Origin of the sequence: Bradyrhizobium sp. 141, assembly GCF_023074055.1 — a bacterium.
In the GTDB taxonomy this organism is placed as follows: Bacteria; Pseudomonadota; Alphaproteobacteria; order Rhizobiales; family Xanthobacteraceae; genus Bradyrhizobium.
Genome location: NZ_JADPKR010000078.1, coordinates 1 through 113,030, shown reverse-complemented (window position 1 = coordinate 113,030; position 113,030 = coordinate 1). Strand labels below are relative to the sequence as shown.

Annotated in this window: 99 protein-coding genes, 1 tRNA gene and 4 pseudogenes (1 of these 104 running past the window's edge); 54 read left to right on the top strand and 50 right to left on the bottom strand. The window is 64.1% G+C overall.

Features of this window, described 5'->3' with window-relative positions:
• The 4 genes from hemH to IVA81_RS20690 form a co-directional block, all read left to right on the top strand.
• Positions 1-811, top strand: the 3' portion of a protein-coding gene (gene hemH, locus IVA81_RS20705; protein WP_247321341.1) for a ferrochelatase. The gene continues 227 nt to the left of window position 1, outside the view; 811 of the gene's 1,038 nt are visible here — the last part of the coding sequence; its start codon lies beyond the left edge, outside the window; its stop codon occupies positions 809-811.
• 10 nt (positions 812-821) lie between these two features.
• Positions 822-1,799: an ABC transporter substrate-binding protein gene (locus IVA81_RS20700; RefSeq protein ID WP_247321339.1), complete on the top strand. Its 978-nt coding sequence runs from the start codon at positions 822-824 to the stop codon at positions 1,797-1,799.
• 164 nt (positions 1,800-1,963) lie between these two features.
• Positions 1,964-2,965: an SPFH domain-containing protein gene (locus tag IVA81_RS20695; RefSeq protein ID WP_247321337.1), complete on the top strand. Its 1,002-nt coding sequence runs from the start codon at positions 1,964-1,966 to the stop codon at positions 2,963-2,965.
• A 54-nt stretch (positions 2,966-3,019) separates the two neighbouring features.
• The gene (locus IVA81_RS20690; RefSeq protein ID WP_247321335.1) at positions 3,020-3,463 is read left to right on the top strand and encodes an NfeD family protein; all 444 of its coding nucleotides are present in this window, start codon (positions 3,020-3,022) and stop codon (positions 3,461-3,463) included.
• 61 nt (positions 3,464-3,524) lie between these two features.
• Here IVA81_RS20690 and IVA81_RS20685 read toward each other — a convergent pair whose 3' ends face one another.
• Positions 3,525-3,845, bottom strand: a complete 321-nt coding sequence (locus IVA81_RS20685) for a helix-turn-helix domain-containing protein (RefSeq protein ID WP_247321333.1) — start codon at positions 3,843-3,845, stop codon at positions 3,525-3,527.
• Between the two features lie 72 nt (positions 3,846-3,917).
• On the opposite strand from IVA81_RS20685, the gene IVA81_RS20680 reads away from it, so the two are divergent.
• Positions 3,918-4,475: a carboxymuconolactone decarboxylase family protein gene (locus tag IVA81_RS20680; RefSeq protein ID WP_247321330.1), complete on the top strand. Its 558-nt coding sequence runs from the start codon at positions 3,918-3,920 to the stop codon at positions 4,473-4,475.
• A gap of 243 nt (positions 4,476-4,718) precedes the next feature.
• Here IVA81_RS20680 and IVA81_RS20675 read toward each other — a convergent pair whose 3' ends face one another.
• On the bottom strand, positions 4,719-5,726 hold the full coding sequence (locus IVA81_RS20675) for a KpsF/GutQ family sugar-phosphate isomerase (RefSeq protein ID WP_247321329.1): 1,008 nt from the start codon (positions 5,724-5,726) through the stop codon (positions 4,719-4,721).
• A gap of 193 nt (positions 5,727-5,919) precedes the next feature.
• Between IVA81_RS20675 and IVA81_RS20670 the strand changes: the two genes are divergently transcribed.
• Entirely contained in the window at positions 5,920-7,677 is a 1,758-nt protein-coding gene (locus tag IVA81_RS20670; protein ID WP_247321326.1) for an outer membrane beta-barrel protein, read from the top strand.
• Between the two features lie 160 nt (positions 7,678-7,837).
• Here IVA81_RS20670 and IVA81_RS20665 read toward each other — a convergent pair whose 3' ends face one another.
• Together IVA81_RS20665 and gltB are read right to left on the bottom strand one after the other, a co-directional pair.
• Entirely contained in the window at positions 7,838-9,289 is a 1,452-nt protein-coding gene (locus IVA81_RS20665) for a glutamate synthase subunit beta (protein WP_247321324.1), read from the bottom strand.
• A 145-nt stretch (positions 9,290-9,434) separates the two neighbouring features.
• Positions 9,435-14,168: a glutamate synthase large subunit gene (gene gltB, locus IVA81_RS20660; RefSeq protein ID WP_247321322.1), complete on the bottom strand. Its 4,734-nt coding sequence runs from the start codon at positions 14,166-14,168 to the stop codon at positions 9,435-9,437.
• A 491-nt stretch (positions 14,169-14,659) separates the two neighbouring features.
• Between gltB and IVA81_RS20655 the strand changes: the two genes are divergently transcribed.
• On the top strand, positions 14,660-15,445 hold the full coding sequence (locus tag IVA81_RS20655; protein WP_247321321.1) for a hypothetical protein: 786 nt from the start codon (positions 14,660-14,662) through the stop codon (positions 15,443-15,445).
• Between the two features lie 142 nt (positions 15,446-15,587).
• Here IVA81_RS20655 and IVA81_RS20650 read toward each other — a convergent pair whose 3' ends face one another.
• Positions 15,588-16,358 carry an alpha/beta hydrolase gene (locus IVA81_RS20650; protein ID WP_247321320.1) on the bottom strand — a complete coding sequence of 257 codons (771 nt, stop codon included), beginning with the start codon at positions 16,356-16,358 and terminating at the stop codon, positions 15,588-15,590.
• A 292-nt stretch (positions 16,359-16,650) separates the two neighbouring features.
• Entirely contained in the window at positions 16,651-17,118 is a 468-nt protein-coding gene (locus IVA81_RS20645) for an Hsp20 family protein (protein WP_247321319.1), read from the bottom strand.
• 221 nt (positions 17,119-17,339) lie between these two features.
• Here IVA81_RS20645 and IVA81_RS20640 point away from each other — a divergent pair, with 221 nt between their 5' ends.
• Positions 17,340-18,287 (top strand): alpha/beta hydrolase, encoded by a 948-nt coding sequence (locus tag IVA81_RS20640; protein ID WP_247321318.1) that lies wholly within the window; start codon positions 17,340-17,342, stop codon positions 18,285-18,287.
• Positions 18,288-18,477: 190 nt separating this feature from the next.
• Here IVA81_RS20640 and IVA81_RS20635 read toward each other — a convergent pair whose 3' ends face one another.
• Together IVA81_RS20635 and IVA81_RS20630 are read right to left on the bottom strand one after the other, a co-directional pair.
• Positions 18,478-21,249, bottom strand: coding sequence for a di-heme-cytochrome C peroxidase (locus IVA81_RS20635; RefSeq protein ID WP_247321316.1), 2,772 nt, complete (start codon positions 21,247-21,249; stop codon positions 18,478-18,480).
• A 204-nt stretch (positions 21,250-21,453) separates the two neighbouring features.
• Complete coding sequence (locus IVA81_RS20630) at positions 21,454-23,250, bottom strand: tetratricopeptide repeat protein (RefSeq protein WP_247321314.1); 1,797 nt, start codon at positions 23,248-23,250, stop codon at positions 21,454-21,456.
• Between the two features lie 222 nt (positions 23,251-23,472).
• Between IVA81_RS20630 and IVA81_RS20625 the strand changes: the two genes are divergently transcribed.
• Positions 23,473-24,105, top strand: a complete 633-nt coding sequence (locus IVA81_RS20625; RefSeq protein WP_247321312.1) for a LysE family translocator — start codon at positions 23,473-23,475, stop codon at positions 24,103-24,105.
• 44 nt (positions 24,106-24,149) lie between these two features.
• Here the strand turns inward: IVA81_RS20625 and IVA81_RS20620 are convergent, their stop codons facing one another.
• On the bottom strand, positions 24,150-24,902 hold the full coding sequence (locus IVA81_RS20620) for a sulfite exporter TauE/SafE family protein (RefSeq protein ID WP_247321396.1): 753 nt from the start codon (positions 24,900-24,902) through the stop codon (positions 24,150-24,152).
• Positions 24,903-24,993: 91 nt separating this feature from the next.
• On the opposite strand from IVA81_RS20620, the gene IVA81_RS20615 reads away from it, so the two are divergent.
• Positions 24,994-25,884 carry a LysR substrate-binding domain-containing protein gene (locus IVA81_RS20615; RefSeq protein WP_247321310.1) on the top strand — a complete coding sequence of 297 codons (891 nt, stop codon included), beginning with the start codon at positions 24,994-24,996 and terminating at the stop codon, positions 25,882-25,884.
• A gap of 106 nt (positions 25,885-25,990) precedes the next feature.
• Here the strand turns inward: IVA81_RS20615 and IVA81_RS20610 are convergent, their stop codons facing one another.
• Positions 25,991-26,956 carry a tripartite tricarboxylate transporter substrate binding protein gene (locus IVA81_RS20610; RefSeq protein WP_247321308.1) on the bottom strand — a complete coding sequence of 322 codons (966 nt, stop codon included), beginning with the start codon at positions 26,954-26,956 and terminating at the stop codon, positions 25,991-25,993.
• A 21-nt stretch (positions 26,957-26,977) separates the two neighbouring features.
• A complete protein-coding gene (gene hisN / locus IVA81_RS20605) occupies positions 26,978-27,760 on the bottom strand; it encodes a histidinol-phosphatase (protein ID WP_247321304.1) in 783 nt (260 codons plus the stop codon).
• A gap of 27 nt (positions 27,761-27,787) precedes the next feature.
• Between hisN and IVA81_RS20600 the strand changes: the two genes are divergently transcribed.
• Positions 27,788-28,000: a hypothetical protein gene (locus IVA81_RS20600; RefSeq protein WP_247321303.1), complete on the top strand. Its 213-nt coding sequence runs from the start codon at positions 27,788-27,790 to the stop codon at positions 27,998-28,000.
• A gap of 292 nt (positions 28,001-28,292) precedes the next feature.
• Here the strand turns inward: IVA81_RS20600 and IVA81_RS20595 are convergent, their stop codons facing one another.
• Positions 28,293-29,183: an N-formylglutamate amidohydrolase gene (locus IVA81_RS20595; protein ID WP_247321301.1), complete on the bottom strand. Its 891-nt coding sequence runs from the start codon at positions 29,181-29,183 to the stop codon at positions 28,293-28,295.
• A 329-nt stretch (positions 29,184-29,512) separates the two neighbouring features.
• Here IVA81_RS20595 and IVA81_RS20590 point away from each other — a divergent pair, with 329 nt between their 5' ends.
• The 7 genes from IVA81_RS20590 to IVA81_RS20560 all read left to right on the top strand — a co-directional run bounded on the left by IVA81_RS20590 (position 29,513) and on the right by IVA81_RS20560 (position 34,400).
• Positions 29,513-29,872: a response regulator gene (locus tag IVA81_RS20590; protein WP_007597092.1), complete on the top strand. Its 360-nt coding sequence runs from the start codon at positions 29,513-29,515 to the stop codon at positions 29,870-29,872.
• A 74-nt stretch (positions 29,873-29,946) separates the two neighbouring features.
• Positions 29,947-30,021: transfer RNA gene (locus IVA81_RS20585), tRNA-Val, on the top strand.
• Positions 30,022-30,218: 197 nt separating this feature from the next.
• On the top strand, positions 30,219-30,434 hold the full coding sequence (locus tag IVA81_RS20580; RefSeq protein WP_247321299.1) for a DUF2945 domain-containing protein: 216 nt from the start codon (positions 30,219-30,221) through the stop codon (positions 30,432-30,434).
• 31 nt (positions 30,435-30,465) lie between these two features.
• The gene (locus IVA81_RS20575) at positions 30,466-31,002 is read left to right on the top strand and encodes a DUF488 domain-containing protein (protein ID WP_247321297.1); all 537 of its coding nucleotides are present in this window, start codon (positions 30,466-30,468) and stop codon (positions 31,000-31,002) included.
• A gap of 70 nt (positions 31,003-31,072) precedes the next feature.
• Complete coding sequence (locus IVA81_RS20570) at positions 31,073-31,555, top strand: L-2-amino-thiazoline-4-carboxylic acid hydrolase (protein ID WP_247321295.1); 483 nt, start codon at positions 31,073-31,075, stop codon at positions 31,553-31,555.
• Positions 31,556-31,764: 209 nt separating this feature from the next.
• The gene (locus IVA81_RS20565; RefSeq protein ID WP_247321395.1) at positions 31,765-32,874 is read left to right on the top strand and encodes an ABC transporter substrate-binding protein; all 1,110 of its coding nucleotides are present in this window, start codon (positions 31,765-31,767) and stop codon (positions 32,872-32,874) included.
• Between the two features lie 251 nt (positions 32,875-33,125).
• On the top strand, positions 33,126-34,400 hold the full coding sequence (locus IVA81_RS20560) for a lipase family protein (protein WP_247321293.1): 1,275 nt from the start codon (positions 33,126-33,128) through the stop codon (positions 34,398-34,400).
• 111 nt (positions 34,401-34,511) lie between these two features.
• Here the strand turns inward: IVA81_RS20560 and IVA81_RS20555 are convergent, their stop codons facing one another.
• Complete coding sequence (locus IVA81_RS20555) at positions 34,512-34,979, bottom strand: NUDIX hydrolase (protein ID WP_247321291.1); 468 nt, start codon at positions 34,977-34,979, stop codon at positions 34,512-34,514.
• Between the two features lie 200 nt (positions 34,980-35,179).
• On the opposite strand from IVA81_RS20555, the gene IVA81_RS20550 reads away from it, so the two are divergent.
• On the top strand, positions 35,180-35,602 hold the full coding sequence (locus tag IVA81_RS20550; RefSeq protein WP_247321289.1) for a RidA family protein: 423 nt from the start codon (positions 35,180-35,182) through the stop codon (positions 35,600-35,602).
• Positions 35,603-35,611: 9 nt separating this feature from the next.
• Here the strand turns inward: IVA81_RS20550 and IVA81_RS20545 are convergent, their stop codons facing one another.
• The 4 genes and pseudogenes from IVA81_RS20545 to IVA81_RS20530 all read right to left on the bottom strand — a co-directional run bounded on the left by IVA81_RS20545 (position 35,612) and on the right by IVA81_RS20530 (position 41,102).
• A complete protein-coding gene (locus tag IVA81_RS20545) occupies positions 35,612-36,703 on the bottom strand; it encodes an enolase C-terminal domain-like protein (protein ID WP_247321288.1) in 1,092 nt (363 codons plus the stop codon).
• 170 nt (positions 36,704-36,873) lie between these two features.
• Positions 36,874-38,531: pseudogene (locus tag IVA81_RS20540) on the bottom strand (MFS transporter).
• A gap of 140 nt (positions 38,532-38,671) precedes the next feature.
• Positions 38,672-39,403 carry a nitroreductase gene (locus tag IVA81_RS20535; RefSeq protein ID WP_247321287.1) on the bottom strand — a complete coding sequence of 244 codons (732 nt, stop codon included), beginning with the start codon at positions 39,401-39,403 and terminating at the stop codon, positions 38,672-38,674.
• Between the two features lies 1 nt (position 39,404).
• Positions 39,405-41,102 carry an AMP-binding protein gene (locus IVA81_RS20530; protein WP_247321286.1) on the bottom strand — a complete coding sequence of 566 codons (1,698 nt, stop codon included), beginning with the start codon at positions 41,100-41,102 and terminating at the stop codon, positions 39,405-39,407.
• Positions 41,103-41,448: 346 nt separating this feature from the next.
• Here IVA81_RS20530 and IVA81_RS20525 point away from each other — a divergent pair, with 346 nt between their 5' ends.
• Entirely contained in the window at positions 41,449-42,075 is a 627-nt protein-coding gene (locus IVA81_RS20525; protein ID WP_256469356.1) for a TetR/AcrR family transcriptional regulator, read from the top strand.
• 60 nt (positions 42,076-42,135) lie between these two features.
• On the opposite strand, the gene IVA81_RS20520 is transcribed toward IVA81_RS20525, so the two are convergent.
• The 3 genes from IVA81_RS20520 to IVA81_RS20510 all read right to left on the bottom strand — a co-directional run bounded on the left by IVA81_RS20520 (position 42,136) and on the right by IVA81_RS20510 (position 45,433).
• Positions 42,136-43,359 carry an ABC transporter substrate-binding protein gene (locus tag IVA81_RS20520; RefSeq protein WP_247321394.1) on the bottom strand — a complete coding sequence of 408 codons (1,224 nt, stop codon included), beginning with the start codon at positions 43,357-43,359 and terminating at the stop codon, positions 42,136-42,138.
• Positions 43,360-43,632: 273 nt separating this feature from the next.
• On the bottom strand, positions 43,633-44,562 hold the full coding sequence (locus tag IVA81_RS20515) for a carboxylesterase family protein (RefSeq protein WP_346659409.1): 930 nt from the start codon (positions 44,560-44,562) through the stop codon (positions 43,633-43,635).
• A gap of 301 nt (positions 44,563-44,863) precedes the next feature.
• Positions 44,864-45,433: an alpha-ketoglutarate-dependent dioxygenase AlkB gene (locus IVA81_RS20510; protein ID WP_247321283.1), complete on the bottom strand. Its 570-nt coding sequence runs from the start codon at positions 45,431-45,433 to the stop codon at positions 44,864-44,866.
• Positions 45,434-45,511: 78 nt separating this feature from the next.
• Here IVA81_RS20510 and IVA81_RS20505 point away from each other — a divergent pair, with 78 nt between their 5' ends.
• A complete protein-coding gene (locus tag IVA81_RS20505) occupies positions 45,512-45,652 on the top strand; it encodes a hypothetical protein (protein ID WP_007597071.1) in 141 nt (46 codons plus the stop codon).
• Here IVA81_RS20505 and IVA81_RS20500 read toward each other — a convergent pair.
• Genes IVA81_RS20500 through IVA81_RS20490 form a run of 3 tightly spaced genes read right to left on the bottom strand, consistent with a single transcriptional unit; the run spans position 45,649 to position 49,453 of the window.
• On the bottom strand, positions 45,649-47,235 hold the full coding sequence (locus IVA81_RS20500) for an ATP-binding protein (RefSeq protein ID WP_247321282.1): 1,587 nt from the start codon (positions 47,233-47,235) through the stop codon (positions 45,649-45,651). The two genes, IVA81_RS20505 and IVA81_RS20500, sit on opposite strands and share 4 nt — an antisense overlap.
• Entirely contained in the window at positions 47,232-47,936 is a 705-nt protein-coding gene (locus IVA81_RS20495) for a response regulator transcription factor (RefSeq protein WP_247321281.1), read from the bottom strand. The genes IVA81_RS20500 and IVA81_RS20495 overlap by 4 nt, the downstream gene beginning before the upstream one ends.
• A 20-nt stretch (positions 47,937-47,956) precedes the next feature.
• Positions 47,957-49,453: a DUF4173 domain-containing protein gene (locus IVA81_RS20490; RefSeq protein ID WP_247321279.1), complete on the bottom strand. Its 1,497-nt coding sequence runs from the start codon at positions 49,451-49,453 to the stop codon at positions 47,957-47,959.
• Between the two features lie 189 nt (positions 49,454-49,642).
• Here IVA81_RS20490 and IVA81_RS20485 point away from each other — a divergent pair, with 189 nt between their 5' ends.
• Complete coding sequence (locus tag IVA81_RS20485; protein WP_247321277.1) at positions 49,643-50,983, top strand: glycoside hydrolase family 3 N-terminal domain-containing protein; 1,341 nt, start codon at positions 49,643-49,645, stop codon at positions 50,981-50,983.
• A gap of 45 nt (positions 50,984-51,028) precedes the next feature.
• On the opposite strand, the gene IVA81_RS20480 is transcribed toward IVA81_RS20485, so the two are convergent.
• Positions 51,029-51,637 (bottom strand): TetR/AcrR family transcriptional regulator, encoded by a 609-nt coding sequence (locus tag IVA81_RS20480; protein ID WP_247321275.1) that lies wholly within the window; start codon positions 51,635-51,637, stop codon positions 51,029-51,031.
• Positions 51,638-51,739: 102 nt separating this feature from the next.
• On the opposite strand from IVA81_RS20480, the gene IVA81_RS20475 reads away from it, so the two are divergent.
• From IVA81_RS20475 to IVA81_RS20465, 3 genes are all read left to right on the top strand, one after another.
• Positions 51,740-52,435, top strand: coding sequence for a PspA/IM30 family protein (locus IVA81_RS20475; RefSeq protein ID WP_247321266.1), 696 nt, complete (start codon positions 51,740-51,742; stop codon positions 52,433-52,435).
• Positions 52,436-52,475: 40 nt separating this feature from the next.
• A complete protein-coding gene (locus IVA81_RS20470; protein ID WP_063197515.1) occupies positions 52,476-52,751 on the top strand; it encodes a YiaA/YiaB family inner membrane protein in 276 nt (91 codons plus the stop codon).
• A 178-nt stretch (positions 52,752-52,929) separates the two neighbouring features.
• Positions 52,930-53,136, top strand: a complete 207-nt coding sequence (locus tag IVA81_RS20465) for a hypothetical protein (RefSeq protein ID WP_018321500.1) — start codon at positions 52,930-52,932, stop codon at positions 53,134-53,136.
• A 164-nt stretch (positions 53,137-53,300) separates the two neighbouring features.
• Here IVA81_RS20465 and IVA81_RS20460 read toward each other — a convergent pair whose 3' ends face one another.
• Positions 53,301-54,146 carry an SDR family NAD(P)-dependent oxidoreductase gene (locus IVA81_RS20460; RefSeq protein WP_247321265.1) on the bottom strand — a complete coding sequence of 282 codons (846 nt, stop codon included), beginning with the start codon at positions 54,144-54,146 and terminating at the stop codon, positions 53,301-53,303.
• 181 nt (positions 54,147-54,327) lie between these two features.
• On the opposite strand from IVA81_RS20460, the gene IVA81_RS20455 reads away from it, so the two are divergent.
• From IVA81_RS20455 to IVA81_RS20440, 4 genes are all read left to right on the top strand, one after another.
• Complete coding sequence (locus IVA81_RS20455; protein WP_247321264.1) at positions 54,328-55,824, top strand: aldehyde dehydrogenase family protein; 1,497 nt, start codon at positions 54,328-54,330, stop codon at positions 55,822-55,824.
• Between the two features lie 120 nt (positions 55,825-55,944).
• A complete protein-coding gene (locus IVA81_RS20450; RefSeq protein WP_247321263.1) occupies positions 55,945-57,072 on the top strand; it encodes an alkene reductase in 1,128 nt (375 codons plus the stop codon).
• A 219-nt stretch (positions 57,073-57,291) separates the two neighbouring features.
• A complete protein-coding gene (locus IVA81_RS20445; RefSeq protein WP_247321262.1) occupies positions 57,292-57,795 on the top strand; it encodes a GFA family protein in 504 nt (167 codons plus the stop codon).
• Between the two features lie 258 nt (positions 57,796-58,053).
• Positions 58,054-59,715: a thiamine pyrophosphate-binding protein gene (locus IVA81_RS20440; protein ID WP_247321261.1), complete on the top strand. Its 1,662-nt coding sequence runs from the start codon at positions 58,054-58,056 to the stop codon at positions 59,713-59,715.
• A 198-nt stretch (positions 59,716-59,913) separates the two neighbouring features.
• Here IVA81_RS20440 and IVA81_RS20435 read toward each other — a convergent pair whose 3' ends face one another.
• Complete coding sequence (locus IVA81_RS20435) at positions 59,914-61,293, bottom strand: LLM class flavin-dependent oxidoreductase (RefSeq protein ID WP_247321260.1); 1,380 nt, start codon at positions 61,291-61,293, stop codon at positions 59,914-59,916.
• Between the two features lie 272 nt (positions 61,294-61,565).
• On the opposite strand from IVA81_RS20435, the gene IVA81_RS20430 reads away from it, so the two are divergent.
• From IVA81_RS20430 to IVA81_RS20405, 6 genes are all read left to right on the top strand, one after another.
• Positions 61,566-62,951 carry a M20 family metallopeptidase gene (locus IVA81_RS20430; protein ID WP_247321258.1) on the top strand — a complete coding sequence of 462 codons (1,386 nt, stop codon included), beginning with the start codon at positions 61,566-61,568 and terminating at the stop codon, positions 62,949-62,951.
• 100 nt (positions 62,952-63,051) lie between these two features.
• On the top strand, positions 63,052-63,963 hold the full coding sequence (locus IVA81_RS20425; RefSeq protein ID WP_247321256.1) for an amino acid ABC transporter substrate-binding protein: 912 nt from the start codon (positions 63,052-63,054) through the stop codon (positions 63,961-63,963).
• Positions 63,964-64,072: 109 nt separating this feature from the next.
• Positions 64,073-64,804, top strand: coding sequence for an amino acid ABC transporter permease (locus tag IVA81_RS20420; RefSeq protein WP_247321254.1), 732 nt, complete (start codon positions 64,073-64,075; stop codon positions 64,802-64,804).
• Positions 64,805-64,807: 3 nt separating this feature from the next.
• A complete protein-coding gene (locus tag IVA81_RS20415; protein ID WP_247321252.1) occupies positions 64,808-65,500 on the top strand; it encodes an ABC transporter permease subunit in 693 nt (230 codons plus the stop codon).
• Positions 65,501-65,512: 12 nt separating this feature from the next.
• Positions 65,513-66,244, top strand: a complete 732-nt coding sequence (locus IVA81_RS20410; RefSeq protein ID WP_247321250.1) for an amino acid ABC transporter ATP-binding protein — start codon at positions 65,513-65,515, stop codon at positions 66,242-66,244.
• A gap of 199 nt (positions 66,245-66,443) precedes the next feature.
• The gene (locus tag IVA81_RS20405; RefSeq protein ID WP_247321248.1) at positions 66,444-67,304 is read left to right on the top strand and encodes a D-amino-acid transaminase; all 861 of its coding nucleotides are present in this window, start codon (positions 66,444-66,446) and stop codon (positions 67,302-67,304) included.
• A 153-nt stretch (positions 67,305-67,457) separates the two neighbouring features.
• Here the strand turns inward: IVA81_RS20405 and IVA81_RS20400 are convergent, their stop codons facing one another.
• Genes IVA81_RS20400 through IVA81_RS20390 form a run of 3 tightly spaced genes read right to left on the bottom strand, consistent with a single transcriptional unit; the run spans position 67,458 to position 70,713 of the window.
• Positions 67,458-67,919 carry a carboxymuconolactone decarboxylase family protein gene (locus IVA81_RS20400; RefSeq protein WP_247321246.1) on the bottom strand — a complete coding sequence of 154 codons (462 nt, stop codon included), beginning with the start codon at positions 67,917-67,919 and terminating at the stop codon, positions 67,458-67,460.
• Positions 67,920-67,949: 30 nt separating this feature from the next.
• Entirely contained in the window at positions 67,950-69,557 is a 1,608-nt protein-coding gene (locus tag IVA81_RS20395) for an MDR family MFS transporter (RefSeq protein WP_247321245.1), read from the bottom strand.
• Between the two features lie 4 nt (positions 69,558-69,561).
• Entirely contained in the window at positions 69,562-70,713 is a 1,152-nt protein-coding gene (locus IVA81_RS20390) for an HlyD family secretion protein (protein ID WP_247321243.1), read from the bottom strand.
• 137 nt (positions 70,714-70,850) lie between these two features.
• Between IVA81_RS20390 and IVA81_RS20385 the strand changes: the two genes are divergently transcribed.
• Positions 70,851-71,762 (top strand): LysR family transcriptional regulator, encoded by a 912-nt coding sequence (locus tag IVA81_RS20385; RefSeq protein ID WP_247321241.1) that lies wholly within the window; start codon positions 70,851-70,853, stop codon positions 71,760-71,762.
• Positions 71,763-72,089: 327 nt separating this feature from the next.
• Positions 72,090-73,142 carry a DUF3616 domain-containing protein gene (locus tag IVA81_RS20380; protein WP_247321239.1) on the top strand — a complete coding sequence of 351 codons (1,053 nt, stop codon included), beginning with the start codon at positions 72,090-72,092 and terminating at the stop codon, positions 73,140-73,142.
• Positions 73,143-73,276: 134 nt separating this feature from the next.
• Here IVA81_RS20380 and IVA81_RS20375 read toward each other — a convergent pair whose 3' ends face one another.
• The gene (locus tag IVA81_RS20375; RefSeq protein ID WP_247321237.1) at positions 73,277-76,726 is read right to left on the bottom strand and encodes an indolepyruvate ferredoxin oxidoreductase family protein; all 3,450 of its coding nucleotides are present in this window, start codon (positions 76,724-76,726) and stop codon (positions 73,277-73,279) included.
• 149 nt (positions 76,727-76,875) lie between these two features.
• Between IVA81_RS20375 and IVA81_RS20370 the strand changes: the two genes are divergently transcribed.
• On the top strand, positions 76,876-77,331 hold the full coding sequence (locus IVA81_RS20370; RefSeq protein ID WP_247321235.1) for an Lrp/AsnC family transcriptional regulator: 456 nt from the start codon (positions 76,876-76,878) through the stop codon (positions 77,329-77,331).
• A 113-nt stretch (positions 77,332-77,444) separates the two neighbouring features.
• Here IVA81_RS20370 and IVA81_RS20365 read toward each other — a convergent pair whose 3' ends face one another.
• Genes IVA81_RS20365 through IVA81_RS20355 form a run of 3 tightly spaced genes read right to left on the bottom strand, consistent with a single transcriptional unit; the run spans position 77,445 to position 80,690 of the window.
• The gene (locus IVA81_RS20365; RefSeq protein ID WP_247321233.1) at positions 77,445-78,233 is read right to left on the bottom strand and encodes a fumarylacetoacetate hydrolase family protein; all 789 of its coding nucleotides are present in this window, start codon (positions 78,231-78,233) and stop codon (positions 77,445-77,447) included.
• 15 nt (positions 78,234-78,248) lie between these two features.
• Positions 78,249-79,616, bottom strand: a complete 1,368-nt coding sequence (locus IVA81_RS20360; protein WP_247321231.1) for an LLM class flavin-dependent oxidoreductase — start codon at positions 79,614-79,616, stop codon at positions 78,249-78,251.
• A 21-nt stretch (positions 79,617-79,637) separates the two neighbouring features.
• The gene (locus IVA81_RS20355) at positions 79,638-80,690 is read right to left on the bottom strand and encodes an Ldh family oxidoreductase (RefSeq protein WP_247321230.1); all 1,053 of its coding nucleotides are present in this window, start codon (positions 80,688-80,690) and stop codon (positions 79,638-79,640) included.
• Positions 80,691-80,986: 296 nt separating this feature from the next.
• On the opposite strand from IVA81_RS20355, the gene IVA81_RS20350 reads away from it, so the two are divergent.
• On the top strand, positions 80,987-85,102 hold the full coding sequence (locus IVA81_RS20350; RefSeq protein WP_247321229.1) for an EAL domain-containing protein: 4,116 nt from the start codon (positions 80,987-80,989) through the stop codon (positions 85,100-85,102).
• On the opposite strand, the gene IVA81_RS20345 is transcribed toward IVA81_RS20350, so the two are convergent.
• From IVA81_RS20345 to IVA81_RS20325, 5 genes are all read right to left on the bottom strand, one after another.
• On the bottom strand, positions 85,076-85,417 hold the full coding sequence (locus IVA81_RS20345) for a hypothetical protein (protein WP_247321228.1): 342 nt from the start codon (positions 85,415-85,417) through the stop codon (positions 85,076-85,078). The genes IVA81_RS20350 and IVA81_RS20345 overlap by 27 nt on opposite strands.
• Before the next feature lie 228 nt (positions 85,418-85,645).
• A complete protein-coding gene (gene galE / locus IVA81_RS20340) occupies positions 85,646-86,638 on the bottom strand; it encodes a UDP-glucose 4-epimerase GalE (RefSeq protein ID WP_247321226.1) in 993 nt (330 codons plus the stop codon).
• An 18-nt stretch (positions 86,639-86,656) separates the two neighbouring features.
• A complete protein-coding gene (locus IVA81_RS20335) occupies positions 86,657-87,460 on the bottom strand; it encodes a WecB/TagA/CpsF family glycosyltransferase (protein WP_247321224.1) in 804 nt (267 codons plus the stop codon).
• Entirely contained in the window at positions 87,453-89,816 is a 2,364-nt protein-coding gene (locus IVA81_RS20330; RefSeq protein WP_247321223.1) for an exopolysaccharide transport family protein, read from the bottom strand. Before IVA81_RS20330 ends, IVA81_RS20335 begins: the two co-directional genes overlap by 8 nt.
• A 291-nt stretch (positions 89,817-90,107) precedes the next feature.
• Positions 90,108-90,908: a methyltransferase gene (locus IVA81_RS20325; protein WP_247321221.1), complete on the bottom strand. Its 801-nt coding sequence runs from the start codon at positions 90,906-90,908 to the stop codon at positions 90,108-90,110.
• Positions 90,909-91,293: 385 nt separating this feature from the next.
• Here IVA81_RS20325 and IVA81_RS20320 point away from each other — a divergent pair, with 385 nt between their 5' ends.
• A complete protein-coding gene (locus tag IVA81_RS20320) occupies positions 91,294-92,322 on the top strand; it encodes a glycosyltransferase (protein WP_247321219.1) in 1,029 nt (342 codons plus the stop codon).
• A gap of 3 nt (positions 92,323-92,325) precedes the next feature.
• On the opposite strand, the gene IVA81_RS20315 is transcribed toward IVA81_RS20320, so the two are convergent.
• Positions 92,326-93,312, bottom strand: coding sequence for a glycosyltransferase (locus IVA81_RS20315; protein WP_247321218.1), 987 nt, complete (start codon positions 93,310-93,312; stop codon positions 92,326-92,328).
• A gap of 247 nt (positions 93,313-93,559) precedes the next feature.
• Here IVA81_RS20315 and IVA81_RS20310 point away from each other — a divergent pair, with 247 nt between their 5' ends.
• The 3 genes from IVA81_RS20310 to IVA81_RS20300 all read left to right on the top strand — a co-directional run bounded on the left by IVA81_RS20310 (position 93,560) and on the right by IVA81_RS20300 (position 97,278).
• A complete protein-coding gene (locus tag IVA81_RS20310) occupies positions 93,560-94,645 on the top strand; it encodes a glycosyltransferase family 1 protein (protein ID WP_247321216.1) in 1,086 nt (361 codons plus the stop codon).
• 15 nt (positions 94,646-94,660) lie between these two features.
• Positions 94,661-96,013, top strand: a complete 1,353-nt coding sequence (locus tag IVA81_RS20305) for an O-antigen ligase (RefSeq protein WP_247321214.1) — start codon at positions 94,661-94,663, stop codon at positions 96,011-96,013.
• Positions 96,014-96,132: 119 nt separating this feature from the next.
• Positions 96,133-97,278 carry a GNAT family N-acetyltransferase gene (locus IVA81_RS20300; RefSeq protein ID WP_247321212.1) on the top strand — a complete coding sequence of 382 codons (1,146 nt, stop codon included), beginning with the start codon at positions 96,133-96,135 and terminating at the stop codon, positions 97,276-97,278.
• Positions 97,279-97,299: 21 nt separating this feature from the next.
• Here the strand turns inward: IVA81_RS20300 and IVA81_RS20295 are convergent, their stop codons facing one another.
• On the bottom strand, positions 97,300-97,839 hold the full coding sequence (locus IVA81_RS20295; protein WP_247321210.1) for an alpha/beta fold hydrolase: 540 nt from the start codon (positions 97,837-97,839) through the stop codon (positions 97,300-97,302).
• Positions 97,840-97,961: 122 nt separating this feature from the next.
• On the opposite strand from IVA81_RS20295, the gene IVA81_RS20290 reads away from it, so the two are divergent.
• Positions 97,962-98,432, top strand: coding sequence for an Lrp/AsnC family transcriptional regulator (locus IVA81_RS20290; RefSeq protein ID WP_247321208.1), 471 nt, complete (start codon positions 97,962-97,964; stop codon positions 98,430-98,432).
• Between the two features lie 80 nt (positions 98,433-98,512).
• Here IVA81_RS20290 and wrbA read toward each other — a convergent pair whose 3' ends face one another.
• The 3 genes from wrbA to IVA81_RS20275 all read right to left on the bottom strand — a co-directional run bounded on the left by wrbA (position 98,513) and on the right by IVA81_RS20275 (position 100,765).
• The gene (gene wrbA / locus IVA81_RS20285) at positions 98,513-99,112 is read right to left on the bottom strand and encodes an NAD(P)H:quinone oxidoreductase (protein ID WP_247321206.1); all 600 of its coding nucleotides are present in this window, start codon (positions 99,110-99,112) and stop codon (positions 98,513-98,515) included.
• Positions 99,113-99,277: 165 nt separating this feature from the next.
• Positions 99,278-99,976 (bottom strand): pirin family protein, encoded by a 699-nt coding sequence (locus IVA81_RS20280; RefSeq protein ID WP_247321204.1) that lies wholly within the window; start codon positions 99,974-99,976, stop codon positions 99,278-99,280.
• A 36-nt stretch (positions 99,977-100,012) separates the two neighbouring features.
• The gene (locus IVA81_RS20275) at positions 100,013-100,765 is read right to left on the bottom strand and encodes an SDR family oxidoreductase (RefSeq protein ID WP_247321202.1); all 753 of its coding nucleotides are present in this window, start codon (positions 100,763-100,765) and stop codon (positions 100,013-100,015) included.
• A 117-nt stretch (positions 100,766-100,882) separates the two neighbouring features.
• Here IVA81_RS20275 and IVA81_RS20270 point away from each other — a divergent pair, with 117 nt between their 5' ends.
• Entirely contained in the window at positions 100,883-101,818 is a 936-nt protein-coding gene (locus IVA81_RS20270; protein ID WP_247321199.1) for a LysR family transcriptional regulator, read from the top strand.
• A gap of 124 nt (positions 101,819-101,942) precedes the next feature.
• Complete coding sequence (locus IVA81_RS20265) at positions 101,943-102,464, top strand: transposase (protein WP_247321197.1); 522 nt, start codon at positions 101,943-101,945, stop codon at positions 102,462-102,464.
• Positions 102,465-102,590: 126 nt separating this feature from the next.
• On the opposite strand, the gene IVA81_RS20260 is transcribed toward IVA81_RS20265, so the two are convergent.
• Positions 102,591-102,848 carry a hypothetical protein gene (locus IVA81_RS20260; protein WP_247321392.1) on the bottom strand — a complete coding sequence of 86 codons (258 nt, stop codon included), beginning with the start codon at positions 102,846-102,848 and terminating at the stop codon, positions 102,591-102,593.
• A gap of 149 nt (positions 102,849-102,997) precedes the next feature.
• Here IVA81_RS20260 and IVA81_RS20255 point away from each other — a divergent pair, with 149 nt between their 5' ends.
• Together IVA81_RS20255 and IVA81_RS20250 are read left to right on the top strand one after the other, a co-directional pair.
• Positions 102,998-103,984, top strand: a complete 987-nt coding sequence (locus IVA81_RS20255; protein ID WP_247321195.1) for a tripartite tricarboxylate transporter substrate binding protein — start codon at positions 102,998-103,000, stop codon at positions 103,982-103,984.
• A 96-nt stretch (positions 103,985-104,080) separates the two neighbouring features.
• On the top strand, positions 104,081-104,431 hold the full coding sequence (locus tag IVA81_RS20250) for a hypothetical protein (RefSeq protein WP_247321390.1): 351 nt from the start codon (positions 104,081-104,083) through the stop codon (positions 104,429-104,431).
• Between the two features lie 69 nt (positions 104,432-104,500).
• On the opposite strand, the gene IVA81_RS20245 is transcribed toward IVA81_RS20250, so the two are convergent.
• The 3 genes and pseudogenes from IVA81_RS20245 to IVA81_RS20235 form a co-directional block, all read right to left on the bottom strand.
• Positions 104,501-105,328 (bottom strand): adenylate/guanylate cyclase domain-containing protein, encoded by an 828-nt coding sequence (locus tag IVA81_RS20245; protein WP_247321191.1) that lies wholly within the window; start codon positions 105,326-105,328, stop codon positions 104,501-104,503.
• A gap of 59 nt (positions 105,329-105,387) precedes the next feature.
• A pseudogene (locus IVA81_RS20240) lies at positions 105,388-105,854 on the bottom strand (YbaK/EbsC family protein).
• A gap of 57 nt (positions 105,855-105,911) precedes the next feature.
• Positions 105,912-106,649: a haloacid dehalogenase type II gene (locus IVA81_RS20235; protein ID WP_247321189.1), complete on the bottom strand. Its 738-nt coding sequence runs from the start codon at positions 106,647-106,649 to the stop codon at positions 105,912-105,914.
• A gap of 172 nt (positions 106,650-106,821) precedes the next feature.
• Here IVA81_RS20235 and IVA81_RS20230 point away from each other — a divergent pair, with 172 nt between their 5' ends.
• On the top strand, positions 106,822-107,793 hold the full coding sequence (locus tag IVA81_RS20230; protein WP_247321187.1) for an ABC transporter substrate-binding protein: 972 nt from the start codon (positions 106,822-106,824) through the stop codon (positions 107,791-107,793).
• 85 nt (positions 107,794-107,878) lie between these two features.
• Here the strand turns inward: IVA81_RS20230 and IVA81_RS20225 are convergent.
• Positions 107,879-108,136: pseudogene (locus IVA81_RS20225) on the bottom strand (helix-turn-helix domain-containing protein); the annotation flags it as partial.
• 3 nt (positions 108,137-108,139) lie between these two features.
• Between IVA81_RS20225 and IVA81_RS20220 the strand changes: the two are divergent.
• A pseudogene (locus IVA81_RS20220) lies at positions 108,140-108,462 on the top strand (SDR family oxidoreductase); the annotation flags it as partial.
• Between the two features lie 222 nt (positions 108,463-108,684).
• Here the strand turns inward: IVA81_RS20220 and IVA81_RS20215 are convergent.
• Positions 108,685-109,569: an amidohydrolase family protein gene (locus IVA81_RS20215; protein WP_200470185.1), complete on the bottom strand. Its 885-nt coding sequence runs from the start codon at positions 109,567-109,569 to the stop codon at positions 108,685-108,687.
• A gap of 309 nt (positions 109,570-109,878) precedes the next feature.
• Between IVA81_RS20215 and ykgO the strand changes: the two genes are divergently transcribed.
• From ykgO to IVA81_RS20200, 3 genes are all read left to right on the top strand, one after another.
• On the top strand, positions 109,879-110,004 hold the full coding sequence (gene ykgO / locus IVA81_RS20210; protein ID WP_006611362.1) for a type B 50S ribosomal protein L36: 126 nt from the start codon (positions 109,879-109,881) through the stop codon (positions 110,002-110,004).
• Between the two features lie 129 nt (positions 110,005-110,133).
• On the top strand, positions 110,134-110,766 hold the full coding sequence (locus tag IVA81_RS20205) for a tetratricopeptide repeat protein (RefSeq protein WP_247321186.1): 633 nt from the start codon (positions 110,134-110,136) through the stop codon (positions 110,764-110,766).
• Between the two features lie 125 nt (positions 110,767-110,891).
• A complete protein-coding gene (locus IVA81_RS20200) occupies positions 110,892-111,152 on the top strand; it encodes a hypothetical protein (protein ID WP_247321184.1) in 261 nt (86 codons plus the stop codon).
• Positions 111,153-111,243: 91 nt separating this feature from the next.
• Here IVA81_RS20200 and IVA81_RS20195 read toward each other — a convergent pair whose 3' ends face one another.
• Positions 111,244-111,426, bottom strand: a complete 183-nt coding sequence (locus tag IVA81_RS20195; RefSeq protein ID WP_247321183.1) for a hypothetical protein — start codon at positions 111,424-111,426, stop codon at positions 111,244-111,246.
• Between the two features lie 332 nt (positions 111,427-111,758).
• Between IVA81_RS20195 and IVA81_RS20190 the strand changes: the two genes are divergently transcribed.
• On the top strand, positions 111,759-112,712 hold the full coding sequence (locus IVA81_RS20190; protein WP_247321182.1) for an alpha/beta hydrolase: 954 nt from the start codon (positions 111,759-111,761) through the stop codon (positions 112,710-112,712).
• Positions 112,713-113,030: the final 318 nt, after the last annotated feature.

The following is a 113,030-nucleotide window of genomic DNA, read 5'->3' as shown; positions in this document are numbered from 1 at the left end:
GGCGCTGGACTACCAGAAGATCTGGAACACCGAGAAGAACGAATCGCCGCTGAAGACCATCACGCGGTCGCAAGCCGCGAAGCTCGCCGCCGCCCTTTCCGACAGAGGCCACGTCGTGGTGGACTGGGCGATGCGCTACGGCAATCCCTCGATCAAGTCGGGCATCGACGCGCTGATCGCGAAAGGCTGTGAGCGCATCCTGGCGGTCCCGCTCTATCCGCAATATTCCGCCTCGACGTCGGCGACCGTCTGCGACGAAGTGTTCCGCGTGCTCGCCCGTTTGCGCAACCAACCGACGCTGCGGGTGACGCCGCCTTATTACGAGGACGCGGCCTATGTCGAGGCGCTTGCCGTCTCGATCGAGACGCATCTGGCAACGCTGTCCTTCAAGCCTGAGCTGATCGTGGCGTCCTTCCACGGCATGCCGAAATCCTATGTCGACAAGGGCGATCCCTATCAGCAGCACTGCATCGCCACCACCGAGGCGCTGCGTCGCCGGCTCGGCATGGACGAGACAAGACTGCTGCTGACCTTCCAGTCGCGCTTCGGCAATGACGAGTGGCTCCAGCCCTACACCGACAAGACCATGGAGCGGCTTGCGAAGGAAGGCGTGCGCCGCATCGCGGTGGTGACGCCGGGCTTTGCCGCCGACTGCCTCGAGACGCTGGAGGAGATCGCGCAGGAGAATGCGGAGATCTTCAAGCACAATGGCGGTGAGCAGTTTTCCGCGATCCCCTGCCTCAACGACAGCGAGCCGGGCATGGACGTGATCCGCACCCTGGTGCTGCGCGAGCTTCAGGGCTGGATCTGATGAGCGCCCCATGAACCGCCGCAGGTGCCTGGCGCTTCTTGGGATGATCGCGGCGCTGCCGGTCCCGGCACTGGCGCAGCAGCCGAACGCGACGCGGCGGCTCGGCGTGCTCTCGGTCACGGCTGCCGATGATGCGATCGGGCAGACGCGCAGCATGGTCCTGGTCGAGGCGCTTGCCGGCCACGGCTGGAAGGAGCGCGACAACCTCAAGATCGACTGGCGCAGCGGTGGCGGCGACCGCGCCCGCATCGCGCAGCTCGCCGACGAGTTGATCGCGCTCAAGCCCGACATCCTGCTCGCGGTCGGCACGCCTTCGGTCGAGGAGTTGCGCCGGCGCACGACGGCGATCCCGATCGTGTTCGCCGTCGTCACCGATCCCGTCAGCCAGGGCTTTGTCGAAAACCTCGCGCACCCCGGCGGCAACATCACCGGCTTCACCGATTACGACGGTCCACTGGCCGGCAAATGGCTGGAGATGCTGACGCAGGTGACGCCGCCCGTTCGCCGCGTCTTCGTCGTCTACAATCCCGAGACCGCGCCGTTCGCGCCCCTGATGCTGCGCACGGTCGAGGACGCCGCGCGGACGCTTCACGTGGCCGTCGAGCCTGCGCCGGTGAACGACGCCGGCTCGATCGCGGCGCTGGCTACGCGCAAGGACGGCGGCTTCCTGGTTCTGCCTGATTTCTTCACCATGGCCAATCGCACGCAGCTGCTGGCGACGATCGCCGAGGCTCGCTTGCCCGCGGTGTTCTGGAGCCGCACCTTCGTCGAGGAGGGTGGGCTGATGGCTTACAGCACCGACAGCGCCGAGCAGCTGCGCCGCGCCGCGGACTATATCGATCGCATCCTGAAGGGCGCGCGGCCAGCCGACCTTCCAGTGCAGAACCCCACCAAGTTCGAGCTGACGATCAACCTGAAGACGACCGAGGCGCTTGGCGTCACGCTACCCGCGGGCTTGCTCGCAATCGCGAACGATGTCATCGAATGAAGCCGTCCGCAGCGGACCGCATGGCTGGATGCGTTGATACCTATCGCTAGGTATTGCACCGGTACCGACGTTACTTGCGACCGCTGAACCGGTAGGGTTGCGATCCCGACCAATGTCAGCGCGGGAAAGGCCTTTCCCGGCTTCTTTCCTGCCTTGGAGGAAATATGAGCGGCTTCGGTATTTTCGCGATTGTTCTGGTGGTGCTCGTCATCGTCACGCTGGTGGCCGGCGTGAAGACGGTGCCGCAGGGTTATGACTGGACCATCGAGCGATTCGGCAAATACACCCAGACGCTCAGCCCCGGGCTCAATCTGATCGTGCCTTATTTCGATCGCGTCGGACGCAAGATCAACATGATGGAGCAGGTGATCGACATTCCCGAGCAGGAGGTCATCACCAAGGACAACGCCACCGTGACGGTGGACGGCGTCGCTTTCTACCAGGTGTTCGATGCCGCGAAGGCGAGCTACGAGGTCGCCAACCTCAACCAGGCGATCACGGTCCTGACCATGACCAACATCCGTTCGGTGATGGGCTCGATGGATCTCGACCAGGTGCTGTCGCATCGCGATGAGATCAACGAGCGCCTGCTCCGCGTCGTCGATGCCGCGGTCTCGCCCTGGGGCGTCAAGGTCAACCGCATCGAGATCAAGGATATTGTCCCGCCGGCCGACCTCGTCGAAGCGATGGGACGGCAGATGAAAGCCGAGCGCGTCAAGCGCGCCGACATTCTCGCTGCCGAAGGCCAGCGCCAGTCGGAGATTCTGCGCGCCGAGGGCGCCAAGCAGGGCCAGATCCTGCAGGCCGAAGGCCGCAAGGAAGCCGCGTTCCGCGACGCCGAGGCACGCGAGCGTTCGGCGGAGGCCGAGGCGAAGGCCACTCAGATGGTGAGCGAAGCCATTTCCAAGGGCGACGTCGCCGCGTTGAATTATTTCATCGCCGACAAATATATCAAGGCGTTCGGCCAGTTCGCGGAGGCGCCGAACCAGAAGATCATCATGCTGCCGATGGAAGCCACGAGCATGCTCGGTTCGCTCGCCGGCATCGGCGAGATCGCGAAAGCAACGTTCGGCGAGAGCGCGGCCTCTGGATCTGCCGCTCGCCGCCCCGGCTCAGTGCCGCCGACCGGCAGCACGCCGCCGGCGGTGCCGCCGCGGCAGGGATAGTCACCGGCGCATCAGCCTTCGAAAGGGGCGGCGCCAATGATAGAAGGTCGTGTCATGACCGACATGTTCGTATCGCTCGGCAGCTGGAACTGGCTGATCTTCGGCTTCATCCTGATGGCGCTGGAGGTGCTGGCGCCGGGCGTCTTCCTGTTCTGGCTCGGGCTTGCCGCGCTGCTGGTGGGGTTGATCTCGTTCGCCGTTGCCATGTCCTGGCAGATCCAGCTCGTGATGTTCGCGGTGTTCGCCGCCGCCGCCGTGCCGGTGTGGCGCCGCCTCGCCCGGCCGAAGAGCGATGCGAGCGCCAGCCCCTTCCTCAACAAGCGCACCGAGGCGCTGCTCGGGCGCGAGTTTACTTTGGAGAAGCCGATCATCGACGGCAGCGGCACCGTGCGCATCGGCGACACGGTGTGGCGCGTGGCTGGGCCCGATACGCCGGCGGGAACGCGGGTGAAAGTGGTGCAGGTGGATGGTGCGAACCTGACGGTCGCCGCGGCGTAGCTCTTCCCCTCTCCCCTTGCGGGAGAGGGTGGCTCTCAGAGTGCGCGGCCGGCTCTGGGGTTTACCTCCTCCATCGCTCCGCAAACCGGTGCAGCGGCATGAACGTCTCGCACAATTCCCGCCCGAGCGGCGTCAGCCCATAACCTCCAGCCTCGCCAAGCTCCACGAATCCCGCTTCGCGCAATTCCGTCAGCCGCGATTGCAGCACCGTCGGTGAAGCCTCGTCGCAGGCGGTGCGTAATGCGCGGGAGGTGAGGGGCTCGCCGCGCAACTCCCACAATATTCGCAGGCTCCAGCGCCGGCCAAGCAAATCGAGCAGTGCCATGATTGGCCGCCCGGTGCGCGAGCCGCGGACGTTCCCTGATGCTGCCTGCTTTGCCATATCGGCCCTCTTGCGTATTGCTACAAATAATGTAGCGTATTGCTACGGTAAATGTAGCAAGGTAGGCAGCCAATGTCCCAATCCACGCCGCGCATTGCACCGCTCGCGCCGCCTTATCCCCCGGAGATCCAGGCGCAGTTCGATCGCATCATGCGCGGCGCGCCGCCGCTGATGCTGTTCCGGGTGATGGCGGGTCACAGCCGTGCCTGGGACAAGTTTCGTGCCGGCGGCCTGCTCGATCCCGGTCCGCTCTCGCTCCGCCAGCGCGAGATCGTCATCGACCGCACCTGCGCGCTGAACAAATGCGAATATGAATGGGGCGTGCATGTCGCTGTCTTCGCCGGGCCGGCGCGGCTCAGCGAGCAGGAGGTCCGCGCCACCGTGCTGGGTGATGCAGCTTCATCCTGCTGGTCGCCGGCGGAGCAGGCACTGATTGCAGCGGTCGATGCGTTGCACGCGCGCGCGACGTTGACCGACGAGGAGTTCGCGGCGCTGTCAGCGAATTACGATGAGGCCCAGATTCTGGAGATCATGCTGCTGTGCGGCTTCTACCGCACGGTGTCATATCTGGCGAACGGGCTGCGGCTGCCTCTGGAGGAGAACGCCGCGCGGTTTCCGGCACCGCTCTAGCCGCCGTCATTGCGAGGAGCCCTTGCGACGAAGCAATCCAGACTGTTTCCGCGGAGGCAGTCTGGATTGCTTCGCTACGCTCGCAATGACGGTGGAAAGGAACGCGCCACGCTCTCGCTGTCATTCCGGGGCACGCGAAGCGTGAACCCGGAATCCATCGAGCGGCAACCTTGGAGATGAATGGATTCCGGGTTCGCGCCCAAGCGGGCGCGCCCCGGAATGACGGAAGAGAGACTGCGCGGGCTACGCCACGCCCGCCCGCAGCAGATCGTGCAGATGCACGATGCCCACCACCTTGCCCGCCTCGGTCACGACCAGCGTCGTGATCTTGCTTGTGTTCAGCACCTCGATCATCTCGGTGGCGAGCATCGAGGGCGGCACCGTTTTCGGCTGCTTCGTCATGATGTCGTCGACCGACGCCGTCAGCAGGTCGGGGCGCATGTGGCGGCGCAAATCGCCGTCGGTGATGATGCCCGCGACCTCATTGGCTTCGTTGACGATGCAGACGCAGCCGAGACCCTTGGCCGACATCTCGACCACCGCCTCCGACATCTTGGTGCCTTCAGGCTTGAGCGGAATCTCGGCGCCCGTGCGCATGTAGTCGCGGACAAATTTCAGCATCGCCCCTAACTTGCCGCCGGGGTGGAAATGCGCGAATTCCAGCGCGGTGAAGCCGCGGCCTTCGAGCAGCGCGATCGCGATGGCGTCGCCGACCGCGACCTGCATCATGGTCGAGGTGGTCGGCGCCAGATTGTGCGGGCAGGCCTCGCGCGCCTTCGGCAACTCGATCACGATGTCGGCGGCTTGTCCCAGCGAGGAGGCCGCGTTCGACGTCACCGCGATCATGGGGATGGCGAAGCGCGCCGAATAGTTCACGACGTTCTTCATCTCCGGCTGCTCGCCGGACCAGGACAGCGCCATGATGACGTCGTCGGTGGTGATCATGCCGAGGTCGCCATGACCGGCCTCGGCGGCGTGCACGAAGAAGGCGGGCGTACCGGTCGAGGCCAGCGTCGCGGCGATCTTGCGCCCCATATGGCCGGACTTGCCGAGCCCGGTGACGATGACGCGGCCCTTAGCGTTACGGATCAGGTCGACCGCCCTCGCAAACGTCTCGCCCAGCGGGCCGCGCAGGGCGGCTGCGAGCGCGTTGATGCCGCCGCTCTCCGTCTCCAGCGTGCGGAGCGCGGATTGGACGCTGTCAGGAATGGGGCCGGATGATGCGGTCATCAGCGGTTTCGAACTCGGCATGCTCTGGTCCAGGGAGGAGGGCGCGTTCGCCCGGTCGGCGCCTCATTAGCACGCCGCGGCTCTGGAGGCGACGAGCCTGCCCGGAGCCTCAACGGGTCATTAACCATAATTGTTTTAACTCCATTAACGATGGTTCCCGCCAGCCGGTGGGCACCATCGCGTAAGTATTTGATTTCGTTGGAGTTATTCGATCGTGGGGTCGTCTCCAGGCACCAGCCGGAGCAAACGCGCGCAATTCCTGCGCGCTGCTTTGCCGTGCCTTGTCCCCTGCCTTGCGCTGGCGGCCCTTGGGTGCGGGCCCGCGGTCGCCCAGAGCCTTACGCCCGATCTGTTCAATCCCAATCGCGGCGGCTTTGCCTCGCCCGAGACGCTGCCGACGCGCCGCACGGCGGGCGTGCCACAGGCGCCATCGGATGCGCTGCCGGCGCTGCCGGATCCCAGTGCCGATCCGCGCAAGCGCCAGCAAACGCCGGCGACCTCGCGCATCGGCCAGGTCCCGACCTACGGCCTTCCGGCCGCCACCGGCGCGAGCGGCTCCGGCTACGACTCGCTCAACCGTAAGCGACAGCTACCCAAGCTCCATCCGGGCCAGCCGAAGCCGAAGCGGTCTGCCGGTCCCGGCTCGCCGGTGCCATCAGCAACACCGCCCGCCTCCACGCTCGGCCTGCCGCGGATCGCGCCGCCGCCATCTGCCTCCGCGAACAAGGCGCCGGTGCCGGCGGCGATGGCGGGCACCGTGCCCGGCCAGCCGCAGCGCCGCCGCCTCAAGGCGGATGACGATGCCTTCGGAGCCGTCGGCGACTATGCCGGCAGCTTCCTGATCAAGGGCGGGCTCGAGCTCTCCACCGGCTATGACACCAATCCTGCGCGTCTCAACAAGCCGATCGGCTCGCCGCTCTACGTCGTCGCCCCCGATCTTGTGGTGATGTCCGACTGGGAGCGCCACGCGCTGGTCGCCGACTTGCGCGGCTCCTTCTCCGGCTACACCAACAACATGCCGGCAACGATCGGCGGTTTTGCCTCGCCTTCGCCGGTCGAGATCGACCGTCCGGATTTCAACGGCCATGTCGACGGCCGCCTCGACGTCGACCGCGATCTCAAGCTGACCTCGCAGCTGCGGCTGCGGCTCGCCACCGACAATCCCGGCAGCCCGAACGTGCAGGCCGGCTTGCAGAAATATCCGGTGTACGCCGCCTACGGCACGACGGTCGGCTTCGACCAGTCCTTCAATCGTTTCCAGGTCGCCGCCGGCGCCACCGTCGATCGCACCGCCTACACGGACTCCAAGCTCACCGACGGCTCGACCTTCAGCAACAACGACCGCGACTTCAACCAGTATGGCGGCATCGGGCGCTTCTCCTACGACCTCAAGCCCGGCCTGAAGCCGTTCGTCGAGATCCAGGGCGACACCCGCGTCCACGATTTGGCCGCCGACCGCAACGGCTACTTCCGCGATTCGAACGGCGGCTACGCCAAGGTCGGCTCGTCGTTCGAGTTCTCGCGCATCCTCACCGGCGAAATCTCGGTCGGCTATTCCGCGCGCAACTATACCGACCCGCGTCTCAGCCAGCTTGCAGGATTCTTGACGTCGGGCTCGCTGATCTGGAACGCGAGCGGCCTCACCACGGTGAAATTCTTCACCGACACCCAGATCGCGGAGACCACCATCCCCGGCTCCTCAGGCGTCCTGGTGCGCACCTATTCGGCCGAAGTCGACCACGACTTCCGCCGCTGGCTCACCGCCGTCGGCAAATTCACCTACGGCACGCTCGACTACCAGGGCCAGAACCGCAACGACAAGACCTACTCGTTCGAAAGTAATCTGATCTACAAGGTCAACCGCAACATCTGGGTCAAGGGCACGCTGCGGCATGACATCCTGGATTCGAACCAGGCGGGGTCGAGCTCGCAGGGCACGGTGGTGATGGTCGGGGTCCGGCTGCAGAATTAGCCGAGTCGGCGCTGAGCTAACGACTCACTCCGAAGTCATTCCCCGCGAAAGCGGAATATCCAGTACGCCGCAGCCTATCCGTATACGATTGACGCCTCTGGAATACTGGATCGCCCGCTTTCGCGGGCGATGACACCATTCGTATATCTGGCAGCGGAGCCTACCGCGGCAGATCCGTCTTCCCCATCAGGAACGTATCGATCGACCGGGCACACAGCCGGCCCTCGCGGATCGCCCACACCACCAGCGATTGCCCACGGCGCATGTCGCCTGCCGTGAACACGTTCGGGCGCGAGGTCTGGTAGTCGAGCGTGTTGGCCTTGACGTTGCCACGGGGGTCGAGCTCGACCGAGAGCAACTTCAAGAGGCCCTCGTGCACGGGATGCACGAAACCCATCGCGAGCAGGACGAGCTCGGCGTCGAGCTCGAACTCGGTGCCGGCAATCGGCTTGAACTTGTCGTCGACGTGCACGCAGTGCAGCTTCTTGACCTGGCCGTTCTCGCCGGAAAACTTCTGCGTCAGCACGGCGTACTCGCGCACCGCGCCTTCGGCCTGGCTGGAGGAGGTCCGCATCTTCAAGGGCCAGTTCGGCCAGGTCAGGCCCTTGTTCTCGCGCTCGGGCGGGGCGGGCATGATCTCGAGCTGGGTCACCGAGAGCGCGCCCTGGCGCAGCGAGGTGCCGATGCAGTCGGAGCCGGTATCGCCGCCGCCGATGACGACGACATGCTTGCCGCCGGCCAAAATCTCCTGGACGCCGTTCAGGGGCTCGCTGGAGACGCGGCGGTTCTGCTGCGGCAGGAAGTCCATGGCGTAGTGGATGCCGGCGAGGTCGCGGCCGGGGATCGGCAGGTCGCGCGGGGCTTCCGCGCCGCCGGTCAGCGCGATCGCGTCGTACTCGTTGAGCATCTCGCGCGGATCGACATTGCCGTCGGCACCGACATGGCTGTTGTAGTGGAAGGTGACGCCTTCGCCTTCCATCTGCTTGACGCGGCGGTCGATGACGCCCTTCTCCATCTTGAAGTCGGGGATGCCGTAGCGCAGCAGGCCGCCGGCCTTGGCGAACTTCTCGAACAGATGCACGTCGTGGCCGGCGCGCGCGAGCTGCTGCGCGCAGGCCATGCCGGCCGGGCCCGAGCCGATCACCGCGACCTTCTTGCCGGTCTTGACGGACGCGACTTCCGGCTTCAGCCAGCCATTGTCCCAGGCGCGGTCGACGATCGCGCATTCGATGGTCTTGATAGTGACCGGGTTGTCGTCGATGTTGAGCGTGCAGGAGGCTTCACACGGCGCCGGGCAAATGCGCCCCGTGAACTCCGGGAAATTGTTGGTCGAGTGCAGATTGCGCGAAGCTTCTTCCCAATTGCCCTGATAGACGAGGTCGTTCCAGTCGGGGATCTGGTTGTTGACCGGGCAGCCGGGCGTGCCGGGCGCGACCGAGCCGGTGCCGTGGCAATAGGGAATGCCGCAGTTCATGCAGCGCGCGGCCTGGTCGCGCACCTCCTTCTCGGTCAAGGGAACGACGAACTCGTTGTAATGCTTCACGCGCTCGGCGACCGGGGTGTACTTGCGGTCGTGCCGTTCGATTTCGAGAAAACCCGTGATCTTGCCCATTAAACCCGAAGTCCCTGCCGCTTAAATTCGTTTGTTGCTTCCTCACCGTCATTGCGAGGAGCGAAGCGACGAAGCAATCCAGTCTGTCGCTGAGGAGAAAGTCTGGATTGCTTCGCTACGCTCGCAATGACGGGCGCTGATATTGCTACGCCCCGATCGCGATTTTCGGCTCGGCGTCCGCGTTGGCTGCCATTTCGCGCAGCGCGCGCCGGTATTCGACCGGCATCACCTTGCGGAATTTGGGCAGCCAGTCCTTCCAATTGGCAAGGATATCGGCGGCGCGCTTGGAGCCGGTGGCTTTCGCATGGCGCGAGATCAGCACGTGCAGCCGCTCGACGTCGGAGGCGAGCAGGTTCTTGAACACGTCGACCCGGCCGTGCGCCTCGAGGTCACCGGAATGGTTATAGGTGCCGGCGTTGATCAGCTCCTCCGACAGCACCGGCTCGAGCTCGACCATCGCCATGTTGCACAGCCTGTCGAAGTCGCCGGCCTCGTCCAGCACATAGGCGATGCCGCCGGACATGCCGGCTGCGAAGTTGCGCCCGGTCTTGCCGAGCACGACCACGATGCCGCCGGTCATGTATTCGCAGCAATGATCGCCCGCGCCCTCGACCACCGCGACCGCACCCGAGTTACGCACGGCAAAGCGTTCGCCGGCGATGCCGCGGAAATAGCACTCGCCTTGAATGGCGCCGTACATGACGGTGTTGCCGACGATGATGCTCTCTTCCGGCACGATGGCGGAGTTCTTCGGCGGCTTGACGATGATCTTGCCGCCCGAGAGGCCCTTGCCGACATAGTCGTTGCCTTCGCCCTCGAGCTCGAAGGTGACGCCGTGGGCGAGCCACGCGCCGAAGGCCTGGCCGGCAGTGCCCTTGAGGCTGACATGGATGGTGTCGTGCGGCAGGCCGGCATGGCCGTAGATCTTGGCGACAGCGCCGGACAGCATCGCGCCCGCGGAGCGGTTGGTGCTGTTGATATTGGCCTCGATCTTCACCGGCGCACCGCGATCGAGCGCAGGCGTCGCCTTCTCGATCAGCGAGCGGTCGAGCACCGCCTCCAGATGATGGTTCTGGCGCTCGGAGTGATAGATCTTCTGGCCCTTCTCTTCCTTCTGCTTGACGAACAGCTTCGAGAAGTCGAGCCCCTTGGCCTTCCAGTGCGCGACCAGCCTGGTCTGGTCGAGCAGCTGAACCTGGCCGACCATCTCGTTGAAGGTGCGGAAGCCGAGCGAAGCCATGATCTCGCGGACTTCTTCCGCGACGAAGAAGAAGTAGTTGATGACGTGCTCGGGCTGGCCGGTGAAGCGCTTGCGCAGGACGGGATCCTGGGTCGCGACCCCGACCGGGCAGGTGTTGAGATGGCACTTGCGCATCATGATGCAGCCGGCCGCGATCAGCGGCGCGGTGGCGAAGCCGAACTCGTCGGCACCGAGCAGCGCGCCGATCACGACGTCACGGCCGGTGCGGAAGCCGCCGTCGACCTGGACCACGATGCGGCTGCGCAGCCGCTCGCGCACCAGCGTCTGGTGGGTTTCGGCGAGGCCGATCTCCCAGGGCGAGCCGGCGTGCTTGATCGAGGTCAGCGGCGATGCGCCGGTGCCGCCCTCGAAGCCCGCGATGGTGACATGGTCGGCGCGCGCCTTGGCAACGCCCGCAGCCACCGTGCCGACGCCGATCTCGGAGACGAGCTTGACCGAAACGTCGCCGGTCGGGTTGACGTTCTTGAGGTCGTAGATGAGCTGCGCCAGATCCTCGATCGAGTAGATGTCGTGGTGCGGCGGCGGCGAGATCAGGCCGACGCCCGGCGTCGAGTGCCGGACCTTTGCGATGGTCGCGTCGACCTTGTGGCCGGGCAGCTGGCCGCCTTCGCCGGGCTTGGCGCCCTGCGCCATCTTGATCTGCATCATGTCGGAGTTGACGAGATACTCCGTGGTGACGCCGAAGCGGCCCGAGGCGACCTGTTTGATCGCCGAGCGCATGGAATCGCCGTTCGGCATCGGCTTGAAGCGGTCGGCTTCCTCGCCACCCTCGCCGGTGTTCGACTTGCCGCCGATCCGGTTCATGGCGATCGCTAGCGTGGTGTGCGCCTCGCGCGAGATCGAGCCGAAGCTCATCGCACCCGTGGCGAAGCGCTTGACGATGTCCTTGGCCGGCTCGACCTGGTCGAGGGCTACGGGCTTGCGCTTCTCTTCGTCCGCGTTCTTGATCCGGAACAGGCCGCGCAGCGTCAGCAGGCGCTCGGACTGCTCGTTGAGGATCTTTGCGAAGGCGCGGTAGCGCTCCTGCGAGTTGCCGCGCGCGGCGTGCTGCAGCAACGACACCGACTCGGCGGTCCAGGCGTGATCCTCGCCGCGGCTGCGATAGGCGTATTCGCCGCCGACATCGAGCGAGGTCTTGTAGACCTCAGCCTCGCCGAACGCGTCGGCATGACGGCGCACGGCTTCTTCGGCGATCTCGCCAAGGCCGACGCCCTCGACGCGGGTGTGCGTTCCCGCGAAGAACTTTGCGACGAAGTCGGCCTTGAGACCGACCGCGTCGAAGATCTGCGCGCCGCAATAGGACTGATAGGTCGAGATGCCCATCTTGGACATCACCTTCAGGAGCCCCTTGCCGATCGACTTGATGTAGCGCTTGACGATCTCGTAGTCGTCGAGCGAGCCGGGCAGGCGGTCCTTCATCGCGATGATGGTCTCGAACGCGAGGTAGGGGTTGATTGCTTCGGCGCCGTAGCCTGCGAGACAGGCGAAGTGATGCACTTCGCGCGGCTCACCGGATTCGACGACGAGGCCGACCGAGGTGCGCAGGCCGACGCGGATCAGATGATGATGCACGGCGGCGCAGGCCAGCAGTGCCGGGATCGGCACCCGGTCGGTGCCGACCATGCGATCGGACAGGATGATGATGTTGACGCCCTCGCGCACCGCACTTTCCGCGCGCGCGCAGAGCTCGTCCAGCACCTGGTCCATGCCCGCCGCACCGAGGCCGGCGTGGAAGGTGGTGTCCAGCGTGCGCGACTTGAAGTGCGACTCGGCGACATCGGAGATCGAGCGGATCTTTTCCAGATCCGCGTCGGTCAGGATCGGCTGGCGCACTTCGAGACGCTTGGTGGTGGCAAGGCCCTGCAGGTCGAACAGGTTCGGCCGCGGCCCGATGATGGAGACGAGGCTCATCACCAGCTCCTCGCGGATCGGGTCGATCGGCGGGTTTGTGACCTGCGCGAAGTTCTGCTTGAAGTAGGTGAACAGTGGCTTGGCCTTGTCCGACAGCGCCGAGATCGGTGTGTCGTTGCCCATCGAGCCCGCGGCTTCTTCGCCCGTGGCCGCCATCGGCGTCATCAGGATGGCGATGTCTTCCTGGCTGTAGCCGAACGCCTGCTGGCGATCCAGCAGCGACAAATTGGAGCGCACGCCTGTCGTCGGCACCTTCGGCAGCTCTTCAAGCACGATCTGGGTCCGCTCCAGCCACTCCTTGTAGGGATGGCTCTTGGCGAGCTCGGCCTTGATCTCGTCGTCCGGAATCAGCCGGCCCTGCTCGAGGTCGACCAGCAGCATCTTGCCGGGCTGCAGGCGCCACTTGGTGATAATCTGGTCTTCGGGGATCGTCAGCACGCCCATCTCGGACGCCATCACGATGCGGTCGTCCTTGGTGACGAGATAGCGCGCGGGCCGCAGGCCGTTGCGGTCGAGCGTGGCTCCGATCTGGCGGCCGTCTGTGAAGGCGATCGCGGCGGGGCCGTCCCACGGCTCCATCAGCGCGGCATGATATTCGTAGAAGGCACGGCGCTTCTCATCCATCAAGGGATTGCCGGCCCACGCCTCCGGAATCATCATCATGACGGCGTGCGGCAGCGAGTAGCCGCCCTGCACCAGGAATTCGAGCGCGTTGTCGAAGCAGGCGGTGTCCGACTGGCCTTCATAGGAGATGGGCCAGAGCCGGTTGATGTCCTTGCCGTAGAACTCGGAGCTCACCGAAGCCTGGCGCGCCGCCATCCAGTTGGTGTTGCCGCGCAGCGTGTTGATCTCGCCGTTATGCGCGATCATGCGGTAGGGATGCGCCAGCGACCAGGCGGGGAAGGTATTGGTCGAGAAACGCTGGTGCACCAGCGCGAGCGCGCTCTCGAAATCCTTCTCGTGCAGATCGGGATAGTACTTGCCGAGCTGGTCGGCGAGGAACATGCCCTTGTAGATCACGGTGCGGCAGGACATCGAGCAGGGGTAATAGCCTGCAAGGCCGCGGTCGCGACGCTGGTAGATCGCCTGCGAGATCGACTTGCGCAGGATGTAGAGCCGGCGCTCGAAATCGTCCTCGGTCTTGGCGGTGCCGTTGCGGCCGATGAACACCTGCATGCAGGCGGGCTCGGTCGGCTTCACGGTGACGCCGAGCGAGGAATTGTCGGTCGGCACGTCGCGCCAGCCGAGCAGGGTCAGGCCCTCTTCCTTGATCTGGTCGGCGATGATGCTCTTGATGACGTTGCGCCAGGCGGTGTCGCGCGGCATGAACAGCGCGCCGATGGCGTATTCACCGGGCTGAGGCAGCGCGAAGCCGAGCTCCCCGGCCTTGCGGCTGAAGAAGGCGTGCGGGATCTGCACCAGAATGCCGGCGCCGTCACCGGCGCGCGGGTCGGCGCCGACGGCGCCCCGGTGCTCGAGATTGCACAGGATGTTCAGTGCGTCCGCGACGATCTCGTGCGACTTCTGGCCCTTGATGTTGGCGATGAAGCCGACGCCGCAGGAGTCCTTCTCCAAGCTCGGATCGTAGAGGCCTTCGGCCGGCGGGCGCGAATTGTGCTCCTGAATCGGATCGGTCGTTTTCGAGGCGACCGTCGCCGACAGCTCTTCTGCCACGATGTTTGCGCTCTCGAATTGCGACCCGTTCATTGTTCCAATCCTCTCCGTGCGGCAAGCTGCCTCACCGCCATCTTCGGCGCACCTTGGGCGTTCCGCGGCACCCGCCTCTGGGTCACCGCTCGTCCACTGCGAGCCGCATTTTCTTAAATTCAGGCCTAGGCGTTCTTCGTCCCCGAGAACGGCTTTGCCTGGTACCTTGCCGGCGCTCGAAAGTGCCAGTTTTCGCTGCAATCCCTGTGCCGGAACCGCAAGCAAAATTGAGACAGTCTTCCTGTCCTAACCATCACCTTGCCAAATTTTTGTCTAGCACACAAGCGCGCGGAAGTCCCGATTCCCGATATGTCAATCAATCGCTTTCCGAAAGTTGCGCGGCCCCGGTTTTGAAGCAAACGCGCCCTGATCCGGCCCTGTGGGCGCCGAAATCCCAAATGAAGCTTCGGATCAACCCTTCGGAAGGCGCGCCACGCCGCAAGAAGCGAAAGAGCGCAAGTCATCCAGGGCCTGACAGGAGCGTGTCGACCATGAAGTTTTTCACAGGATGTGTGGCTGCTGCCACGCTGGCGCTGGCTGCAACCACTGCCCAGGCGCAGGTTCCGGCGAGCGGTATTGCGGGAGGGGCCATGATCGCAGTGTCGGATTTCGACGGACCCTATGCGCCCTCGGAGGTCGCGCCGCCACCGCCGCCGCGTTACGGCCAAGGCTACGGTTACGGCTACGAAGAGCGGGGGCCGGCACCGGCGCTGCTGCCGGCCACCGAGGTCTACGCGGTGCTGCGCGACAACGGCTTCTCGCCGCTCGGCATCCCGCGCCTGCGCGGCAGCGTCTACACCATCACGGTGATCGACCGCCGCGGCGACGACGGCCGGCTCGTGATCGATGCCCGCGACGGGCGGATCATCCGTTTTATGCCGGCCGCCGACGCCTATGGCATGGCGCCCGCGCCGGCCTTCGAGGAGCCCGCGGTTGCGCCTTACCGCCCGCAAAGCGCGTTGCCGGCGCCGACATTGGTCCGAGGCGGCCCGCCGCGCCCGCCGGCCCCGATCCCGCATGTGGCCAGCCGCTCCGTCCCGCTGCCGAAGGCCGCTCCGCACCGCGCCGAGACGCCGGCTGCAATCGCGAAGCCGGCCGAGCCTGCGACGCAGCAGGCCCAAGCACCGCAGGCGCAGCCTGCGCAGCAGACCGCCGCCGCGCAGGCGAAGCCGGTGGAAGCGGCACCTCAGGCCGCCGCACCGACCGTCGGCCAAGCCAAGCCGGCTCCAACGATTCTGCCGATGCAGGAGATGCCGGCGGCGCAGGGGCTGGATTAGGGCTACGTGTTTGGCACCGTGGCGCCTGCCGCACCAACGGTGTCCTCCCTGCGTTCGCAGAGACGACCTCGGGCAGAGAGCTGAGCAAAAACAAAAGGCGCCTGAAATGCTCGGACGCCTTTTGCATTAAAGCGATCGCCGCTCAGCTCCGCGGATACCCCGCCGCTTCCAGGATCAAGTTCGCCACCTCCTTCGGATGTGACACCAGTGAGAGGTGGCCGGCATCGAGTTCGATCGTGGTGGCGTTCATGCGCTTGGCGAGGAAGCGCTCGAGATCGGGATTGATCGTGTAGTCGCTCTTCGACACCGCGTACCAGCTCGGCTTCGAATGCCAAGCCGCTTCCGTGGTGCGGCCGGCGAAGATCGAGGCCGCGGTCGGCCATTGCACGGCGTAGAGCTCCCTGGCCTGTTCAGGCTTCACACCATTGGCAAAGTACTTCAGGAAGGCGTCTTCCGACAGCTTGGTGTAACCGTCATGCTCGACGATGCCGGCGCGCACCGGGCCGGCCGGGAATTGCTTCGACAGCGCGACGAAATCCTCGTTTGCATCGGGCGCGCGCGCGGCGACATAGACGAGGCCGGTGACCTTCGGGTCGGTGCCGACCTGGCTGATCACGGTGCCGCCCCAGGAATGCGCGACCAGCACGGTCGGCCCGTCCTGCTCGGCCAGCGCGCGCTTGGTGGCTTCGACGGAGTCGGCAAGCGACGACAGCGGATTCTGTACGGCCGTCACATGCAGGCCTGCGGCCTGGAGGATCGGGATCACCTCGGACCAGCTCGAACCGTCGGCCCAGGCGCCGTGCACCAGCACGACGTTGGTCGCCTTCACGGTCTGCGGTGTCTGTGCGTGAGCAAGGCTGAGGGGGGCCGCCAGCAGGCTCGCGGCGACGAAAAGGCTGCGCCAAAGTGTCATGATCGTTCTCCGTTTTGTTTTGGGTTCGATGCCCAAAGGACGGTGCCCGGGGTGGCGGCGTTACGCTTGGTCACTCATCCGTGACAAACGTCCTGATCGGGCGCGCACGAGACGCGTAAGCAAGGTTACGTAGTGTGGGCGGTAACGTAGAACGACAGACTCAACCCTGTATTTCCAGTTCAACCGAAAACCAGCCGGCTGCTCGCGGGCGCTTCGCGAGGCAACGACAGAACAAGCAAAAAAACGCCCCGGGGCACCGGGGCGTTTTCTCAACCTGGAAGTCGCGTGCTGCCTAGGCGGCTTGCGCGGCCGAGTTCTCGATCACCTGCGCCTTCGGTGCGCCGGCGTTGATCGCGATCTGGCGGGGTTTCTTCGCCTCGGGAATCTCGCGGACGAGATCGACGTGAAGCAGCCCGTTCTCGAGTGAGGCGTCCTTGACCTGCACGAAGTCGGCGAGCTGGAAGGCGCGCTCGAAGGCACGCGCGGCGATGCCGCGGTAGAGCACTTCGGACTTCGAGTTCTCGTTGGCGACCTTCTCGCCCTTGATCGTCAGCGTATTTTCCTTCGCGACGATGGAGAGCTCATCCCTGGCGAAGCCCGAGACCGCAACGGTGATGCGGTAGGCGTTCTCGCCGGTACGCTCGATGTTGTAGGGGGGATAACCGGGGCTGCCGTCCGAACCGGCCTGGTCGAGTAGGCTGAAGAGGCGGTCGAAGCCGACGGTGGAACGATAGAACGGGGTGAGATCGTAGCTACGCATGGTCCTAGTCCTCCATTGAGCGACTGTTTGGTAACCCGCCCGCCAATCGGGCCGGGCTTTAGTCTGTGTGCAGCCTGATGTTCCGGTTCCGAAACACTGGTAGCGGCCTGCACGAAGGTGATATGGGTGGAACGAGACGGCGTTCAAGAGGGCGGCATTTGCGCCTTTTCGGCGCTTTGGCCCCTTGATTTGCAGCACTTCGCGCCCAAGCACCTCCAATCATGACGCTGGTCTCGATCCCGTCCAATCCCGTTCCCGAAGACGTCGTCAGCGGCACCATCAAGACGCCCGATGGCGCCGAGCTCCGCTTTGCGCGCTGGGCGCCTCCGGCGAACCGCAAGGGCACCGTCTGCGTCTTCACCGGACGCAGCGAGCAGATCGAGAAATATTTCGAAACCGTGCGCGATCTGCGCGACCGCGGCTTTGCGGTGGCGATGATCGACTGGCGCGGGCAGGGCCATTCCTCGCGCCGCCTGCGCGACCCGCGCAAGGGCTATGTGCGCGATTTCTCCGATTTCGAGGTCGACGTCGAGGCCTTCGTGCAGCAGGTGGTGCTGCCGGATTGCCCGCCGCCGTTCTTCGCGCTGGCCCACTCCATGGGCGGCACGGTGATGCTGCGGGTGGCGCATGCGGGCAAGCGCTGGTTCGACCGTATGGTGCTGTCAGCGCCGATGATCGACCTGCCTGGCCGCACCACCTCGCTTCCGGTGCGTGCGCTGCTCAAGACGATGCGTCTGCTCGGGCAGGGCGGCCGTTATGTCCCAGGGGGCAGCGACCGCCTCACCGGGCTCGACCCCTTCATCAACAATCCCGTGACCAGCGATCCGGTGCGCTATGCACGCAATGCCGCGATCCTGGAGGAGGATCCGACGCTCGGGCTGGCGTCACCGACCGTGGCCTGGGCCGATACCGCCTTCCGCGCGATGAACACGTTCAAGGGCGTGAACTACCCCTCGCAGATCCGCCAACCGATCCTGATGCTGGCGGCTTCCAACGACGCCGTGGTCTCCACCGCGGCGATCGAGGAATTTGCATATCACTTGCGCGCCGGCTCCCATCTCGTGATCGCCGGCGCCAAGCACGAGATCCTCCAGGAGCAGGATCGCTACCGCTCCCAGTTCTGGGCCGCCTTCGATGCCTTCGTGCCGGGCACGCCGCTGTTCAAGTGAGATGCATCCGCGAAGGCGGTGCGCTCCCTCGCCCCGTTCTTACGGGGAGAGGGTTGGGGTGAGGGGCTCTCTCCGCATGCGAGATCGTCGAGAGACCTGTACCCCCTCACCCGGATCGCGCCGGACGATGCTGCGCATCGCCGGGGGCGATCCGACCTCTCCCCGCAAGCGGGGCGAGGTAAGAAAGGCACTACAGCGTCTTCAGATACTCGATCAAATCGTAGCGCTCGGCATCGTCCTTGAACATGCGGCCGATCACGCCGGGGCGTTTCGGCTCGCCGTCCTTGCGCTCGAAGGAATGGCCGAGCACGCTGTTGCCCTGGATCGGATCCTTCTCCGACCCCGCCGAAAACTGCGTTTCGCCCGTCTTGCATTTCTCGTCCGCGGTCACCGCAAAGCCCACGGTGTCAGGGTCATAGTCGCGGCGGCCCATGCAGAATTTTTGCGGGCGCTCGCTCGCCGGCTTCAGCAGCCAATACAACGAGGGCACCGAACCGTTGTGCAGGTAAGGCGCCGTGGCCCAGATGCCGTTCAGCGGCCGCGCGCGATAGCGCGGATCAGGCGCCGGATTGAGACAGTTCTTGCGCGCGAGATTCCAAATCTTCCCACGCTCGGCCTCGGGGATATTCTCATCGTCCATCCATTTGCGGGCGACGAGATCGACCACCGTCATGAGGCCGAGCGCATAGACCATCTCGTTGGGCGAGGTGCTCGCGGTCGGGACCTCGCATTGCCACCATTTCTGGAGATCGGCCGTATTCACCTTCAGGAAGCCGGGCACATCGACGATCCTCTTGCTGAGAACGAGCGACTGTTCGGGATCCGTCTTGATTTCGTCGAGGGGGATCGTCACCGCGTTCAGGACCTTGCTGTCGCCGTTCGGCTCCCAATGCTTCGATGACCAGAAGGCGGGGGTGTCGACGGCCGGCAGGTGGCATCCGGAGCACATCTCGGCGTAGATGGCGCGGCCGCGCTCGACGCGATCGGGCTTCAGCCGCCATGCATCGCCGAGGATCTGCGAAGGCCATTTCGGCGCGAGCAGGCCGCCGAACTTCGGACCGGTGGAAGGATCGGCCGGCTTGAACGGATCGGGACCTCTCAGCATGTCCTCGATCCACCCGAGTGTCCTGATGTGGACCGAGGACCGCCACAGCCTTTCCTCCGGATAGGCGTCGGACAGATTGAGCAGCGCGGTCACGCCAAGCGCTTCGCCGGCGTTGCGGATCAACGGCTGCTCGATCGAGGCGTCGTATTGGGCGAACTTGAACCAGGGCACGGTCCAGATTGGGGGATAGCTGACCGGCGCATCCTGGGCGTGCAGGTTCTTCTCGAATCCCTTGACCCCGCTCAGCGCCAGATCCTGCGAGAAGACCTGGTTGCCGATGCGGTTGAGCGCGTCGAGGCGGCCGAACCCTTCCTCTGTGTCCTGCTGCTGCCTGCCGTTCCAGGTCTTCTTGCCTTCAATCGTCTGTTGCTGTGTCTTCGCCCAGTCGATCAGGAACGTGCCGATCGCGCTGAGCTTCTGCTTGAGTGCGGCGCGGTCCGTCTTGCTGGCGTCGGGGCCGAGCACGCGATCGGCAAAGCGTTGGAAGCGGAACGGGACGTAGAGCGTGTAGGCGATTGAAAGGCCGGTGGAGAGTTCCAGCTTCTTCAGGTCGGTCATGGCTGGGCCGCCGTCGAAGCGGACGTCCACGCCCTGGTAATGGATCTGGCCGGTGTGGCAGGCCGAGCAGGTCAGCCCGATCTTGTCCTCCTCGCGACGGCCGGTCGCGGGATCGACGACGCCGGACATCCGCGCGAAGCCGACCGGCAGGCCGTCGACGTTCTCCGCCGGGGTCCACCTGGTCGACCAGTCCGGCACCTGCGTCGTCTCATAGACATTGGCGTAACCGAAGCGGCGCAGTGTCGTCGTGTCGGTCTGGATCGACTGCGGGCTCGGGATGAAGCCGAAGCCTTCGAGATAGGCGCTGTTCTTCATCATGCCCGGCTTTGAGAACAGATGAAGCCGCGGCTGCTCCAGCGCCATGAACCATTCGTAGGGCACCGGGAAGGTCGCGGTGCCCTGGCTGGCATGATGGAACCAGTGCCGATCCTTCAGCGACCAGTTCTGATCGAGCCAGAAGGCGGCCTTCGTCTCCGGGACCGTAGGCAAGGGCGGCGGCAGAAAATTTACGAGGATTCCCTTCTGCGGCAGCATGGCGCGGACCTGGTTGGGGAATTCGGCGACGGCCACCAGCGCGACGAGGCCAAGGCCGATGACGAACGCCGTCAGCGCGACCGCCCAGCGAAAGCGCAGCTGGCAGGCCGACAGCAGCGGCTGCGACAATATCCGCTGGTTGATACGGTCGGGGAATCTGCGCTCGTTGAACAGCGTGCGCACGTCGGCCACGCTGAGATAACGCTCCTCGTCATTCTTGCCCTTGCCGATGATCTTCAAAAGGATGGGCCATTCGAACTTCATCAGCAGCGGGTAGTACCAGCGTGCGGCGCTGCCGGCGCGCTTGAGGTTGTCGCGCATGAAGGTCTTGATTTCCGCGGCGTTGAGGCCGGGCTCGCTGCTACCGGTGTTCGGGTCGGTGTAGGTCCGGCCGAAGCTCGCGAGCCGCGCGATCTCGTCCTCGTTGACCTGGCCGTCGACGCCGAGGATGCGCGAGCCGGCGCCGCGCTTGTCGAGCGGACCACCGCGCAGCGCGTCGAGCTGCGCGCCCGACCAGATGCTCTTCAGAATGTGACCGATACCGTTGGCGATGAGCGCAACGCCGCGGACCTGGATGCGGGCCGAGATCTTCTTCAGCCCCGTCTCGCCGGTGGCATTCGCGATTGTCTGCGAGAGCGTGTTGAGCGGGACGGTCCCGCCCTCGACGAAACCTTCACCGACGAGGCCGCGCAGGAACGGACAGGGATTGTTCGGCGAGACCGGGACCGAGGGATCGAAGGGCGGCTTCGAAGTGGGATGATGCATGGCCCAAATCCTGAAAACAGCGAATCGAAATGCGCAGGCGCGCTGTTAGAGCGCGGAAAGTCCTAACAAACCGACAGCAGCGGATACTACTTCAGCGTGTAGCGAAGTGTGGCCGAATTCACTGTCGTGTCAACAAAAGCCGGTGCGGATTTGCCAGGGACCGATCAGGGCTGCCAAGAGCCCTGACTGCCAAGAGCCCGTCGTTCAGGACTCGGCGGCGCGTTTGACGTCGCTCTGCACCAGGGTCAGCTTGCCGAGCGGCACGCCGGCCTTCAGCAGCCCCTCGCGGTAATGGGCGAGGTCCTCAGGCCGCTTCCAGTGGAAGTTGCGCAAGTGCCTGTCGACATTCAGGGTTGGATAGTTTCCCATCAGCACGCCGATGGCCTCGCTCGCCTCGCCACTCCGTCCCATCTGAGCCAAAGCCGCGGCGCGGATCGCCAGCGCCTGCATGTGGTTCGGGTTGATGTAGAGCTGCTCGCGAGCCCATGACAGGGTCGCGTCATATTGGCGCAACAGGTAGTGACTGAAGGCGTTCAGCGCCGCCCATTGATAGCGCGGGTCGCTGTTGTCGCGCTGCACCGCCATCGAAAACAGCTCGATCGCCTCGCGGTGCTCGCCGATGATGAAATGGCAGATGCCCAGCACGCCGCGCGCGCCGTTGTCGTAGGGGTTGAGCGCGACCGCGCGCTTGGCGGCATCCATCGCGGCCTCGTAGTGCCCCTCCATGCCGTGAGCCCAGGACAAGATCGAAAACGCGAAGGAGGAGCGCGGGTCGAGCCGGACGCTGGTTTCAGCGAGGTGCATCGCTTCGGCCCACATCTCCCGCGTGCCCTTGACCCAGCCGAACTGGATGCTCTGGATCTGGATCGTGGCGAGATAGGCATGCGCGATCGACAGTTTGGGATCGAGCCGGATGGCCTCGCGGAACAGGTCGACGGCGGCGGCCAGGTCTTCCTTGGTCTGCCGGTAGTAATGCGACAGGCCCTTGAGGAAGCGGTCCCAGGCGCTCACGTCGGTGCTCAGGCGCGCCGGTGCGGAGGCCTCGGCCCGGACGATCTCGGTGGCGATGGCGGCGGACAGGTTGGTGGTGATCTCGTCCTGCATCGCGAAGAGGTCGCCGATGTCGCGATCGTAGCGGCCGGTCCAGAGCTGCTCGCCGGTCTCCGGCGCGATCAGCTCGGCGGTAACGCGGATCTTGGCGCCGGCGCGCCGCACCGAGCCCTGGATCAGATAGGTGGCGTCGATCTCGCGCGCGATCAGGCGCGTGCTGGTGTTCTTGCCCTTGAAGGCGAAGGTCGAGTTGCGGCTCAGCACGCGGTAGAAAGATTGCAGCGACAGCGCGTGGATCAGATCCTCGGTGAGGCCGTCGGAGAAATATTCGTCCTGGGCATCGCTGAGATTGGCGAAGGGCAGCACGCCGACGATCGCGGTGCGGTACTGTTGCGAGAGGGCGGATGCCTCCCTCAGCTCGGGTGCGAGCGCCGGCGCGCCCTCAGGCGTCCAGGTCCAGACTCCGACCGCATCCTTGATGTTCTTGAAGCGATGGTTGCCGGCATCGGTCAGCAGCGCGGTGAGATGCTTGCTCGCCTCGCGATAGGCCTTGGCCGAGATCGCGAAGCCGCCGGGGGTCGCCACCGATTCCAGGCGGACGGCAATGTTGACATCGTCACCGAACACCTCGTCCTCGTCGGCGATGACGTCGCCCATGTGGATGCCGAGCCGGAACTGCATGGCGCGATCGGCCGGCAGATGGTGATTACGCTCCGCCATCAGCGTCTGCATCGCGATCGCGGCCTCGGTGGCGCCGACAATCGAGGGGAACTCCAGCAGGAAGCCGTCGCCCGTGTTTTTGACGACGCGGCCGCCGTGATTGAGGATAATGGGGTGGATCGCGCTGCGATGGGCCTTGAAAGCGGCATGGGTGCCAGCCTCGTCGCTGCCCATCATGCGCGAATAGCCGGCGACATCGGCGCAGACAATGGCGGCCAGACGTCTTTCCATATCCTCGGAGCTCCAAGGGAGGGAGGACCGGCCACGGCGTGGCAGTCGCCTCGAATCCCGCATTTCAAGAACCCCGCCTTTATAAAGCAGATGAGGCCGAGCGGAAGTACGATCCGCATTGCAAATTCGAGGTAAATCCTACGCAGTCCCGGCGGTGGACGGGGACGGACGAACCGGCTAAGCGGAATTGCGACCGCAGGGGCGGCGGCAGGGGCACCTCGCATGCTGGGCATTCACGAAATCTGGCTCTTCATCCTGTCGGGGCTGCTGCTCAACATCACGCCGGGGCCTGATTCCGTTTACGTCATCGGCCGCAGCATGCAGATGGGCTGGCGGGGCGGAGCCGCGGCCGCATTCGGCATCAGTTGCGGCTGTTTTGTCCATGTCGCGGCTGCGGCGATCGGCCTTTCAGCCCTGCTAATGGCATCGTCGACTGCCTTCTCGATCTTGAAGCTGGTCGGCGCGGCCTATCTCGTCATCACCGGGCTTCAGATGCTGTGGTCGCGCCCGGTGCTGGCGGCGGCGATCGATGAGCCGGTGCGGAGCTCGCTGCGGCGGGTGTTCCTGCAGGGTGTCTTCACCAATGCGCTCAATCCCAAGGTCGCGCTGTTCTTCCTGGCCTTCCTGCCGCAATTCGTCGCGGCCGATTCACCCCATAAGCCGCTCGCGTTCCTGACGCTCGGCCTGATCTTCATCTGCACGGGAACGCTGTGGTGCCTGGTGCTGGCGGCGTTTGCGGCGAAAGCCGCCCACCGGCTGCGCAAGTCGGAGGGCGCGATCGCCTGGGTCAACCGCGCTCTCGGCGGCCTCTTCATCTATCTCGGTATCCGCGTCGCCATGTTGGAGACGCGGTAAGTCATTCGAACGAATGATGTGAGCGCGGCACCCTACAATCGCCTTTACGCGAATTCTTTCAGCAGCGCGCTGCCGGCGAGATAAAGGCCGAGCAGGATCATCGCGATCAGGAACCAGCGGCGGAAAGCTTCGGCCGGCATCCGCGCCCGCACCGACTGGCCGATGAACATGCCGGCAAAGGCCATGGCGAGGCCCACGGCGCCCGGCACGGTATTGGCTGGCGTCAACAATCCGCCGGCGGTGAGGTTAAACGCGAGCGCCAGCGTCGCAGTCGTGAAGAACACGCCGAGCGCCTGCACCAGCTCGTCCTTCTCCATGCCGATCGCCTGCATGAACGGCATCGAAGGGATCACCTGCACCCCGGTCGAGGCCGAGATCACGCCGGTGACGACACCGACCACGCCGCCGACCCATTTCTCGTTCCGAGGTGTGACGCGAAACTGGAACTTGTTCAGACCGATTACGGCATAGATGACGAGCAGGGCGCCGAGCACGATCGTGCCGTAGCGCGCATGCGGGCCGGTCAGCGCGCCGGCATTGAGCCAGCAGCCGATCACGGTGCCGATCATCAGCGGCCATAGCCGCCTCAGGATGTCGCGCAAATACGGGCCGACGAAGGTCTGCCAGATGTTAGTGACGATGGCCGGCACGATGACGATGGCGATGGCGCGGCTCGGTGTCATACTCACCGCGAGGAGGCCCATGGACACCGTCGGCAGGCCGAGCCCGACCACGCCCTTGACGAATCCGGCGATCAGGAAGACGGCGGCGATGAGGATGAGCAGCGGATCGATCATATCTGCACATTGACCGAAGCCGCGCGCCGGCACAATCTGGAGGTTACGGAGAGTGCCTTCGTACTGGCCGAAGGCTGAGGAGAGACCTGCCATGCGCTTCGACCTCGTCGACCTCCAGCTCTTCATCGCGGTCGCCGACCAGCGCAGCATCACCCGCGGTGCGGAGCGTGCGCACCTGGCGCTCGCCTCGGCCAGCGCGCGCATCAAGGGCCTGGAGGACGCGCTCGGTGTCGCGCTGCTCAAGCGCGGGCGGCGCGGCGTCGAATTGACCGCGGCCGGCGAGAGCCTGCTCGATCATGCGCGGCTCGTCATCCACCAGATCGACGCCATGCGCGGCGATCTCGCCGGCTTTGCCAGCGGCGTTCGCGCCAGCGTGCATTTCCTCGCCAACACGTCGGGCCTGTCGGAGCATCTGCCGAAGGCGCTCGCCGGCTTCCTGCGCGAGCATCGCGACGTCGCGATCGACATTGAGGAGCGCGAGAGCACCGACATCGCCGCGGCGATCACCGCAGGTGCGGCAGATCTCGGCTTTGCCGCCGAGCACGCGCTGCCCGACCATATCGAGCGCTTCGTCTTCAGCGAGGACCGTCTGACGCTGGTGACGTCGAAGCGCGGCCCGTTCGCGGGCCGCCGCCAGATCGATTTTCAGGAGGCGGGGGCGTGCGACTTCGTCGGCCTGACCAGCGCCATCGCGCTTCAGATGCACATCTCCAAGCACGCGGCCCGGCTCGGCATGCGCCCGCATTTCCGCGCGCGCCTGCGCGACTTCGACGCGATCTGCCAGATGGTCGCCGCCGATGTCGGCGTGGCGCTCGTGCCCGAAGCAGCCGCTCGCCGCTGCGCCAAGACCATGCCGCTCGCCATGGTCCGCCTGCGCAATGCTTTCGCCAACCGAAAACTCGTGATCTGCGCGCGTAGCTTCAAGGCGCTGCCGCGGCCGGCCAAAATGCTGGTGGAGCATCTCCGGGCGGCGGCGGTATAGAAGGAGCCAAGCTCGTCATGCCCGGGCTTGTCCCGGGCATCCACGTTCTTCGTGCCGTGCGGCAAAGACGTGGATGGCCGGGACACGCCCGGCCATGACGGTGTGGCTACTTCGCCGTCTCCACCCCGGCGTCCTTGATCACCTTCGCCCACTTCTGGGTCTCGTCCGCGATGAATGAGCGAAAATGCTCCGGCTCATCGCCGACCAGCGTCGCGCCTTGTGCGGCGAGCTTTTCCTTCACCGCGGGATCCGCCATCGCCTTGGTTGCCAGGCCATGCAGCGCGGTGACAATCTCCTTCGGCGTGCCCTTAGGCGCGACCATGCCGTACCAGTTCTCGATGTGGAGGCCGGCAAAACCCGCTTCCGCGGTGGTCGGCACCTCAGGCGCTGTCGGCGCGCGCGCGGCCGAGCCGACTGCGATCGGCCGCAGCGCGCCCGCCCTGACCTGCGGCAGCAGCACCGGAAGATCGAGGAACGTCATCTGGACCTGTTGGCCCAGCAGATCGTTCACGGCCGGCGCGGCACCGCGATAGGGCACGTGCACGATGTCGATCTTGGCCGTCAGCTTGAACAATTCGCCGGCCAGATGCGGCAGGCTGCCGGGGCCGGAGGAGGCGAAGTTGAGCTTTCCGGGCTGCGTCTTGGCCAGCGCAATCAGCTCGCCGATGTCCTTTGCGGGCACGTTGGTAGCGACCACGAGCATTTCCGGCACGGTGGCAACCAGCGTCACCGGCGTCAGATCGGTCAGCGTGTCGTAGGCGACTTTCTCCATGCTCGGACTGATCGCGAGGGCGCCGGCGCTGGAGATCGCGATGGTGTAGCCGTCGGGCGTGGCCTTGGAGACGGCATCGGTGCCGAGCACGCCGCCCTGGCCGCCGCGATTGTCGATCAGCACCGGCTGGCCCGAGAGCTCCGACATGCGTTGGCCGATCACACGCGCGATGATGTCGTTGGGACCGCCGGCCGGGAACGGCACGATCAGCTTGATTGGCTTCGCCGGAAAATTCTGTGCCGACGCCAGCGTCGGCAACAGCAGAAACAATCCAAGAAGCAGCCTGCGTGAGATGGTCATGCAAGCTCTCCGCCCGCGTTGTTATTGGTTCAAAAGCCTCAAGGCTTCTTCGTGGACCCTGGCGTCGCCGGCGGCGATGATGCGGCCGCCGCCCTGGGCCGGCTTGCCCTCCCAGGTGGTGACGACGCCGCCGGCCCCGGTCACGATCGGGATCAGCGCCGCGATATCATAAGGCTTCAGCTCGGTCTCGACCACGAGATCGACGTGGCCCGCCGCCAGCATGCAATAGGAGTAGCAGTCGCCGCCATAGCGCGACAGCCGCGCGTCCTGCTCGATACGGCCGAAGATGGCGCGGTCCCGCTCGTTCATCAGCAGAGGGCTGGTGGTGTAGGTCGTGGCTTCCGCAAGCGAGGCGCAGCGGCGGACCTGGAGCCGGCGCTCGCCGGAGGGGCCCTTGTAGTTGGCCGAGCCGTTGTCGCCGGAGAAGCGCTCGCCGATGAAGGGCTGGTGCATCATGCCGAACACCGGCGCGCCCTTGTGCAGCAGTGCGATCAGCGTGCCCCAGATCGGAAAGCCGCCAATGAAAGATTTGGTGCCGTCGATGGGGTCGAGCACCCAGACATAGTCGGCATCCTCGCGCTCGTTGCCGAATTCCTCACCGACGATGCCGTGCTGTGGGAAGTTGGCCTTGATCAGCCGCCGCATCACCGCCTCGGCGGCGCGGTCGGCCTCGGTCACGGGGTCGAAATCCCTGGTCTTGCTCTTGTCGTCGATCGACAGCGAGGTGCGGAAGAACGGCAGGATGGTTTCGCCGGAGGCGGTGGCGAGCCGTCCGATGAAGGCGGAGAAGTCGATCACCGTCACAGGCCGAATCCTCAAAAGCGAAATTGGATGAAGCTCGCCTCCTGCCTAGCTCAATTCGGCAGGATCTTGCAGCGCTGTCTTGTTTTGCTCCCTGGTATTTTGAATGCCGCGGCCAGCTGCCATATCTCAGTCATCTCCGGGCCAAATATCGATCACGGCGTTGAAAACTTAGTTCCGACCATGCCTCGTTCGTATGCAAACACCTATCAACCCATTGAATTTCCTTATCAAAGAAACTGAATCTGGGTTTCCGTAGAAGCAACTGAGCCATGTGCATATTGCATGGGAAACGGCTCAAAAGCCCTTGCACTTTGTGCGTCGCGGTCGCATATTGTTGCGGTGCGGTAGCGCTTGGCGTTACCGCTGCCCTCCTTGGGCGTTTCCTCCCTAGACTTGGGCCGCTTGCGTCATTCGCGAGCGGCCCTTTTTTCTTGCGAGCCTCTGCTTTCAGTTCAGCCCGCGCAAATGGGCGAAGCGAAGACGCGTTCGCGCCAACCGCAGATCACACGATCTCAAGAAGAAATGCCGGCGCCTATTCCGCCGCGGCCTGGAACGGGCCGAGGTCGCCGAACGGAATCGTGGTCGCCAGCACGTCGGCGAGAACGCCGAAGTCGGTCGCCACTTGCGCAAAGCGTGGACTGCGCTCGCGCCGTCGCTCGTCCATGTAGATCGCGCGGTTGAGCTCGAGCTGCACCGCGTGCAGGCCGCTCGCGGGATTGCCGTAATGCTCGGTGATGAAACCGCCGGCATAGGGCTTGTTGCGGCCGATCGAATAGCCGAGCCCGGTCATGGTCTCCTCGACCCGGTCGGGCAGAAGCGGCGTGCAGCTCGTGCCGTAGCGGTCGCCGATCACGACGTCGGGACGGCGCGGCTCGTCGCGGGACACGCCGACTGAGGGCATCGAATGGCAGTCGACCAGCACCACGGTGCCGAACATCTGGTGCACCTTGTTGATCAACCGGCGCAGCGCGCGGTGATAGGGCTTGTACAGCGTCTCGATCCGCCCCAGCGCATCGTCGACCAGGATGCGGTCGCGGTAGATCTCCTGGCCGTCGCCGACCACGCGCGGAATGGTGCCGAGGCCGCCGGCGACCCGCATCGAGCGGGTATTGGCAAAGCTCGGCAGCCGTCCGCTGAACATGCGCGGGTCGAGCTCATAGGGCTCGCGATTGACGTCGACATAGGAGCGGGGAAAATTGACCCTGACGGTCGGAAAGCCGCGCTCGCTTAAGTGGCCGATCAGCTCGTCCATGAAGGAATCTTCGGATCGCCGCAGCGTCGGCAGGTCGATCCTGGAGGCGGCGAGGAATTCGTCCGGATAGGTCGAGCCGGAATGGGGCGAGTTGAAGATGACAGGCGCGCGCCATTGCGCGGGCTCCACGATCTCGAAGGCTGGCGACACCTCGCCGTCAAACCGGGTCATCTTCTCAGGCTTCGTCCCTTCGCGCCGGGATCTGGCAGGTCCAGACCACATTGATTCGGCCGATCGAGCGGCTCTTATGTGTCGTCATTGTCCGGAATCGCAACCATTCTGCCAAGCGAAAAGATGTGACGGCTTGTTGGAACACGTCTTAACCGTGCGGGCACGGAGACGGGGATGAGCCGCTGCGGCTCGATTGATTCGAGCCCCATTCCGGTTCACAAGGAACGGGCAGCGTCGCCGCCTCAGGGTAAAGATTTTCACCCCAAATTTACCCTCTGTCGGGCTTAGTGACCTCTGCTGATATCCTCTGGGGATCGACGTTTCCTGCCATGCCAAAAATCCTGCTCGCCGAAGACGACAACGACATGCGCCGTTTCCTGGTCAAGGCGCTGGAAAACGCCGGTTTTCAGGTCTCGTCCCATGACAACGGCATGGCCGCCTATCAACGGCTGCGGGAAGAGCCGTTCGAGATGCTGCTGACCGACATCGTGATGCCGGAGATGGACGGCATCGAGCTCGCCCGCCGGGCTTCGGAACTCGACCCCGACATCAAGATCATGTTCATCACCGGCTTCGCCGCGGTGGCCCTGAACTCGGATTCGGACGCCCCCAAGAATGCGAAGGTGCTGTCCAAGCCCGTGCATCTGCGCGAATTGGTCAGCGAAGTGAACAAGATGCTGGCGGCCTGAATCGGCCCCGTTCCGTCCTTGCGCCGGCTCCCCTGAGCCGTTATAGGGACCCCACCCGATCTAGACGACCTCTAGGGCACGTAGCTCAGCGGGAGAGCACTACCTTGACATGGTAGGGGTCACAGGTTCGATCCCTGTCGTGCCCACCATCCTTCGCTCGCGATAGCAGAGTGCAGGATGCCACGCCGAAGCCCAAAGGGCGAAGGCGGGCTGCCGCCGCGAGCTACGGCTCGGCAAGCCACTCATCTAAATGCGAAGCGTGTCCGGCGTAGCTCGAAGAGCAGACGGACTGGTGCGCCTTGCTCGGTCTTCGGGAACACTCGACTGGCTTCGGCATTGGTCCGCCGTGCCCAAATCCTTCAAGCGCGGCGATCGCGTCAGCTGGAATTCCGAGGCCGGCCGCGTGCGTGGCCATATCCTGCGCGTTCACACGGAGGACGTCGACTACAAGGGCTACACGCACCACGCCAGCGCGGACGATCCGCAATACGAGATCAAGAGCGACAAGACCGACCACGTCGCTCTGCACAAGGGCCGCGCATTGCGGTTGTTGAAGAGCTGACGGCCCGCGGGCCGAGCTGACGAGGCGTCCCATGGCTCATCCCTTCTTCACCATCGGCCATGCCACGCGTTCGATCGAGCAATTCGTCGAATTGTTGCAGGACAGCTCGGTCACCTTCGTGGCTGACGTTCGCACCGCGCCCCGCTCCCGCACCAATCCGCAGTACAATCGCGAGACCCTGCCGCAATCGCTCGGGGCCGCTTCGATCGGCTACGAGCACATCGCCTCGCTCGGCGGCCTGCGCAGCCGCAAGCGCGAGGTGCCGCGCGAGATCAATGCGTTCTGGCAGAACGGCAGCTTCCACAATTACGCCGACCACGCCATGAGCGCGGCCTTTCATGAAGGGCTCGCGCATCTGCGGGCTCTCGGGCAGGTCCAGCGCTGCGCGATCATGTGCGCAGAGACCCTGTGGTGGCGATGCCACCGGCGGATCATCACGGATTATCTGCTCGCTGCCGGCGAGACGGTGTTTCACATTCTCGGGCCCGGGCAAGTCAAACAAGCCGAAATGAATCCGGCGGCGCGGGGCGTGGCTGGCAGCCGCCTGGCCTACCCTGCCGAGAGTTAGCCAACTGTCGCCGGCGAGTTTAGCTTACGCTCCATCCCGGCTACGATGCTATCTCAGACGAGAGGCGCCCATGAGCATATCCGTCATCGAGCAGGCAAAAATTCAGGCGCAGGTGCTGGTGCCGCTGGTCAAGGCGCTCCAGGCCGAGCTCGGCGCGCCGCGCGCCAACGCACTGGTACGCAAGGCAGTCGGCGATCTCTATCGCGGCTTCGGCGAGGAATTCTGGAAGGCCCAGAGTCGGGGCAAGAGCGAAACCGATCTTGGCAAGGCCGTGTCCTCGGCGTTCAGAACCTACGCCCGCGACGACGCGCTCGCCTATGACATCGTCGAGGAGACCCACGACGCCTTCGCCTTCGATGTGAAGCGGTGCGCCTATGCCGAGTTCTACAAGGCGCTCGGCGAGCCCGAGCTCGGCTTCCTTCTGATCTGCACCGCCGACTTTGCGACCGCGGAAGGTTTCGGCTCGGATATCAAGCTGACGCGCACGCAGACGATTATGCAAGGCGCGCCGCACTGCGATTTCCGCTATCGGCGCGATGCGGGCGAGGCGTGATTGCGCCCGCAGGCCGGGCCCGGTCTGGCGTCAGGATCCCGGCGTAACCAAGGCAGACCCGACAGACGATCCTCCCCCGATCGGGCTTGTCCCTAGCCGTAGGGACAGACTTTCGCCGCGACCGAAGCGACATTGCGTCAGCGAAATATAATACCAGGGAGGACATCATGATCCGGCGCTGCCTCGCCGCCTTATGCGTTTGCACTGCAATGGTTCTCGCCATCCCCCGCGCAAATGCCGATATCAAGGTGGGTATCGTGGTTTCTGCTTCGGGGCCGGGCTCGGCGCTCGGGCAGCCGCAGATGCGGACGGTTGCTGCCCTCCCCAAGGAGATCGGCGGCGAGAAGATCGTCTATATCCCCCTCGACGATGAATCGGATTCGACCAAGGGCATTCAGAACGCGCGGCGGCTCGTCATTCAGGACGGTGTCGACGTCCTCATCGGCTCATCGCTGACGCCGGTGACCATGCCGATGCTCGATGTCGCCTGGGAGGCCAGGACACCGATCATCTCGCTGGCCGCGGCGACAGCCATCGTCCAACCGATGGACGAACGGCGCAAATGGGCCTTCAAGGTCGTTCCCAACGACGATTTGATGGCACTCGCGATCCTCAAGCATATCGCCAAATCGGGCGCGAAGACCCTCGGCTACATCGGCGTCTCCGATGGATATGGCGAGGGCTATTACAAGGAAGTGAGCAGGCTTGCCCCCACCCTCGGCCTGACCCTGACCACGCACGAAGTCTATGCGCGCGCCGACACCAGCGTGACCGGCCAGGCTCTCAGGGTGATGGCGACAAATCCAGACGCCGTCTTCATCGCCTCGGCGGGCACGCCGGCGGTCCTGCCGCAACAGGCGCTTCGCGAGCGAGGCTATTCCGGCAAGATCTACCAGACCCACGGTGTGGCCACTGAGGAATTCATCAAGCTCGGCGGCGCCAGTGTCGAAGGCGCCGTCTTCACCGGCGAGGCGTTCACGATCGCGGACGATCTGCCGGCGGACGATCCGTTCCGCAAGATCCGAGACCAATTGCTGTCCGCCTACGAAAAGGCGAACGGGCAGAAGCCGAACATCTTCGCAGCGCATCTGTGGGATTCGATGGCGCTCCTCCAGACGGCGATACCAACTGCATTGAAGACCGCGAAACCCGGCACGGGAGAGTTCCGGGCGGCCCTTCGTGACGAGCTCGAGTGCGTCAAGGAGGTGTATCTCAACAACGGCCTGTCCACGATGAGCGCGAGCGATCACAATGGATACGACGAGCGCTCGGCGTTCTTGATCAAGGTGGAAGGAGGCCGCTTCAGACTGATGAAGTAGCTGCCGAGCAGGAGGGCTTGGCACTGTGATGTAGAGTCGAGCCGGCGTCATCGCGCGCGGAGCCGTGATAGTGCGCAGTCGCCCATGGCCCGTCATTGCGGAGTGCTCCGCGTGATCGGCATTGGCCCATGTCCGAAAAAGGCGTGGACCCGCGCGCGATCGTCTCCATAATCGACACGGAAGACAAATTGCCCGGGCAATCAACCTGGCCAAAAAATGCGGCGCGCGCCGCAAAGGGACGGGAGACGCCTATGTTCACCACCCCGATCGCAAAATCGATGATGACGCTCGCCATCGCCTTGGCTCTCTCAATTCCGCAGGCGCACGCGGACTCGTTGCTGCCGGTTGGACCGAAAGTGGGCGACCAGAACCTGTCGCCGTTCTATCGCTGGTCCGAAACCTTGCCCGAGAGCGCCGGCGTGATGTTGCGCAAGGAACCAATGCTCGTGCAGCCCGAAATCACGGGCGCGGCACTCGCTGAGCGCATCCTCTACACGTCGAACGATCTGCGCTGGCACGCAGGCATCGTGCCGGTCAGCGGCACGCTCTATCTCCCCAAGGGCGAGCCGCCGGCCGGAGGCTGGCCCCTGATTGCCTGGGCGCACGGCACGCTCGGGGTCTCCGATGCATGTGCACCGTCCTGGACTGGTCATAAGCCGCGCGATGCCACCTACATCCAACGCTGGCTGGAGAACGGCTTTGCGGTCGTCGCCACCGACTATCAGGGGCTCGGCGGCCCTGGCCCGCATCCCTATCTGATCTGGGAGGCGGAAGGCCGTTCGGTGCTCGACGGAGTACGCGCGGTGCTCTCCGCCTATAACGACAGGCTCGCGTCCAAAGTCTTCGTCACCGGCCAGTCGCAGGGCTCGGGTGCCGCGATGGGCGCAACTGTGATTGCCGAGAGCTACGCGCCGGACGTCCCGCTCGTCGCCACTGTGGCAACGGGCCTCGTCTCGACCTTCCCGGATGGTCCTTACAAGCCGCCGCAGACCACCGCGATCGGCTCGCCGATCTATACGTCGCTCATGCTGCTTGGCGGTTCGCTGCCCGACGGCGCGCCCTCCGCCGATGATCTCGTCTCCGACAAGGGCAAGCCGATCCTGAAAGCGGCGCGCGAGGGCTGCACGACCGAGATGCGCAATGTCGCCCGGCAAGATGGTACTACTGTCGACAATGTCTACGTCGAGCCGATAGCCAATGTGCTGGCGCGGCTGACCGCAATCACGGACATGAAGGCCGTGCGGCTCAAGGTGCCGTTGCTGCTCGGCACCGGCCTTGCGGATTCCACGCTGGTCCCGGCCCGGCAATATGCGGCGGTCGTGGCCCTGTGCGCCGCTGGAAACGATGTGGTCTGGAAGACCTATCCCGGTGCCACGCATAATGGCGGCCTGAACGCCGCCTTCCCCGATGCGCTCGCTTTTGTCCGCGTCATGCTCGCGGGCCAGAAGCCGCAAGCCAATTGCGCCGGGATTGCGGAGCCCGGCCCTCCCGGCGAGGCCACGCAGGGGGTGGCCTTCAACGATTGATCGGCCGCGTATTTCCTCACCCCGCCTCAATGCGCGGTCGGTGTCACGCAGAGCAGATGCGAAGACATCTCGAAGCCGGCGTCATCGCGCCCAGCAAAGCAGGAGCGCCGCTTACGCGGCGCCGTCTCTTGCCCCTAGCAGCGAGCCCTTCAGCCCGGTCGGAAACAGGCTCGGCGCGCCGTCCACATCGAGATCGGCGAGGTCGAACCAGCGCGCCACGATCTGCTCCCCGTTATCCTCCCTGAAGTCGATGCGGTCCTGATCGCGGAATGCGGCATCGGGAAACTCGACCTCGGAGATGAACATCACCTCGTGCCCGGTCGCGCCCTCGTGCACGAAGATGTTCTCCAGCATCAACGGCTCGCCCTTGAGCGTGACGTCGATGCCGAGCTCCTCGTTGAATTCACGCACGAGCGCAGCCCGCCAGCTCTCACCGAATTCGATCTCGCCGCCAAGCGGACGCACGCCCTTGATCCGCCCCGCATCGTCGCGAATCTCGGCCGCGAGCAGGCGTCCGTCCCGCCAGTGCAGGCCGATCGCGACGACGCGGATGTGGGGATGAGGGCGCCAGGTGGTCATGGGGCATCGTTATCGCGCGCGTCACCGCTGCGCAATGCGTGGAAGCGAAGCCTTGTCGGGCCGGATCCGCACCGCCTTCGGCATGCAAGAGCTTGGCAGCCTTGATCCATGATTTGTCGCCTGCCATTGTCCAGTCGTCCCCACGGCGACGATGCCGATGCATCGTTTCGCCGGATGTGAAGAGAAGGCAGGCCATCGAAATGAGCAGCGTGAACAAGCCCGGCGGCAACTACCTGCCGGTTATCATCCATGGTGGAGTTGCGTATGTCAGTGGCCAGTTGCCGCGTCGCGGCGAGGACCTGCTGTATGCGGGCAAGGTCGGCGCTGGCGTCGATATGGCGGCCGCGCAAGAGGCTGCCGCCCTCTGTGCCGATCTCTGCATTTCCGCCATCAATCACGCAACAGGCGGAGAGGACAGGATCGTCCAGGTCCTGCAGGTCGTGGGATACGTCGCGTCGGCGCCTGGATTTACCCAGCAGTCGCAAGTCATGAACGGGGCCTCCAACCGGCTGATCGAACGCCTCGGTGATCGCGGCCGTCACACGCGTACGTCCGTCGGTGTCGCCGAGTTGCCGCGGGGGGCGCCGGTCGAGTTGAATATGATCGCCGCCGTTCGGTCATAGCAGGTCGTCTTATTTGACGAGATATTTGGCGACCGCCGCCTCGTCCCACGCGATGCCGTTGCCGGGCTCCTCGCTCGGCAATGCAAAGCCGTCCTTGATCTGCAGGCGCGTCGAAAGCACCGCGTCAGCCCAGTCGACATATTCCAGCCAATGCGCGGTCGGCGTCACGCAAAGCAAATGCGCGCTGACTTCCGAGAACAGATGCGAGGACATCTCGATGCCGGCGGCATGCGCGAGTGAGGCGGCGCGCAGCCAGCCGGTGACGCCGCCGATCCGCTGCACGTCAGGCATCACGTAGTCGCAGGCCTCGACGGATAGCGCGGCCTGCATCGAGAACGCACTGTCAAAATTCTCGCCGATCTGGACCGGCGTATGCAGCGCGTCCGCGATGCGGGCGTTCCCGGCATAGTCGTCGTGGCGGATCGGCTCCTCGATCCAGCTCAAGCCCTCGTCGTCCAGCATCTCGCCGCGGCGAATGGCCTCGGTCACCGTCAGCGCCTGATTATAGTCGCACATCAGCGTCACCTGATCGCCGACCGCCTTTCGCACCGCGCGGACGACGGCGAGATCCTCCCGCGCATCGGGCCGGCCGACGCGGATCTTGGCGGCGTGAAAGCCCTCGGCCAGCAGCTTGTGCGCCTCGTCGACCGCGGCACCCGCCGGCATGATGCCGAGCCCCTTCGAATTGTAAGCCCGGACCGGCTTCGGCGCACCGCCGAGCAGGCGCGCCAGCGGCAAGCCGCGTGTGCGGGCCAGCGCATCCCAAGCCGCCATGTCGATGCCGGATTGCGCCAGCCGCTGCAAACCGGCGAGCCCCAGGAGCGTGAAGCGCTGGGTCAGCTTGCGCTCGATCTCGAACGGCAGCAGCTCGTCGCCGGCGAGCAACTCTGACATTTCCGCGACCATCGCCGTCAGCGGCTTCAAGGCCGCCGGCGTGATCGAGAACAGATAGGCGTGCCCGATGACGCCCTGGTCGGTCTCGCAGTCGATCAGCACCAGCGGCGCTTTGGCGACCGATCCGGTGGAGGTCTGGAGCGGCAGGTTCATCGGCACGATCACGGGCCGCGCATGGAAGCGCTTGATGCGGATGGTCTCGGTCATTTGAAGCTCTCCCGGCGAGTGAATGCTGGTCAACCGATCTTAAGCATTCGATATGAAACGAAAAGATGCCTGCCGCCACTCCTCCACATCGTCGGCCGGGCATGTCGCGCATCAACGACACGGCGGCGGAGATGCGGCCGCCGCCGTGCGCTTCATCTCTCGTGCGGATATTACCCTCGCGAGATGTCGACGTCTTTTGTCTCGCGGGCAAATATCAGGCTCAGAACCATGCATGCGGCCGAAATGCACACGGGATAATATAACCCCGAGTAGATACTTCCGGTCGCGGCCACGATCGCGAAAGCCGTCGCCGGCAGAAATCCGCCGAACCACGCGGCGCTCATGTGGTAGGGAAACGACATGGCGGTGTATCGAATCCGCGAGGGGAACATTTCGAGCAACGACGTCGTGGTCGGGGCGAACGTGATGGTTCCGAAGCTGAGCAGGATGGATAGTAGGAGCACGATCACGGGTGCGTTGATGTCTTCGCTGGCGGCGGCCCCGAGCGGATATTTGTTGTCGTTCAATGCGGCTTTAAGTTCGGCATCGAAGCGTCCCTTCTCCGCTGTCGCATCCGTAGAACTTGCCGCGTAGCCTCGGATCAATCGGTCTCCGATCCTGACCTGGGCGACAAGCGCGCTTGCCGAATTCTCCGTACCGTAGTTGAGACCGAGCTTGGCGAGTGCGTCGGTCACGACGTCGCACGATGAGGTGAATTTGGATGTGCCAAGTGGATTGAATTGCACCGAGCAATCGTCGGGTGCTGCGATGATGGTGATTGGAGCGGCGAGCTGGGCTCGTTCGAGCGCGGGATTTGCGTAGTGAGTAATCCCTTTGAAGATCGGAATCGTGAGCAGCGCCGCGAGCAAATATCCCGTCACATACACCCGACGACGGCCGATCTTGTCGGAGAGGCTGCCGAAGACGACATACAGCGGCGTGGTTATGATGGTGGCCGCGATCAGCATGTAGTTGGCTGTAAGATTCTCCACCCTCAGCACCTTCGTGAGAAAGAACAGAGAATAGAACTGGCCCGTGTACCAGATCACCGCCTGGGCAGGCAGGATGCACAGGGCTCCTACGAGGATCAGCTTGACGTTGCTCCAGTTCTTGAACGTCTCCGAAAGCGGGGCTTTCGAGGCTCGCCCCTCGGCCTTCATGCGGTTGAATTCGGGCGACTCGTCGAGGCGCAACCGGATCCACAGTGAGATACCGAGCAGAACGATCGAGATCACGAAAGGAATGCGCCACCCCCAAAGCGTGAAGGCGTCGGTGCCGATCGAGAGCCGCAGCGGGATGATGACGGCGACTGCAAGCAGAAACCCGAGCGCTGCCGTGAGGATGACCCAGGCGGTCCATGCCGCTCGTTTTCCTGGCGGAGCATGTTCTGCCACATAGATCATCGCACCGCCGAACTCGCCCCCGAGGGCAAGGCCCTGCAGCATGCGCATGGCGATGAAAGCCACGGGAGCTGCCATGCCGATCGTCGCATAGGCCGGCAGCAGTCCGATCACGAAGGTTGAAAGTCCCATCAGCATGATGGTCACCAGGAACGTGTACTTCCTGCCGACGAGATCGCCCAATCGACCAAAAATAATTGCGCCAAACGGCCGGAGCATGAATCCGGCGGCGAAGCCGAGCAGCGTGAAGATGAAGCCCGCCGTGGGGTTCACGCCGGAGAAGAATGCCTTGCAATTTCCGTCGCCAGAAGTCCGATCAGAAAAAAGTCGTAAAATTCGAAGATGGTGCCGAGCGATGCGCCAAGGATGACGCGCCTGTCCTTGTCCGTCATTGCGGCCGTGCTTGGCATGGTATCGATATAAGTCATGGTTCCCTCCCTTTTTTGAGACAGCACTCTTCGGTCGGCGCACCGTTGGGATGCGTCGTTTTCTGGACCTGGCTTTCCGTCCCGTCTGGCCGTCGGACGGTTAGGTGTGACGCTTCCTCAAGGCTCTGCCGCGATGCGTCTCAGCGGTGGAAGACAGCGAATTCGTCGATGTTGACGCGATCGCTGATCAGCGTGTTTTCGGGCGCGTCCGGATCGGGATGACCAAGCGCCATCCCGGATAGAACGATGTGGGTGTCGGGAATACCGAGCTGTTCGTGCACGATGCGCCCGTACTCGCACCAGGCCTGCTGCGCGCAAGTCTCGAGCTCATGTGCTCGGGCGAGGATCATCACGTTCTGCATGAACATCCCGCAGTCGAGCCATGAGCCGAACAGCAGATGTTTCTCCATCGTGAAGAACAGGCCGACCGGCGCGCCGAAGAATTCGAAGTTACGCAGCATGGCGGTTTTGCGTGCCGCGAAATCATCGCGGGCTATGCCGTACAGTCTGTACAAATCGTAGCCGACTTTTCGGCGACGTGAGAGATATGGCTCCCCGACCGGCACGGGGGCATACGCATATTCATCGCAGCGTTCTCCCGCTGTAGCTGCCTGGATTACAGCTCGCGACAGCGCGGCGCGGGATTCGCCGGTCACGACATGGACGTGCCAGGGCTGGAAATTCGTGCCGGATGGAGCGCGCGAGGCAGCGGACAGGATGGCCCTGACAACGCTCGGGGCAATCGCGGTCGGCAGGAATTGTCGCACCGAGCGCCGCTTCACCACGGCGTCAATCACTGGAGCGGCGCCATGCCCGTGCGGCTTCTCCCGTGGCGAGCCGGACAATTCCGAGCGTGATGTATCGAGGTTCATGTCAGCGGATCCCGGCGGGCGCGGTGGTCAACTCGTCCCGTCGGCGTTGACGCAGGATGAACCTTTGCACCTTTCCGCTGGGCGTCTTGGGCAGCGAGGCGGCGAAATGCACCTGTCGGGGAAAGGCATGTGCTGCATATCGTGTCTTGACCCAGTCCTGGATGCTCTTCGCGACGTCCGGCGACGGGTTCTCGCCGGACCGCAACACGACGTAGGTTTCCAACACCTCGCCGCGCGTGCTGTCGGGTACTGCGATGACGGCGCACTCGCTGACGGCCGGATGGGTTGCGATGATCGATTCGATTTCGAATGGTCCGATCCGGTATCCCGCCATGATGATGACGTCGTCATCACGCGAGGAGAAATGGTAATAGCCATCCTCGTCGCGACGACCCGCGTCGCCGGTCAGGTACCATCGGCCATTCCCGGCGAACTTTTCGGCGCTCTTTTGCGTATCGTCGATGTATCCTGTGAACCAGGCGAGGGGACTGTCTTCCAGCTCGATCGCAACCCGCCCGAGTTCGCCGTCGGCGGCAGGAACATCTTCCTTTTCCTTCAAGACCAGGGCTGACCAGCCGGGCAGGGGTTTGCCCATGGAGCCAGGCTTCAGGGAGCCCGCAAGATCGGGATGATGATGATTGTTGATCAGCATGCCGGCCTCGGTCTGGCCGTAGTGGTCATGTACGGCAACGCCCAACGCATCGACGGCCCAAAGATTGACCTCCGGAGTGAGCGGTTCACCGGCGCTCGAAGCGCAGCGCAGCTTCGTGATCTCCGGTCGCGAACCATCGAATGCGCGCATCGCGCGGTAGATGGTCGGCGCCGCAGTAAAATTCGTTACGTCGTACCGTGAGAGAACTTCGAAAGTCGTGGCCGCATCGAACCCGGCCGTCAGGAGCAGGCTCGGCACGCCGGTGGTGAATGATCCGAGGATGCCGAAGTAAAGGCCGTAAGCCCATCCAGGGTCTGCCGCGCACCAGTAGAGATCGTCGGCAACCAGGCCAAGGCCAAATTCTGCGTAGGCTCCGAAGCCCGCGAGAGCCTTGGTCGGGACCAGGACCCCCTTTGGCGTCCCAGTCGTTCCGGACGTGTAGATCTGAATGATCGGAGCATCGCCTCCGAGCCGCGCTGCGGGCCGCCCCGGCGTCTGTGCGCTCATCATTTTGGAGAAGTGCAAAGCGCCGGGAATGCCTGCGCCTTCTGCTGCCGTCGTGATGATCCTCCACGAGGCGTCAGAAGGCATATCGTCGCCAGGCAGCAATTTCGCCTGCTGGGTTTCATCGCAGACGACCACTTGCGCGTTGCTGCGGGTCAGTCGGAACGCGATACCTGCGGGGGCAAAGGCTGTGAAGATCGGTACATGCACAGCTCCGAGCCGCCAGATCCCCATGACAGCAACGAGGTATTCGGAGCTCTTTCCCATCAGGGTTGCGACGCGTTTACCCGGACCAACGCCGAGCTCCGCGAGCGCGGCTGCGAATTTCTCCGACTCTCGGCGTAAGTCTCCATATGTGATCTCGGTCGCTTCCAGGTCTGCACCGACCACTCTGTAAGTCAAGGCACCGGGCGGATGACGGTCGCAAAGGAGATCGGCCACGCCGGCCTTTGGATCGGCGTAGAGTGCGACCAGATCGTGGACACGTGCGATGGCGGCAGCATGCTGGTGAGACGACACGAGATTTCCTCCGATGAATTCCATGCTTTGGCGTGACGGCCGCGACCGCCCCGCTCATCCGCGACGGCTCTGAGCAGCTAGGCCGGAATGACCGGTTGGCGGCTGCGGCCATTCTTCGGCTGATCTGGATGTCAAATTCGATTGAAATTAGAATTCTAATTCTAGTTAGTCAAGCCTGCTTTGCAAGTCTGCTTTGAATGGGCGCGCCGGCGACTTTGGGCTGTGTCGCCGATTGCGGTTTGTCCTGCCGATCGGTGCAAGCGAAGAGGGATGGCGATAGTAGAATGGCGCTTGCAGATCGACGACAACGGCGCTCTATCTGGAAGGGCCGGAGTCTTCGCGCTCGGCGAAACGATTTCGGACGGGACACATGTCAGGTGCAAGCAAGCCGGTGCGCAACGTGCGGCCTCGGACTCCATCCCCAGGTAAGCGTGCATCCATTCTGCGCGCTGCGCGGGAGTTGGTCACAGCCGTCGGCTTTCGCGATACCCAAATGAACGCCGTTGCCGAGGCGGCCGGTGTTGCCTTGGGAACGCTGTATCGCAACTTCCCATCCAAGGCCGAGCTCATGGTGGAAGTTGTTGCGGAAGTCGCTCAGCGCGAAGTTGATGTCGTGGCGAAGGTCGCCGTTGGCGACGGCACGGCCGCCGAGCGCCTGTCAGCGTCCGCGTGGCAGTTTGCAAGCCGGGCCCTGTTGGGACGCAAGCTCGCGCATGCCCTCGTTGCCGAGCCGGTTGAGCCAGAAATCGAATCGGCCCGGCTGAAATATCGCAGGAAGCTTGCGCGTGTGTTCGAGGGGATCATCGAGCAGGGAATTCGCGACGGAGAATTTCCTGCTCAGGACGTACAAGCCTCTGCGGCGTGCATCGTCGGCTCGCTTTTTGAAGGTCTGGTCGGCCCCTTGGCTCTGGACAGCCTGTCTACGGCGCAGCGCCAGCGGCAAGCACAGGCAATCGTCGCGTTTTGCCTGCGGGGCACGAGCGGGAAGATGGATTAAATCTGGCTGGCGCCTGCAACGCTCTGGCACCGGCTTCGCTCTAGCCAGTGTGAAGCGCCGTCACCGCGCCGCACCTTCCGTGAATGCGGTTTCAATCACGTCGCCGAACAGCTGCCACGACCGGCCGTCAAATTGCACCAGCCGCATCTGCTTGATCGGCAGATAGTTGCTGGGCGAGGTGTTCATCCTGATGTCGGGCAACGCAACGGAGGGCTGATAATTCCTGAGCGACGCCGCCTGCCGCATGATGTTCTCGCGTGAGACATCGTCGCCGCATTGCTTCAGCACCTGCGTCAGCGCCTCGGCCGCGGCGTAGCCATAGAGTGCGGCGCTGTTGTTCGTGCTTTCGACCTGATGGTACTTGTCCATGAAGCCGAACCAGTCCTTCATGGCGGAATCGTCCTTCCATGCGGGATCGCTCGGATCCTTCAGAAAGGCTGCCGAGATCACGCCGGCGGAGTTCTCCAGGCCCGCGGGCGCCATCGCATTGGCGATCGAGGCGGAGGCATCGTTGACGATGAACACCGGATGCCAATTCATTGACGCCGCCAGCTTGATCACCTTGGACGCCGTCGACGGCACGCCGAGAAAGACGAAGATGTCGGCGCCGGCGCGCTTGAGGATCGAGACGTGCCCGTCGAGATGCTCGTCCTTGATGTCGAAGGCGATATCGACGAGGACATGACGGTTCAGATCGCCAAGCCCTTCCTGGATGCCCTTGTAGAGCATGTGTCCGAACTGGTCGTTCTGCCAGAGCACAACGATCTTCTTCCTGGGATAATAGGCCTGAATGTAATTGGCGTAGATGCGCCCTTCCGAGCGGAACGAAGGCTGCCAGCCCATGGTCCAGGGGAACGCCTTCGCCCGGCTCAACTCCTCGTCGCCGGAGGCCACGAACAGCTGCGGGATATTCTTCTCGTTCAGATACCAGCGCGTGGCGAGATTGCCGGGCGTGCCGAACGACCCGAACATCAGGTGCACGTCGTCCTTCTCGACCAAATTGCGCGTCAGTTCCAGCGCGTAAGCCGGATCGGAATTGTCGTCGCGCGTGATGAAGCGGATCTTGCGACCGTTGATGCCGCCACGCGCGTTGACCATGTCGAAATAAGCGGCCTCCGCCTGGCCGATCGCGCCGAACTCCGAGAGCGGCCCCGAATACGGCATGACATTGCCGATGCGGATTTCCTTGTCGCTCGTGGATTGGTCCGGGCGTTGCTCGGACATCGCGCCGAGCGACGCGATAGCGGCGATCAAAACGAACAGCAGTCTGCCGGTGACGCGCATGCTCGACACCTTGTCGTTGGCCCCCAACGAGGTCGGCTCATTCCGCACCTAGGCGAGTTGATCTACGTCAAGCGTTTGGCAAAGCTGTGGCTGAGCGGCTGTTTCGGAGCAAGGCTTGGCGGCCGGACCGAAACGGCAGGCGTGCTGACACGCCGCTGAGGAGGTCGTCATGCCCGGGCTTGTCCCGGGCATCCACGTTCTTTGTGCCGCAAGGAAAGGCGTGGATGGCCGGGACAAGCCCGGCCATGACGTTGTGGAGGCTCTCGTGCCCCCCTACGGCAGCCCCCGTGCCTCGAGCTGATGCACCAGCAGCAGTGTCGGCTCGGCGAGGCTGTCGCTGGAGCCGTCAAGGCCGAAGGCGCTCGCGATGCCGTCGCGGCTGCGTAGCAGCGCGCTACGCGGACAATGACCGGCGCCGCAGAGCGTCTTCTTAAGGGTCTCGCCCTGCGTCACGAGGGCAGGGGAATCGTCCGTGGCCCAGGCCAGCACGATCGGCACATCGACGTTGAGGATGCCGGGGAAGACCGAGCGCTTGTTGTACTGGCTGGCGTCGCTGCCGAGATAGGCCTTCTCGCTGTCGCTCGCGTCCTTGCCCGCACGGTAAATGCCGGACACCAGCACGACGGCGGCGACATCGGCGCGGTCGGCCTGCAACTCGGGATGCGCCAGCAGGGTTGCGACATGAAAGGCGCCGGCCCCGTAGCCGACCGCGACGATCTCGCGGGCATCGCCGTTGAACAGGTCGATATTGCCGTGAACCCAGGACAGCGCCGCCGCCACGTCGGTCGCTCCCATCGGCCAGGTCGCCGAAGGGGCCAAGCGATAATTGACACGCACCCCGATCATGTCGTTGCGCGCGGCAAAGCACATCGCCTGGTCCTGGATCTGGCGCGACAGTTCCGGTGCGGCGCGGTCGCCGGCGAAAGTGTCGCTGGCCACGAACAGCAGCACCGGCCGCGGCGTATCCGCCTTGGTCGCGCTGGCGGCGACATCGAGCACGTTGGCTTCGCTCTCGCCGTAGCGCAGGCCCCGCGAGAAGGTAACCTGCTCACACAGCCGCGCGGTGCCGCCGGCCGCGGTGTCGTTGTCGGTGAGGCCCACTTGCACGAGATCGGACGGCGGCGAGAGCCGGGCCGGCAAAGGTCCGTGCGCAGAGGCCGAGGTCATGGTCAGAAGCAGGAAAAATGTCAGATAGTTCTTCATGATGATGCCGGCTTTGCGGGTCTCATATTGGCTCGCAGATATAGCCTGTCTTTTCAATTCGCCTCATTACTCAGCTGGCCTTGAGGCGAATTCACGGCACCTTTGGCCGGCACGGGGCCGGCGCGGAATAGCCGTCCCCCCTGGCATGCTGTCGCTTTTCGAACGAAAGTTCACGGCCCCCGGGGCGCAGCCGTTTTGTCTCGATCCGTCAAGCCGTTGTCCGGCGCCGCCGAGGCTTGAGCCGGACACGGTTTCTACTGTGCATGGGGTTGTTTTCACATTTTTTGTTTTGGACGACCGGTCAGGCCCGCTTCATCGTCCGGAACGTGATGGAGTAACGCCGTGCCTCGACCGGCGGGATGCTGTGCTCCCACTGCGAGCGCGCCTCTCCGTCCATCATGTAAAGCGAGCGCGGCAGAGCCTCGAGCGTATGGCGCTGCCATTTGTCGCCGCTCCGGCGGCGGAAGCGGAACTTGCACGCTGCGCCGAGCGACAGGCCGAGGACTTTGTCGAAATGCGGCTTGTCGCGGTGCCAGCCGATGCCGACGCCGACCTCATATTCGGTGCAAAGTACCTGGCGGACGCTGGCCTCCGGCAGCCCCGCCCATTGCTCGACCTGGCGCGCGACGGGCGCCAGCCAGTCCGGGATCGCCTCCGCCTCAGCCAGCCGCTGCAGCGAATAGTCGTAGCGATAGCCGAACGAGGCTACCCGGCGGTTGCCCTCGAACGCCCCGAACTGGAAGCGCTGGAGCGGCAATGCTGCGATGCGGCCGATCAAGGCCTGCTCGAGGGCGGCATCGATAAAATTGTCCGCATGGCGAAGCCCGGCAGGGCCCGCTTGCGGTTCGGCGAACAAACCTAGCTGCGTCATCCTCGCACGTCCGTGATGGAACCTAATGGCGGCTGATGCGACTTACATATGACGCGGGAAGAAACGTGCGAGGCTGTCATGGCAGAGAAGCATACCGCCGATCCGGCAGAGATCATGCGGGCGACCGGTCATCCCGAGCTGGAATATGCCGCCGGCTGGACCATCGCGGGCCTGGTCACCATCGGCACCATCGTTGCCGCCTGGGTGTTCGCGATCTAGGCGACAGGGAATTGGAGCTCGAAGGCGGCGCCCGCCTCGGTCGGCTTTAGCCTGATCGAGCCGCCATGGCTCGCCATCACCGCGCGCGCGATCGCAAGCCCCATCCCGGTCCCGCCCTGGTCGCGCCGGGTGGTGAAGAACGCATCGAAAATCCTGTCGCGGTTCGGCGCCGAGATCGGCTCGCCGTCATTGCTCACCGTCAGACGCACGGTCGTGCGCTCGAAGGCCGCCTCCAGCCTGATTGACCTTGCCTTGTGCCGCATCGCGTTGTCGGCGAGATGCGACAGTACGATCAGCGCCTTTTCGCCGGACATGCCGATGGGGCGGTCGAGGCTGCCGCTGGCCGAGATATCGCTTGCCGGAAACAGGCTCCTCAGGTCGGCGATCACGGGTGCGAGTTCCGTGCGCTCGTTCTGCGGCAGGCTTTCGGCACGGGCCAGTTCGCGCAGCCGTTGCGCCATTGCCTCCAGCCGCTGCGTGTCGGACAGGATGTTGGCGATGAACGTGTTCTGCTCGGACGGCGTCAGGCCCTCGGATTTGCCTTGAACCGAATCCTGCAACAGCTCGGCCGCGCCCTTGATCGAGGTCAGCGGCGATTTCAGCTCGTGGGTGAGGTGGGCCGAGAACGTCGCGATATAGTCCGAGCGCCGCGCCAGCTGCTCGGCCATGCCGAGGAAGCTGTGCGAGAGCTGGGCGAACTCGCTGGTGCCGTAATGCCGAAGCGGCTTGAACGCCTCGCGGTCGCCGCGGCCGATTCGAGCCGCGCGGTCGATCAGCTCGCGCATCGGCAGGGTGATGGTGCGCGAAAACACGAGGCCGATCGCGATCGTGCCGAGGATGACGGCGAGGCCGGCCAGCACGAACTTGGCCCGCTCCTGGTAGAGATGATCGAAAATATTGCTCGGCGTCCGCGTGGTGTAGATCACCCCCGCGACGCGGTTGTTGACGATCACGGGCATCGCCGAGAACACGTGCACGCCGAGGCCGCGGCTGAAGGAGTAGATCGGCGGCGGCGGCTTGTCCGGCACGCGGTTGCGCAAGGTAGCGCGGTATTGCCCGTGCAGCGCGTCTGCGACCTCCTCGATATGGGCAAGCGACTGCCCGACCTCCTGCCGCCCGGCGATCACGACGCCTTGCGGATCGAGGATACGAAAGCCTGCCAGGGTCACCTTCTGGGTCTCGCGGATGATCGGCGTCAGTTTTGCGCCGATCTCGACATAGGCAGGCTGCGCGGCCTGGGGAGCTGCTTGCGCATCCGGTCGCCGCCGCAACAGGTCGTTGGCGGTGAGATCGAGCGCGGGCCGGATCGGGGTGACCTGATCGCCGGGGTCGGGCAGCACGCCCGGCGGCACCTCGGCGCCGAGCGTGAGGCCGCTGTCGAGCCTCGTCGTGACCTCCTGTGCGTAGATCGTCGCCAGCACGCGGCTTTGCGCGATCAGCTCGGCTTGGGTCTGGCGGATGAGCTGGTTGTCGTAGAGGCGGAAGAAGAACAGGCCGACCAGCGGCAGCACGCCGACGGTCGCCAGCACCGTGAAGATCACGAGCGTGAGCGACGGCCGCCATTTATCGGGCGCCGCGCTCATGCCTCTGTCTCGCAGCGGCCAAGCTTGAAGCCGACGCCGTGGATAGTCTCGATCACGTTCTCGCAATTCTGCGCCGCCAGCTTTGCGCGGATATTGCGGATGTGGCTGTCGATGGTGCGGTCGGAGACCTGGATGTTGAGCTGATAGGCCGCCCGCATCAGCTGTTCGCGGTTGAACACCGAGGTCGGCCGGGTCAGGAACGCGCGCAAAATGCCGAACTCGATCGCGGTCAGTTTCAGCGGCGCGCCCGCGAAGGACGCGACATGCTGCTCGGGATCGATCACGAGCCCGCCTTGCATGAGCGCTCCCGGGCCGGCCTTGGCCTCGCCATTGCGCGGACTGAGCCGGCGCAGGATGACATTGACCCGCGCCACCAGCTCGCGCGGGCTGAAGGGCTTTGTCACGTAATCGTCGCCGCCGATCTCGAGGCCGAGGATGCGGTCGATTTCCTCGTCGCGCGCCGACAGGAACAGGATCGGCACGTCGGAGGTCTTGCGAATCTCGCGGCAGACGTCGAGGCCGTCGAATTCAGGCATGCCGATGTCGAGCACGATCAGGTCGGGCTTGTCGGCGGCAACGCGGCTGAGCGCCTCCCTGCCGTCGCGCGCCTCGATCACGTCCATGCCCGCCTTCTTCAAGGCGACACGGATGACCTCGCGGATGTGGCCTTCGTCGTCGACGATGAGAATGCGATGCGCCAAGAAATTCTCCACTCACCCCGTCAGCCGCCGGACCGAGCTTTCGCCTGGACGTCCAGCCGGCGCTGGAGCCGCCAGTTGCGAAAGCCCCAGCTTCGCCAGGCCAGGTCCCGGCGCTGCTGTTCTACAAGGCGGTCGCGGCGTGACACAAGGCAGCCCTCGCTGGCGGCGGGCCGCAGCGCGATCGCCTTGTCGATGGCGGGCAGCGCCTGCGGCCCAAGCGTCAGGAGATAGTCGATGTCGATCTGCACGCCTTTCCCCGACGCTTCCCGGCTGTGGGCGACGTTGTAGTCGGCGATGAGGGCGTCGAAGTTCACGAGCGAGCAGCCATAAAGCGCGATCGTCAACGCGACCAAATTGGCGCCGATCAGCCATTGATTGGACCTGTCGAACACGATGCGCGCGACGATCAGGATCAGGCCGAGCGCCACCAGCCCCATCCAGATGAAGGCCGCGATGCGCCAATAGGTCAGCATGTAGATGTCGATATAGAGATCGAGGCGAAGGATGGAGGAGGCGACCAGAAGCACGTTCTGCCCCACCCAGAGATAGACCAGCGGCCGGATCACCCTCGATTTCTCCGCCGGTCCGCCCGGACGCATCGCGACCAGCACAAAAGCGGCGGCAAGCAGCGCGGTCGCGATCAGCGGATAGGCGCCGCGATGGGCGTAGGCGGCGTAGGTCAAATTGTCGGGCAGCGCCACATGCCCCCAGAGATAGATGCCGTCGAGAATGGACTGCGCAGCAAACAGCAGATTGAACAGGATCAGCGAGCGCAGGATGGTCGAGGGGCCCAGGAATTCGGCCGAGACGAGGGACGGGAGCGGCGGGGGCAATGGGACATCGGCGATATCAGTGGTGGCAGCCGTCCTGCGCCGCCAGCGCACATGGATGAAGGGCCAGACCAGTGCCAGCATCATGGTCCAGAACAGCACGCGGGGGACGCTGACATATTCGAAGACGAGCTTTGGATTGAGCAGTGACAGCCATTGCTCGATCACCGGATTGGCCGCGGCGAACAGCGCGACGAACACGGTGCTCAGCGCTGTCGGCAGCAGCCACAGCGCGATGCCGCGGGTGAACGCCGACATGTTGAAGATCTGGAGCGCGTCGGGAAAGAGCCTGAAGGGACCGAGCAGGACGAAGTTGCGGAGTGCGCGGGCACGTTCGGCGAGATCGGTCGCCTCCGGATTGGTCGCAAGCAGCAGGGCCATGAGCAGCGCCGCGACGAGGATCAGGAACGAGAGCGTGTTGAGCTCCTCGACGGCCGGTACGAGACCGGCGACCAGAATGGCTGCGCCGGTCATCGCACGCCGCAGATCCAGAGCCGCATGATTGAACAGCACCGACACGCTAACGGTCGCGACCGCAAAGAGTATCAGCGACAGTCCGATCCGTTCGCCGTAGAACAGCCAGTCGGCCAGTGCGGCCAGCGCCAGCGCGAGGCCGAGCTTGGCGGGAATGATGGGATGCCTGATCGGCTGGAGGTCCGCTGCGATCGTCGAAGCCAGGCTCGTCATGTCCAAAAGACCTTTCGTGATATGTGGCATCACGAAGTCTGAAGAGGGCTTGTGCAGAAGGCGGGATCATCGTCTGCACGGTTTCAGGAGTCTTTTGCAGATTTCGTGCAGGCGGCCTTTTGCCTCTCGCCCGGCGCAAATCGCTTTGATAGGTGCGAAGCATTCGCCACTTCTAGCACGTGATGCATCATGCAATTGCTCCGCCGTATCGGCCTCGTCCTGCTCTGGCTTGCCGCGCCAGTCGTCGCGTTCGCGGCCGCGAACAAGAACGATCCTTATCTGGTGCCATTGCGCGGCGCCGGAAACATCGCGCTTGTCGTCGCAAGCATCGTGGTCGTCATCCTTCTGCTGCGCAGAGGGCGATGGCGTACCATCGCGGGCGAGCTGCTCGTCATGCTCTGGTGCCTGCCGCCGGTCCTCATGTCGGCCGCGCATCTGAAGTTCGAGCTGCGTAAGAACGATGTCCTCGGCGTCAGCGCGGCGGAAGCGCGTCAGCTCGGGCCGCACTTCATGGTTGGCTATTCCTCATTTCCCGAGGTTGCGCGCCTTGCCAAACAGGGATTGATCGGCGGCGTCTATGTTACCCGTCACAACATCCGCGGCAGGACCATCGAGGCGCTGCGGACCGAGATCGCCGCGCTCCAGGATGTCAGGCGCGCAGCGGGCCTGCCGCCGCTGGTCGTTGCTGCGGATCAGGAGGGCGGCATTGTGGGACACCTCGCGCCGCCGCTGACGAAAGTGCCGGCGCTGGCGACGCTCGCGGGGCTTATTCCAGAAGACCAGCAGGCCAAAGCCGAAGAGTTCGGCCGCATCCATGGCCGCGAGCTCGCGGACCTCGGCGTCAACCTCAATCTCGCCCCAGTGCTCGACCTCAAGCCACCGGCGCGGCGTAACCGGCTCGATTTCCACACGCTGATCGGCCAGCGCGCGATCGCGACCGATCCGGCTGTCGTCAGCACGATCGCGAGCGCTTATGTGCGCGGGCTGGAGCAATTCGGCGTCGGTGCCACGCTCAAGCACTTTCCGGGCATCGGTCGGGTGCGTGCCGACACACATCATTTCAGCGCCAATCTCGACACGCCGGTCAGGGAGCTCGAGGCATCCGACTGGCTCCCGTTCCGAGAGGTGCTATCGCATTCGCGGAGCGCGCTCATGGTCGGCCATGTCACGCTCACCGCCGTCGATCCCGATCGCGCCGCATCGCATTCGAAACGCGTCGTCGAGGGCATCATCCGCGAGACATGGGGTTACCAGGGAGTGGTGATGACCGACGACCTGGTGATGGGCGCGATCTATCAGAACGACGTCTGCAAGGCCGTGGTCGAGGCGATCAATGCCGGCGTCGATCTGCTGCTGGTCGCCTATGACGGTGCGCAGTTCTACCGCGTCTTCGCCTGTGCCCTGGACGGGGCGCGGCAGGGCAAGCTCGACGCAGCGATGCTGGGCGCGAGCGCGGCGCGGCTGGACCGGGGTTTTCCGTCCGAGAAGACGGGAGCCGCGTCACTCAATAGAAATAATACTCGGAGCTAGTCGCTGGGCGTCGGCGAGCTTTCCGCGACCCCTGCTGCTGCGCTTCTACACAGCCCGCGCGATCAATCCGTTGATCATCGCGCGCACGAGGCCCGCGATCTCGTTACGCAGCGCCGGCAGCGGCACGGCAACTAGCTTCTGCTCCAGTCCCAGTGCCACCATGCCATGCACCGCCGAGAACAGGCTGCGCGCCGTGATGCCGAGCTCCTCCGGGCTGCGCTTCGGAAACAGCGTGGCCAGCGGCTGGTAGATGTGGCGGAACAGTTGCAACTGGTCCTCGACGGACCAGTCGGGGACGGTCTTGTCGGCCTCCATGCGGTGCTCGAACAGCGCGCGCCAAAGCTGGAGATTCTCCGCTGCGAAATCGCAATAGGCGATGGCGATGCGGACCAGCGTCTCTTGCGGCACTGCCTCGCCCGCGCTGACCGCGGCGCTGAGCGCCTCGTCGAGTCGGAGCAGCGTGCGCGAGCCCACGCGCAGGATCAGCTCGTCCATGTCGGCCACGAGATTGTAGACCGCGCCATTGGCGCAGCCGATCTCGCGGGCGAGATCGCGGGTTTTCAGGCCGGAAAGTCCGCGGGCGGCAATCATCTGCTGCGCCGCCAGGATCAGGTCGGCTCGAAGTTTCTCTCGACGTTCCAAGGCTTTAGACATCCGCATGCCGTTTTTTGAGCGCTGCTCAAATTTCTCTTGAACGATGTTCAAGTTTGCTGCTACAAAGGGTGTGTGAGCAACGCTCATAACAGGGAGCAGCAAATGTTCAAGACCGTAGTGACACTTTTCCGAGGCAGCGTGGCCGCCGCGGGCGAAGAGCTGGAAGACCGGACGGCCCTTCTGATCCTCGACCAGCAGATGCGCGATGCGGCCGCGGCCGTCGAGCGCAGCAAGCGGACGCTGGCGTTGGCGATCGCGCAGGATCAGCAGGAAGGCCGCAAGCTCGAGGCGACCGTCGCGCGAATCGCCGATCTCGAAACGCGCGCGGTTGCGGCGCTCGACGGCGGCCGTGAGGATCTCGCCAGGGACGCGGCCGAAGCCATCGCGGGCCTAGAGGCCGACCGCGATGCGGCGCTGACGGCTCGTGCGCTGTTCGCGACCGAGATCGCCCGGCTGAAGCGGCACGTCGCGACTGCGCAGGCCCGCATCACCGAGCTCGATCGGGGCCGTCGCGTCGCCCGTGCCTCGGAGGCGGTGCGCTCGCTTCGCCGCAGTGGCATCGAGGCAGCGCGTCCTTACGAATCCACGCTGCCGGAGGCGGAGAGCACCCTGAGGCGTCTGCGCGATCGGCAGATGGAAGCCCAGGCTGCCGACGATGCGCTCGTCGAGCTCGATGCGGCCACGGGTCCCCTCGCCACCGCCGAGAGACTCGCCGAGCAGGGTTTCGGCCCGCGGCTGAAGACGACTGCGGACGACGTGCTGGCGCGGTTGAAGTCCAACCGCACGCCGACTGCCTGATCCCCAACCCCATCATCATTCGAGCCAACAGGAGACCATCATGAACCAGAACGGCCAGCCCCATAGCAGCGCCTGGGTGACCTTCACTTACGCGTCCTTTGCCGCCTCCGCATTCCTCGTCGCCATCGGCGTTTTCTTCCTGCCGATCGACTTCTGGATGAAGGGCTATCTCACCATGGGCATCGTCATGCTGATCCAGACCTGCATCACCCTGACCAAGACCGTGCGCGACAATCACGAGAGCAGCCGGCTGGTGAACCGCATCGAGGACGCGAAGGCCGAGCGGCTGCTGATGGAGGTGTCCAAGGCCGCCTGAAAAAAGTGCCTTGAGCCGATCCGGACGAGAAGCAAGAGGGCCGCGGAGCAACACACGCCGCGGCTCTCGCCTCCGCAACCATCCGGAATGACGCCAATGGCCACGAACCGCATCACGCATTGTGCTTCGGCCGTAGGTGGGATATGGCTCTCGCGCTTTTCAGAGGCGGAGACGAGCTTTGTCGAAACAATCGCTGCGCGAGGAGGCCGAGCGCCTGATCCGCGAATCGATGGAAAAGAAGTCCATCGTCGTCAAGCAGGGCGCGACCCGCATCGAGGCCGTCTGCGGCAAGTGCGGCGCGCCGAACCGGGTCCAGGCGGAGAAAGGCCAGACCCGGGTCAAGTTCGCTTGCAAGAATTGCGGGCATCAACAAGAGACGCTGTAGGCCTCTTATTACCTCTCCCCTTGTGGGCGAGGGTGGCTTCGCGGAACGCGAAGACGGGTGAGGGGTTCTCTCCGCGAATCTCGCTAACAGTATGTTTGAGGATAGATACCCCTCATCCGGCGCTGCGCGCCACCTTCTCCCGCAAGGGGAGAAGGAAGAAAGTGCTACTCACCCTCCACAAACCTCTTGAACGCATCCGCATAGTCCGGGTGCCAGCGCGACAATGGCGGGCGGTTCTCGATGATGTCGCCGGCGGCCCATTCCATGCGCTTCTCGTCGAGCGCGCGCGGTACGTCATTGTCCGGGCAGAGAATGTAGAAATCGCCCACCTCGAGTCGCGCCAGCATGAAATCGATCGTCTGCTCCGGCGTCCAGGCGCCGGCCGGCTTTTCGGTGCGTCCCTTCGCGGTGAGGCCGGTGAAGACGAAGCCCGGTATCAGCAGGTGTGCCGTGACGCGACAGTCCTTTGTGTTGCGCAGCTCGTGCTGGAGCGCTTCGGTAAACGCTTTCACACCCGCCTTGGAGACATTGTAGGCGGGATCGCCCGGCGGCGTGGTGATGCCCTGCTTCGAGCCCGTGTTGACGATGATGCCGCATTTGCCGCGCGTGATCATGTTGGGCGCGAAGACGCGCGAGCCGTTGATGATGCCCCACATGTTGACGGCGATGATGCGCTGCCAATTGTCAGGCTCCTCGAACAGTGTGCTGCCCGGCTGGATGCCGGCATTGTTCATGAGCAGGTCGGTTCCGCCGAAATGCGCGCCCACGGCGCGCTCCAGTTCCATCACGCTCTCGGCCCTGCTGACATCGACGGCGAAGGTCATCACGTTTGTGGCAGAAGTGACTGATGACAGTTTTGTTGCGGCCTCGGTCAGCCGCGCCCCGTCGACATCCGCGATGCACACCTTCATTCCAACGCGCGCAAAGGCCATGGCCGCGGCCAACCCGATACCGGACGCGCCACCGGTGATCACGGCAACATTGTCTTTCACGATGGCGGGATGTGGCATGGGACGTCTCCAGAGAGGGGGCTCGCTCGAGCTATAACATGGCGGTGCGCGACCCCGCACAAGTCGGCATGGGAGGTCTTCGTTCCGCGCTGCCTTTACGCCTATCCGGCACCGCTGTATCCTTCAACTCAACGATCCCGCCCAGATCGAACCAATCAATCACCTGACAGGGAGTGCAGCCATGGCTGTGTCGCAGGCTATTCCGATCACGCGTCATCCATTCGCGAACGGGTCCTACAAGCAGATGCTGATCGACGGGAAGTGGGTCGATGCAGCCTCGGGCAAGCGCTTCGAGACCCACAATCCCGCGACAGGCGAGTTGCTCGCAACGGTCGCCGAGGGCGACAAGGAAGACATCGATCGTGCGGTCGCCGCCGCCCGCCGCGCCTTCGAAGGTCCCTGGAGCAAGGTCAAGCCGTTCGAGCGGCAGAACCTGCTGCTCAAGCTCGCCGACCTCGTCGAGAAGAATTTCGACGAATTGTCGCAGCTCGACACCCTCGACATGGGCGCGCCGCTCAGCCGCACGCGCGCCTATCGTCTGCGCGCCGTCGGCATGCTGCGTTACTACGCCGGCCAGACCACGGCGATCCATGGCGAGACCATCGAGAACTCGCTTCCTGGCGAAATCTTCTCCTATACGCTGAAGGAGCCGATCGGCGTCGTCGGCGCGATCATTCCCTGGAACGGTCCGCTCACCGCGACGATCTGGAAGATCGGCCCGGCGATTGCGACCGGCTGCACCGTAGTGCTCAAGCCCGCCGAGGAGGCGCCGCTGACCTCGCTGCGCATCGCCGAGCTGGCGATGGAGGCAGGAATTCCGCCTGGCGTCATCAATGTCGTTCCAGGTTACGGCGAGACCGCGGGAGCCGCGCTCGCCTCGCATCACGACGTCGACAAGGTCGCCTTCACCGGCTCGCATGTCACGGGTCAGTCGATCATCCGGGCCTCCGCCGGGAACCTCAAGCGCGTTTCGCTGGAGCTGGGCGGCAAGTCGCCGGACATCGTGTTCGCGGACGCCGATCTCGATGCCGCCGTGCCCGGCGCCGCGATGGCGGTGTTCGCCAATTCCGGCCAGATCTGCAGTGCCGGCACGCGCCTGTTCGTCGAGCAGGCGATCTACGAGGAGTTCGTCGGCCGCGTCGCCGAGTTCGGCAAGAAGCTGCAAGTCGGCAACGGCCTCGATCCCAATGTGCAGATCGGCCCGTTGGTGTCCGAGCAGCAGCTCGAACGCGTCACCGGTTATCTCGACATCGGCCAGAAGGAAGGCGCGAAGGCGCTCGCCGGCGGCGGCCGCGTCACCGAGGGCGCGCTGTCGAAGGGTTTCTTCGTCTCGCCGACGGTGTTCGCGGGCGTCCAGGACAACATGCGCATCGCGCAGGAGGAGATTTTTGGTCCCGTCATCTCCGCGATCGCGTTCAAGGACATGGATGATCTCGTCAAGCGCGCCAACAACACCACCTTCGGCCTCGGCTCGGGCCTGTGGACGCGCGACGTCAGCAAGGCGCATGCGGTTGCAAAATCGCTACGCGCCGGCTCGGTGTGGGTGAACTGCTACCAGGCGATGGACCCGGCCGTGCCCTTCGGCGGCTACAAGATGAGCGGCTACGGCCGCGAGTCCGGCAAGCAGCATGTCGAGGAATATCTCAACGTGAAAGCCGTCTGGATCAAGACGGCGTAACGTCTGTTCTCTCCCGCCTTCCGCGAGAGGGAATATCTGCTTTTTGTGGGGGCGGCGACTTTTCCGGTGGCCGCCCTTCGCTATATGATCCGCATCCTTTCATAGCCAGTCGGTGCCCCCATGAAATTCGAAGCGTTGTTCAAGCCGTTGCAGGTCGGTCCGTACAAGCTTGCGCATCGCGTCGCGATGGCGCCGCTGACGCGCATGCGGGCCGAGCGCGAGAGCTTTTCGCCGCGACCGCTCAACGCCGAATATTATGGCCAACGCGCCACAAAGGGCGGCCTGATCATCGCCGAAGCCTCGCCAGTGCTCTCGCGCGGTCGCGGCAATCCGGCAACGCCCGGCATCTATTCGGAGGCGCAGATCGCCGGCTGGCGCAAGGTGGTCGACGCGGTGCACGCAAAGGGCGGCATCATCTTCCTCCAGCTCTGGCATGTCGGCCGCGTCTCGCACTCCTCCTTCCATGGCGGCGAGTTGCCGATTTCCGCCTCGGCGATCCCGATCAAGGCGGAAGGCATGAAGGCGATGACGGCAGACGGCAAGATCTCCGACTATGAGACGCCGCGCGCGCTGGAGACCGAAGAGGTCAAGGATATCGTCGAGGCGTTCCGGCAAGGTGCCAAGAACGCGCTCGCGGCTGGTTTCGACGGTGTCGAAATCCACGGCGCCAACGGTTACCTGCTCGAGCAGTTCCTGCAATCGCGCAGCAACCAGCGCACCGATCAATATGGCGGTTCGATCGAGAATCGCGCGCGACTTCTGCTTGAGGTCACGCAGGCCGCGATCGACGTCTGGGGCGCGAACCGCGTCGCCGTGCGGCTGTCGCCCCACGGCATCGCCAATGACTCCGGCGAGCCCGACCCGATGCCGCTCTATACATACGTCGTGAAGGCGCTCGATAAGCTCGGCCTCGCCTATTTGCATTTCATCGAGCCGCGCTCCAGCGGTGCGGGCCGTGCCGACGTCAACTGGCAGAACGTGCCCTCCGCAATGGTGCTGTTCCGTCCGCACTACAGCGGCGTGCTGATGACCGCTGGCGGCTTCACCGGCGAAACCGCGAATGCCGCGATCGCGGACGGGCATGCCGACATCATCGCCTTCGGCCGCATCTTCATCTCCAACCCCGATCTGCCGCGCCGCCTGCAGCACGACTATCCGATCACGCCGTACAACCGTGCGACGTTCTACGGCGGTGAGGAGAAGGGGTATACGGACTATCCGGCGTACGACGAGCTGACGCCGGCGTGAGGCTGCAGTAGCCCGGATGAGCGCAGCGACATCCGGGACCTTCGCCCGAAGGACAATGTTCCCGGATGTCGCTTTCGCTCATCCGGGCTACGAAGCTATTGTGTGGCACGACGAACCCACGAATTCCGTCATTGCGAGCGCAGCGAAGCAATCCAGACTGCCTCCGCGGAAAGATTCTGGATTGCTTCGCTACGTTCGCGATGACGATGAGGAGAGACCATGGCCAAAGCCGCAGCCGCCGCAGGTACAGCCACCGGTCAATGCCTCTGCGGCAAGATCACCTTCGAGATCGACATTCCCGCGCGATGGGCCTGGCACGATCACTCCGCCGCCAGCCGCCGCGCCCACGGCGCGGCCTACGCGACCTACGTCGGAAGCTGGAAGAAGCGCTTTCGCATTATTTCCGGCAAGACCGCGCTCAGCCGATACGAGGATAAGACAACGAAGACCGCGCGCAGCTTCTGCTCGCATTGCGGCACGCCGATCGCTTATGAGCGCCCCCGCGGGCCGCACATGGTCAACATCCCGCGTGCGTTGTTCAGGGAGCGCACCGGCCGGCAGCCGCTCTATCACATCGCAATCGAAGAGCTCCAGGAATGGGCTTATACCGGCGAGCCCCTGGTGCCGCTGAAGGGCTTCCCCGGCGTGGTCTGGCAACGCTCGAAAAGGAAGAAGCGGGCAGGCGGTGCGGATCCGTTCGAGCTGGGACGGGAGGAAATTTAGCTTCCGCCGAGGGCTCTGCTCTCGTGCCCCGGACGCTGTGCGGCGCGCAGTGCCGCACTGCTGAGCCGGGGCCCATGCATCGCCGAGCTCGACGCGATCTGGGTCCCGGCTCTGCGTCGCACCGCTAACGCGCTCGCCGCGTCCGGGACACGAGACCGTCACGCGCAACGCAGCCATGACCGCGCTTCCTTGCGCGTCGCCCAAAATTTCGGCCATCATGCCTCCGTCCTTGCGGCAACGCCCGCTCCTGGAGGAAACATGAAGAACAAGATCACCGGCCGCTCCGCCTTTCTCGCGCTGCTCAAGGACGAGGGCATCACGCATCTGTTCGGAAACCCGGGGACCACCGAGTTGCCGATCATGCATGCGCTGAAGGATCATCCCGACCTCACCTATGTGATGGCGATGCAGGAGAGCCTGGTGGTCGCCATCGCCGATGGCTATAGCCGCGCCTCCGGCAAGCTCGTCGCCTGCAACGTGCACGTCGCACCGGGCCTCGGCAACGCGATGGGCTCGCTCTACAACGCCCAGTTCACGGGCACGCCGATGATCCTGACCGCGGGACAGCAGGAGCAGGGCCACGGCCTGATGGAGCCGGTGCTGTATGGCCCCTTGGTGCGGATGGCCGAACCACTGGTGAAATGGGCGGTGGAGGTGACGCGGCTGGAGGATTTGCCCCGTATCGTCCGCCGCGCCGCCAAGGTCGCGACCACACCGCCGACCGGGCCGGTATTCATTTCGCTGCCCGGGGACATCCTGAACAGCGAGGCCGGGATTGATCTCGGCCGCTCTACCCGCATCGATGCGCGCGTAAAGCCGTCGGACGAGGCGTTGAAAGCCTTTGCTGCGCGGCTCCTCAGGGCGGAGCGTCCCGTCATCGTCACCATGGACGAGGTGGTCAAGAGCGATGCGCTCAAGGAGGCGGCGGAGCTCGCCGAACTGCTCGGCGCAGCCGCCTACCAGTCTTCGACGCCCTACGGATCGCACTTTCTATCCGAAAGCCCGAGCTTCGTCGGCACGCTCGCGCGCGTGCAGAAGGTCGCGCGTGATACGCTTGCGCCGCACGACCTGCTGATCGCGCTCGGCGGGGATCCCTTGCGCATGTCGGTTTATAGCGAGGTCGATGCGCTGCCTGATGGTCTCGGCATCGTGCAGATCGGTCTCGTCGATTGGGAGATCGCCAAGAACTACGGCGCTGAGATCGCGCTGAAGGCGGATTTGAAGGAAACGCTGCGCGCGCTGATCCCGGTGCTGACGGAGATGGGCGGCGCGACACTTGCGAGCCGCGCCAAGCAGCGCCTCGCCGAGCTGGCGCCGAAGAGCTGGACCGCGCGCCGCGCCGCGCTGGTCGAGCAGATCGGCAAGAGCGCGGGCCGCGGCCCCATCGATCCGGACTTCCTGGTGCTGCAAATGGTCGAGGCCATGCCGGAGAATGCCATCCTGGTCGACGAAGGCCTCACCTCGAGCCGCCAGGTCACGGCGCTGCGTCCGCACCGCGATCGCTACGGCTATCACGGCCTCGCCTCAGGCGGCATCGGCTGGGGCCTGCCGGCATCAGTCGGCGCCAGCATCGCCAATCCGGATCGCCCCGTCGTGTGCTTCTCGGGCGATGGCAGCGCGATGTATTCGATCCAGTCGCTGTGGACCGCGGCGCATCACAAGCTGCCGCTCAACGTCGTCATCGCCAACAATGGCGGCTACCGCATCATCAAGCAGCGCCTGCTCGCCTTCCATGGCGACGACAATTATGTCGGCATGGACTTCGTCGATCCGCCGGTGGATTTCGCCGGCGTCGCCAGGGCGCTCGGCTGCGAGGCGATCAAGATCAGTGATGTCAGCGAACTGAAGGCGATGCTGGCGTCGGCGTTCAGCCGGCCGGGGACCAAGCTGATCGAGGTGATGGTGGACGGGAAGGTGTAGGGCGCACAAGGAAGACGCGGCGAGAGCGTCCCCCGACTTCTCACCGTCACCCCTGAGGTGGCCGCTTCTTCAGCGGCCCTCGAAGGGCGACGGCCCGGCTGCGTCGGGGCCGTTCATCCTTCGAGGCTCCCCACGCGACGCGTTGCGTCGCATGGCTCGCACCTCAGGATGACGGAACTTACAGCGTGAGGAGTTGGCCTACCCCGTCTTCCCCACCCGATACCCCGCCGCCGGGTGCGGCGCGCCTAACCTTGCGCGGCCGCTGCCGAACAGCTTCTCCCGCAGCGTGCCTTGCGCATAGTCCGACTTGTACCGTCCGCGCCGGGTCAGCTCCGGCACCAGCATGTCGGCGATATCCTCGAAATCGCCGGGCGAGATCGCGAAGGCGACATTCAGCCCGTCGACGTCCGTCGCTTCGAACCATTGCTCGATCTTGTCGGCGACCATCTCCGGCGTACCGACCACGACAGGCCCGGCGCCGCCGACGCCGACATGCTCGATGACGTCGCGCACGGTCCAGATCCGATCAGGATCGGCGCGGGTGACGTTGTCCATGGCGCTGCGGCCGGCATCGTTCTGGACGTGACGCACCTGCTGATCGAGGTCGTAGCCGGAGAAGTCGACGCCGGTCCATCCCGACATCAGCGCCAGTGCACCTTCGGGGCTGATGTGGCGACGGTAGTCGGCGTACTTTTCGTTCGCCTCGGCGTCGGTCCGGCCGAGGATGATCGTCATCATCGAGAACATCAGGATCTCGGCGGGGTTGCGCCCGAGCGCGGCGGCCTCCTGCCGGATCGCGGAGACACGGGGGCCGATCACCTTGGCCGACGGTCCCGACATGAAGACGCATTCGGCATGCTTGGCCGCGAACTGCCGGCCGCGCGGCGAGGTGCCGGCCTGGTACAGCACCGGCGTGCGCTGAGGCGAGGGCTCACTGAGATGAATGGTGTTGTTGATGCGGTAGTTCGCGCCCTCATGGTTGACGCGATGAACTTTTGTGGGATCGGTGAAGATGCCGCGCTTGCGGTCGCGCAGCACGGCGTCATCCTCCCAGCTTCCTTCCCAGAGCTTGTAGACCACCTCCATATATTCATCGGCGATGTCGTAGCGGTCGTCGTGTCCGGTCTGCTTGTCCTTGCCGGCGCCGCGGGCGGCGCTGTCGAGATAGCCGGTGACGACATTCCAGCCGATCCGGCCGTCGGTGAGATGATCGAGCGTCGACATGCGCCGTGCGAACGGGTAGGGCGGCTCGAACGACAAATTGCTGGTCACGCCGAAGCCGAGATTTTGCGTCACCGCGGCCATGGCCGAGAGCAGCAGCAGCGGCTCGTTTGACGGCGTCTGTGCTGCGTTGCGCAAGGCCGCGTCAGGGCTGTTGCCATAGACGTCGTAGACCCCGAGCACGTCGGCCAGGAACAGCCCGTCGAAGCGGCCGCGCTCCAGCGTCCTGGCGAGATCAATCCAGTAGGGCAGGCGGTTATAGTCTGCCGTGCGGTCGCGCGGGTGGGTCCACAGGCCGGGTGACTGATGTGCGACGCAATTCATCGCGAAGGCGTTGAGCCTGATCTGTTTGGCCATGATGGTCCCTCGGCGCCCTGTACTGAGCGTTCTTCGAATGATAGACGTGCGCCCCAACTTGGCGACGTTCTTGCATATGGTTTGCGCTTGGCAAGGCCAAAATCGGCGGTACGCCCGCCCTTGGCAAGCCAATCTCAAGCGAGCAAGAACGAAATCCCAAGAGAACTGCAAGAGAACTACAAGAGAACTACAAGAACTATCCACTCCCCGCCACTTTCGAAGGTCACCCTGTCTCGGGTAGGGTCCTTCGCGCGAAGTTCGAAAAGTGAGTCATGACCAGAGCCGACGCCATCTCCCGCGCCCGTGAGGATTTCAAATCCGGCGCATTCCTCACCGAGCTCGACCGCCGCGTTGCTTATCGGACCGAAAGCCAGAATCCGTCGCGCGGAGCCGAGCTGCGTGGCTATCTGGAGCAGGAGATGATGCCCTCCTTTGCTGCGCTCGATTTTTCCAGCCGCATCGTTGAATCCCCGAGCGACAAGGCGCCGTTCCTGTTCGCCGAGCATCATGAGAGCGCGTCAGCGCCGACCGTGCTGATCTACGGCCATGGTGATGTCGTCGACGGCATGGAAGGCGAGTGGCGCGACGGACGCGATCCCTGGCGCACGACGGTTGCGGGCACGCGCCTCTATGGCCGCGGCACCGCCGACAACAAGGGCCAGCACAGCATCAACATGGCGGCGCTGCGCGCGGTGCGCGACGCCCGCGGCGGCAAGCTCGGCTTCAACGCCAAGTTCATCGTCGAGATGGGCGAGGAGATCGGCTCGCCCGATCTCGGCAAGGTCTGCGATCTCAATCGCGACGCGCTCAAGGCCGATTTGTTCATGGCCTCCGATGGGCCGCGCCTGTCCGCCGACCGCCCGACGCTGTTCCTCGGTTGCCGCGGCGGCATCCGCATTCATCTGGATATGAATCTGCGCGACGGCGGTCATCATTCCGGCAATTGGGGTGGCGTGCTCGCCAACCCCGCGACCATTCTGGTCAACGCGATCTCGACGCTGGTCGACGGCCGCGGCCGCCTCCAGCTCGATGCGCTGAAGCCGCCACGCCTCACCAACCAGATCCGCAGCTATCTGGCCGATGTGCAGGTGGTGCCGAGTGCGGACGAGCCCGCACTGGCGGAGCACTGGGGCGAGGAGGGGCTTTCAGCGGCTGAGCGGCTCTACGCCTGGAATACGCTGGAGGTGCTGGCGATGTCGTCGGGCAATATCGAGAAGCCGGCCAACGCCATTCCCGGCCATGCCAACGCCGTGCTGCAACTGCGTTTCGTGGTCGGCACTGAGGTCGAGGGCTTGATCGAGGCGATCCGCGCCCATCTGATCGAGAGGGGCTTTCCGATGGTCGAAGTTCGGGCGGCGCAGAGTTTTGCTGCATCGCGCACCGATTTCGACAGCCCCTGGATCAAATGGGCGGCGGATTCGGTGCAGGAGACCACCGGCAAGCCGCCGGCCGTGCTGCCGAATTTCGGTGGCTCGCTGCCCAACGACGTGTTTTCCGAGATCCTGGGTCTGCCGACGATCTGGGTCCCGCACTCCTATCCCGGCTGCTCCCAGCATGCGCCCAATGAGCACATCCTGCTGCCTTTGACCGAAGAGGCCTTGACGGTCATGGCCGGGCTGTTCTGGGATCTCGGGGAATTGCCCAAGCCGCTAACCTGAGACGTTAACCTGCGCCGCGATCCAGCCGAAAGTCACATTCTAATCCGGCCCAATCTGTGCTTGCATCCGGGCCGCATCATCCTGAAAGGGGACCAAAAAAGTGAAACACTTCCGTAGCATCGGCCTCGCGCTCGCCGCGACCTTCGCCGTCAGCCAGGCCGGGGCCCAGGAGCTGACCGGCACGCTGAAGAACATCAAGGACACCGGCGCGATCACGCTCGGCTTCCGCGACTCCTCGATCCCGTTCTCCTATCTCGATGACAACCAGAAGCCCGTCGGGTTCGCGATGGACATCTGCTACAAGATCGTCGACGCCGTGAAGAAGGAGCTCAAGCTCGACAAGCTCGAGGTCAAGCTCAACCCGGTGACCTCGGCAACCCGCATCCCACTGATGGCGAACGGCACCATCGACCTCGAATGTGGCTCGACCACCAACAACGCCGAGCGCCAGAAGCAGGTCGCCTTCACCAACACCCACTACCTGACCGCCAGCCGCTACGTCTTCAAGAAGTCGAGCGGCCTGAAATCGATCGACGATCTCAAGGGCAAGACGGTGGTCTCGACCGCGGGAACCACCAACATCAAGCAGCTCACCGAAGCCAACGTCGCCAAGAGCCTCGGCGCCAACATCATTCCGGCCAAGGACCACGCCGAAGCCTTCCTGATGGTCGAGACCGACCGCGCGGTCGCCTTCGTGATGGACGACATCCTGCTCGCGAGCCTCGTCGCCGGCTCGAAGTCGCCGGATGACTACGCCATCTCCAAGGATGCGTTCTCCAAGCCTGAGCCCTACGGCATCATGCTGCGCAAGGACGACCCCGCCTTCAAGAAGGTGGTCGATGCCGCGACGGCCGCGCTCTACACCTCCGGCGAGGCCCAGAAGATCTACGACAAGTGGTTCACGGCCAAGATCCCGCCGAAGGGCCTCAATCTCAACACGCCGATCTCGGCCGAGCTGAAGAACGAGTTCGCCAAGCCCACGGACTCGCCGAGCCCGGACGACTATAAGTAAGCAAAACCTCGATCTTTCGATCGAAATCATGTCCGGCCACTCTTGACACCAGGGTGGCCGGACATTTGCATAGGCGCCTGGACAAAGGGCGCGTTCGCGCGGGGGACACGTGAACTATAATTGGAACTGGGGAATCTTTTTCCAGCCGAACCCGATGGGGACCGGCACCTATCTCGACATGCTGCTGTCGGGCCTGGCGCTGACCCTCAAGACCGCGGCGCTGGCCTGGGTCATCGCGCTGATCACCGGCTCCTTGGTCGGCGTGATGCGTACGCTGCCATCGAAGGGGGCGAACTGGTTCGGCTTTGCCTATGTCGAATTCTTCCGCAACATGCCGCTGCTCGTGCAGCTCTTCCTGTGGTTCTTCGTGCTGCCGGAACTGCTGCCAAAAGCCGCCGGCATCTGGCTGAAACAGCTGCCGAACGCCCCGTTCTGGACGGCGGCGATCGGCGTCGGCTTCTTCATGTCGGCGCGCGTGGCCGTGCAGCTGCAGGCCGGCATCGGCTCACTGCCGCGCGGGCAGAAGATGGCCGCAACCGCGCTCGGCCTGACCACTGCGCAGGGCTATCGCTACGTGCTGCTGCCGATGGCGTTTCGCATCATCCTGCCGCCGCTGACATCCGAGTTTCTCAATACCATCAAGAACACCGCGGTCGCGATCACCATCGGCCTGCTCGAGCTGACCGGGCAGGCGCGCTCGATGCAGGAATTCTCGTTCCAGGTGTTCGAGGCCTTCACCGCCGCCACCATCCTCTATCTTCTCGTCAACGCCGTCGTCGTGACCGCGATGCGCTTCCTCGAGCGCTGGGTCGCGATCCCCGGTTACATCACGGGGAAATAAGCGATGTTCGCCAATCTCGATTTCGACGTCATCCGCCGCGCGCTGCCTTATCTGTTCTTCGAGGGCATGACGTTCACACTGACGCTGACGGGCCTCGCAGCCCTCGGTGGCCTTGTCTTCGGCACGGCGCTCGCCCTGATGCGGCTGTCCGGCCTCAAGCTGCTCGGCCGGATCGCCGGCGTCTATGTCGACTTCATGCGCTCGCTGCCGCTGGTGCTGGTCATCTTCTGGTTCTACTTCCTGGTGCCCTATATCGGGCAGTGGGTGACCGGCGCCTCGCGCCCCATTAGCGTCGGTGCGTTCGCGTCCTCGCTCATCACCTTCATCATGTTCGAGGCGGCGTACTTCTCCGAGATCATGCGCGCCGGCATCCAGTCGATCTCGCGCGGCCAGCCGGCCGCGGCCAACGCGCTCGGGCTGACCTACGCGCAGACCATGCGCTACGTCGTGCTGCCGCAGGCCTTCCGCAACATGCTGCCGGTTCTGATCACGCAGACCATCGTTCTGTTCCAGGACACTTCGCTGGTCTACGTCCTGTCGATCACGGACTTCCTGGGAGCGGCGAGCAAGGTCGCGCAGCGCGACGGACGCCTGGTCGAAATGTACCTGTTCGCAGCGGTCGTCTACTTCACCATTTCCTGTATCGCGTCCTTCGGCGTCCGCCGCCTGCAGGCGCGCATCGCCATCATTCGCTAGGGCTAGCCGCTCATGATCGAAATCAGCCACGTCAACAAATGGTACACGCCGAGCTTCCAGGTGCTGACCGATTGCACCACCAGCGTCACCAAGGGCGAGGTCGTCGTGGTCTGCGGCCCCTCGGGTTCGGGCAAATCGACGCTGATCAAATGCGTCAACGCGCTGGAGCCGTTCCAGAGCGGCGACATCAGCGTCGACGGCACCAAGGTCAACGATCCCAAGACCAATCTGCCGAAGCTGCGCTCGCGCGTCGGAATGGTGTTCCAGCACTTCGAACTGTTTCCGCACCTCAAGATCATCGACAATCTCTGCCTCGCGCAGGAGAAGGTGCTGGGGCGCTCGCACGACAAATCGGTCACCAAGGGCATGCAGCTGCTGGAGCGTGTCGGTTTGAAGGAGCAGGCGCAGAAATTCCCCGCGCAGCTCTCCGGTGGCCAGCAGCAGCGCGTCGCGATCGCCCGTGCGCTCGCGATGGATCCGATCGTCATGCTGTTCGACGAGCCGACCTCGGCGCTGGATCCTGAAATGGTCAGCGAAGTGCTCGACGTCATGGTCGATCTCGCCCGCGAAGGCATGACCATGATGGTCGTCACCCACGAGATGGGCTTTGCCCGCAAGGTCGCCAATCGCGTGATCTTCATGGACCGCGGCGAGATCGTCGAGGACGCGGCGAAGGACGACTTCTTCGGCAAGCCGCGCAGCGACCGCGCGCAGAAGTTCTTGTCGAAGATCCTGTCGCATTAACTCGTGCCGTCATTCCGGGGCGCGACGAAGTCGCGAGCCCGGAATCCATAGCCACCATCGGGCGTATGGATCCTCAGATGCGCAATTGCGCATCATAGCTCGTGCTCCGCGCGCTCCGGGAGGACGAAGAGCAGGGTTTATCGAGCGCGCCAAATCTCCTATACCATGAGCCAATCCCCTTCTCCCCAGGAGACCTGCCTTGGATCCGATCGCCTACGTCAACGGCTCATTCGTCCCGCTCTCGGACGCCAAAATCTCGGTCCTCGATCGCGGCTTCCTGTTCGCCGACGGCATCTATGAGGTCTCGGCCGTGCTGGACGCCAAGCTGGTCGACAACGCCTCGCATCTGGCGCGGCTTGAGCGCTCGGTCGGCGAGATCAGCTTGAGGCTGCCGGAGACGGTCGAACGCATCACCGAGCTCCAGAAGGAGCTGATCGCGCGCAACAAGGTCGTGAATGGCCTCGTCTATCTCCAGGTGACGCGCGGCGCCGACAAGGGCCGCGACTTTGCCTTTCCCAAAGGCGACGTCAAGTCGAGCCTGGTGATGTTCACCTCGGAAAAGGACATCATCAATGCCGCGTCGGCTAAGGCCGGCATTAACGTCATCACCGTACCGGACATCCGCTGGGAGCGGCGCGACATCAAGAGCGTGGCCCTGCTGGCGCAGGTATTGGCAAAGCAGGCAGCGGCCGAAGCCGGCGCGGGCGAGGCCTGGATGCTGGAAGACGGCTACGTCACCGAGGGTGGTTCGTCTTCGGCATTCATCCTCACCAAGGACGACGTCATCGTGACCCGCAAGAACTCCAACGCGATCCTGCCCGGCTGCACCCGCAAGGCGGTGGTGGCGCTCGCCGAGGAGCGCCAGCTTCGCGTCGAGGAGCGCTCGTTCACAGTCGCCGAGGCGCTGGCTGCCAAGGAGGCCTTTGCGACCTCGGCGTCACTGTTCGTCCAGCCGGTGGTTGCGATCGACGGCAAGAAGATTGGCGACGGCAAGCCCGGCCCGATGGCAACGCGCCTGCGCGAGATCTATGTGGAGTTCGCCAAGGCGACCGCGGTTTAGCCGCGCACTCCGCTGCCGTAGCTGTCGTAGGGTGGGCAAAGGCGCGAAGCGCCGTGCCCACGTCTTATCTCGCGTGTGAAAGAATGGTGGGCACGGCGCAAGTGCGCCTTTGCCCACCCTACGGGACCTGCCGGACGAGGACGCGCCGCAGCCTCACGCCACCGACGCCTTCACCTTCACGGGATGGACCGCACGGAACGCGATCGCGATCCTATTCCAGGCGTTGATGGCGCCGATCAGCATGGTCAGGTTCACCGTCTCCGCATCGGAAAACTGCGCGCGGACCCGCTCATAGACATCGTCGGGCGCGTGCGTCCCCGAAATCAGTGTGACCGACTCGGTCCAGGCCAGCGCTGCGCGCTCGCGATCGGAATAGAGCGGTGACTCGCGCCAGGCATTGAGCAGATAGATGCGCTGCTCGGTCTCGCCGCGCTTGCGGGCGTCCTCGGTGTGCATGTTGATGCAGAAGGCACAGCCGTTGATCTGCGAGGCCCGGATCTTGACGAGCTCGATCAGCGATTTCTCCAGTCCCGTAGACTGGATCTGCTCTTCCAGCGCCATCAGCGCTTTCATCGTGTCGGGGGCGGCCTGGTAGAAGTTCATGCGGGGCTTCATGGTCGTTCTCCTTGCTTCCTACGGTTGATGTCAGTGGGCGCCACCAGCGGAGGTCTGGCCGGGTCTCTTCAGGAAGAGCGCGGCGATCAGGGCCGCGATCAGTGCCATGCCGAGCAGATAAAAAGTGTCGCTGAAGGCGAGGATATAAGCCTGCTTCTGCACGATATGACCAATCGCGACATAGGCACGATGCGCGGCGTCTGCATGGTCGAGGATGCCGTGATTGACGAAATACTGGGTGAGCTGCTCCAGCCGCGCACGGGTGGCCTGCTCGAACACCGAGACCGACTGCATCAGCACATTCGAGTGATACTGCTCTCGCTTGGTCAGCACGGTCTGGAGCAGTGCGATGCCGACGGCGCCGCCGAGATTGCGCATCATGTTGAACAGGCCGGAGGCCGAGCCCGCGTTCTCCGGCTCGATGCCTGCGGTTGCGACGGCCGACAGCGGCGCCATCACCAACGCCTGGCCGATGGCGCGGACGACGTTGGGCCACAGCAGCTGGTCGGCGGCATAGTCGCTGGTCATATAGATGTTCATGAAGTTGGATGCGGCGAACAGCACGAAGCCGACGCCGATGATGATCCGCGCATCGAACCGCTGCATCAGGCGCGGCACGAGAGGGATCAAGAGGAGCTGCGGCAATCCGGTCCAGGCCAGCACCATGCCGATCTGCTCGGCATTATAGCCCTGAATGCGCGAGAGATATTGTGGGAGGATGAACACGGAACCGTAGAGCGCGATGCCGAGCAGGAAATTTGCGAGCATGCCGAAGCCGAAATTGCGGCGGACGAGCAGGCGCAGATTGAGCAGCGGCTTCCTCACCGTCAGTTCGATGATCAGGAAGGCGGTCAGTGCAACGGCTGCGATCACTGACAGCTTGACGATGAAGGGTGAGCCGAACCAGTCGTCCTTGTTGCCTTCCTCCAGCACGGTCTGGAGCGCCGACAACCCGATCGCCATGGTGATGATGCCGGCCCAGTCGCCCTCGCGCAGGAGCGACAGCTTCATGGGCTTTGCGTCGAGCGCGTACCAGAGCATGCCGACCATGATCGCGCCGGGGACGAGGTTGACATAGAAGATGTACTCCCAGCCGAAATTCTCGGTGAGATAGCCCCCGATGGTCGGGCCGATCGCGGGGGCGAACGTCGCTGACAGCGCAAACAACGCGAGACCGACCGGCTGTTTTCCGCGCGGCAACAGCGTGATGATCAGCGTGAATGCCATCGGAATCAGAACGCCGCCGCTGAACCCCTGCACGGCGCGCAGTACGATCATCTGCGGCAGGTCCTGCGCCAGTGCGCAGGCCGCCGACAGCAGGAGGAACAGGATCGCGTTGGTGAGCAGGTAGATGCGGATCGAGAACACCTGTGCGAGCCAGCCGGAGAGCGGGATCACCACGATCTCCGCGATCAGATAGGAGGTCGAAATCCAGCCGCCGTCGTCGATGCCGGCACCGATCGCGCCCTGAATGTCCGCGAGCGAGGCGTTGACGATCTGGATGTTCAGCACCGCCATGAAAGCGCCGAGCGTGGCGCCGATCACCGCGATCCAGGTTTTTGCCGACACCGCCGGTGCGGCGGGCGCAGCGGAGGCGGAGACACTGGCGGCGTTGACGGTCGGTTGCAGCGTGCTCATGGATTTAGCCGCCGTTGGCGCGAGACGTTGTGTCGGCCAGACGCTTGGCCGTCTCGCGCTCGGCCAGCACCGCCTGTTTGGTGTTCACGGTCGGCACCGCGGACATGCCGGGGCGCAGCAGGCCGGTGAGGCTGTGGTCGTCGAGCACGATCTTGACCGGAACGCGCTGCACGATCTTGGTGAAATTGCCGGTGGCGTTGTCCGGCGGCAGCAGCGCGAATTCGAGCCCGCTCGCCGGCGACAAGCTATCGATATGGCCGCGCAGGGTCTTGTTGCGGAAGCTGTCGACGTGCAGCTCGACCGGCTGTCCCGGCCGCACATGCGTGAGCTGGGTCTCCTTGAAGTTCGCAACGACATAAACCGCATCGAGCGGTACCACCGCCATCAATTGCGTTCCGGCTTGCACGTATTGGCCGACCCGCAAGCTCCGGGCGCCGACCGTGCCGTCGACCGGCGCGGTGATCTCGGTATAAGACAGGTTCAGCGCCGCCTGCTGCGCGACCGCGCGGGCCCGTTCGAGCTGAGCTGTCGCCTGAGCACGCTGGGTGGTGAGGACGTCGACCTTGCGCTGCGCGGCCAGAAGGCCAGATTTCGCATGCTGCAGTTGCGCGTTGCTGGCGCGCAGCGCTGCGTCAGTCTGCTGCGCGCGCTGGATGGTGCCGGAGCCCGACTTCATCAGGTCGTCGTAGCGGGCGCGCTCCTCCTGAGCGAATTTCAGATTGGCGTCGGCAGCCGTGACATCGGCCGTGCTTTGCTCGATGATCGGCTGCTGCAGTTCGAGCTGGGCATCGATATTGCGCACCGAGGCTTCGGCGGCGGCGACGTCGGCTTCTGCCTGGTCGAGGGCCGCCTTGAAGTCGCGGTCGTCGATCTTGGCCAGCGCCTGGCCTGCCCGAACCTTCTCGTTGTCGCCGACCAGCACCTTTGCGATGTAGCCGGAAACCTTGGGCGCGATGATCGTGGAATCGGCCTTCACATAGGCATCGTCGGTGGATTCCAGGTAGCGGCCCGTTTTCAGGTAATCGGAGCCATAGTCGCCGGCCACCGCGATGCCGATCGTCAGCGCCAGCCCGATCGCTGCTCGTCTGATCGCCTGCCGGGATGGGCGCAGACCGATTTTCTGATTAATTTCAGTAACATAAGAAGCGTTCGACATGGCGTCCTCGGATTTCGCAGACGCCCGCTCAGAATGGTGCGCTGTTAACCCCCAAGTGCGCTGTCCGGGTCATGGTGATAATCTCGGAATTTGTGGAAGCATTATCCACCAATAGCGGATAATCTGAGCCTGTCGCCATGGATCGCTTCACGAGCCTCACCGCCTTCGTCCACGTGGTCGAAAACGGCGGTTTTTCCGCCGCCGCCCGCCGGCTCAACATGTCGACGACCATGGTGAGCAACCATGTGCAGGCGCTGGAGGACCGGCTCGGCGTGCGGCTGCTCAACCGCACGACGCGAAAAGTGAGCCTCACCGAAATCGGCAAGGCCTATTACGACCGCTCGACCCAGGTCCTCGCCGATCTCGAACAGGCCGACGACATCGCGAGCGAATTGCAGTCGGTGCCGCGCGGCACATTGCGCATCCACGTCGCCACGCACATGGTGCCCTTCGTCGCGCCCGTTGCGGCAAAACTCCTGTCGGCCTATCCGGAGCTCAAGATCGATCTGCGCATGGGCGAAGCCGAGGTCGACCTCATCGAGGAGAGCTATGACGTCGCTCTGCGGATGACCTCGCCGCCGGACTCGAGCCTGATTGTCCGCAGCCTCGCCACCTGGCGCCACGTGCTGTGCTGCTCGCACGACTATCTCGAAAGGCATGGCCGTGTTCAGAAGCTCGACGAGCTCGCCGCGCACAATTGCGCTCGGCATCTGAACTATCCCTTCGGCGACGATTGGCGCTTCTTCGATCGCAAGGGTTCGCCGGCATCGGTGCGCGTCTCCGGCAGCTTCATCACCAACAGCGGCGAAGCGTTGCGGAAGGTGGCGCTGGAGGGCGCGGCCGTCTGCCTGATGGCCGGGTTTCTCGTACAGGGCGATCTCGAGGCTGGGCACCTCGTTCGGCTGCTGCCCGAATATCGCCCGGTCGAGATGTCGATGAACGCGGTCTATCCGCACCGGCATCATCTGTCGGCGAAGGTCCGGACCTTCATCGACATGCTCGTGCACCACAGCGCCGAGCAGCAGAAGCTGATCAACCCGTATTCATGAGCACTTTCGCCGGCGACTCCATGTCCCTCAGAAAGTGAGTTGACATCGCCGGGGTATCTGGAACAATACAACCTAAGATATGAGTGATCTATTTTGGACCGAAGTGGTTCGGCCCGATCCTGTTTCTTCGATGTGACGTTTCGTTCAGGCCGGCTTTGCGGCCTCCTTCTCCAGCTCTTGCTTTTCCATGTTTGACGCATCGACAGGCGGCAGGCCGATCGACGTTCGATTGCGTGAGAGCTTCGTAGGGTTGGGCATCATATTATATTGCGGTGAAGCTGGACGGCTTGGCCATATCTGAACCGACAACCGCTGAAGGGAGCTTCGATGACCCTCGCCAGAACGGGATGGATTGCGACGTTGCTCCTCGGCCTCTTGGCGGCGGGCGGCGTGCAACCTTCTCTTGCCGCAGCCGACGATGCGTGGCCGGTCAAGAAAAGGCTGATCGGTGAGGACGGCGACAAGTCCAAGGATGTCAGTGGCATCGCCTGCACGACCGCAGATGGGTTTCCCCGTTCGTGCCTCGTCATCGACGACAATCTCCAGGACGCCCAATTCATCGAATTGACCGACGGAGAGCTTGTTGCCGGCAGCCCCGTCAAATTGATCGACAACACGTTCAAGGACAAAGCGCTCGAGCTTGATGGGGAGGGCGTCGCCTTTTCCAAAGGGTACTATTACGTCATCGGCTCGCATGGCCATCCGCGAGACAAGGACCACAAGCTCGATCCCAAGAAAGATGCCGGCAAGATTCAGGCGAAGATCGCCGCAAGCAGCCAGATCGTTCGGTTCCGCACGACCGGTGAGGACGGCAATGCGTCAGGCCTCGAGCGCACGCCGAGACTGAGAGACGTCATTGCGAGCGAGCCGGCACTTCTCCCCTTCGTGGATATGCGGTTGGAGACCAACGGGCTGACGATCGAAGGCGTGGCGATCAAGGACGATCGGACGCTGCTCGCAGGATTCCGGGGCCCCGTGCTGAACGGTAAATGCGCCGTTGTTCTGTCGGTCGAGGTGGCTTCCCTGTTTGGTAATGGAAAAAGCTCGGACCATCGTCTGTACCGGCTGCCGCTCGGCGCCGGCCGTGGCGTCCGCGATCTCGCACCATTTGGGGATCGCATTCTCGTCCTGGCAGGTCCGGCTGCGGACGGACCCGGGTCCTATGCCGTCTACGCATGGGACGGCGCATCGGAGTCCGTCGAGCTGTTGAAGGACTTGCCGTTTGATCCGAAGCGAAAGCCGGAGGGGCTCCTTCCGCTGGACAAGACGTCAACCGGACTACGTGTCCTGATCGTGTTCGACGGCGACAAGGAAGGTGCGCCCACCCCGATCGAAATATCAGGATCGGGGCCGCGATCTTCATCCTGTCCCGCCGGCTAAAGCATGATCTGGAAAAGTGCGCAGCGGTTTTCCGAAAAGATCATGCTCAAACAACAACCTAAAGCGCGATGACGATTCATCCTAAATCGCATCGCGCTTTAGGCGTTTTGAAAACCCGCGCCTCGCACTGTTCTTCAACCGGTGGCGCGCATCTTTGCCGGCGATGGCGTGTGGAGTTCACTGAGCAGCCGCTCGACCTCTGTCTTCACCTTCCCGATCGCGGTGTCCTTGACCGGGCCATAGCCGCGGATCTCCATCGGAGCCTTTGCAATTGCGATGAGATCCGGAAGACGCGCGGTATCGAGCGCGCCGAGCATTCGTTCGATCAGGCCTTCATACCACGCGACCAGTTCGCGCTCGGTGCGCCGCTCCGCGGTATAGCCGAACGGATCGAACGGCGTTCCGCGCAGCCCCTTTAAGCGCGCGAGCATGGTGAGAGGCGTCTGGATCCATTGACTGAAGGCGCGCTTGCGCGGGCGTCCACGGGCGTCGCGCCGCGACGGCAGGAACGGCGGGGCGAGGTGATACTGGATCTTGAAGCCATCCTCGAACTCGCGTTTCAGCTCATCAAGGAATTCGCCTTGCATGTGCAGCCGCGCCACCTCGTACTCGTCCTTGTAAGCCATCAGCTTGAACAGGGCGCGTGCGACTGCCTCGGTCAGGGCCTCGCTGTTCAGAACGGCCTCGGCCAGGCGGACCTTTGCGATAATCGTCCGATAGCGTGCCGCATAGGTGCTGTCTTGATAGGCGGTGAGAAAGTCGGCGCGACGGTCGATGATCTGGTCGAGCGTCTCGGCTGTGAGCGCTTCGTTCACCTTCGGCAAGAAGTCCGGATCGGAAGCCGCAATCCGGCCCCAGGCAAAGGCCTGCTTGTTGTGCTCCACGGCGACGCCGTTGAGCTCGATCGCACGCAGCAGCGCTGCAAGCGAAATCGGGACCAGCCCGCGCTGCCAGGCAAAGCCGAGCATGATGATATTGGCATAGACCGCATCGCCGAGCAGCCGTTCGGCCAGCGCGTTGGCATTGATCGTGCCGAGATTGTCTGCACCGACGACCCAGCCGATGGCGCGCAGGCGGGCGGGGGAGGCGAGATCGGCATCGCGGAAACGGACGACGTCGCCGGTCGGCATTTCCGCAGTATTGACCGCGGCCCGCGTGCCCTTCCGGAAGGTGCCGGACGCCTTGGGCGAAGAGCTGACGACGAGATCGCAGCCGATCAGCGCATCGGCCGCGCCCTGGTCGATACGCACCTGATGCAGGGCCTCGGGATTTGGTGCAAGCCGGATATAGCTCAGCACAGGCCCGAACTTTTGTGCAAAGCCGGTGAAGTCCAGCACCGAGACGCCGCGACCTTCGAGGTGTGCGGCCATGCCGATCAGCGCGCCGACGGTGATCACGCCGGTGCCGCCGACGCCGGTCACGAGCAGATCGTAGGGACGCTCGAGCGTTGCTGCCGCGGGCAGGGGAAGCGTAGCGGCGTGGCCGACCGCATCGATCTGGCTCGCACTCTTCTTCCGGCGCGTCGCGCCCTCGACGGTGACGAAGCTTGGGCAGAAGCCGTTGAGGCAGGAGAAATCCTTGTTGCAGGATGAGAGGTTGATCTGGCGCTTGCGGCCGAACAATGTCTCCTTCGGCTCGACGCTGAGGCAGTTGGATTCCACCGAGCAGTCGCCGCAGCCTTCACAGACGAGATCGTTGATGTAGGCGAAGCGTTTGGGATCGACCATCTGCCCGCGCTTGCGCCGGCGTCGCTTCTCCGTGGCGCAGGTCTGCTGATAGATCAGGACCGAGACGCCGGAGACCTCGCGCAGCTCGCGCTGCACGGCATCCATCTCTTCGCGCGGATGGACGGTGACGCCGACAGGCAGGTCGGCAGGCGAGAACTGTGCGGGATCATCCGACACCAGCGCGATGCGCGTCACGCCTTCGGCGCGGACGCTGTGCGCGATCGCATGGACGCTGACGGGACCGTCGACCGGTTGGCCGCCGGTCATGGCGACGGCATCGTTGAACAGGATTTTGTAGGTGATATTGGCCTTGGCCGCGATCGCCTGCCGGATCGCCATCGAGCCGGAGTGGTAGTAGGTGCCTTCGCCGAGGTTCTGGAAAATGTGCTTATGGCCGGTGAATCTCGACGAAGCCGCCCAGTTCACGCCTTCACCGCCCATCTGGATCAGCGACGAGGTCTCGCGGTCCATCCAGCTCGCCATGAAATGGCAGCCGATGCCGGCCAGTGCCTTCGATCCATCAGGCACCTTCGTCGACGTGTTGTGCGGGCAACCCGAACAGAAATAGGGCGTGCGCGTTGCGCCTGAGACGTTGATGGTGCGTGCGGCCTCCGGCAAGAGTGCAGCCGCGCGTGCGGCGAGATTGAGGGCCGGGAACATCGGATCGAGCCGGCGCGCGAGCACGCCAGCCAGCGCGCGCGGCGACAATTCACCGATCCACGAGATCAGCCGCGCCCCTTGCTCGTCGTGCTTGCCGACCATGCGCTCGGGCTTTGCGCCGGGATAGTCATAGAAATACTCCTTGAACTGGCTTTCGATGATGCCGCGCTTCTCCTCGACCACGAGGATCTCGCGCTTGCCCTTCACGAAATCCATGGCGTCATGCAACGCCAGCGGCCAGACCATGCCGACCTTGTAGACGTCGATTCCGAGGCTGCGGCAGGCGGCTTCATCGAGGCCCATCAGTCGCAGCGCCTCCATCAAATCGAGATGCGCCTTGCCCGTCGTGACGATGCCGTAGGTCGCGTCTCGAATGTCGTAGATGTGACGGTCGATCGGATTGGCCTTGGCGAAGGCATAGACGGCGTGCTTCTTCGCCTCCAGCCGCTCCTCGATCTGTGGGCCCGGCAGGTCGGGCCAGCGATAGTGCAGTCCATCAGGCGGCGGCGTGAAGTCAGGCATGCGGAAGCTTCGGGGCGAGCCCAACTCGACGGAGGCGCCCGATTCGACGATCTCCGAGATCGCCTTGAAGCCGACCCACATGCCGGAGAACCGGCTCAGCGCGTAGCCATATTCGCCGAACGCGAGATATTCGCCGACGCTTGCGGGATGCAGCGTCGGCATGAACCAGCTCATGAAGGCGACGTCGGACTGGTGTGGCATCGAGGAGGAGACGCAGCCATGGTCGTCGCCGGCGACGACCAGCACGCCGCCATGCGGCGAGGAGCCGTAGGCATTGCCATGCTTGAGCGCGTCGCCGGAGCGGTCGACGCCCGGGCTCTTGCCGTACCAGAGGCCAAACACGCCATCGACCTCGCGGTCTCCTTGCGTTTCGACCTGTTGCGAGCCGAGCACCGCGGTCGCGGCGAGGTCCTCGTTCACTGCGGGGAGGAATTCGATGCGGTCCCGCTGGAGTCGCTCCTGGATGCGCCAGAGTTCGAGATCGATGCCGCCGAGCGGCGAGCCGCGATAGCCGGAGATGAAGCCGGCGGTGTTGAGCCCACGCGCCCGGTCGCGCCTCGCCTGGTCGAGCGCGATGCGAACGATGGCCTGCGTCCCCGTGAGGAAGACACGGCCGTGTTCGCGATCGTAGCGATCGGAGAGTTCATAGGCGTCGAGTGACGGAATGGCGTCCATGCGGACCTCCCGCGGCATCCCTGCATGGGGGAAGGTTAGGCCCGGGCGGCTGGTAGGTCTTACCTATCTTTCCTGACAGGCCCGCTATTCTGGTAGATTTGTCCGGCTTGTCCTATAATTCGGTAGATTAATCCGATTTGGTGAAATTCATGATTGAAGAGCAGGACACGCGGATTCTTGCGCACCTCCAGAAGGACGGTCGCGCCACCAACCAGCAACTGGCGGACGAGGTCGGCATGTCCACCTCTGCCTGCTGGCGCCGGGTGCGCGCGCTGGAGGAGGCTGGGGTCATTCAGGGCTACGCGGCACTGGTCGCGCGCGAGCAGGCGGGCTTTGCGATGTCGGCCATCCTCCACGTCTCGCTGGAGCGTCACGACGCCAAATTCGTCGACGAGTTTGTGTCCCGCGTCACCAAACGTCGCGAGGTGCTGGAGTGCTTTGCGACCACGGGCGACGCCGATTATCATCTGCGCGTCGTCGTGCAGGACATGGCGGCCTACAACCGCTTCCTCGACGAGTTCATGTTCCGCATCCCCGGCATCCGTTACGTCCGCAGCAATGTGGTGCTGAAGGAGATCAAGACCGGCGTGGCGCTGCCGTTTTGAAGGAGGTCTCGTAGGGTGGGCAAAGGCGCATAGCGCCGTGCCCACGTATTCCCCGCGATCGAACGAGATCGTGGGCACGGCGCAAGAGCGCCTTTACCCACCCTACGGCACCTCTATCGCCGCTCTTCCCGCACGAACCTGTTACGCAACATCCCGACGCCCGTGATGTCGATCTCCACGAGGTCACCATGCTTGATGTCCGGTGAGGCACCGTCTGTGCCCATCCAGATCACATCTCCCGGCCACAGCGTAAAATACTTCGTCAGCTCGACCAGGAACGGCACCACGCCGAAGATCATGTCGTTGGTAGCGAAGCGGTTGGTTTCCTTGCCGTTGACCCGGACGATCGTTTCCATTTTGTCGAGATCGGCCTCGGTCTCGATCCACGGTCCCATCGGCTTGAACGTGTCGGCGTTCTTCGAACGCCACAGGCCGCGATCGGCCTTCTGCCAGCTGCGCTCGCTGACGTCGTTGCCGACGGTGTAGCCGAACACGCAATCCATCGCGTTCGCTTCGGTGAGATGCTTCACCTTCTTGCCGATGACGACGACGAGTTCGCCTTCATAATGGATCTTGTCCGTCGCAAAAGACGGGATCACGACCTCTTCATCATGAGCGATCAGCGCGTTCTGGGCACGGTAGCCGATCTCGGGCCGGTCAGGGACCGCCGGCACCTCGCCGCGCTTGTCGGCGGCTTCCTTCAGGTGCTTCAGGTAGTTCAGGCCGACGCAATAGAAGGTGCGCGGGATCAGTGGCAGCTCGATCTCGACCTTCGACAAGGCAAACGTTTGCGAGGTGCGCTGCCATTCGCCGAAGGGATCGCCGTCGACTGCGATCACCCGGTCGCCTTCGACGATTCCCCAACACGTCTTGTCCGAGGCGGTGAATTTCAGCCAGCGCATGTCAGACCCTCGTAGCTATTCTGCGGCATCGCGCGGCTGCATCTTCCAGGCGCCCGCCGCGGGCCGCTTCAATCCGAGATTTTCGCGTAGCGTCTTGCCGCGATAGTCCTTTTGGAACAGGCCGCGGCGCTGCAGCTCCGGTACGACATGCTGGACGAAATCGGCGTAGGAGCCGGGCACGTAGGTCGCAGCGATGACGAACCCGTCGCAGCCGCGCTCCACGAACATCTCCTCCAGTCTATCCGCGATCTCCTTGGGGCCGCCGACCATCGCGTCCTGGACCTGCCCCCGGCCGGAGAAGGTGACGAAGTCCCGCGCGCTCGGATTGCTCTTGCCCGAATTCTTCAGCACGCCGTCGCGGATGCCCAAAATGCCCTGCATGCTCTTCAACTCTTCGGTCGTCAGCGGCTCGTCGAGATCCTTGGAAGCGAAATCATAGTTGAGTGCTTCGGCAAGCAGCGACAGCGCGTCGATCTGCAGCGGCAGCTTGTTGATCAGCGCCATCCTGTCCTCAGCCTCGGCTTTGGTGGCAGCGCAGACCGGCGTGGTCAAATTGCAGAGGAACATCTGGTCGGGATCGCGGCCAGCCTTGGCGGCTTCGTTGCGGACGGACGCATAGCCTTCCTTGGCCGCGGCGAGATTGCGCGCGGCGGTGAAGATCACCTCGCCCCATCGCCCGGCAAAGCGCTGGCCGCGGCCGGACGCGCCGGCCTGGATGATCACGGGATGGCCCTGATCCGAGCGCGGTACGGTGAACGGTCCGCGCGACTTGAAGGCTGGTCCCTTGTGGTCGAGCCGCTTCACCTTGGTCGGATCAGCAAAGCGGCCGCTTTGCTTGTCCATGATGAGCGCGCCGTCTTCCCAGGTGTCCCAGTGACCGAGCACCACTTCCATGAACTCGTCGGCGCGGTCATAGCGGGAATCGTGTTCGGGATGCGAATCCCGGCCCATGTTGAGAGCTTCACCGTCATTGAGCGAGGTGACGACGTTCCAGCCCGTGCGTCCCCCCGACATCAGGTCGAGCGTTGCGAAGCGGCGGGCGACGTCGAACGGTTCGTAGTAGGTGGTCGAGCAGGTCGCGCCAAGGCCGAGCTTCTCGGTGACCATGCCCATCGTGGTCAGCACGATCAGCGGATCCATCTTCACGCAGCGGATGCCGTATTCGACGGTGTGGGCGTGGTCGTTGCCGTAGCGGTCCGGCATCGCCAGGCGATCGTCGAAGAAGGCCATGTGGAATTTACCGGCTTCGAGGATCCTGCCGATCTCCTGATAATAGGCCGCCGACATCGAATCGTCGCGCGAGTCCGGATGCCGCCAGGAGCTCGGCAAGTTGGTGCAGTTCTGCGCCTGGAGGAAGCCGACCAGGACCATCTGTCGCGTCATGCTGCTGTTCTCCAAATTCCGTCAGGCCAGATCGAGCACTGTTTCGAGCCGGTAATCCCGCGCCAGCACGCGCAGCTTTTCCCAGGTCGCATCCTCGACCTCGATGCCATCGCGCAGGCGCTGCTGTTCGCGAACGCCTTCGATCTCGCCGGGATAGTAGACGCCGTTGCTGCCCTCGGACGGCGGCGTCGATTTCAGATAACGCGCGAATTCGGCGACCTCGCGTTTGAACTCCTTCAGCGGGCGGAATGCGGCGACGTTGAACACCGCCATGAAGCATCCGTCGTTGTGCCGGCCGGTCGGTTCGACGCCGAAGCCGAGGCCGGTCAGCAGGCCGCACAGCACCTCGACCATGGCGGCAAGACCACTGCCCTTGTAACCCTCGGTGCCACCGAGCGGCAGCAGCGCGCCGCCCTTGCGGTATTGGGTCGGATCGGTGGTGTGACGTCCCTCGGGATCGATGATCCAGCCGGTCGGAATCTCCTCACCGCGCGCGACCGCAAGCTGGATCTTGCCGGCTGCGACCGCCGAGGTCGCCATGTCGAGATAGAACGGCGCATCGAGATCTGACGGCACCGCGATCGAGATCGGGTTGGTGCCGAGCCGCGCCTCCTTGCCCCCGAACGGCGCCACGTGCTTCGGCGAGCGGCCCGAATCCGCCGTCGCGATCCCGATCATGCCTGCGCGCATCGCCATCAGCGGATAGGCGGCGAGGCGGCCGACATGGCTCTGCCGAAACACCGTGCAGGCGGCGACGTTCGCCGTCTTCGCCTTCTCGATCGTCAGCGCCATCGCCTTGGCGTTGACGTGGAAGCCAAATCCCCAATGGCCGTCGATCACGGTCGTGGTCGGCGATTCCTGGACGATGGTCCATTCGGCGCCGGGGACGATGTGCCCGGCCTTGATCCGGTCGATATAGGTGGGAACGGCGATCACGCCGTGCGAGTCATGACCGGCGAGATTGGCGTTGACGCAGCCGATGGCGACCGCGTCGGCCTCTTCCTCGGAAGCTCCGGCGGCACGGAGCAGAGCGGCGCTGATCCGCGTGAGGCGATCGGCTCTGATGACCGGCATGGCGTTCCCTTGGCCTGGTGCCCTTAACGGGCTGCTTGTTGGCTGCCATCGTCTCAAAGCGCCGCCGCGATATCAATCTCCCGTAAACCAATACAGGGCTGCAAATTCGTAAAGAGCGCGCGCCTTTGGTCGAAGATTCGTCCCGTGCGGCGGTATTTTCGACAGTTTCGCACCCCTTGTTCGCAGCTCGTTCACTTTGATCGACGGTTTGCAGCGCGCAATAACGACCACTTAGGCGATCGCGCCTCATAAAGGCAGCCGGGAGAAATAGGCAGAGATGCCCGGGAGCTGAGATCGTGCCGACGACACTCGCGCGCACCTTTGCGGCGTTGAGCGCCATCAACGAAGCGATCCTCTACGCGAAATCGCCGGACGAGCTGTACCAGAAGGTCTGCGACGCCGGGTTTTCGAGCGGGGACTTTTTGGCGGTCGCCGTGTTCCTGGTGGGACCGGATGGCCGGCGGCTGTGCTTTGCGGCCGGTTGCGGCGACGACATTCCGCGGCTGCGCTCCATCGTGATCACGACGGAAGCCGGTACACCTGAAGGCTCGGGCGTCGGTGGCGAGGCGTTTCGCGATCAGAAGCTGTGCGTCAGCAACGATTATCTGAACGACCCGCGCTCGCTGGCATGGCGCGCGGGCGCGGCTACGGCCGCCATCGGCGCGGCTGCGGCGCTGCCGCTGCTCTGCAACGGCAAAAGCGTCGGCGTGTTGTTGGTGACCCGTCGCGAGGCCAATTCGTTCAACGACCCGATGGTCTCGCTGTTCGAGCGCATGTCGGCCAACATTTCCTATGCGCTGGACAATTTCGCGCGCGAGACCGCGCAGCAGGCCAGCGAGCGGGCCACGCGGCGGCTGAACCGCATGTTCGGCGCCCTCAGCGCCACCAACGAAGCCATCCTGCGCGCCAAGACCGAGCAGGAGCTGTACCAGCTCGTATGCGACGCGTCCGTCCATGGCGGCAAATCGCTCGCGACGGTCGTCCTGCTGAAGGAGCAGGAATCCCACTGGCTGAAACCCGTCGCCGGCACGGGCCAGAATCTGGAGCTCGTTGCCCAGACCCAATATTCCGTCGATGCTGCCAATCCCTATGGCCGTGGAATCTCCGGCACGGTCTTTCGCAGCCAAAGGCCCCTTGTCGAGGACGACCTCGTCAGCCGCACCAAGGGAACGCTGTGGGAGCAAGCCAATATCAATACGGGCGTCGCAGCCCTCGTCGCGGCTCCGCTGATCAAATATGGCAAGAGCGTCGGCATTATTCTGTTCTTCATCAGCAAGTCCTGGGCCAAGGACGAGGAAGTCGTCGCGCTCCTGATGCGCATGGCGGAGAACGTCTCGTTCGCAATCGAGAATTTCGACCGGGAGTCCGAAAAGGCCATAATCGCCGCGGAAGAGGAACGGCTGGCGCGCATGTATGCGGCGCTCAGCGCTACCAACGAGGCGATCATCCGGGCGACGTCGCGTGCCGAGCTGTTCGATCTCGTATGCGAAGCTTCGTTCCAGGGCGGCAAGTTCGGCTCTGCGACGATCGCGCTCGCCGAGCCTGCCTCCGAAATGCTGCGCGTCGTCGCTTCCGCAGGACCGAACTCCGACGAAGTGCGCAGGCTCAAATTTGCAACGACGGACACGGTGCCGGAAGGGCGAGGCCTGACCGGCACGTGTTTCCGCACCAGACAGCCCTGCCTGACCAACGACCTGCTGTCCGATGACCGCCTCAAGCCGTGGTACGACAGCGCGCGCCGCACCGGCGTCAAGTCCTCCGCTGCGCTGCCGTTGCTCAACGGCGACCGCACCGAAGGCGTGTTCCTGTTCAATTCCCTTGAGATCGGAACGTTCACGCCCGAGTTGGTCGAACTGCTGGAACGTCTTGCGCGTAACGTGTCATTTGCGATCGCAAATCTCGACCGCGCCGAGGAGAAGGCGAAGGCCGACAAGCAGCGAGACCGGCTGAGCGGCATGTTCGCGGCGTTGAGCGCCACCAACGAAGCCATCATGCGCGCCGAGACCCGCGAGGAGCTGTTCGACGTCGCATGTCAGGCGGCCGTGCTCGGCGGTATGTTCGCCTCGGCGACGATTGGAATTATCGACGAGACATGTGAGCTGGTCCGGGTCGTCGCCGTGAAGGGGCGTCTCCAGGAGCGAATGGTCGGACGCAGCTGTGCGATTTCCCCGGATCATCCCGAGGGCCAGGGAATCATCGGGATCTCGGTGCGGACGCGTCGGCCCAGTGTCATCAACGACTATATGCACGATCCCCGCTCGGCACACTGGCACTCCAAGGCAGTCGAGGACGGGACCCGTGCCGCTGCAAGCTTCCCGCTTTTGCGCGCCGGCCAGGAGCCGATCGGCATCCTGCTGTTCCTTGCTCCGGAGGAAGACACATTCACGCCCGATCTGGTCGAGCTGCTGGCCCGTCTCGCGGAAAACGTCTCCTTCGCGCTCGACAATTTCGATCGCGCTGAGGAAAAGGCCCGCACCGAGGCGCAGAAGAAGCGGCTGACGCGCATGTTCGCGGCCTTGAGCGCGACCAACGAGGCGATCATGCGGGCGAAGTCGCGCGCCGAATTGTTCGACCTCGTGTGCCTTGCGGCGTCGAACGGCGCCAAGTTCACCTCGACGACCATAGCGCTCGCCAGCGCTGACAGCGACCAGATCAAGATCGTCGCCAGCGCCGGCCCGTCGGCCGACACCACGCGCAACGTCCGCCTCTCGGTTGACCCCGAGCGCCCCGAAGGTCGGGGGATGGCCGGCACGGCGTTCCGGACCCGGCAGCCCTGCATCAGCAACGACTATCTCACTGACCAGCGCGTGAGTGCCTTCCACGCCGTCGTTCGGGGCGATGGTGCGCGCTCCGGCGCGGCGATCCCGCTCATCGTTCACGACCTTGCCGTCGGCGTCATGATCTACATGTCGACCGAAAAGGATACCTTCACGACTGAGTTCGTCGAGCTGTTGCAGCGCCTCGCCGACAACGTCGCCTTCGCGATGGAGAATTTCGATCGCGCGGACGAGAAGAACGAGGCGGACGAGCGGATCGAGTACCTCGCCTCGCATGACAGCCTGACGGACCTTCCGAACCGCGAAACCTTCAACGGGCTTTTGCGCAAGGCGATCGACTTGGCCGAGCATCACGACCATCGTTTTGCGGTGCTGTTCATCGACCTCGACCGTTTCAAGGTCATCAACGATTCGCTGGGGCATGAGGCCGGCGACCTGCTCTTGCTCGAAGTGGCGAACCGCTTGCGCGGCGCGTTGCGGACGAGCGACGTGGTGGCGCGGCTCGGCGGCGACGAGTTCGTGGTGATCCTCGATCAATGCGGCGAGATCGATGACGTCCAGCGGATCGCGACCGGGCTCCTGACGGCACTCGCCGAGCCCATGGAGCTGGCCGGGCACGAGTGCCACACCACGGCTTCGATCGGCATCGCGATGTATCCGGCCAATGGTTCCGATGCGCAGACGCTGACAAAGAACGCCGACATGGCGATGTATCTTGCCAAGGAAGACGGCAAGAACGGCTGCCGCTTCTTCTCCAAGGAAGTGAAGACGCAATCGATAGAACGGCTCTCGCTGGAGAGCGCGCTGCGCCGGGCGCTGGAGCGCGGGCAGTTCTCTTTGAACTACCAGCCCAAGGTGGAGATGGAGACCGGCCAGATCACCGGCGTGGAAGCGTTGCTGCGCTGGACGCATCCTGACCTCGGCAGCGTCTCGCCGGCGCAGTTCATTCCACTTGCGGAGGAAACCGGGCTGATCGTGCCGATCGGCCGCTGGGTGCTCAACGAGGCCTGCGCGCAGGCCATGGCCTGGCAGCGCCGCGGCCTGTTGCCGTTGTCGATGGCGGTCAACCTGTCGCCGCGGCAGTTCGCCGACGAGCATCTATTGCAGGACGTCGACGAGGCGCTGGCCGCCAGCGGCATGTCGCCGGTGCTGCTCCAGCTCGAGGTCACCGAGAGCATGATGATGCGCAATGTCGGTCGCGCGCTCAAGGTGCTCGACGCCATCCAGAGCCGCGGCATTCGTCTTGCCATCGACGATTTCGGCACCGGCTATTCGTCGATGTCGCTGATGAAGCACTTCCCGATCGACACCATCAAGATCGATCGCTCCTTCGTGCGGGACCTGCCGCAGGATTCGGAAGATCAGGCGATCGCGCAAGCGATCATCAGCATGGGCAAGGCGCTCGGCATGACCGTCGTCGCCGAAGGCGTCGAGAACGTCGAGCAGGAGGCGTTCCTGCGCAGCCATGGCTGCGATGAGATGCAAGGGTTCCTCATCTCCAAGCCCTTGCCGGCGCGGCAGATGGCCGAGCTGCTGCGGCCCATGGTTCTGCCTGTCGCGCCGCCGCTCCAGCCGGAGCCGGACGCTGCAGTCACGCAAGCTGCAGCGTCACGGCTGAAACGCGCTGTCGTCTGACGGCTGCGGGTGCAGCTCGCGGACGTCTTGTTCTCCGCCCTCGACCTTGCTCGGAAAATCCTGAGGTCCCGTCAGCGAGGTCTGCTCGACGAACAGCGCGAGAATCGTGCGCGCGCCCTCGGCGAAGCTCGACCCGTCGTTCAAGCCGAGCTCGGCGCACGATGCGCAACCCATCGGCTCATTGTCCTCGAACACCGCCATCGCAGGACCCCACCACCAGGCAGGCGCGGGCGAGCGCTCGTCCGCGGGCACGACCTGCCAGCGGGCAAATTCTTCCATCACGCGCTCGAACTCCAGGCGTGCAGCCTGATGCATGCGGTCGATACCCCCTAATCCACGCCCGATGGACGGGCCGACGGGCGGATCTGATCGTGGCCTTCGTTCGGAAAAATCGGCTCGCGCCAATAAGCGCGGCCATGCAAGCCGACATCGTCGTCGGCCATGCGAGTGGATGCGGCGGCCAGCGATGCGCTGGCGGCGGCAACGAATATCCATTCTAGCCGTGTCGAGGCACGGCAGGCAAGGCGCGGGCGCGCCGATTGCCTAACGCGGCCTGAACGGATGCGCCTTCTGGTGCCAGGCCCAGGCGGTGCGGATGACCGTCGGCAGGTCGGAGTGACGCGGCACGAAGTTCAGCACCTTCCGTGCTGCGGAGGGGTCGGCGACCAGATAAGTGGGATCGCCGGCGCGGCGCGGCTTGACGGTGTGGGGCACCTCGCGCCCGGTCTCCTGCCTGATGGCGTCGAGGATCTCGCGCACGGAAAAGCCGGAACCGGTGCCGAGATTGAAGCTGCCGCCGGCATGTCCCTCCTCCAGAAGCTTCAGCGCCGCGACATGCGCCGCTGCGAGGTCGGTGACGTGGATGTAGTCGCGGATCGCGGTTCCATCGGGCGTGTCGTAGTCGTCGCCGAACACCGCGAAGTCGACATGGCCCTGCAGCGCCATCATGGCGCGGGGAATGAGGTGGGTTTCGTTGTCGCGCAGTTCGCCGATGCCGCCGGCCGGATCGGCGCCGCTGGCGTTGAAATAGCGCAGGCAGAACGCGCCGAAGCCATAGGCTGAGCGGTAATCAGCAAGCATCCGCTCGATCATCCATTTCGAAGCGCCGTAAGGGTTGATCGGTGCGCAGGGAAAGTCTTCCGGCAGCTCCTTGGAGTCGGCATTGCCGTAGACGGCGCCGGTCGAGGAGAACACGATGCGATGGCAGCCGGCGTTGCGCATCGCCTGCAACAGCGACAGCGTTCCCTGCACATTGTTGACGTAATATTTCTGCGGATCGGTCATGGATTCGCCGACGAGGCTCGCCGCCGCGAAATGCATCACCGCCGTGATCTTGTGCTCGGCGAAGGCGCGGGCCAGCGCCGTGCCGTCGAGCAGATCGCCCGTCACAAGGGGGCCGGCAACGAAGCTGCGATGGCCTGTCGAGAGATTGTCATAAACGACGGGCTGATAGCCGGCAGCGGTCAATGCGCGGCAGGCATGCGAGCCAATATAGCCCGCGCCCCCGGTGACGAGGACGGTCGGTCGGTCGGTCATTCGTCTTCTGCTCTTCTCTTAGCGGAGGGGTCGGTTGCGGCTGAAGAGAAGATAGAGCGCGCGGGGGTTGGTGGTCAAATAGCGCCAGAACAGGCGGCGTGGCTCGAGCCAGGTGCGCCAGACCCATTCGAGCCCGATCTTCTGCATCCATTGCGGCGCGCGCGCGCGGCTACCGGACAAAAAATTGAACAGGCCGCCCGATGTCTTGATAACGCCTACATTGGTGAGATGCGGCGTGAACTCCTTCACGAATGCCTGCTCGTTGGGCACGCCGAGCGCGACCCACAGATAATCAGGCGCAAGTGTGTTGATTTCCTCGATCTTCGCACGTAGCGCGTCGCCTCGCAGATAGCCGTGGCTGTGCCCGACGATCTTGAGGTTCGGATACATCTTCTGGACGTTCTCGACGGCCACGATGTTCTCGGCCTCGCTGGCGCCGAACATGTAAAAGGTGCGGCCGACCGCTTCCGCCTTGCGCGCGACGACGTGGAACAAATCTGTGGTCGCGACGCGCTCGGGCAGCGGAAACCAGGACTGCAGCTTCGAGGCCGCCACCAGCGGCTGGCCGTCGGCGTTGATCAGGTCGGCAGCGCGGAACAAGTGCTCGGTCTGCGGCTCGGTCGAGCAGCGCGCCAGGACCTCGCCGTTGGCCGAGGTCAGGAACAACGGACGGCCGATGCGATGATTGGGATCGGTCGCCTCGATCATGAAATCGGCGGTGGCTTCCAGGTCGAGCGCGGCCATCCGAAGCCCGCCGACGGTAATCCGCGGCACGTCGGCAGTCGCTGCCCGTCCGTCGAGGTTGACGCGGCGCTCAAGCATATTGTCTGCCTCGCTGGCGCGTTTCAATTGCAGGGGTGAGCTCGTCGAGCACGACGCCGACGAGCTTGCGCTCGGCGCGGCCGAGCGCGGTCAGGATCTCTTCCAGGCTGTCGTTGATGTCGAGGCTGGTCGGCAGCACCGCCACCAGCGCGTCGGTGTCGTCGAGCAGCTTGCGGCCGGCGGCCGAGAGCGGCATCGCCGGGCCGTCGAGGATCACGAGGTCATAGCCGCCCGCGGCGCGCGCCTGCGCAATCGCCTTGCGGATCGCGTCGGCAGCCTTGCCGGCATCGCCCTCGCCGGCCGGCAGCACCGAAATGCCGTTGACCGTCTTGATCTCGCGTGCGGCCTTGCTGCCGATCGAGAGCCAGCCGAGCCTGCTCGGCTCGCTCTTGCCGGGGCGGCTGACCCTGTTCGAGAGCGGGTGGGCCTGATGGTCGGCGTCGATCATCAGCACGCGGACGCCATCGCGCGCAGCCGCGAGTGCGAAATTCAGCGCGCTCACGCTGCGCCCGGTGGTCTCGCCGCCGCCGACGAGCGCGATGACCGGCATCGCCTTGCCGCCGGCACGCCGGGCCACGGCAGTGCGCATGTCGCGCCAGGCGTTGAGCAGCCTCGTCAGAGGAAAGCCGGGCCGCAATGTCGGCCAACCCAGCCGGGTGAGATCGACGCCGCCGCCGGTGGCGAGAATGGCGCCAAGCGTGTGAATGACGTCGGCTTCCTGAAGGCGCGCGATCAGCGGCTTTTCGACCAGGGGGCTTTCGACCATCGCGGGCTGCAGCGGTGGTGCGGCAAGTTCGGGCGGGATCTGCGCGACTTCCGGGGCCCGCGACACCTGCTCAGGCTGCGACACTTCCAAGGTCCGCGAAACCTCAGGAGCGCGCGTTTTCTCAGGCGTCGGCTTGCGCGCATGGCGGGCCGGCGCGGGCGCCGCACCGAGCAGCAGGAGTTCGACTGCGGCGAACCAGCTTGACGCCGCGAGCGCACCGAAGATGAAACCGATCATGGCGAACATGCTCATCGCCGGCGGGAACGAGCGCCGCTGCGGCACGGTCGCCTCACCGATGACGCGAGCCGCCGAGGTGTTGAGCGTCTCCTGCTCCTCGGTCTCGCGCGAGCGCTTGAGGAAGGATTGATAGACGTCGCGGCTGGCGTCGGCCTCGCGCTCGAGCTCGCGCAGCCGTACGGCGGCCTGGCTGAGCTGCACGCTCTGCCGCTTCTGCGCTTCCAGCGCTCGGTTGAGCGAGGCTTCGAAGTCGCGGGCGCGCGTCAGATCGTTCTTGGCGGACTGGGCGAAGCGGTCGATCTCTTCGTTGATGGTGCGCTTGAGATCCTCGACCTGCTTTTCGGTCTGGCGTAGCGCTGGATGGCGCGGGCCGAGCTCGCCGGCCTGCTCCGCATATTTCTTGCGGGCGTCGGCATATTGCGCGCGCAGGTTCGCGATGGTCGGCGACTGCAGCGCTTCCGAATTCGCGCCGGCATCGGCCGCCGTGCGGCGGCTGGCCTCGATCTGATCGAGCCGCGCCTGTGCGTCCATCGTCGCCGCGCGGGCCGCGGAAAGCCGCTGGTTGCTGGCGGAGAGCTGCTGGTCGCTGATCAGCGCGTCCTGGGTGCCGACAAAATTGTTCTGGGCCTTGTAGGTGGCGAGCGCGGTCTCGGCGCTGCGCAGCCGCTCGCGCAGCTCCTTGAGGCGGCCGGAGAGATCGTTGGTGGCGCGCCGTGCGGCCGAGGCCTGCGAGTTGCGGGATTCGGCGAGATAGGCGCTGGTCAGGGTGTTGGCGAGCATCGCCGCCTTGGCCGGATCGGTCGACCAGACCTCGATGTCGACGATGAAGCTCTTCTCGGTCTTGCGGATCGTAATGTGCCGGTTCAGCGCCTCGAGCGCCGCAAGTTGCACTTCCTTGTTGTCAGCACCGGAGGGGGCGCGGGGCTGAAGGCCGATCAAGCCGAGCAGTGACGACATCAGGCTCTTGCCGTCGCCGCCGCCGAATTCCGGGTCCTTGTCGAGACCAGCCTGCTGGATCACCTTGAGCAGGACGCTGTTGGAGGTGATCAGGCGCGCCTGGCTCTCCACCACCATGGCCATGCCGGAGACGTCCTGCGCGCGCGGCGTAAGCTCACGATCGACGAGCTGAAGCTCGCGCGGATCGACATAGAGCTGGGCGGTGGCGGTGTAGCGAGGCGTCAGGCTCTTGCCCACGGTGACGGCAAGCGTTGCGCCAAGCAGAGCAGCCGCGGCGATCGCGACCTTGCGCCGCCAGAGCAGATTGGCGAGCTCCAGCACGTTGAAGCCGGCTTGAGGACTCTGTTGCGGGGGCTCCGGTCTGGTCCGATCTATCGGCTGGTTATAGTCAAGCATGATCCCCAGCTTTCATTCCAACTGCCGCAGGCTGAGGGGTTACTCTTCGCTCTACGCCATGCACCCGGGTTATAGGTGCCCAATCAACGCAACAGGGAAAATTAACCATACTCACTGAGGGACTATTCACCGAAATGGCAAACAAAGCGTTTAAGTGCATGCCACTCCGCGCCGCGTCCCCGCGACGCTCGGGATGCGTGAAATCCCCAGAGATTAACGGTTCGTTACCGCGCACGGCGCGGCCGCGAGGCTCCGCTTGTTCTGCGATGGGCCGCGCGCGCGCCATGGTGGTCAGCTTTTCCGCAGGATGACGTGATAATCGCCGCGGCGGACGTCGATGCCGCGCGGAAGCACGGCGTTCAGCACGGCTGCGCCGGCGTCCACGAGGGACGCGAACAGCGGCTTGCGCCGGCGCATCTCGGGATAGCGCGGGCTCTCGACCTCACGGCGGTAGATCATCTCAAGGCCGTTGGCGGCTGCGAATGCTTCGAGGCGGGGCAGCGTCACCAGCGGGTGAAAGAAGGTCGGGAATGGCGGCTCGCCGGGTAGACCGGCGTCCTTGATGCCGCGGATATGCCGGTAGAACCAGACGTGAAACCAGTGCGGCGAATATTTGGTGACGACGCCGGACAGCGAGCGCGGATTGGGCGCGCCGATCAGCACCATGCCGCCGCGCTTGAGCGCATCGCGGAAATTCAGGAGTGCGGCGTCGACGTTCGGCAAATGCTCGATCACGTTGTAGCAGATCACGAGATCGAAGGTCTCGCGCCCGAAACGGTAGGTCTGCACGTCGCCGAGGATCGCCTCGTCCGCGTAGCTGTTGTTGCGGACCTGGTCCTCGTCGATATCGACGACGGTGACCTTGCTGCGGTCAAGCATTTCCGGCGGCAGGACGCTGCATGAACCGCCGCCGGCTTCGTAGATGGCGAGTTGGCCTTTCGGCAGTTCGCGGCGCAGCACGTCATGAACGGCGAGCAGGCTGTCGCGGGCTTCGCCGGGGACGAGATCGTGGAGCGCTTGGGTGTATGCTGTGGCCGCGGGGATATGGATCGCCGTGGCTGTCGCGAAATCGATCGTGGCTGGCTTGTTCATGCTTTTTGACCGCGCTTGTTCTAATCAAATTTACAGGAAAAGACTCGCTTGCCCGAAGAGCAAATCCGATGCCGCGTCGTCTCACCGGTCGCAGTGCTTACGGTCGGGTTAATGCGCGTACGCATTAACTACGGCAATGTTCATGTTGGGTCGTCGTCGGCGCATGGACCGCGAATTGCAGTATCACGCGCGCATGATTTCGCGAGAGAAACAGGCGAATGCGGTTAAGCGCGTGATGTCGGTTAGGGAGATCGGCGCGAGGCGCAGGTACGCGCATTCAACTGGTCGTTCATTTTGGGACGCATCTGTCCCGCGGCGATGTGCCGTGGCAGGACTCGCGATTGAAGCAGGGCTTTTTCAACATATCTAGGACATCTAGAACGTCATGACCTTGATCCCGACAGACCTGTCCGCCATGCGTATCTCGGATGCCGTGCGCGACCCCAACCGGGAGATCGCTGCGAGCTCTGGGGTCATCGACCTGTCGGTCGGCATCGTCGTCTGCATCCCCTGCTTCCGTCGTCCGCAGCACCTGCGGCTGACGCTGGAATCGCTGGTGAACCAGCGTACCCCGCGATCCTTTGCCGTCGTCATGGTCGAGAACGATGCCGCGCAGCGCGAAAGCGCGCCGGTTGCTGCGGAATTTCTGGCCGAGGGCAGGCTGCAGGGCGTCTGTCTCGTCGAGAAGCGTCAGGGCAATTGCCAGGCGATCAACGCTGCGTTCGAGACCGCGCAGGCGCTGTTTCCCGCCGCGACCCGCTTCCTGATGATCGATGACGACGAGATCGCATCAAGCGACTGGCTCGAACTGATGGTCCGTACCGCGGAAGCAACAGGCGCCGACGTTGTCGGCGGGCCGGTGCTGCCGGTGTTCGACGACGACAGCAAGCCGTGGCTGTCGCGTCATCCCGCCTTCTGTCCCGCCTACGACTATTCCGGCGCAGTGCCGCTGATCTATGGCTGCGGCAATTGCCTGATCACGCGCTCCACCTTCGAGCGGTTCGATCGTCCTGCGTTCGATCTGCTTTTCAATTTCCTCGGCGGCGGCGATTGCGATTTCTTCGTGCGGTGCCGTGATGCGGGTATGATATTTCATTGGACGGCGGAGGCCGTGATCACCGAGACAGTGCCGCAAAGCCGCACCAATCTCGGCTGGATCGCAAAGCGTGGCCTGCGCATCGGCGCGATCAACTATCGTGTGCAATACAAAGCCGCGCAGGGCCGAGCGGCGCGGGCGCGAGTGTTCGCGCAGATGCTCGGGCGGTTGCCGCTGTCGCTGGTTCGGTCCGCTCGACTGCTGACGACGTCGAAAGCCGTCGTCGCCATGCATCCGGCGCTGGTGGCGCTCGGCTCTATGCTCGCGGCGTTCGGTTTCGCGCCGAAGCCCTATGAGGCCTCCAAAATCGTGTCGTGATGGTTAGATGCCGAAGCGGGCGAGGGCGGTCCTTGCCGCGGCGCGCGGCAACGCCTTGGGCGAACGCCGGCCGACCATACCGAGATAGCCGAGGGCTTGGCGATATCGGCCGAAGCGGACCGCCTGCATCGCCGCATATGTGATGAGATGAAGTTCGGCGGCAAGGCGCAGCTCGGGTGCCGTGCCCTCGGGCAATCTCGCCAGAATCAGCCCGTCGTCGAACACCCGCGCGATGGCAGGGAAGAAGTCCTTCGGGGTCCGCACCGCGGCGTTCATGGTGTTGGCCGTGTGCAGGCGATAGTCGAGCAGCAGCGTCGGTGCGAACTCGAACTCGCCGATCGCGGCAAGACGGCACCAGCAGTGCCAATCCTCGCAATATCGGAGGGAGGTGTCGAAGCCGCCGATGGCGCGGAAGGCCTCGGCACGTGCGAGCGCGATCCCGCCATTGACGATGAAATTGCCGGCCGCGAGCCGGCTCAGCACGTCGCCGGACGGCTTGCGGCGTCCCTTCAACAGGTCGCGGCGGCCGATCTGCCGCCCCTCGCTGTCGATCGTATTGTAGTCGCCGTAGACGAGAACTGCGCGCGGAGCGCCGCGCGCTGCCGCCAGCAGCGCTGTCACCGCGCCGGGACGCAGGCGGTCGTCGGCATCCAGGAAGAGCAGCCACTCGCCGCTTGCATACCGCGCGCCGAGATTGCGCGCCGCCGATACGCCGGCGGACTCATTGTGTATCAGGCGCAGTCGCGAGTCGCGGACGGCGCGGACGATCGCAACAGTGTCGTCGGTCGAGCCGTCGTCTACGACGATCACCTCGGCGACATCGCCTTGTGTCAGCGCGCTCGCGATGGTTTCGCCGACATAAGCGGCGGCGTTCTTGGCCGGAATGACGACGGACACCAGCGCGGCTGGGTTCACCGGCAGCGGGAGGCGCGCTGCCGCCGCGCCGCGGGAGGCGCCCGGCAATTCGAGAACGTCTTCGGCGGTGATCAAGTTTCGGCTCGTCTTTAATGCTCTGTTAACCAGGGCGCATCCGCCGGGTGGCAGCGCTCGCGATTGCAACCTCGGCTGCCCGCGGATGATACCCGCATTGCACTCGAATGGTTGTCGGGAAGGCGTGCGCGGCGCTGGTTTCGTAGAATAGCGTTAAGCCGCTGGCATTAAGGCTGTGGCAAATTCGGAAGAGTGCGGCAGCCGGTCCCATGCGAGAATGCGCATCCGGCTGCCGCGGATGGATCCAGTGCCCGCAAAGACATTCAAACACGACCCCGATGCGATGATCCTCAACCTCTTTTATGAGGACAAGGACGACCGCTGGTTTCCTGGCGACCGGCATCTGCGGCGCATGGCTCGCCGCCTGCTGCTCGGCGAGCCGCGCATGAGCGGCCAGCTTCGCGTGTTCCTCAATCTCTGTGCGGGGCTCGATCGGCTCGGTATCCGCTACCGCGTCAACGACTACGGCTATATCGCGCAGCACCCGGACGAGCTCGCCTGCATCATCGGCCGCACCTTTCTGCTCGACAAGTTCGCGTGGAAGAACCCGATCCTGCTCGGCGTCGCCGCGCATAATCATCCGCTCGACGATCCTGATCTGTTCAAGCGTCTCCCCGTGAAGAAGGTCGTGGTGCCCGGCCCTTGGTACGTCGACATGTACCGGCCGTACTGGCCCGAGACTGAGGCATGGCCGGTCGGCATCGATACCGATCTCTGGGCACCGTCGCGCGGCGCGCAGAAGACGGTCGACGTGCTGATCTACGACAAGGTCCACTGGGACCGTGAGCGCTATGCGCCGGAGCTGATCGAACCCGTCCGCGCCCGTCTGCGAAAGGAGGGCCGCTCGTTCACGGAGTTGCGCTACGGCAGCTACAAGGAAGAAGACTATCAGGCAGCGCTGGCGCACTCGCGCGCGATGATCTTCCTGTGCCAAAACGAGAGCCAGGGCATCGCTTATCAGCAGGCGTTGTCTTGCGGCGTGCCTGTTTTCGCCTGGGATCCGGGCGGCCCGTGGCGAGACCCCGATTACTACCCGCACCGCGTGCGGTTCGCGCCGGTGTCGTCGGTGCCGTATTGGGACGACCGCTGCGGGGCCAGGTTCGCTGACGTCGCGGGGTTCGAGGCGGGTTGGGAAAACTTCTGGGCCGGCTGTGCCGCAGGCATGTTCGATCCGCGCGGTTTTATCCTGGACAGTCTCACGCTCGAGCAGCGGGCGCTGCAATATTACGAGATTGCGCGGAGCATCGTGCGGCAGCCGGCGGCACAGACCTCCGGGCGCTCAACAGGATTGAGCCAGGACCTAGAGCCTTGCCGGCGTCAACAAATGTCTTGAGCCATGAACCGCAGCATGGACCGCAGCGCCACTGACATCACTGAGCTCGAGGCCCGATCGCTGGGCGGCGTCCTGCGCGATGCCGTCGCGCAGCTGAATGCCGTGCAGGCTGCGCGCTGTCTCATCGCCGTCGCGTCGCTGCTGCTGGTGCTGGTAACGCTCGATCCCTTCCCGGACCTGCGGAATGCCGATGTCACTACCGTCGTCAGCGGACGAATGGCGCTGACCTATATTTCCTGGGGGCTGCTGGCTACGATCGCGGTGCTGTTCGTCGCGGCGACGGATGCGCCGGCGCTGAAGAGCATGGTCACGCCGCTTCACCTCTGTCTTGTGGGGTGGCTGGTCATCAACATCGTGCTCTCCGAGAGCCGCGGCGTCTCGATCCAGCGGTTCGTGCTGCTCGTAAGCGTGACGTCGCTCGCCGTGCTGCTGCCGTTGCTGCCGCCGACGCAGCGCAGCTTCAACCTGTGCCTGGGTGCCGCCGCGCTGGTGCTGCTCGCGCTCTGCTATCTCGGCGTCTTCCTCGCGCCGCAATATTCGATCCACACCGCGCTTGATATTGCCGAGCCGCAGCTCGCCGGCGACTGGCGTGGCAGTTTTGGCCATAAGAACGTCGCCTCACCCGTGATGACGATCCTGGTCTATGTCGGCATCTATCTGTCCGCCGTGGGCTCGTTCGTGTTGGGACCCGCGATCGCAGCGCTCGCCGGCATCTTCCTGATCTTCACCGGCGGCAAGACGTCGTCGGTGCTGTGCCTTGCGGTCTACGCGCTCGCGTCGCTGGTCTATGTCACGCCGGGCCTATGGCTGAAGCGGATCATCTGCTTCGTGCCGCTGATCGGGATGAACCTGCTGACGGTCGGCAGTGTCTTGAGCCCCGCGCTCGGTGCCATGACGCGGCTGCTTCCGCTCGATCCTACCTTTACGGGCCGTTCCGCCATCTGGGAGTTCGCGCTCGCGGCCCTCGCCGAAAAGCCGATCATCGGTCACGGCTATGCAGCTTTCTGGGACGACGTGACCGCGCGGCAGACTACCCAGGGCGCTGAATGGGCGACGTCGGCGGCGCACAGCCACAACAGCTATCTCGATCTCGCGGTCACCATCGGCCTGCCGGGATTGATGCTCGTGATCCCAGTTTTCGTGCTCGCACCGCTCGGCAATTTTCAGTCAGCCCAGGCTCACAGCCGCAGTGGCGCACTGGCAAAGCTGTTCCTGACCGTGTGGCTGTTCGGCCTTTATTATGGAGCGACCGAGACCTTTCTGCTCGAACGGCAGAATCCGATCTGGTTCCTGTTCGCTCTGGCAGTGGCCGGCCTGCATTTTCTGGCAAGGTTCCAATGCGTTGCGCAAGCGGAACCGAAGCCATGACAGCCTGTCGCATCCAAGGCTGCTCATCGTGGCAATGGCTTAACGATAAGCGCCATTCCCCGTGGTCTGCGACAAAACACAACCTATCACCGAACATTCAGTAATCGTATGCCCCGCGGATGACGGTCCTCAGCGTCGAGCAATTTGATGGTCGGGTGTCTAGCACGTCGGGAATCGCGATCGATTTCGTCCGTGACTGGGGTCAGGCTGCTTCGCGCCTGAACGTGGGGTATCGCACCGCTTTCCAACATGGCTATTGGCTTGGCGCCTGGTACCAGGCCTTCCATGACGTCGCGCCGTTGATTGCCGTGATCTCCGATGTCACCACCGGCAAGGACATCGCGATGGTGCCGATGATCAGCCATATCAGGCGCGGCATCCGCATCGTCGAATTCGCCGATCTCGGCGTCTCCGACAACAACGCGCCGATTCTGGCGCGCGATGCCGCGTCGGATGCGTGGGCGACGAATGCGATCGGCAAGGCGCTGGTCGAGGCATTGCGGGCCTTGCCTGACGGCTTCGATCTGCTGCGCCTGAGAAAGATGCCGGTCGAGGTCAGCGGCAAGCCGAACCCGCTGGTGTCGATGGGGCGGATCGGGTCCTCCTCGCTCAATGGCAATCTCGTGCTGACGGGCGACGACTATCGAGCCTACCAGGCTTCGATCAAGCGCATGCAGATGCCTCGCTCCTGGCGCGTATTCACCCGTCATGCCGGCGCGCGGTTCGAGATGACCACAGATGTCGCGCGCGCGCATGAACTGATGGACGTGATGGACGTCCAGCAGCAGGCGCGCATGCGAAAGCTCGGCTCGCCGTTCGTCCTCAACGATAAGACCCATGCGCGATTCTATCGCGATGTCGTCCGCCAGGGCATTGCGGAGGGTTATGCCGTCGTCTCGGCGCTGGTGTGCGACGAGGGCATCGTCGCCACCGCGCTCGGCGTCAGGCACGGCGCGACCTATTACCTGTTGCGCATCAGCCACGGCGGCGATTCATGGTCGAGTTGCTCGCCCGGGCTGCTCGTCGCCGAGCGTACCCTGGCGGCGCTGCATGCAGAGGGCGTGCGCCGTTTCGACCTCAGCATCGGCAATCAAGGCTACAAGCGGCGCTTCGGCGCCGAGCGAGTGCCGCTGACCGATGTCAGCGTCGCGCTGTCCTGGCGCGGTCTGCCCTATGCATGGCGCGACCACGCCGCGCAGGGCCTACGCCGCCACCCCAGGCTCGCTGCCCTCGCAGCGCGGGCCATGGGCAAGGGGACACGCTGACACGGGCGAGCCTTGCGCGTGTCATCTTGGAAGGCCCGCGCGAAAGGCGTCCAGCAGCGCGCGCCCCTGCGGCCAGTCGCCGAGCCCGCTCGACGCATTGATGTGGCCGAGTGCGCCGAGCACGACCAAGCCGGACTGCCAGCTGTGTGCCCGTCGCTGCGTGACCTCGATCGCGCCATAGGGATCATTCGTGCTCGCGATGATCAGCGAGGGAAAGCGCAGAGGGCGCTCCGGGACGGGCTTGAACGCGACGGCTTCCGCAGGAAAATTGGCGCCGTCGGGATCGGGGACGGCGACCAGACATGCGCCGGCAATCGCCGTCGGGAAGCGAGCTGCCCAATGTGCCACCAGCAGGCAGGCGAGGCTATGGGCAACCAGGACAGGCGGCTTCGTGCAGCGCTCGATCGCTCGCTCCAGCGATTGCTCCCAGTCGTCGAGCTCCGGCCGGTCCCAGCTCGCCGGCTGAAATCGCGTGAAGCGCGGCTCGGAGCCTTCCCATTGCGTCTGCCAATGGGTGTCTCCTGAGCCGCCGAGGCCGGGCAATGTGATGATGTCGTGCATGATCGTCCCGTGATATCTGAGATGAGGCCGCAGTTTGACCGATCCCGGTCCTGCATCACATGGCAAGTCATCCGCGCAATCGGCCGTTTGCCGATGATCTCAAGGTGAAATGGAGAATTCGGTTGGATCGCTTCGGGAGCATCGATGCCAAGGACCTGAAGATCCTGGAGGCGCTGCAGGTCAACGCGCGCGCGCCGCTATCCGAGCTTGGCCGTTCCGTAGGGTTGTCCCAGCCCGCGGTATCCGAGCGCGTCAAACGGCTCGAGGAAGCCGGGATCATCGAAGGCTACGGCGCTCGCATCAATCCGCGCGCACTTGGGCTCGGCCTGATGGCGCTGGTGCGCCTGCGGACCACGCATGAGCACATCAAGTCCTGCCTCAAGAGGTTCGCAGAGATTCCCCACATCATCGAAGTCCATCGCGTCACCGGCGATGACTGCTTCGTGCTCAAGGTGCTCGTTCCCGCTCCTGAGGACCTCGAGACGATCGTGGATCGCATTGCCGGATTTGGCGGCGTCACGACCTCGCTGGTGCTGCGGAGCGAGCCGGTGCGGCCGATCGGTCGCGAGCTTGTCAGGAAGAAGACCGCCTGAGTGTCGGGCGGTCGCATTGCGGCCGCCGCACCTAAGGGGCGGCATTCCCGAACGGGAGCCGCGATCGTCAGCCGTGGAGCTCAGCCATGGAGTTTCCTGGCGGTCTCCGCGATCTGGCGGCCCTGATAGCGCGCGCCGGCGAGCTCGTTGGCGCTGGGCTGGCGGCTGCCGTCGCCGCCCGTGATCGTGGTGGCGCCGTAGGGTGCGCCGCCCGTGACCTCGTCGAGCTTCATCTGACCGGCGAAGCCGTAGTTCATGCCGACGACGACCATGCCGAAATGCAGCAGGTTGGTGATGATCGAGAACAGCGTCGTCTCCTGGCCGCCATGCTGGGTCGCAGTCGAGGTGAAGGCGCCGCCGACCTTGCCGTGCAGCGCGCCCTTGGCCCAGAGGCCGCCGGCCTGGTCGAGGAAGTTCGCCATCTGCGAAGCCATGCGGCCAAACCGGGTGCCGGTGCCGACGATGATCGCGTCGTAATTGGCGAGGTCCTCGATCTTGGCGATGGGAGCAGCCTGATCAACCTTGTAATAGGAGGCTTTCGCGACCTCGGCCGGCACCAACTCCGGCACGCGCTTGATGTCGACGGTGGCGCCGGCCTCGCGCGCGCCTTCGGCGACGGCGTTGGCCATCGCCTCGATATGGCCGTATGCGGAATAATAGAGGACGAGAACTTTGGTCATGGTGGTCTCCGTTGGGATGACTTGATTGGTGGTTGTTGGGATCGTCATGCCCGGGCAGAAGCGCGAAGCGCGTCTTCGCGCTAGATGTCCCGGGCATCCACGTTCTTGTTGCTTGCGGGAAGGCGTGGATGGCCGGGACAAGCCCGGCCATGACGGAGAGCGTTGCTAAGCTGCGTCGACGAGCACGATCTCTGAATCTTCCAGAGCCGTGATCGTCAGCCGGCCTTCGTCCCGGATCGCAGCGCCGTCGCGGGCGTTGACGCGGACGCCGTTGATCTCGACGGAGCCTGCTGCCGGCACGAGGTAGAGATGCCGTGACGTCTGCGGCTCGTACTCCGCGCTCTCGCCCGCCTTCAGCGTGGTGGCGAGCACCCGCGCATCGGCGCGGATCGGCAGCGCGTCGGTATCACCTTCGATCCCGCTCGCGATCGTCACGAGCTTGCCGGAGCGGTCCGCCTTCGGGAACGGCTTCGATCCCCACGTCGGCTGTCCCCCGCGCGCCGTCGGCTCGATCCAAATTTGGAAGATCCGCGTCCTGGACGGCTCGAGATTGTACTCGGAGTGGCGGATGCCGCTGCCGGCGCTCATCACTTGCACGTCGCCTGCCTCGGTACGGCCCTCGTTGCCGAGACTGTCCTGGTGGGTGATCGCGCCCTCGCGCACATAGGTGATGATCTCCATGTTGGCGTGGGGATGGGCGGGAAAGCCGGTGTTCGGCGCGATCTCGTCGTCGTTCCACACCCGCAAGGCGCCATGACCCATGTTGTTGGGGTCATAATGGCCAGCGAAGGAGAAATGATGCTTGGCCTTGAGCCAGCCGTGGTCGGCGCCGCCGAGCTTTGCGAAAGGTCTGAGTTCGATCATCTGCGTATTCCTTGACTTGAAGAGTGGCGGCTCGGATCAGGCGCCGAAGCCGCCGTCGACATTGAGCACCGTGCCGGTCACGAAGGAGGCTTCCGGGCTTGCGAGAAAGACGATTCCGGCGGCGACTTCCTCGGGACGGCCGAAGCGTTGCAGCGCGTGCTGCTTGCGCTGGGTCTCGGCGAACTCGCCGCCATCCTTCGGGTTCATGTCGGTATCGATCGAGCCGGGCTGCACCACGTTCACGGTGATTCCGCGCGGGCCAAGGTCGCGTGCCGCGCCCTTGGTGTAGCCAACCACGGCTGCCTTGGTGGCGACGTAGTCGGCAAGGCCGGGGAACGAAGCGCGATCGGCCAGCATCGAGCCGACGGTGACGATGCGGCCGCCTTCACCCATCAATTGCGAAGCGGCACGGATCGCCGCGATCACGCCATGCACATTGACCTGGTCCTGGCGGGCGAGCGCTTCAATGTCGGCATTGGCATCGTCGATCGCACCTCCGGCGGCGACGCCGGCATTGTTGACGAGGATGTCGAGGTGGCCGAATTCATTGGCGACGTCGTTGACCAGTTGGGTGACGTCCTTTGCGGAAGCCTGGTCGGCCTTGAAAGCGCGCGCCTTGACGCCCTTGGCCTTCAATTCAGTGACGACCGCTTCCGCCTTTTCGGGCGAGGCGACATAGGTGATGGCGACATCAGCGCCTTCGTCGGCGAGTGCGCGGGCAGCGGCCGCGCCGATGCCGCGCGAGCCGCCGGTGACGAGGGCAACCTTGCCTGAGAGCTTCTTGGTCATTGGATTTCTCCATTTCCTGAATTTCTGATGACCCTTGGATAAGCCTCCGCTTGTGGTATATAAATAGAAACTATCGAAACGCATTGTTTCCCAAAAAATCCGATCGGACCGGCTCCCATGGCAAAACTCCCCGATTTCGAGGCGCTCGCGATTTTCGCAAAAGTCGTGGAATTACGGTCGTTTGCGGGGGCGGCGAGCGAACTCGCGATGTCCAAGGCGACGGTCTCGAAGGCCGTGACCCGGCTGGAGGAGCGGTTAGGGGCCCGCCTGTTCAACCGCACCTCGCGCCGGCTCGCGCTGACGGATGCCGGCCACAAGCTCGCCGACCGCGCGACGCGCCTTCTGGCCGATGGCGAGGCCGCGGAGAACGAGGCGCTGGCGCAGTCGGTGGCGCCGCGCGGCCTGGTGCGGCTTGCCGTCCCCATGACGTTCGGGATCAAGGCGGTGGCGCCGCTGCTGCCGGAGTTTTTCGAGGCCTATCCGGAAGTCTCGGTCGATCTGCATTTGAGCGATGCGACCGTCGATCTGATCGGCGAAGGTTTCGACATGGCAGTGCGGATCGCGCGCCTGCCGGATTCCTCACTGATCGCCCGGCAGCTTTTCACCATGCCGCGCTACACCGTGGCCGCGCCGTCCTACCTGAAGCAACACGGCCGGCCGACGCATCCGATGCATTTGGCCGAGCACAAATGCTTCAGCTACGCCTATCTCTCCACGCCCAATGTCTGGCACTACACCAATTCGGCCGGCGAGCAGGCCAGCGTGCGCCCGGGCGGCCAGCTTCGCGTCAACAACGGCGAGGCGTTGATGCCGGCGCTGATCGCAGGCCTCGGCATCGCCGAATTGCCCGAGTTCATTGTGGGTGAAGCGATTTCGTCCGGCGAGGTCGAAGTCATCCTGAAGGACTGGAAACAGACGGAGGGCGCCGTGCATCTGGTGACGCCGCCCGGCGGCCCGCGCCCCGCCCGCGTCGAAGCGCTCGGCGATTTTCTCGCGGCAAAATTGCCGGGCACATGCAGGCGGCGGACGAAGAAGATTGGCAGAGCCGGATAATTACTTTTGGTGGGCACGCTTCGCTTTGCCCACCCTACAAGACCTCGCTAGTCTATCCTGCAAGCGGCTATCGTAGGGTGGGCAAAGCGAAGCGTGCCCACGTCTTTGCCCGAGGGGATCGCAAGTGTCTCGATATCGGCGCGCGCAGGGCAGTACGTTTTTCTTCACGGTGGTGCTCGAGGATCGTTCGAGCACGTTGCTCGTCGATCAAGCCGATCGCTTGAGGCAAATTTACCGAACTGTCCAGCAACGCCGCCCGTTCGAGACCGTCGCAATCTGTATTTTGCCCGACCACCTCCACGCGATCTGGGCGTTGCCGGATGGCGACGTCGACTTTTCATCGCGCTGGAATCTGATCAAAGGCGGATTTTCGCGTGGCTTGGAGGCTGGCTTACCTTCAAGTAGCAAATTGAGAAAGCGTGAGAAGGGCATCTGGCAACGGCGTTTCTGGGAGCACACAGTTCGCGACGACGGAGACCTGGAGCGCCACGTTGATTACATCCATTTCAATCCCGTCAAACACGGCCTCGTCACTCGAGTGTGCGACTGGTCGCTCAGCAGCTTTCATCGCTACCTGCAGCAGGGCAGTCTTCCCGTCGACTGGGGAGGGGATATGCGGGACATCGCGGGACACTTCGGCGAGTGACCGTGGGCACAGCGCGCGAAGAGCGCGCCTTTGCCCACCCTACGAGATCTCGCTAGTCGATCCTTCGGAAAAACTCTCGTAGGGTGGGCAAAGCGAAGCGTGCCCGCCTTTGCCTGAGGGGGCTGACTAAGCCACCTTCACGCCGTCGATCGCGACGACGCGCAGGCTGGGCTTCAGCGTTTCTTCCAGCTGCGACTTCAATTCGTGAACACGCGGGTCGTTCGAACGCTTCGCACAGACTGCATATTGATGGACCGATTGCGCCAAGGCGCGCCGCGCTTCCGGCGTACGCGTCAATTCGGGCTTTGAAAGCCGCAACACGATCGCTGCGAGATTCACCAGCATCTCGTCCAGCGCAACGTCGATGGTCGCCAGATTTCGCATCATCCACTCTCCCTGAGAGGGCAACAGCGGGTCCAGACATGCGTTCCTGGCGGAGCCGGACATGGCTAACGCTTCGTAAACGTCTTGTTCTTGCCGCTTGGCGCGTTAGGCTGGCAGCGAGTAAGAAAAAATCAGGGGAGGGCACCATCATGGATCGACGCGATCTCTTGCGCGCGGCTGCGGCATTGCCGTTGTTGCGGGTTGCAGCGCCGGACCCGGCCTTCGCCCAAGCCTATCCCGTGCGCAACATCACCCTGATCGTACCGTTTCCGGCCGGAGGCCAGGCCGATCTCGCGGCACGGCCCGTCGCCATGGCGCTGGAGCGGATCCTCGGCAAGCCTGTCATCGTCGACAACAGGGCCGGAGGCGGCGGCGGCTCGGTCGGCAATGCCGCGGCGGCACGCGCCGAGCCCGACGGCTACACGCTGCTGATGACGCTGTCCTCGCTCGCGGTGCTCCCCGAGGCCGACCGTCTGTTTGACCGTCCCGTGGCCTACGAGGTCTCGCAGTTCATGCCGATCGCGCGCGTGCTCGCCGATCCCACGCTATTGGCAGTGCCGGCCTCCGCGCCGTGGAAAACGGCGCAGGATTTCGTCGAGGATGCGAAGAAGCGCCCGGGTCAGATCCCCTACGGCTCATCCGGGCCCTATGGCACGCTGCATGTGGCGATGGAGATGTTCGCAAACAGCGCCGGCATCAAGCTGCTGCACGTGCCGTTCCGCGGCGCAGGTCCGGCGCTGACCGCGATCCTCGGTGGCACCGTGCAGGCGATCGCCGCCGCACCTGGCACGCTGAAGCCGCAGGTCGACGACGGCAAGTTGCGCGTGCTCGGCAATTGCGGCGCGCAGCGCATCGCAAGCTTCCCTGACGTGGCGACCTTCCAGGAGCTCGGCTACAAGGACGTCGAGATGTACATCTGGGCCGGGCTGTTCGCACAGAGTTCTCTTCCTGCGCCGATCGCGACCCGCCTGCGCGAGGCGATGGCGCAGGTGATGAAGAGCCCCGACGTGCTCAAGGCTTTTGAGACCTCTGGCAGTCTCGTCGCCTATCAGGACGCGCCGGCCTTCGCCGAATTCGTCGCGGTGGACAGCACGCGGCTGATCGCGGCGGTGAAGAAGATCGGCAAGGTGGAGTAGGTTCCAGTCCTGATTTCACATTTTGTTGTTGGTCCAGAATCGGCTCCCGCCTCATTGATTGATGAGAATTCGCAGGAAATCGAGAAGGACCGGGACATGCGAACAGAGCGGATTGCGCTGGGTGTTGCGCTCGCTGTCGGCGGCATTGTCGCGCAGAGCGCAGCATTCGCCCAGGAATATCGTGGAACCATGGAACAGCAGATGGCCTGCACACCGGATGTGTGGCGCCTGTGCAGCGACCAGATTCCGGATGTGAGCCGCATCACGGCTTGCTTGCAGCAGAACACACCGCAGCTCTCGAGCGGCTGCCGCGCGGTGTTCCAATCCAACAACCAGATGCCGCCGCAGCAACAGGTGCCACGCAATCGTGCCGCGCCGCCGCCGCGCTATAACAATGCGCTGCCGCCACCGCCGCAACCGCGCCCCTATGACGACTACGACGATTAGGCTCTGAAGAGCGCATGATCCGGAACGGCGCGCAGCCGTAGGCGCGAAGATGCGGTCGTGCCGCCTCGTTCAGCGCTCGCTTCTGCCGTCCGATTCAGGTCGGTTTCCGAGCACCATCCGCATGACCACACCGAAGAGAATGGCTGCGACTGGCCAGTGGAACCAGATCTTATTGCTGGTGAATAGATTGATCACAATCAGGAAGGCCGACACAGTGAGGGCCGCTGCAACGGGGCGGGGCAGCTTTGTGAGCCACTCCGAAACGACATTCGTCACCGAAGATGGAGCGCGCCTGTCCATCCGGGGAGCAGGCGCGCTCTCGGAGAGAGTTGCGCTTTCCTCGATCGGGAAGCTCCCTGGTCCGGCGGCTTGGCCACCCAAGGTCAACCGATAACTGGTCAGGGGGGCAATGTTCTTCATCGGGCGCTGGCCGAGGCAGTCGAAGCCAACGGATAATTTGTTGTGCACCTGATCGTAGACGGAGCTCGAGATCACGACGCCGCCGGGGTCGGCAAGCTCTTGCAGGCGCGATGCGATATTGACCCCGTCGCCATAGATGTCGGAGCCGTCCACCATCACGTCGCCGAGGTTGATGCCGATGCGAAACCGCATCGGGTTCGCCTGGGACGCGTCCGAGTCCTGATTGGAGATTTCCTGCTGAATCTCGACCGCGCATTGCACGGCCTCGACGACGCTGGCGAACTCGGCGATCACGGCATCGCCCCAGGTATTCACGATGCGGCCGTCATGACGCTCGACCAATCGCGCAATGGCCGTGCGGTAGCGGCGGAGCGTCTCCAACGTTCCGGTCTCGTCCGCTTCCATGAGACGAGAATAGCCGTACACGTCAGCGCACAGCACGGTGGTCAGTCGTCGTTTCACCTTGTCGTCGGTCATGGTCGCTATGCTAGCCTGCATGACCGGCAAATGCATCAGGCATCGTATCCGGTGTCACCTTACGGCCTGACCTCGCACACGTCGATCCATTCGGCAGCGGTAAGCTCGGCCATCCGCTCCGGCGTGATGCGCACCGCGCTGTGGGTCGAGCCCGCGGCCGGCACCACGACGTCGAACGCCTTTAGCGATACGTCGCAATAGATCGGCAGCGGCGACTTCAGCCCGAACGGGCAGACGCCGCCGACCTCGTGGCCGGTGATCTCGGCGACTTCCTCCAGCCCAGCATCTTCGGCTTGCCGCCGAACTGCGTCTTGACCTTCTTGTTGTCCATCCGCGAGGTGCCCGCGGCCACGATCAGGATCACGCGTTCGCCGATGCGCAGGGACAGCGTCTTGGCGATACGGCCGGGCTCGACGCCATAAGCTTCGGCGGCCAGCGGCACGGTCGCCGAGCTGATCGGTGATTCCATCACGGCGATATCGGGGGCTTTCTCGGCGAAGAAGGCACGAACAGATTCCAGGCTCATTCCAGTCAGCTCATTCCAGACTTGCAGGCGGGTCGGCGATGCTAAGCGATCCCTGGGTCATCCCTTGATGATCCCTGGCAACTCAGAGAGCGAACGGACGCGGTGATCCGGCGCAAAGCCGAGCTCGTCCATCTGGGTGCGGATCGCCCTAAACATGGTCAGCGGTGCCACGAGTTCGTTCTCGACGCAAGCCAGCGCCATCGCTTCCGGCGTCACCCGCTCGATCCAGGCGACGTTGAGCCCGAACGACTTCGCGCCCGCCACGTCCCAGGGATTGGACGAGACGAACAGCACCTCGTTCGGTGCAGTGCCGAGCTTCTCTCCGATCAACTCATAGGCTTCCGGGCTCGGCTTGAAGATCTTCTTGGCATCGACGCTGATGGTCGCATCGAGCAGGCGGTCGAGGCCGGAATTACGCACGAGCGGATCGAGCATGTCCGGGCTGCCATTGGAGAGGATCGCAAGTTTTCGCGGCTTCAAGGCCGCAAGCGCGCTTGTCGCATCCGGATAGAGATCGAGGTGCAGATATTTCTCGATGACACGCTCGAACGCCTCGCTCTCATAGGCGAGCCCGAGCACGCGCAGCGTATAGGTCAGGGAGTCGCGGGTAACCGCGGCGAAATCCTGGTAGCGCCGCATCAGCGAGCGCAGCCAGGTGTATTCGAGCTGCTTGATGCGCCAGACCTGCGTGATGATCTCGCCATAGCCCGGAAACGCGTCCTCGGTGGTCTCCGCAACCGACTGAATGTCGTAGAGCGTCCCGTAGGCGTCGAAGACGACCGCTTTGATGCTCATCGGCTGTCCTTCCAGGCAGCTGTGGTCACAAGAACTCCGCTTGGGGGAGTGCGCATGATCATCAGCTATACCATTAATTGCCCATTCGCACTGGCCGTCTCATCGCAAAGTGCTAGGCTTGGGACATCGACCGGCGTTTCTTCCGCGGTGCTCAATGAGACGACGCGAGTTCATGGGGCTGATCGGCGGCGCGGCAGCAACGTGGCCGCTCGGCGCGCGTGCGCAGCAACCGGCAAGGTGGGTCTACAGGATAGGTTACCTCGCGAGCGCGTCGCGGGAGCAAACACTTCGTAATGTTAGAGCCTTCGAAGCCGGCCTGCGGAGCCTTGGCTATCGCGTCGGCGAGAATGTCGTCATCGAGTACCGTTTTGCCGACGGAGACATAGGGCGGCTGGCGGCGCTTGCCACGGAGGTGGCCGGGCTCGGCGTGGACGTCATCGTTTCCGGAACCAATGCGACCACGGTTGCGGCCATGAAGGCGACCCGGACGATCCCGATCGTCATGGCCAACTGTGCCGAGCCGGTCAGTGCAGGACTTGTCGCCAGTCTGGCGCGCCCGGGTGGCAATATTACTGGGTTTAGCTCCGAGCCCGGCGATGAGATCAACGGCAAGCGGCTTGAATTTCTGAAGGACACTCTGCCAAATCTCTCGCGTGTGGGCATTCTATGGAATCCGGACTTTGCGCCCAATCAGGACCGGCTGGCGTCGCTGCGGGAAGCTGCCAAAGCGCTGGGGTTGACGCTTGTTCCGGCCGAGGCGCGCGGCTCGGACATACTTGAACAAGCGTTCGCGACAATGGTGAGTGAACGCGCGCAGGTGCTCGTCGTGCTGAGCGATGGAGTGCTGTTCAACCATCGCGGCCTGATTGGCGTCATGGCCGTCAGAAATCGACTGCCTGCAATCTCTGCGGTGAGAGACTACGCGGAAGCGGGCTTCCTCTTGAGCTACGGAACTGACTTGCCAGATCAGTTTCGTCGGTCTGCGACCCTTGTCGACAAGATTCTCAAGGGTACGAAACCTGGCGATCTGCCGGTCGAACGGCCGACCAAGTACGAGCTTGTAATAAACCTCCAGACTGCCAAAGCACTCGGCATCAACATGCCACCGGCCCTGCTGACGCGGGCCGATGTGGTGATCGAGTAGGCACTCTGACGTCGCTTATTGGCCCAAGCTGACGCAGGGCGAGTGGCGCCAACCGGAGCAGACCTCGGACGGCGAGGAGCGCAAGCTAGACAGGCGGACGTTCTCGCCGCGTCCAGGTCGCGCGCTCTGCGCACACGCGGCTGACTTCCGCCATGTGCTCCGTACCCCACGCACAGAGCGGCACAAGCGCCTCTCCAAGGCTGCGACCCAGAGGGGTGAGGCTGTAGTCCACTCGGGGCGGCACCTCCTTGTAGTCGGTCTGCTTTACGAGACCGTCGGCCTCCAATTCCTTGAGTTGCTGGATCAGCATCTTGTCGCTGACATCACGCACTGCGCGCCGGAGTAGATCACCTCCGAGCATTACGATCACATCTTCGACGTCAATGTGAAGGGACTGGTGTTCACGGTGCAGAAGGCGCTGCCGCTGATGAGAGAAGGCTCGTCGATCATCCTGACAGGTTCGAGCTGTCGCCGGGGCCGACCAAGACGGAGCTGGCACTGGAGATCGTCGGCGAGGAGGCGTTTGATGCGCTTGGAAGCGCCACGCCCATCGGGCGTGTCGGCGACCCCTCCGAGACGGGCGCGGTGGCCGCGTTCCTGGCGTCCGCGGACAGCAGCTTCATGACCGGCGGCGAGGTCTTCGTCGATGGCGGCCTGGCGCAGGTCTGAGTCTTGAGCGTGAGGGCTTCGATCATTCGATCGAATGCCGCCCCAAAGGAGATGTGCTCCCTCCCCCGCTTGCGGGGGAGGGTTGGGGAGAGGGTATCTCCACAGCGGGATAATCCCCTAGAGGAGAGAACCCTCACCCGCGCCTTCGGCGCGACCTCTCCCGCAAGCGGGAGAGGTGCACCGAGCCCGCGGCCGCTTGATTCAACTTAATCCCGCTCCGCTCTAAATCCCCAGCAGTTTGCGCGCGTTGGCCTTGAGCACCTTCGGCCGGATCTCGTCGCGGATATCGATCTTGGCAAAGTCTGACAGCCAGCGGTCCGGCGTGATCACCGGCCAGTCCGACCCGAACAGCATCTTGTCCTGAAGAATCGAGTTGATGTAGCGCACCAGGATCGGCGGGAAGTACTTTGGCGACCAGCCCGAGAGATCGATATAGACGTTCGGCTTGTGGGTCGCGACCGACAGCGCTTCCTCCTGCCAGGGGAAGGATGGGTGGGCGAGGATGATCTTGAGGTCGGGGAAATCGGCCGCAACATCGTCCATGTACATTGGGTTGGAATATTTCAGCCGCATTCCCATGCCGCCCGGCATGCCCGAGCCGACGCCGGTCTGGCCGGTGTGAAACAGCGCGATCGCGCCGCCATTGTTGATCTCTTCGTAGAGCGGATAGGCCATGCGGTCGTTGGCGTAGAAGCCCTGCATGGTCGGGTGGAATTTGAAGCCGCGCACGCCGTATTCCTCGATCAGCTTGCGTGCCTCGCGCGCGCCCAGCTTGCCCTTGTGGGGATCGATCGAGACGAAGGGGATGAGGACGTCGAGATGGTCGGAGGCGGCCTCGATCATCTCGTAATTGTTGTAGCGGCGGAAGCCGGTCTCGCGCTCGGCGTCGACCGGGAAGATCACCGCAGCGATGTTCTTGGAGCGGTAATAGGCCGCGGTCTCCGGCACCGTCGGCGGATGCTTGTTCGGCGACTTGAAGTACTCCGCCATCTGCGCCTGGAAATCGTCATAGCCGTCGTCGGCGTGACAACCGCAGGGCTCCTCGGCGTGGGTGTGGATGTCGATGGCGACGACGTCGTCGATATTCGGCAGCTTCAGCTTCGGCATGGGTTTCCTCCCGACGGGTTGCCGAATTGATTATATGATATAACGAATTTGGCAAGACGTCGTCGAAGGCGTCGAACCGCTTGCGATAAATCAGGCCGATCCGGCCGGTTCTACTGTGCATGGGGTTGTTTTCGCGAATTTGCTGGTTCGGAGGGCGGCAGTTAACATTGACAGCCCCTCCCGCCATGCCTTAAGAACCGACCCGTCCCGGGCGGTCGTCCGCCAGCGGGAAAGATCTCATTTTGCCACATTCGCGCGTGCCGAAACGGTAGTGCCGAACGCGGCCTTTCGAACGTTCAGGATTCTGCCATGAAGGTCCGTAACTCGCTGAAATCGCTGCGCGGTCGCCACCGCGCCAACCGCCTGGTCCGCCGCAAGGGCCGGGTCTATGTGATCAACAAGGTGCAGCGCCGTTTCAAGGCTCGCCAGGGCTGATCTCAGAGGCTGATCTGAGGGGCTGAGTTTGCCCCGCCGGATGCCCGCGCGCCCGCAAGACCCCGGTCTCACACGAGTTTGACGCCGCCCTGCTTTGCAAGGGCGGCTTTGCGCGTTTAGACTTTGGCCATGGCTTTGAGATTCCCTCATCCGCGTACCCTGTGTCTGGCCGTTGTGCTGGCAACTGCTGGCCTCGCTCCAGCCCTGGCGCAGCAGGTTGATCCACCCGGCAAACAGAAGAAGCTTCCGGAAGCGCCGGCCAAGCTGCCCAAGGTCGATCGCACCAAGAATCTCGACTTCCTGTTCGGCGCGTTGAAGGCGGCGCCCGACGAGGCCAGCGCCAAGCATGTCGAGGCGCGGATCTGGGCGATCTGGCTCCAGACCCCGAGCGACACCGCGGCGCTGTTGATGGCGCGCGCCAAGACCGCGGTCGACGCCAAGAAGATCGAGGTCGCGATCAAGCTGCTGGATTCGGTCATCAAGCTCAGGCCCGACTACATCGAGGCCTGGAACCGGCGCGCCACGCTCTACTACATGCAGAACGACTATGGCCGTTCGCTCGGGGATATCCAGCAAGTGCTGGTCCGGGAGCCGCGCCATTTCGGCGCGCTCGCAGGCCTCGGCATGATCATGCAGGAGGTCGGTGACGAGAAGCGCGCGCTTGAGGCCTATCGCAAGGCGCTCGCCGTCAATCCGCACCTCGAAAAGATCCCCGATCAGGTCAAGGCGCTGACCGAGAAGGTCGAAGGCCGCGACATCTAGCCGACAACTCGATCATTTCTTGAGGGAACGTGGCGTCTTCAGATTAACCACGACCGGAAGCGCGGCATCGTGAGGACTATTGTCCGGCCTGCCGCGGGCCTACCTGCATGGCAGGAGCGAAAGCCATGAAGCGTTTGATCTTTGCAGGTGTATTGCTGCTCGCGTCGGGGACGTCGAGCTTCGCCGACGGACTGTTCTGGGTGGTCGGCAACCGCGCCACCGGAAAATGCAATATCGTGACCAGCAATCCGGTCATCATCGGCGACATCTGGTTCGGCGACGGTCCCTACAAGTCCAGGGCCGATGCCAAGCTTGCCCGCTCGACGATCCGCGCCTGTCCCACAGTCACGCCCGACGAGGAAAAAGACGAGGGCGGCGCGAACTAGCCTGCATTCCAAGCATGATCCGGAAAAGTGTGCAGCGGTTTTCCGACAAGATCATGCTCAAAAGAGAGCCTAAAGTGCGATCGATCGCACTTTAGTGCAGGGCGTTGCCGCCGCGCTCGACCAGTCCCTGATCGGCGGCTGCGGCGTAAGCCTTTGCAAGCTCCGTCTCGAGATGCTCGTTGATCAGGAGCAGCGCCCGCACGGCACCGCGCAGGTCGCCGTTGCAGCTCGCGACGATCTCGTCGATCGCAGTGTCGTTCGATCTGAAGCTCATCGAAAATCCTCCGGTTCAAACCAGGACAAATTCTGCCGGTCTTTCCCACATCCCCTGGGGCCTGCGAGGAGGATCGGCGCCCACCCGCGCCTAGATGGCGGAACCGACCATGGCGATTATATGGAAGCCGCGATGACGGCTGCATGAAGCTGTTCCGAGGCTTGCGTGTCCTCTTGGAATATTGTTGATTCCATTGAGTTTTTACGTTCCGCAATTATGCACATATCCACAGCCCCGGCAGTTTTGGTGGAAGCATGGAAAGCCGGTGCAGCGAAACTGCCGCCGATCAAACCCGTAACTGCCCTGTGCCCTGGATCTCCCGGATTCTCACCATGATCGTGATGTCAGTCGTGACGGCGCTGGTTCTGCTGGCGCTGGTCACGCAGGCCGGAATCGTCGCCGTGCAGCGCGCCTTTCCGCCGCAAGGCGGGATGGTCGAAGTCGACGGGGCGACGCTTCACGTCGTCGATATCGGCCCGCGCGATGGCTTGCCGATCGTGATGCTGCACGGCGCGAGCTCCAATCTCGAAGCGATGCGGCGTCCGCTCGGCGACCTCCTCGCCAAAGACCATCGCGTCATCCTGGTGGACCGTCCCGGCCATGGCTGGAGCACGCGCGCGCGGCGCCAGGATTCCACGCCGCAGATCCAGGCGCGGATGATCGATGACGCGCTCGGCAAGCTCGGGATCGAGCGTGCGGTCTTCGTCGTGCATTCCTGGAGCGGCGCGCTCGGCGCCCGGATTGCGCTCGATCATCCCGGCCGCGTCGCGGGCCTCGTCATGCTCGCGCCCGTCACCCATCCCTGGCGTGGCGGCGTCGGCCGTTACAACGAGATCATTGCAACGCCGGTGATCGGCCCGCTGCTCGCCTACACCGTCACGCTGCCGCTCGGTTACTTCGTTGCCGAAGCCGGCGCGCGCAGCGTATTCCTGCCGCAGACGATGCCTGATGGTTTTGTGCAGGATTCCGCGACGCCGCTGCTGCTGCGTCCGCGCGAGTTCATCGCCAATGCCTATGATCTGGTGACGCTGAAGGAAGCGGTCGCCGCGCAGGTCGCGCGCTACGGCGAGATCAAAGCCCCGGTCACGGTCATCGCCGGCGAGCCCGACAAGACCGTAAAGACCAACATCCACGCCCGCCCGTTCGCGGCCATGGTGCCAAATGCAAAGCTGATCGTGCTGCCCGATCTCGGCCACATGGTGCAGAACGCCGTGCCGGACCGCGTGAAAGCGGAGATCGATACGATGATCGGGAAAATCGTCCCGGCACAGGCTGCCGCCGATTAGAGCGTTTTCGAGCTCTCGTAGGGTGGGCAAAGGCGCACTTGCGCCGTGCCCACGATCTCTCGATGACGGCAAAGAAACGTGGGCACGCTTCGCTTTGCCCACCCTACGGCACCGTCAGGATGACGGAGCTGGCACCTTGCCTGTGTCGCCCCGCTGTCAATCCATCCGCGCAAAAATATTCCACTTTACCGAAATTCGGTTTTGTCGTATGTGTCGTCCATCCCGGCTCATCCAAGAGGGGCGATCTTGTGTCGTCACTGTCGCGAGCCGGGCTTGCGGTGGACGCGGCAGCGTCGGCACGACATGGGGCGGGCAGGG

Coding starts and splice junctions, on each gene's coding strand:
- IVA81_RS20505 (WP_007597071.1), top strand. CDS start 45,512: ATGGCAGAGAAGCATACCGCCGATCCGGCAGAGATCATGCGGGCGACC.
- IVA81_RS20200 (WP_247321184.1), top strand. CDS start 110,892: ATGAAGCGTTTGATCTTTGCAGGTGTATTGCTGCTCGCGTCGGGGACG.
- IVA81_RS20665 (WP_247321324.1), bottom strand. CDS start 9,289: ATGGGCAAGATCACGGGTTTTCTCGAAATCGAACGGCACGACCGCAAG.
- IVA81_RS20280 (WP_247321204.1), bottom strand. CDS start 99,976: ATGATCGAACTCAGACCTTTCGCAAAGCTCGGCGGCGCCGACCACGGC.
- IVA81_RS20345 (WP_247321228.1), bottom strand. CDS start 85,417: ATGCATCAGGCTGCACGCCTGGAGTTCGAGCGCGTGATGGAAGAATTT.
- IVA81_RS20620 (WP_247321396.1), bottom strand. CDS start 24,902: ATGATCGATCCGCTGCTCATCCTCATCGCCGCCGTCTTCCTGATCGCC.
- IVA81_RS20360 (WP_247321231.1), bottom strand. CDS start 79,616: ATGACGCGACAGATGGTCCTGGTCGGCTTCCTCCAGGCGCAGAACTGC.
- IVA81_RS20535 (WP_247321287.1), bottom strand. CDS start 39,403: ATGAACCTCGATACATCACGCTCGGAATTGTCCGGCTCGCCACGGGAG.
- IVA81_RS20400 (WP_247321246.1), bottom strand. CDS start 67,919: ATGAAGCCCCGCATGAACTTCTACCAGGCCGCCCCCGACACGATGAAA.
- IVA81_RS20500 (WP_247321282.1), bottom strand. CDS start 47,235: ATGAGCGCGGCGCCCGATAAATGGCGGCCGTCGCTCACGCTCGTGATC.
- IVA81_RS20630 (WP_247321314.1), bottom strand. CDS start 23,250: ATGGAAAGACGTCTGGCCGCCATTGTCTGCGCCGATGTCGCCGGCTAT.
- IVA81_RS20475 (WP_247321266.1), top strand. CDS start 51,740: ATGTTCAAGACCGTAGTGACACTTTTCCGAGGCAGCGTGGCCGCCGCG.
- IVA81_RS20255 (WP_247321195.1), top strand. CDS start 102,998: ATGGATCGACGCGATCTCTTGCGCGCGGCTGCGGCATTGCCGTTGTTG.
- IVA81_RS20700 (WP_247321339.1), top strand. CDS start 822: ATGAACCGCCGCAGGTGCCTGGCGCTTCTTGGGATGATCGCGGCGCTG.
- IVA81_RS20395 (WP_247321245.1), bottom strand. CDS start 69,557: ATGAGCACGCTGCAACCGACCGTCAACGCCGCCAGTGTCTCCGCCTCC.
- IVA81_RS20380 (WP_247321239.1), top strand. CDS start 72,090: ATGACCCTCGCCAGAACGGGATGGATTGCGACGTTGCTCCTCGGCCTC.
- IVA81_RS20470 (WP_063197515.1), top strand. CDS start 52,476: ATGAACCAGAACGGCCAGCCCCATAGCAGCGCCTGGGTGACCTTCACT.
- IVA81_RS20390 (WP_247321243.1), bottom strand. CDS start 70,713: ATGTCGAACGCTTCTTATGTTACTGAAATTAATCAGAAAATCGGTCTG.
- IVA81_RS20325 (WP_247321221.1), bottom strand. CDS start 90,908: ATGAACAAGCCAGCCACGATCGATTTCGCGACAGCCACGGCGATCCAT.
- IVA81_RS20215 (WP_200470185.1), bottom strand. CDS start 109,569: ATGCCGAAGCTGAAGCTGCCGAATATCGACGACGTCGTCGCCATCGAC.
- IVA81_RS20300 (WP_247321212.1), top strand. CDS start 96,133: ATGACGGTCCTCAGCGTCGAGCAATTTGATGGTCGGGTGTCTAGCACG.
- IVA81_RS20610 (WP_247321308.1), bottom strand. CDS start 26,956: ATGACCATCTCACGCAGGCTGCTTCTTGGATTGTTTCTGCTGTTGCCG.
- IVA81_RS20335 (WP_247321224.1), bottom strand. CDS start 87,460: ATGCTTGAGCGCCGCGTCAACCTCGACGGACGGGCAGCGACTGCCGAC.
- IVA81_RS20485 (WP_247321277.1), top strand. CDS start 49,643: ATGCAATTGCTCCGCCGTATCGGCCTCGTCCTGCTCTGGCTTGCCGCG.
- IVA81_RS20530 (WP_247321286.1), bottom strand. CDS start 41,102: ATGGAATTCATCGGAGGAAATCTCGTGTCGTCTCACCAGCATGCTGCC.
- IVA81_RS20410 (WP_247321250.1), top strand. CDS start 65,513: ATGATCGAAATCAGCCACGTCAACAAATGGTACACGCCGAGCTTCCAG.
- IVA81_RS20365 (WP_247321233.1), bottom strand. CDS start 78,233: ATGCGCTGGCTGAAATTCACCGCCTCGGACAAGACGTGTTGGGGAATC.
- IVA81_RS20555 (WP_247321291.1), bottom strand. CDS start 34,979: ATGACCACCTGGCGCCCTCATCCCCACATCCGCGTCGTCGCGATCGGC.
- IVA81_RS20450 (WP_247321263.1), top strand. CDS start 55,945: ATGAAATTCGAAGCGTTGTTCAAGCCGTTGCAGGTCGGTCCGTACAAG.
- IVA81_RS20355 (WP_247321230.1), bottom strand. CDS start 80,690: ATGCCGGTCATCAGAGCCGATCGCCTCACGCGGATCAGCGCCGCTCTG.
- IVA81_RS20320 (WP_247321219.1), top strand. CDS start 91,294: ATGACCTTGATCCCGACAGACCTGTCCGCCATGCGTATCTCGGATGCC.
- IVA81_RS20690 (WP_247321335.1), top strand. CDS start 3,020: ATGACCGACATGTTCGTATCGCTCGGCAGCTGGAACTGGCTGATCTTC.
- IVA81_RS20270 (WP_247321199.1), top strand. CDS start 100,883: ATGGCAAAACTCCCCGATTTCGAGGCGCTCGCGATTTTCGCAAAAGTC.
- IVA81_RS20415 (WP_247321252.1), top strand. CDS start 64,808: ATGTTCGCCAATCTCGATTTCGACGTCATCCGCCGCGCGCTGCCTTAT.
- IVA81_RS20640 (WP_247321318.1), top strand. CDS start 17,340: ATGACGCTGGTCTCGATCCCGTCCAATCCCGTTCCCGAAGACGTCGTC.
- IVA81_RS20235 (WP_247321189.1), bottom strand. CDS start 106,649: ATGAGCATCAAAGCGGTCGTCTTCGACGCCTACGGGACGCTCTACGAC.
- IVA81_RS20260 (WP_247321392.1), bottom strand. CDS start 102,848: ATGCGAAATCTGGCGACCATCGACGTTGCGCTGGACGAGATGCTGGTG.
- IVA81_RS20515 (WP_346659409.1), bottom strand. CDS start 44,562: ATGAAGAACTATCTGACATTTTTCCTGCTTCTGACCATGACCTCGGCC.
- IVA81_RS20490 (WP_247321279.1), bottom strand. CDS start 49,453: ATGACGAGCCTGGCTTCGACGATCGCAGCGGACCTCCAGCCGATCAGG.
- IVA81_RS20245 (WP_247321191.1), bottom strand. CDS start 105,328: ATGACCGACGACAAGGTGAAACGACGACTGACCACCGTGCTGTGCGCT.
- IVA81_RS20385 (WP_247321241.1), top strand. CDS start 70,851: ATGGATCGCTTCACGAGCCTCACCGCCTTCGTCCACGTGGTCGAAAAC.
- IVA81_RS20545 (WP_247321288.1), bottom strand. CDS start 36,703: ATGACCGAGACCATCCGCATCAAGCGCTTCCATGCGCGGCCCGTGATC.
- IVA81_RS20560 (WP_247321293.1), top strand. CDS start 33,126: ATGTTCACCACCCCGATCGCAAAATCGATGATGACGCTCGCCATCGCC.
- IVA81_RS20655 (WP_247321321.1), top strand. CDS start 14,660: ATGAAGTTTTTCACAGGATGTGTGGCTGCTGCCACGCTGGCGCTGGCT.
- IVA81_RS20520 (WP_247321394.1), bottom strand. CDS start 43,359: ATGCGCGTCACCGGCAGACTGCTGTTCGTTTTGATCGCCGCTATCGCG.
- IVA81_RS20455 (WP_247321264.1), top strand. CDS start 54,328: ATGGCTGTGTCGCAGGCTATTCCGATCACGCGTCATCCATTCGCGAAC.
- IVA81_RS20275 (WP_247321202.1), bottom strand. CDS start 100,765: ATGACCAAGAAGCTCTCAGGCAAGGTTGCCCTCGTCACCGGCGGCTCG.
- IVA81_RS20305 (WP_247321214.1), top strand. CDS start 94,661: ATGGACCGCAGCGCCACTGACATCACTGAGCTCGAGGCCCGATCGCTG.
- gltB (WP_247321322.1), bottom strand. CDS start 14,168: ATGAACGGGTCGCAATTCGAGAGCGCAAACATCGTGGCAGAAGAGCTG.
- IVA81_RS20460 (WP_247321265.1), bottom strand. CDS start 54,146: ATGCCACATCCCGCCATCGTGAAAGACAATGTTGCCGTGATCACCGGT.
- IVA81_RS20625 (WP_247321312.1), top strand. CDS start 23,473: ATGCTGGGCATTCACGAAATCTGGCTCTTCATCCTGTCGGGGCTGCTG.
- IVA81_RS20370 (WP_247321235.1), top strand. CDS start 76,876: ATGATTGAAGAGCAGGACACGCGGATTCTTGCGCACCTCCAGAAGGAC.
- IVA81_RS20565 (WP_247321395.1), top strand. CDS start 31,765: ATGGTTCTCGCCATCCCCCGCGCAAATGCCGATATCAAGGTGGGTATC.
- IVA81_RS20330 (WP_247321223.1), bottom strand. CDS start 89,816: ATGCTTGACTATAACCAGCCGATAGATCGGACCAGACCGGAGCCCCCG.
- IVA81_RS20650 (WP_247321320.1), bottom strand. CDS start 16,358: ATGACACTTTGGCGCAGCCTTTTCGTCGCCGCGAGCCTGCTGGCGGCC.
- IVA81_RS20680 (WP_247321330.1), top strand. CDS start 3,918: ATGTCCCAATCCACGCCGCGCATTGCACCGCTCGCGCCGCCTTATCCC.
- IVA81_RS20685 (WP_247321333.1), bottom strand. CDS start 3,845: ATGGCAAAGCAGGCAGCATCAGGGAACGTCCGCGGCTCGCGCACCGGG.
- IVA81_RS20195 (WP_247321183.1), bottom strand. CDS start 111,426: ATGAGCTTCAGATCGAACGACACTGCGATCGACGAGATCGTCGCGAGC.
- IVA81_RS20575 (WP_247321297.1), top strand. CDS start 30,466: ATGGCTCATCCCTTCTTCACCATCGGCCATGCCACGCGTTCGATCGAG.
- IVA81_RS20230 (WP_247321187.1), top strand. CDS start 106,822: ATGGGGCTGATCGGCGGCGCGGCAGCAACGTGGCCGCTCGGCGCGCGT.
- IVA81_RS20600 (WP_247321303.1), top strand. CDS start 27,788: ATGAAGCTCGCCTCCTGCCTAGCTCAATTCGGCAGGATCTTGCAGCGC.
- IVA81_RS20440 (WP_247321261.1), top strand. CDS start 58,054: ATGAAGAACAAGATCACCGGCCGCTCCGCCTTTCTCGCGCTGCTCAAG.
- IVA81_RS20205 (WP_247321186.1), top strand. CDS start 110,134: ATGGCTTTGAGATTCCCTCATCCGCGTACCCTGTGTCTGGCCGTTGTG.
- IVA81_RS20295 (WP_247321210.1), bottom strand. CDS start 97,839: ATGCACGACATCATCACATTGCCCGGCCTCGGCGGCTCAGGAGACACC.
- wrbA (WP_247321206.1), bottom strand. CDS start 99,112: ATGACCAAAGTTCTCGTCCTCTATTATTCCGCATACGGCCATATCGAG.
- galE (WP_247321226.1), bottom strand. CDS start 86,638: ATGACCGACCGACCGACCGTCCTCGTCACCGGGGGCGCGGGCTATATT.
- IVA81_RS20675 (WP_247321329.1), bottom strand. CDS start 5,726: ATGCCGAGTTCGAAACCGCTGATGACCGCATCATCCGGCCCCATTCCT.
- IVA81_RS20615 (WP_247321310.1), top strand. CDS start 24,994: ATGCGCTTCGACCTCGTCGACCTCCAGCTCTTCATCGCGGTCGCCGAC.
- IVA81_RS20190 (WP_247321182.1), top strand. CDS start 111,759: ATGATCGTGATGTCAGTCGTGACGGCGCTGGTTCTGCTGGCGCTGGTC.
- ykgO (WP_006611362.1), top strand. CDS start 109,879: ATGAAGGTCCGTAACTCGCTGAAATCGCTGCGCGGTCGCCACCGCGCC.
- IVA81_RS20550 (WP_247321289.1), top strand. CDS start 35,180: ATGAGCAGCGTGAACAAGCCCGGCGGCAACTACCTGCCGGTTATCATC.
- IVA81_RS20595 (WP_247321301.1), bottom strand. CDS start 29,183: ATGACCCGGTTTGACGGCGAGGTGTCGCCAGCCTTCGAGATCGTGGAG.
- IVA81_RS20590 (WP_007597092.1), top strand. CDS start 29,513: ATGCCAAAAATCCTGCTCGCCGAAGACGACAACGACATGCGCCGTTTC.
- IVA81_RS20510 (WP_247321283.1), bottom strand. CDS start 45,433: ATGACGCAGCTAGGTTTGTTCGCCGAACCGCAAGCGGGCCCTGCCGGG.
- IVA81_RS20375 (WP_247321237.1), bottom strand. CDS start 76,726: ATGGACGCCATTCCGTCACTCGACGCCTATGAACTCTCCGATCGCTAC.
- IVA81_RS20250 (WP_247321390.1), top strand. CDS start 104,081: ATGCGAACAGAGCGGATTGCGCTGGGTGTTGCGCTCGCTGTCGGCGGC.
- IVA81_RS20430 (WP_247321258.1), top strand. CDS start 61,566: ATGACCAGAGCCGACGCCATCTCCCGCGCCCGTGAGGATTTCAAATCC.
- IVA81_RS20480 (WP_247321275.1), bottom strand. CDS start 51,637: ATGTCTAAAGCCTTGGAACGTCGAGAGAAACTTCGAGCCGACCTGATC.
- IVA81_RS20570 (WP_247321295.1), top strand. CDS start 31,073: ATGAGCATATCCGTCATCGAGCAGGCAAAAATTCAGGCGCAGGTGCTG.
- IVA81_RS20435 (WP_247321260.1), bottom strand. CDS start 61,293: ATGGCCAAACAGATCAGGCTCAACGCCTTCGCGATGAATTGCGTCGCA.
- IVA81_RS20695 (WP_247321337.1), top strand. CDS start 1,964: ATGAGCGGCTTCGGTATTTTCGCGATTGTTCTGGTGGTGCTCGTCATC.
- IVA81_RS20645 (WP_247321319.1), bottom strand. CDS start 17,118: ATGCGTAGCTACGATCTCACCCCGTTCTATCGTTCCACCGTCGGCTTC.
- IVA81_RS20445 (WP_247321262.1), top strand. CDS start 57,292: ATGGCCAAAGCCGCAGCCGCCGCAGGTACAGCCACCGGTCAATGCCTC.
- IVA81_RS20635 (WP_247321316.1), bottom strand. CDS start 21,249: ATGCATCATCCCACTTCGAAGCCGCCCTTCGATCCCTCGGTCCCGGTC.
- IVA81_RS20525 (WP_256469356.1), top strand. CDS start 41,449: ATGTCAGGTGCAAGCAAGCCGGTGCGCAACGTGCGGCCTCGGACTCCA.